This window comes from Janthinobacterium sp. LS2A, assembly GCF_036543145.1.
Lineage (GTDB): Bacteria > Pseudomonadota > Gammaproteobacteria > Burkholderiales > Burkholderiaceae_D > Janthinobacterium > Janthinobacterium aestuarii.
Genome location: NZ_JAZHPB010000015.1, coordinates 1 through 101,662, shown reverse-complemented (window position 1 = coordinate 101,662; position 101,662 = coordinate 1). Strand labels below are relative to the sequence as shown.

General features: G+C 55.6%; 89 protein-coding genes and 1 pseudogene. 30 read left to right on the top strand and 60 right to left on the bottom strand.

What is annotated here, in order from left to right; all coding sequences use genetic code 11:
- Positions 1-311 precede the first annotated feature (311 nt).
- The 6 genes from V3C40_RS27810 to V3C40_RS27785 all read left to right on the top strand — a co-directional run bounded on the left by V3C40_RS27810 (position 312) and on the right by V3C40_RS27785 (position 8,116).
- Positions 312-755: a T6SS immunity protein Tdi1 domain-containing protein gene (locus V3C40_RS27810; RefSeq protein ID WP_331779112.1), complete on the top strand. Its 444-nt coding sequence runs from the start codon at positions 312-314 to the stop codon at positions 753-755.
- Positions 756-1,377: 622 nt separating this feature from the next.
- Entirely contained in the window at positions 1,378-2,055 is a 678-nt protein-coding gene (locus V3C40_RS27805; protein WP_331779111.1) for a hypothetical protein, read from the top strand.
- A gap of 220 nt (positions 2,056-2,275) precedes the next feature.
- Positions 2,276-2,533 carry a hypothetical protein gene (locus tag V3C40_RS27800; protein ID WP_100427734.1) on the top strand — a complete coding sequence of 86 codons (258 nt, stop codon included), beginning with the start codon at positions 2,276-2,278 and terminating at the stop codon, positions 2,531-2,533.
- Positions 2,534-3,320: 787 nt separating this feature from the next.
- The gene (locus V3C40_RS27795; protein ID WP_331779110.1) at positions 3,321-4,388 is read left to right on the top strand and encodes a GGDEF domain-containing protein; all 1,068 of its coding nucleotides are present in this window, start codon (positions 3,321-3,323) and stop codon (positions 4,386-4,388) included.
- Between the two features lie 175 nt (positions 4,389-4,563).
- Positions 4,564-7,260 (top strand): bifunctional diguanylate cyclase/phosphodiesterase, encoded by a 2,697-nt coding sequence (locus V3C40_RS27790; protein ID WP_331779114.1) that lies wholly within the window; start codon positions 4,564-4,566, stop codon positions 7,258-7,260.
- A gap of 658 nt (positions 7,261-7,918) precedes the next feature.
- Complete coding sequence (locus V3C40_RS27785) at positions 7,919-8,116, top strand: hypothetical protein (protein WP_082493723.1); 198 nt, start codon at positions 7,919-7,921, stop codon at positions 8,114-8,116.
- A gap of 961 nt (positions 8,117-9,077) precedes the next feature.
- Here the strand turns inward: V3C40_RS27785 and mscL are convergent.
- Positions 9,078-9,485, bottom strand: a complete 408-nt coding sequence (gene mscL, locus V3C40_RS27780; RefSeq protein ID WP_056339092.1) for a large conductance mechanosensitive channel protein MscL — start codon at positions 9,483-9,485, stop codon at positions 9,078-9,080.
- A 368-nt stretch (positions 9,486-9,853) separates the two neighbouring features.
- Between mscL and V3C40_RS27775 the strand changes: the two genes are divergently transcribed.
- On the top strand, positions 9,854-10,897 hold the full coding sequence (locus tag V3C40_RS27775; protein ID WP_331779109.1) for a S41 family peptidase: 1,044 nt from the start codon (positions 9,854-9,856) through the stop codon (positions 10,895-10,897).
- Positions 10,898-12,388: 1,491 nt separating this feature from the next.
- On the opposite strand, the gene V3C40_RS27770 is transcribed toward V3C40_RS27775, so the two are convergent.
- The gene (locus tag V3C40_RS27770; RefSeq protein ID WP_331779108.1) at positions 12,389-12,517 is read right to left on the bottom strand and encodes a hypothetical protein; all 129 of its coding nucleotides are present in this window, start codon (positions 12,515-12,517) and stop codon (positions 12,389-12,391) included.
- Positions 12,518-12,762: 245 nt separating this feature from the next.
- On the opposite strand from V3C40_RS27770, the gene V3C40_RS27765 reads away from it, so the two are divergent.
- Positions 12,763-13,074, top strand: coding sequence for an H-NS histone family protein (locus V3C40_RS27765; RefSeq protein WP_331779107.1), 312 nt, complete (start codon positions 12,763-12,765; stop codon positions 13,072-13,074).
- A gap of 107 nt (positions 13,075-13,181) precedes the next feature.
- On the opposite strand, the gene V3C40_RS27760 is transcribed toward V3C40_RS27765, so the two are convergent.
- The gene (locus tag V3C40_RS27760; protein WP_331779106.1) at positions 13,182-13,622 is read right to left on the bottom strand and encodes an antirestriction protein; all 441 of its coding nucleotides are present in this window, start codon (positions 13,620-13,622) and stop codon (positions 13,182-13,184) included.
- Positions 13,623-14,221: 599 nt separating this feature from the next.
- Between V3C40_RS27760 and V3C40_RS27755 the strand changes: the two genes are divergently transcribed.
- The 7 genes from V3C40_RS27755 (at position 14,222) to V3C40_RS27725 (ending at position 18,585) form a co-directional block, all read left to right on the top strand.
- On the top strand, positions 14,222-14,500 hold the full coding sequence (locus V3C40_RS27755) for a hypothetical protein (RefSeq protein ID WP_331779105.1): 279 nt from the start codon (positions 14,222-14,224) through the stop codon (positions 14,498-14,500).
- Complete coding sequence (locus V3C40_RS27750) at positions 14,497-15,171, top strand: STY4526/YPO1902 family pathogenicity island replication protein (protein ID WP_331779104.1); 675 nt, start codon at positions 14,497-14,499, stop codon at positions 15,169-15,171. Before V3C40_RS27755 ends, V3C40_RS27750 begins: the two co-directional genes overlap by 4 nt.
- Before the next feature lie 27 nt (positions 15,172-15,198).
- Positions 15,199-16,347 (top strand): PFL_4669 family integrating conjugative element protein, encoded by a 1,149-nt coding sequence (locus V3C40_RS27745; RefSeq protein WP_331779103.1) that lies wholly within the window; start codon positions 15,199-15,201, stop codon positions 16,345-16,347.
- Between the two features lie 39 nt (positions 16,348-16,386).
- Positions 16,387-16,953, top strand: coding sequence for a hypothetical protein (locus tag V3C40_RS27740; RefSeq protein WP_331779102.1), 567 nt, complete (start codon positions 16,387-16,389; stop codon positions 16,951-16,953).
- A 105-nt stretch (positions 16,954-17,058) separates the two neighbouring features.
- Entirely contained in the window at positions 17,059-17,502 is a 444-nt protein-coding gene (locus tag V3C40_RS27735; RefSeq protein WP_099411097.1) for a single-stranded DNA-binding protein, read from the top strand.
- Positions 17,503-17,555: 53 nt separating this feature from the next.
- On the top strand, positions 17,556-18,113 hold the full coding sequence (locus V3C40_RS27730; protein WP_331779101.1) for a hypothetical protein: 558 nt from the start codon (positions 17,556-17,558) through the stop codon (positions 18,111-18,113).
- Between the two features lie 37 nt (positions 18,114-18,150).
- Positions 18,151-18,585, top strand: a complete 435-nt coding sequence (locus V3C40_RS27725; protein WP_331779100.1) for a hypothetical protein — start codon at positions 18,151-18,153, stop codon at positions 18,583-18,585.
- Between the two features lie 504 nt (positions 18,586-19,089).
- On the opposite strand, the gene V3C40_RS27720 is transcribed toward V3C40_RS27725, so the two are convergent.
- On the bottom strand, positions 19,090-20,058 hold the full coding sequence (locus tag V3C40_RS27720) for a hypothetical protein (RefSeq protein WP_331779099.1): 969 nt from the start codon (positions 20,056-20,058) through the stop codon (positions 19,090-19,092).
- 1,302 nt (positions 20,059-21,360) lie between these two features.
- Positions 21,361-22,619, bottom strand: a protein-coding gene (locus tag V3C40_RS27715) for an IS3 family transposase (RefSeq protein ID WP_442907321.1) whose coding sequence is annotated in 2 segments (ribosomal slippage) — positions 21,361-22,271 and positions 22,271-22,619 — 1,260 coding nt in all. Because the reading frame shifts where the segments join, the coding sequence is not laid out codon by codon here.
- A gap of 156 nt (positions 22,620-22,775) precedes the next feature.
- On the opposite strand from V3C40_RS27715, the gene V3C40_RS27710 reads away from it, so the two are divergent.
- From V3C40_RS27710 to V3C40_RS27700, 3 genes are all read left to right on the top strand, one after another.
- Positions 22,776-23,240 (top strand): LPD7 domain-containing protein, encoded by a 465-nt coding sequence (locus tag V3C40_RS27710; protein WP_331779098.1) that lies wholly within the window; start codon positions 22,776-22,778, stop codon positions 23,238-23,240.
- Between the two features lie 269 nt (positions 23,241-23,509).
- A complete protein-coding gene (locus V3C40_RS27705) occupies positions 23,510-26,944 on the top strand; it encodes a hypothetical protein (RefSeq protein WP_331779097.1) in 3,435 nt (1,144 codons plus the stop codon).
- A gap of 92 nt (positions 26,945-27,036) precedes the next feature.
- Positions 27,037-27,357 carry a 3'-5' exonuclease gene (locus tag V3C40_RS27700; RefSeq protein ID WP_331779096.1) on the top strand — a complete coding sequence of 107 codons (321 nt, stop codon included), beginning with the start codon at positions 27,037-27,039 and terminating at the stop codon, positions 27,355-27,357.
- A 230-nt stretch (positions 27,358-27,587) separates the two neighbouring features.
- Here the strand turns inward: V3C40_RS27700 and V3C40_RS27695 are convergent, their stop codons facing one another.
- The 11 genes from V3C40_RS27695 to V3C40_RS27645 all read right to left on the bottom strand — a co-directional run bounded on the left by V3C40_RS27695 (position 27,588) and on the right by V3C40_RS27645 (position 43,716).
- A complete protein-coding gene (locus V3C40_RS27695; RefSeq protein ID WP_331779095.1) occupies positions 27,588-29,630 on the bottom strand; it encodes a hypothetical protein in 2,043 nt (680 codons plus the stop codon).
- Between the two features lie 186 nt (positions 29,631-29,816).
- A complete protein-coding gene (locus V3C40_RS27690; RefSeq protein ID WP_331779094.1) occupies positions 29,817-31,604 on the bottom strand; it encodes a phage integrase family protein in 1,788 nt (595 codons plus the stop codon).
- A gap of 154 nt (positions 31,605-31,758) precedes the next feature.
- Positions 31,759-33,525: a UvrD-helicase domain-containing protein gene (locus V3C40_RS27685; RefSeq protein WP_331779093.1), complete on the bottom strand. Its 1,767-nt coding sequence runs from the start codon at positions 33,523-33,525 to the stop codon at positions 31,759-31,761.
- Between the two features lie 8 nt (positions 33,526-33,533).
- Positions 33,534-35,417 (bottom strand): ATP-dependent nuclease, encoded by a 1,884-nt coding sequence (locus V3C40_RS27680; RefSeq protein ID WP_331779092.1) that lies wholly within the window; start codon positions 35,415-35,417, stop codon positions 33,534-33,536.
- Positions 35,418-35,729: 312 nt separating this feature from the next.
- The gene (locus tag V3C40_RS27675; protein WP_331779091.1) at positions 35,730-38,564 is read right to left on the bottom strand and encodes an SEC-C metal-binding domain-containing protein; all 2,835 of its coding nucleotides are present in this window, start codon (positions 38,562-38,564) and stop codon (positions 35,730-35,732) included.
- Between the two features lie 664 nt (positions 38,565-39,228).
- Positions 39,229-39,798 (bottom strand): plasmid fertility inhibition factor family protein, encoded by a 570-nt coding sequence (locus V3C40_RS27670; RefSeq protein WP_331779090.1) that lies wholly within the window; start codon positions 39,796-39,798, stop codon positions 39,229-39,231.
- A complete protein-coding gene (locus V3C40_RS27665) occupies positions 39,795-40,217 on the bottom strand; it encodes a hypothetical protein (protein WP_331779089.1) in 423 nt (140 codons plus the stop codon). Before V3C40_RS27665 ends, V3C40_RS27670 begins: the two co-directional genes overlap by 4 nt.
- Before the next feature lie 6 nt (positions 40,218-40,223).
- Positions 40,224-40,574 (bottom strand): hypothetical protein, encoded by a 351-nt coding sequence (locus V3C40_RS27660; RefSeq protein ID WP_331779088.1) that lies wholly within the window; start codon positions 40,572-40,574, stop codon positions 40,224-40,226.
- A gap of 37 nt (positions 40,575-40,611) precedes the next feature.
- A complete protein-coding gene (locus tag V3C40_RS27655) occupies positions 40,612-42,432 on the bottom strand; it encodes a DUF4209 domain-containing protein (RefSeq protein ID WP_331779087.1) in 1,821 nt (606 codons plus the stop codon).
- 116 nt (positions 42,433-42,548) lie between these two features.
- Positions 42,549-42,932, bottom strand: coding sequence for a hypothetical protein (locus V3C40_RS27650; RefSeq protein ID WP_331779086.1), 384 nt, complete (start codon positions 42,930-42,932; stop codon positions 42,549-42,551).
- 25 nt (positions 42,933-42,957) lie between these two features.
- The gene (locus tag V3C40_RS27645) at positions 42,958-43,716 is read right to left on the bottom strand and encodes a hypothetical protein (RefSeq protein WP_331779085.1); all 759 of its coding nucleotides are present in this window, start codon (positions 43,714-43,716) and stop codon (positions 42,958-42,960) included.
- Positions 43,717-44,800: 1,084 nt separating this feature from the next.
- On the opposite strand from V3C40_RS27645, the gene V3C40_RS27640 reads away from it, so the two are divergent.
- Complete coding sequence (locus V3C40_RS27640; RefSeq protein WP_331779084.1) at positions 44,801-45,301, top strand: hypothetical protein; 501 nt, start codon at positions 44,801-44,803, stop codon at positions 45,299-45,301.
- 812 nt (positions 45,302-46,113) lie between these two features.
- Here the strand turns inward: V3C40_RS27640 and V3C40_RS27635 are convergent.
- The 4 genes and pseudogenes from V3C40_RS27635 to V3C40_RS27625 form a co-directional block, all read right to left on the bottom strand.
- A complete protein-coding gene (locus V3C40_RS27635; RefSeq protein WP_331779083.1) occupies positions 46,114-46,371 on the bottom strand; it encodes a hypothetical protein in 258 nt (85 codons plus the stop codon).
- A gap of 15 nt (positions 46,372-46,386) precedes the next feature.
- A pseudogene (locus V3C40_RS28365) lies at positions 46,387-46,581 on the bottom strand (Mu transposase domain-containing protein); the annotation flags it as partial.
- 422 nt (positions 46,582-47,003) lie between these two features.
- A complete protein-coding gene (locus V3C40_RS27630) occupies positions 47,004-47,309 on the bottom strand; it encodes a hypothetical protein (protein WP_331779082.1) in 306 nt (101 codons plus the stop codon).
- 53 nt (positions 47,310-47,362) lie between these two features.
- On the bottom strand, positions 47,363-47,653 hold the full coding sequence (locus V3C40_RS27625; RefSeq protein WP_331779081.1) for a hypothetical protein: 291 nt from the start codon (positions 47,651-47,653) through the stop codon (positions 47,363-47,365).
- Between the two features lie 295 nt (positions 47,654-47,948).
- Here V3C40_RS27625 and V3C40_RS27620 point away from each other — a divergent pair, with 295 nt between their 5' ends.
- Positions 47,949-48,326 carry a response regulator gene (locus tag V3C40_RS27620; protein WP_331779080.1) on the top strand — a complete coding sequence of 126 codons (378 nt, stop codon included), beginning with the start codon at positions 47,949-47,951 and terminating at the stop codon, positions 48,324-48,326.
- A gap of 219 nt (positions 48,327-48,545) precedes the next feature.
- On the opposite strand, the gene V3C40_RS27615 is transcribed toward V3C40_RS27620, so the two are convergent.
- A protein-coding gene (locus tag V3C40_RS27615) for an IS3 family transposase (protein WP_331779113.1) occupies positions 48,546-49,708 on the bottom strand; the annotation gives its coding sequence in 2 pieces (ribosomal slippage) (positions 48,546-49,453 and positions 49,453-49,708; 1,164 coding nt in all).
- A 68-nt stretch (positions 49,709-49,776) separates the two neighbouring features.
- Here V3C40_RS27615 and V3C40_RS27610 point away from each other — a divergent pair.
- The gene (locus V3C40_RS27610; RefSeq protein WP_331779079.1) at positions 49,777-50,250 is read left to right on the top strand and encodes a DUF1643 domain-containing protein; all 474 of its coding nucleotides are present in this window, start codon (positions 49,777-49,779) and stop codon (positions 50,248-50,250) included.
- A gap of 138 nt (positions 50,251-50,388) precedes the next feature.
- Here the strand turns inward: V3C40_RS27610 and V3C40_RS27605 are convergent, their stop codons facing one another.
- The 11 genes from V3C40_RS27605 to V3C40_RS27555 form a co-directional block, all read right to left on the bottom strand.
- Positions 50,389-53,535, bottom strand: a complete 3,147-nt coding sequence (locus tag V3C40_RS27605; protein ID WP_331779078.1) for an error-prone DNA polymerase — start codon at positions 53,533-53,535, stop codon at positions 50,389-50,391.
- A gap of 3 nt (positions 53,536-53,538) precedes the next feature.
- Positions 53,539-55,011: a Y-family DNA polymerase gene (locus V3C40_RS27600; protein WP_331779077.1), complete on the bottom strand. Its 1,473-nt coding sequence runs from the start codon at positions 55,009-55,011 to the stop codon at positions 53,539-53,541.
- Entirely contained in the window at positions 54,938-55,627 is a 690-nt protein-coding gene (gene imuA, locus V3C40_RS27595) for a translesion DNA synthesis-associated protein ImuA (protein WP_331779076.1), read from the bottom strand. Before imuA ends, V3C40_RS27600 begins: the two co-directional genes overlap by 74 nt.
- 358 nt (positions 55,628-55,985) lie before the next feature.
- Positions 55,986-57,200 (bottom strand): replication initiation protein, encoded by a 1,215-nt coding sequence (locus V3C40_RS27590; protein ID WP_331779075.1) that lies wholly within the window; start codon positions 57,198-57,200, stop codon positions 55,986-55,988.
- A 329-nt stretch (positions 57,201-57,529) separates the two neighbouring features.
- The gene (locus tag V3C40_RS27585; protein ID WP_331779074.1) at positions 57,530-58,681 is read right to left on the bottom strand and encodes a ParB/RepB/Spo0J family partition protein; all 1,152 of its coding nucleotides are present in this window, start codon (positions 58,679-58,681) and stop codon (positions 57,530-57,532) included.
- The gene (locus tag V3C40_RS27580; protein WP_065306361.1) at positions 58,678-59,874 is read right to left on the bottom strand and encodes a ParA family protein; all 1,197 of its coding nucleotides are present in this window, start codon (positions 59,872-59,874) and stop codon (positions 58,678-58,680) included. Before V3C40_RS27580 ends, V3C40_RS27585 begins: the two co-directional genes overlap by 4 nt.
- Positions 59,875-60,122: 248 nt before the next feature.
- Positions 60,123-61,694: a UvrD-helicase domain-containing protein gene (locus V3C40_RS27575; RefSeq protein ID WP_331779073.1), complete on the bottom strand. Its 1,572-nt coding sequence runs from the start codon at positions 61,692-61,694 to the stop codon at positions 60,123-60,125.
- Between the two features lie 246 nt (positions 61,695-61,940).
- Entirely contained in the window at positions 61,941-62,240 is a 300-nt protein-coding gene (locus V3C40_RS27570) for a hypothetical protein (protein ID WP_065306363.1), read from the bottom strand.
- 241 nt (positions 62,241-62,481) lie between these two features.
- On the bottom strand, positions 62,482-62,967 hold the full coding sequence (locus V3C40_RS27565) for a hypothetical protein (protein WP_331779072.1): 486 nt from the start codon (positions 62,965-62,967) through the stop codon (positions 62,482-62,484).
- Between the two features lie 1,231 nt (positions 62,968-64,198).
- The gene (locus V3C40_RS27560; RefSeq protein ID WP_331779071.1) at positions 64,199-64,924 is read right to left on the bottom strand and encodes a DUF3577 domain-containing protein; all 726 of its coding nucleotides are present in this window, start codon (positions 64,922-64,924) and stop codon (positions 64,199-64,201) included.
- Positions 64,925-65,152: 228 nt separating this feature from the next.
- Entirely contained in the window at positions 65,153-66,109 is a 957-nt protein-coding gene (locus V3C40_RS27555; protein ID WP_331779070.1) for an ArdC family protein, read from the bottom strand.
- 707 nt (positions 66,110-66,816) lie between these two features.
- Between V3C40_RS27555 and V3C40_RS27550 the strand changes: the two genes are divergently transcribed.
- A complete protein-coding gene (locus V3C40_RS27550; protein WP_331779069.1) occupies positions 66,817-67,449 on the top strand; it encodes a hypothetical protein in 633 nt (210 codons plus the stop codon).
- 86 nt (positions 67,450-67,535) lie between these two features.
- The gene (locus V3C40_RS27545) at positions 67,536-68,468 is read left to right on the top strand and encodes an Abi family protein (RefSeq protein WP_331779068.1); all 933 of its coding nucleotides are present in this window, start codon (positions 67,536-67,538) and stop codon (positions 68,466-68,468) included.
- A gap of 154 nt (positions 68,469-68,622) precedes the next feature.
- Here V3C40_RS27545 and V3C40_RS27540 read toward each other — a convergent pair whose 3' ends face one another.
- The gene (locus V3C40_RS27540) at positions 68,623-69,189 is read right to left on the bottom strand and encodes a competence protein CoiA family protein (protein ID WP_442907320.1); all 567 of its coding nucleotides are present in this window, start codon (positions 69,187-69,189) and stop codon (positions 68,623-68,625) included.
- An 808-nt stretch (positions 69,190-69,997) separates the two neighbouring features.
- On the opposite strand from V3C40_RS27540, the gene V3C40_RS27535 reads away from it, so the two are divergent.
- The 3 genes from V3C40_RS27535 to V3C40_RS27525 are packed head-to-tail and all read left to right on the top strand — an operon-like array spanning position 69,998 to position 73,992.
- Positions 69,998-70,378 (top strand): hypothetical protein, encoded by a 381-nt coding sequence (locus V3C40_RS27535; RefSeq protein WP_331779066.1) that lies wholly within the window; start codon positions 69,998-70,000, stop codon positions 70,376-70,378.
- Positions 70,379-70,387: 9 nt separating this feature from the next.
- Positions 70,388-73,027 carry a hypothetical protein gene (locus V3C40_RS27530; RefSeq protein WP_331779065.1) on the top strand — a complete coding sequence of 880 codons (2,640 nt, stop codon included), beginning with the start codon at positions 70,388-70,390 and terminating at the stop codon, positions 73,025-73,027.
- An 11-nt stretch (positions 73,028-73,038) separates the two neighbouring features.
- Positions 73,039-73,992: a hypothetical protein gene (locus tag V3C40_RS27525; RefSeq protein WP_331779064.1), complete on the top strand. Its 954-nt coding sequence runs from the start codon at positions 73,039-73,041 to the stop codon at positions 73,990-73,992.
- A gap of 108 nt (positions 73,993-74,100) precedes the next feature.
- Here V3C40_RS27525 and V3C40_RS27520 read toward each other — a convergent pair whose 3' ends face one another.
- Genes V3C40_RS27520 through V3C40_RS27505 form a run of 4 tightly spaced genes read right to left on the bottom strand, consistent with a single transcriptional unit; the run spans position 74,101 to position 76,778 of the window.
- Positions 74,101-75,039: a DUF3262 family protein gene (locus V3C40_RS27520; protein WP_331779063.1), complete on the bottom strand. Its 939-nt coding sequence runs from the start codon at positions 75,037-75,039 to the stop codon at positions 74,101-74,103.
- A gap of 2 nt (positions 75,040-75,041) precedes the next feature.
- The gene (locus V3C40_RS27515; RefSeq protein ID WP_331779062.1) at positions 75,042-75,509 is read right to left on the bottom strand and encodes a hypothetical protein; all 468 of its coding nucleotides are present in this window, start codon (positions 75,507-75,509) and stop codon (positions 75,042-75,044) included.
- A 9-nt stretch (positions 75,510-75,518) separates the two neighbouring features.
- Positions 75,519-76,268 carry a DsbC family protein gene (locus tag V3C40_RS27510; protein WP_331779061.1) on the bottom strand — a complete coding sequence of 250 codons (750 nt, stop codon included), beginning with the start codon at positions 76,266-76,268 and terminating at the stop codon, positions 75,519-75,521.
- Between the two features lie 33 nt (positions 76,269-76,301).
- A complete protein-coding gene (locus V3C40_RS27505; RefSeq protein ID WP_331779060.1) occupies positions 76,302-76,778 on the bottom strand; it encodes a PH domain-containing protein in 477 nt (158 codons plus the stop codon).
- A gap of 82 nt (positions 76,779-76,860) precedes the next feature.
- Here V3C40_RS27505 and V3C40_RS27500 point away from each other — a divergent pair, with 82 nt between their 5' ends.
- Complete coding sequence (locus V3C40_RS27500) at positions 76,861-77,070, top strand: hypothetical protein (protein WP_331779059.1); 210 nt, start codon at positions 76,861-76,863, stop codon at positions 77,068-77,070.
- 3 nt (positions 77,071-77,073) lie between these two features.
- Here the strand turns inward: V3C40_RS27500 and V3C40_RS27495 are convergent, their stop codons facing one another.
- The 23 genes from V3C40_RS27495 to pilL2 all read right to left on the bottom strand — a co-directional run bounded on the left by V3C40_RS27495 (position 77,074) and on the right by pilL2 (position 97,677).
- On the bottom strand, positions 77,074-78,660 hold the full coding sequence (locus V3C40_RS27495; protein WP_331779058.1) for a conjugal transfer protein TraG N-terminal domain-containing protein: 1,587 nt from the start codon (positions 78,658-78,660) through the stop codon (positions 77,074-77,076).
- Positions 78,661-78,670: 10 nt separating this feature from the next.
- Entirely contained in the window at positions 78,671-79,066 is a 396-nt protein-coding gene (locus V3C40_RS27490) for a hypothetical protein (RefSeq protein ID WP_331779057.1), read from the bottom strand.
- Positions 79,067-79,073: 7 nt separating this feature from the next.
- Positions 79,074-79,289, bottom strand: a complete 216-nt coding sequence (locus tag V3C40_RS27485; RefSeq protein WP_331779056.1) for a hypothetical protein — start codon at positions 79,287-79,289, stop codon at positions 79,074-79,076.
- A gap of 7 nt (positions 79,290-79,296) precedes the next feature.
- Entirely contained in the window at positions 79,297-80,643 is a 1,347-nt protein-coding gene (locus tag V3C40_RS27480) for an integrating conjugative element protein (protein WP_082988701.1), read from the bottom strand.
- Between the two features lie 13 nt (positions 80,644-80,656).
- Positions 80,657-81,835, bottom strand: a complete 1,179-nt coding sequence (locus V3C40_RS27475) for a TraU family protein (protein ID WP_331779055.1) — start codon at positions 81,833-81,835, stop codon at positions 80,657-80,659.
- Between the two features lie 102 nt (positions 81,836-81,937).
- Positions 81,938-82,423, bottom strand: a complete 486-nt coding sequence (locus tag V3C40_RS27470; RefSeq protein WP_331779054.1) for a TIGR03757 family integrating conjugative element protein — start codon at positions 82,421-82,423, stop codon at positions 81,938-81,940.
- Positions 82,410-82,991 carry a hypothetical protein gene (locus V3C40_RS27465; protein WP_331779053.1) on the bottom strand — a complete coding sequence of 194 codons (582 nt, stop codon included), beginning with the start codon at positions 82,989-82,991 and terminating at the stop codon, positions 82,410-82,412. The genes V3C40_RS27470 and V3C40_RS27465 overlap by 14 nt, the downstream gene beginning before the upstream one ends.
- Before the next feature lie 34 nt (positions 82,992-83,025).
- The gene (locus tag V3C40_RS27460; RefSeq protein WP_331779052.1) at positions 83,026-85,848 is read right to left on the bottom strand and encodes a conjugative transfer ATPase; all 2,823 of its coding nucleotides are present in this window, start codon (positions 85,846-85,848) and stop codon (positions 83,026-83,028) included.
- 97 nt (positions 85,849-85,945) lie between these two features.
- On the bottom strand, positions 85,946-86,410 hold the full coding sequence (locus tag V3C40_RS27455) for a TIGR03751 family conjugal transfer lipoprotein (RefSeq protein WP_099411022.1): 465 nt from the start codon (positions 86,408-86,410) through the stop codon (positions 85,946-85,948).
- 15 nt (positions 86,411-86,425) lie between these two features.
- Positions 86,426-88,018 (bottom strand): TIGR03752 family integrating conjugative element protein, encoded by a 1,593-nt coding sequence (locus V3C40_RS27450; protein WP_331779051.1) that lies wholly within the window; start codon positions 88,016-88,018, stop codon positions 86,426-86,428.
- A 9-nt stretch (positions 88,019-88,027) separates the two neighbouring features.
- Positions 88,028-89,056, bottom strand: a complete 1,029-nt coding sequence (locus V3C40_RS27445; RefSeq protein ID WP_331779050.1) for a TIGR03749 family integrating conjugative element protein — start codon at positions 89,054-89,056, stop codon at positions 88,028-88,030.
- Between the two features lie 17 nt (positions 89,057-89,073).
- Complete coding sequence (locus tag V3C40_RS27440; protein ID WP_331779049.1) at positions 89,074-89,910, bottom strand: PFL_4703 family integrating conjugative element protein; 837 nt, start codon at positions 89,908-89,910, stop codon at positions 89,074-89,076.
- A 2-nt stretch (positions 89,911-89,912) separates the two neighbouring features.
- The gene (locus V3C40_RS27435; RefSeq protein ID WP_331779048.1) at positions 89,913-90,362 is read right to left on the bottom strand and encodes a TIGR03750 family conjugal transfer protein; all 450 of its coding nucleotides are present in this window, start codon (positions 90,360-90,362) and stop codon (positions 89,913-89,915) included.
- 32 nt (positions 90,363-90,394) lie between these two features.
- Complete coding sequence (locus V3C40_RS27430) at positions 90,395-90,796, bottom strand: TIGR03745 family integrating conjugative element membrane protein (protein WP_331779047.1); 402 nt, start codon at positions 90,794-90,796, stop codon at positions 90,395-90,397.
- Positions 90,797-90,958: 162 nt separating this feature from the next.
- Positions 90,959-91,189, bottom strand: coding sequence for a hypothetical protein (locus tag V3C40_RS27425; protein WP_065306253.1), 231 nt, complete (start codon positions 91,187-91,189; stop codon positions 90,959-90,961).
- A gap of 24 nt (positions 91,190-91,213) precedes the next feature.
- Positions 91,214-91,540: an integrative conjugative element protein, RAQPRD family gene (locus V3C40_RS27420; protein WP_331779046.1), complete on the bottom strand. Its 327-nt coding sequence runs from the start codon at positions 91,538-91,540 to the stop codon at positions 91,214-91,216.
- A gap of 12 nt (positions 91,541-91,552) precedes the next feature.
- Positions 91,553-92,305, bottom strand: a complete 753-nt coding sequence (locus V3C40_RS27415) for a TIGR03747 family integrating conjugative element membrane protein (RefSeq protein WP_331779045.1) — start codon at positions 92,303-92,305, stop codon at positions 91,553-91,555.
- Positions 92,302-94,626, bottom strand: coding sequence for a type IV conjugative transfer system coupling protein TraD (gene traD / locus V3C40_RS27410; RefSeq protein WP_331779044.1), 2,325 nt, complete (start codon positions 94,624-94,626; stop codon positions 92,302-92,304). The genes V3C40_RS27415 and traD overlap by 4 nt, the downstream gene beginning before the upstream one ends.
- Positions 94,623-95,057: a PFL_4695 family integrating conjugative element protein gene (locus V3C40_RS27405; protein WP_331779043.1), complete on the bottom strand. Its 435-nt coding sequence runs from the start codon at positions 95,055-95,057 to the stop codon at positions 94,623-94,625. The genes traD and V3C40_RS27405 overlap by 4 nt, the downstream gene beginning before the upstream one ends.
- A gap of 112 nt (positions 95,058-95,169) precedes the next feature.
- Positions 95,170-95,745, bottom strand: a complete 576-nt coding sequence (locus V3C40_RS27400) for a transglycosylase SLT domain-containing protein (protein WP_331779042.1) — start codon at positions 95,743-95,745, stop codon at positions 95,170-95,172.
- Entirely contained in the window at positions 95,742-96,263 is a 522-nt protein-coding gene (locus tag V3C40_RS27395; RefSeq protein ID WP_331779041.1) for an integrating conjugative element protein, read from the bottom strand. The genes V3C40_RS27400 and V3C40_RS27395 overlap by 4 nt, the downstream gene beginning before the upstream one ends.
- A gap of 17 nt (positions 96,264-96,280) precedes the next feature.
- Positions 96,281-97,066, bottom strand: coding sequence for a hypothetical protein (locus V3C40_RS27390; protein ID WP_331779040.1), 786 nt, complete (start codon positions 97,064-97,066; stop codon positions 96,281-96,283).
- A 47-nt stretch (positions 97,067-97,113) separates the two neighbouring features.
- Positions 97,114-97,677 carry a PFGI-1 class ICE element type IV pilus protein PilL2 gene (gene pilL2 / locus V3C40_RS27385; protein WP_331779039.1) on the bottom strand — a complete coding sequence of 188 codons (564 nt, stop codon included), beginning with the start codon at positions 97,675-97,677 and terminating at the stop codon, positions 97,114-97,116.
- A gap of 679 nt (positions 97,678-98,356) precedes the next feature.
- Here pilL2 and V3C40_RS27380 point away from each other — a divergent pair.
- Genes V3C40_RS27380 through V3C40_RS27370 form a run of 3 tightly spaced genes read left to right on the top strand, consistent with a single transcriptional unit; the run spans position 98,357 to position 101,456 of the window.
- Entirely contained in the window at positions 98,357-98,869 is a 513-nt protein-coding gene (locus tag V3C40_RS27380) for a hypothetical protein (protein ID WP_331779038.1), read from the top strand.
- Positions 98,866-101,163, top strand: a complete 2,298-nt coding sequence (mobH, locus tag V3C40_RS27375; RefSeq protein WP_331779037.1) for a MobH family relaxase — start codon at positions 98,866-98,868, stop codon at positions 101,161-101,163. The genes V3C40_RS27380 and mobH overlap by 4 nt, the downstream gene beginning before the upstream one ends.
- Complete coding sequence (locus tag V3C40_RS27370) at positions 101,160-101,456, top strand: hypothetical protein (RefSeq protein ID WP_331779036.1); 297 nt, start codon at positions 101,160-101,162, stop codon at positions 101,454-101,456. The genes mobH and V3C40_RS27370 overlap by 4 nt, the downstream gene beginning before the upstream one ends.
- Positions 101,457-101,662 lie beyond the last annotated feature (206 nt).

Below are 101,662 nucleotides of genomic sequence, written 5' to 3'. Positions count from 1 at the left end.
AAAAGCTGCCGTTCGCCGCTAACCCAAATCTCTCTTTATTCCGCAGAAAGTTATGATAAAAAAATCAGTAATTGCTGGCACAATCGCAATTTTCGTATGCATCATTGCTCTTTCACTTTGGGTGAATAAAAGTTCTCTTGGTGTCTCGGTGATGAGTCTGTTTGGCGTGAAGTAACGAGCCGAGGTTTTCGTACTACTTGAAGGGCTGCTTCGGGGCGGACCTCGCCAACAGCGGCAACCGGCCAGAAGCTGACAGGCGACTTGATAAGCTTGTGCTCTTGGACGACAACGACGGAAAAGGAATATAGATCATGTACCGATTGCTGCTTCAATCTACGGCCGTGTCGCAAGCAATGGGGCGCTGGGCCAATTTTGTCGGCGAATTCGACGAAGTCTTCGGATATAGCTATTTGGGAGACGTTTTCTTACGTAATCCTTCCAGTGGCCAATATGCAGTTCTTTTTACAGTAAATCCGGAAATCGTTCCACTGGGAATGAATTCAATCACTGCTTTTATCGAATCTTTTCTTGCTCATCCCGAGACCAAGCGATTGATTCTAAAGGAAGAAAAAGTCGTCGAAATTAAAACCCGACTTGGGTCTCTCGATGATGGCGAGATTTTCATTCCTGTACCTTTTCCATTTATGGGTGGGGACAGCTCAGTCGCGTCATACAAGAAGGGGAATTTCTTCACATATGTGGAGTTGGTGGGTGGATTGCAGGATATCGAACCGTATAGAGCGGTGGGAACGTAGCTTAATGTGTCGTCCGATTTGGGGCGGAACCTGGCAACGACGGCAACCGGCCAGCAGCAGACATTGACGCATATGTGCTTAAAGGGATATGACGTGGGTAATTTGAATGAAGGTGCCAAGGAAGCACGCAGTGAGATCAAACGCTTCCAGGAATACATCAATGCGCCGAGTTTGGTGCCAGACCAATGCTACCGCATGGCTAGTCCGACTTATGGGTTAGTGTGCTATGTGAACCAAGTTACGGCTCTATTCTTGAGCAAGAACTACTCCGTGATTCCAATCTTTCTGAAGAGGTCATACGATGCGCTTTTGGCAGTCACTCATGCTCGAGTAAGTGAGCCATACCGGAATCTGGTCATCCATTATCTTAGCCACGTTGCTCATTTTCTGGTTGATTACTCTTGCCTAGACCAAGATACGGCGAGCAATATTGAATTTATCCCACCGGCACTGCTTGAGCTTTCGCCTAGTTCGTTACCTGCAGACTTGTACGTAGCAAATGAGTTCTGAACGGAATTACTTGCATGATTATTATTGAAGTGCCGTTTTCGGCCAGTTGCAGACAGTGGTTAGCTGACCCGAGCACCTAGCCACGGAGACCGAAACCCTGCAAGGAGCATAAGTGGATTTCGCGGAACTAGCTTTTAGAAGAATTGATGATCGGCAGCTAAAAGCTGACGCCTATGTTGATTGGGCAAATGAGTTGCTTGAAGGAGGTTGTGACGTCCCCAGCATTTGGGAGTTGGCGGCCTACCGCTGGGATGCCTATATTGATCCTGATCAAGTTGAACGGTTATTTCTGTCATGCGTAGGCGACCTGGGGCTCGAATTGCAGAGTGAATGGTACGTCGCTCTTTGCGCATATTCAAGCAGCTTATGCGAGCGAATGTTGCGTGGTATTACGCAACCGTGGGACTGCTTGATTGAAATGCTGACTCTCGCAGACGATCACAATGAACCGTATATTCATTGGATTTGGATAGACCTTTCACGTGACCTTGAGCCGATAGAAAGAAGAAGATCAGATTACATTTGCTTCAATGGCACATTGGACCTTAAGAAATCCGATGACTGCATACGCATGGTCGCGCAGCAGTTCATCGCCCTTTGCACGTTACCTCTTTCCGAGAAATTCCCATGGGTTTGGCTATGTCAGGAATGCGGTGCGGTTGGCGAGGAGAGTACCTTTACCGAGGCAAAGGCTTGTTTGTGTACAAAGTGTGGAACTACCTTTGCGATGAAAAACATGCGTTTCTTCGAGCATCGAGATGAACTTGTTAGGCGCTGCGCGGCGAAGTGAACTGGGACCACGGCTGGCGCGACCATGTTATCAATGGCCAACCCGATGTCAGCTACGCGGCGGATGCTTAGTGAACGAGTACAATCGGCCAGCAGCGGCCATTCGAAGCAGCGTGACAATGTGTGAGATTTTCTGATTGGCAATCCGCTATGCTCTGGTGCCGCTACCGGCCAAGAGCGGAAGTGCATGACGTTATTAAAGTGTAGTTTAAGGTTACCCTATGATTAGTAAAGAAAGCGCTCCGGCGGCATGGACCACACTGATGTGCGAGCTTGAAGATGCGCAAGAACACTTGACCACGCTCATATCGGAGATGAGTAGGGAGGTTGACTACGACGAGGTAAATCTTCGCATTGATCTCGGCCATGTGTTTGCGCACTTGAACAGGGCTTGGCATCTGCGTGACTTGGCGGAGGACCTCGATCAAGAGCAGTGGGAGCGAGCCGGTCAATTTCCCCAGGACTTAGACCCGGTATAGCTCATGGACGAGATTGGCTGGATCGGCCAAAAGCGGACATTGGGAATCGAGATATATCATGCATGATCGTAATAACACGTTCTGAGGATAATGAGTATGGACTCCGAACACGTTCTCTATATTAAGCGTCCAGGTCCTAGGCCTGCGTTCCACCTCGTGGCTGAACACTTGTGGGGGGCGGGTTGCAACTATGACTCAGACGGAAATAGTATGACGGCCCTAGATGGCGAATGGACAGAACTCACTGTAGACTTGCGCGGGGCAGGGCAAGATGAACAATTGAGCATAGACCATCTCCCTCATGGTCCCCTCGTTCTGGTCGTTCGCTCACCTAGCGAGACCCTTTGCGCGCGCGCTACGCAATTCATTGTTAGTTGCTCAGGCGGCGCAATTGAACAGCCACCGGATGAACTATTTTGAATGCTAAACGATCTCAAAGGCAGGACAAGTAGGTCGAGCGCCTTACATGTACAACCGAACTCCGACCGACCGCAAAGGGACGAATCCGGCAGCGGCGGTAACCGGCCATAAGCGGACCCTGCCATTGAACGCCAAACATCGAAATCAAGCGAAATGACGAAGCTGCATGAACAGCTTGAGAAGGTTATTGATGAGGCAACATTTCTCGCCTTTGTTCAGACCCGATCGTGGATCGTCGATATACTTTCAGCTGGAGCAGAAGCGCTACCATATAAATATTGCGAAGCAGTGTTGCGGTTAAGAAACCTAACAGACGCGAGGGTTGGGTATCTTCAAACCTTTCCCGAATTCGACGGATACTGCAGACATGAATTTTCTTCCCGCAATCAGTGCTTCTGCGTTGCAAGCGCTGCAAGATCGTGCCGAAATCAATCTGGCCAAAATCCTGCCGCGTGTCGGACCCTCACTTGCAGCCTTGATTGTTGTCTATTCAGTGTGGGACTTGTTACTCGATCCCGCCAACGCAATACAGTCAAGTATGACGCGTGTCCTGTTTGCTGGACTGGCTGCGATCGGATTTTGGCCCGTCGTTTCCAGCTGGACGGCCCACTTCCGAGCGACATGGTCGCACTGGATGCTCTCGAGTGGTGTCATCCTTGCCACCGCCCAGCTCGACGGCGGTCTCGTCGAGGGCGTCGGCGGTATCGTCCTCGGCCTGTTCTTGGTTCCCTTCATTGCTAACGGCGCCAGTCATTTTGCGATAACCGTCACGCCGCCGGCGCTGCTTTTCATCCTATGTAGCGTCGCGCAGTGCACCTTGCCGGAGCTGGCACGGGGCCTGCTCTTGTATGGCTCCGCAGTTGCCGTGGCCTTTATGCAGATGCGCATTGCCATCGCCATTCGCTTTCATGCCCTGACGATTGAAAGGAAGCTGATACGAGACGCCACGCATGACGCGCTAACGGGGATCCATAACCGGGGCTGGCTGGCCCAGCAGGCTGCACTAGCTTTCTCCGCAGCCCGGCGCTATCGCACCGAGCTTGTTTATGTCATGCTCGATATCGATTTTTTTAAGCGCGTCAACGATACTCATGGGCACCAAGTTGGCGATGAGGTCCTGAAAGCTGTGGCGCGGACGATCCAGGGCACGCTCCGCGAAAGCGATCATTTTGGCAGGTTCGGCGGAGAAGAGTTCTTTTGTATCCTTCCACATACGTCCAAGGAAACCGCCATGCAGTGCGCGGAACGGATTCGGCAGGCGGTCGCGGCGCTGGAAGTGCAGGCGGCGGACGCCGTCGTGACGGTCACGATCAGTATTGGCCTGGCCCCCATGATGGACGCAGATGGCAGCTGGGAAGACCAGCTCAAGCGCTCGGACGAGGCACTCTACCTAGCCAAACAATCGGGCCGCAACTGCGCCCGGTTTTCGGACTGAAGCTCCGTTCCTAGCCACCAGGCCGTCAAGAGCGCATACTTAAGCACAATACGATGCTACTTGCACGGCTACGCAATCATTCAAATTGACTAACATTTTCGGCACATTGTTCAGAGACGATTACCCTGTCGCCAATCTGCTACGAGTCCTAGTCGTGGCGTGCTGGTTGCCGGGCATGGTCGGGCTCGGAATCGTTGTCTTCGCCGATTACCGTGAGGAACGTCAGCGCCTGCTTAACGACAACATGCAGCGCGCACGGGCGCTAGGTCATGCGATCGATGGCCACATTTTGCGGGCGCAGTCGCTAGTCCACTCGTTTGCCATCGCCGATGAGATTCTGTCGGGTGATGTGAGGAACTTCTCAAAGCGCGCCTCGCGGGCCATCGCCGGCGCCGGCCTGCGCGGTCACATATTTGTCTACCGGTTCGAGAATGGTCGTCCTCTCCTCTATTCCAGCAAGGATGACCGGTTTGTCGCCGAATCCATTGATAGCGCGGCGGCGCGCCTAGTGTTCGAGCGTGGAACCAGCGTCATTTCTGACCTGACCATCGACCCTGATTCGGGCCATGCGTTCGTCAATGCGCACGTGCCCGTCATCTTGCACGGAAAGGTGACGTATTCGGCGGCGATCGCTATTCCCACAACGGAGCTGACGGCGGAGCTGCTCGCGCAAAGCTTGCCTAGTGGCTGGCTTGTCGGCCTCACCGACCGAAAAGGGATTATCGCGGGTCGCAGTCGCGATAGCGACAAGCACGTCGGCCGGCCCGCGAGTCCCCAACTACGCGCGGCGGTCCTGAAAAGCGATGTAGGAACACTCGAAACCATTACGCGCGAGGGCATCGCGAACCTGACCGCGTTCTCGCGCTCGCCGCGCACCGGATACACAACCAGCATCGGTGTGCCACAAGCCGAACTCATCGGTCCACTGCAGATGAAGCTGGCAAGCCTGATCGGCACGTTCGCCCTCGTTTTCGGGCTCGCCTTGCTGCTGGCGCGCTATATGAGCAAGCGGATTTCCAATTCGGTTCAAGCCTTGATCAAACCTGCGATCGCCCTGGGACAGGGAACGCCGATTGCGTTCGACCGCTTGCACCTGGCCGAAGCGAACGAAGTCGCGGCTGCCATTGGGCGTGCCGCTGAACTGCTGACGCAGCGCGACCGAGCCCTCCGCGCGCAACAGGAAGCACTTCAGCAATTTCATTTCTTTACCGAAAACGCGAACGACATCCTGCTGGTGCTTGAAGAAGCCGGTCAGATCCGGTACGCGAATCGAATGGCGTCCAGGCGCCTCGGCTACGGCAATGCCGAACTGCTGGGGATGGAGATTTTCCAGATCGACAAGGCCGCCACGCCGAAACTGTTTGGTAGGTTGTTCGAGTATTCTCGTTCGACCCAAATCACCCCGTTCGAGCGCGAATACACATGCAACGACGGATCCGTGTTCCCGGTCGAGATTAATGCCACCGTCCTGGAACACAGTGGAGAATGGCTGATGTATGTGGCGCCACGCGACATCAGCGAGCGGGTGCAGGCCGAACAGGCGGTCAGGTGGGCAGCGACGCACGACGCCATGACCGGGCTGGCGAACCGCGCCTGCCTGCGCGAGTGCCTGTTGACGCTCCTGTCGGCCGAGCACTGCATTCTCGACAGCGGTGCCTTGCTGTATATCGACCTCGACCGATTCAAGCCGGTCAACGATGTCTATGGCCACGAGGTTGGCGACCGGGTGCTGCTGGAAGTATCGCAGCGGATTCAGGCCCTGATGCGCCAGACCGACCTGCTGGCGCGCGTCGGCGGCGACGAATTCATCGCATTGCTGGGATATCGGGACGACGGCGGCCGGCACGCGGTGGACACGGCCAGGTCGCTGATCGATGCGGTGTCCGCGCCGATCAAGTTCGGCAACATCGAAGTGAAACTGTCGGCTAGCATCGGCATCAGCCGCTTTCCCGAACATGGAGACAGCGCCGATGTGCTGATCCATGCCGCCGACCTGGCCATGCTGCAGGCCAAGCACGACGGCCGCAACGGCTATAGTTTCTACGCTCCGGAGATGGACAAGCAGGCGCAGTTCGCCATCCAGGTCGAACGCCGCTTGCAGCAAGCCCTCGAGCATGGCGCTCTTGCGCTGCACTTCCAGCCCATCGTGAACCTGGCGTCGGGGGCAGTCGATGGCGTCGAAGCCCTGGTGCGGCTCGAAGATGGCATCGAACCGCCGCTGGGACCGGCCGCCTTCATTCCGGTTGCCGAGATGTGCGGGCTGATTGCGCCACTGGGCGAGTGGGTGTCGCTCGAAGCCTGTCGCCAGCAGGGCCGCTGGCGCGACGCTGGCGTCCATCTCCAGGTCTCGGTCAATGTCTCGGCCCTGCAATTTCAGCGCGCCGACTTCATGCCCCAGATCCGCAAGCTGATCGCGGTCTCAGGCATCAATCCGCACTGGCTGGTCGTCGAACTGACCGAAACGGCGGTGATGGAGAATATGGCCGAAGCGGTGCAAATTCTAAGCGAACTCAAGAAAATCGGGATCAGAATCGCACTGGACGATTTCGGCACGGGATACTCCAGCCTCAGCGTCCTGTCGAACTTGCCTATCGACAAGCTCAAGATCGACCAGTCATTCGTACGCCGCATCGATACCGATCATGCCAGCCGCGCCGTGATCGATGCCGTGATTGCTTTGGCAAACAGTCTGGAACTTGAATTGGTCGCAGAAGGCATCGAAACGGAAAGCGCGCTGCAGTACCTGCGCGAACGCGGCTGTCAACTGGGACAAGGCTATTACTTCAGCCGCCCACTGCCGCAGTTGGCGCTGGGGGAATGGGTCAAGAAACGAAACGCCCAGGTTGCCGACGACAATCGTTGTTCCTCCTGAATGCGAAGAGGTAGGTGCGCTCGAAGGGAAACACCATTGTTTGCGTGGTGAGACTGCGTCCGGCAACGAAGACATCATTTTCAATTCATCAACCCGTCGTGTGATGTTCGACTTCGCTGTATCGCTCGTTCAAGCAGCCGTGTATGGAACAAGTGGGGAGCAAGAGTTTTATCCGCTAGCGTTGAAGGGAGGTGGGTGGTCGTGAATGGTGTGAGGATGAGCGAAGACGGTGCCCAGCCGTTTGTACTCTGCGGAAGTTCCCCCAATGTGAGCATGCCTAGGTTTCACAATGGTTCGTTAGCGGACGCTACAACAGGTCCACAACAGCTTTGAGTCGTTAGCGGACGTCGAGTCCGTCCTAAGCGAGCTGTCCAAATTTTCCCATGTAGCAACAAATCGGGTAGACTGATTGCTTCGTGATGTGTGCTCCGGTCAGAAACATCCGTCCAATCGGCTAAGCGCTGCCTGCCCCTAATTAGCTTCGCCAGGGCGGAAGATAAGCGTTGTCATAGCCTCGCATGGTCTCCATCCGCGACAGCCACGCATCTAGTGCGGAAGACGCACGCTTAAGAGTCGCTAACGAAACTGGACAAAAAACTGCGCCTTTGTGGCGCCCGTGGCCGACCGGCAGTCGGTACACCTGAGAGGGAAAGCATATATGGGCGAGTGGTCAGACTATTTTGAAGACTTCCCGGAAGAGAATCAGGCCAACTATATTGGGGGAAGATTTGATCCTGCGGGGGCCAATGCGCAGCGGGATGCTCAGCAAAAAGCCTCACAAAAACTGAGGAAAGAGCAGCAACGACTTGACGCAGAGATTGCTGCCATCGTTCAAAAGCATAAACCAGCGGAGTGAGTACGGAAAACGTCCATGTTCGGATGCCTGTCAATGGTCAGCAATAGACATCTTTGCCCACGGCAGTTTTTTATTGCCAATCTGCAATGGCGGCCGCCTTGCGTGGTAACGAATGCGACGAGAAGACCGCCTCCGTTCAGATGGGTGCTATGCATCGACACCGGTGCGACGGAGTCTTAGGGGAAGTCCGTCGCTTCGAGCATGCCGAACGATTGATAGGTCAGAAATCCGGCGCTGATTTGGATGGGATAGGACACGAAGCATAATCGTTTCGCAAACCCCATTTTGCGTCATGAAAATCCAGGCATCTACTGCGCCCCGTTCAGCATCGAGCAAAATGCCGCGTTCAACAATAGATTGCAAGGTTCTATTAAGGCGTTCGAGCTGGGGCACCGGACGTCCATGCATTGAAATTTTGGAAAAATTTTCAGCCGTAAGACTGCGCGATTGAGCTAACAAGTCGGTCAAGTTATGATACCGACCATTAGCTCGTAGGTATACGCCTACGACACTTTTGTTGTTGTGTTGCACGCTGAGCGCTAGGCATGCTGAACTTTAGTTGGCTCTTGGCTCAACTGGACCGTTGTTAGCCACAGCATCCTCGTTAGGGATTTGCAAAGCAAACCCCAGGATCATTGGAGTCGAATTAAACGAATTGCGGTAGGCGCGGAGGGCCTCTCTGGGTCAGAAGCGGACGCTATAATATGTCTGCTCTCAGCCCAAGTTGTGTAAAACGCAATACGGACAGCAGGCCGCCCACACTCGGCCTCTCAGAACACTCTCCAAGGCGTTTTCTCGAGGTCGGGAATGGTAAAGAGACCCCTAAAAACACGCGGATCTCGCGTTTTTACACAGCCTGGGCTGGAAGCAGACGTCCGCTTCCGCTGTATTAGGTTACGACCTTCCCCCGAGCGATAACGGCTCCGGAAGAGTAATCGCATTGTGAACGACTGAAGCTAACCTATCGACGTAACGCGTCGCGAATTTCGCGCAGTAGGATGACGTCTTCCGTAGTAGCAACAACAACTGGAGCGGGCTTACGCAGTCGATTTACCATACGAACCATCTGGAAGATGATAAATGCGAGGATGATGAAGTTCAGTAAAACCGTTAGAAAATTGCCATATGCCAAGACAGCACCTGCCTTTTTTGCTTCGGTCAAGGGCAGTCCCCATGCCTGACCGTTTAACGGGAGATAATAATTTGCGAAGTCCAGCCCTCCAAAAATCTTGCCGACTATAGGCATAATAATGTCTTGCACGAGCGAATCGACGATCCTACTGAATGCCGCTCCAATGATGACCCCAACCGCAAGGTCCATCACATTACCCTTGGTAGCAAATTCTTTAAATTCAGTCAGCATGCCCATTTTCTTCTCCCTTTGCTAAATTTCAAGAATAACTCAAGACAATTCTGAGCTGGCAGAAATCCTGCTGCTAATCCAGCGTCTAGTTGAGCACTAGCGAGGATGATACCACTGAGGAGTATGGGTCGCCACGGCAAGCACGTACACTCTCAAGCCGCAATGTTGCACACAACGAGATGGGTTCTTGAACTCAACAACGGATAGGTCCGCTTTGGGGCGGAAGCTGCCGACGACCGCAACCGGCCAATAGCGGCCGTTCAAGTTTGCGTAAGTGATAGCGCCGGTGTGGCGGTAGCCGTTAGATCAAACTGTCCTCAATGGAGCATAGTTTTCAATTCAAGCGATGTACTAATATATTCGAGGAAAAATCGATGGCACGGTTCCACGCTGCAGCGGCTTCTTTGCTCGCCATGTGTTCTTTACAGGTGGCCGCTCATGCTGAAGCTCTCTCCATCGATGCCACCGTACGCCAGAGTGTCATCGACGTGCTGCTCAAGCAGTTGAATGACTATTACGTGTTTCCAGAAGTGGCGGCAAGAATCGGTACGACTTTGCGTGCCAAGCAAAAGCGCGGCGGCTACGACAGCATCACTGATGCGGAAGTATTTGCCAACTTGCTTACCGCCGACCTCCGTGAGGCTGGTCACGATAAGCACCTGAGTGTGAAGGCCAGTGAAACACCGCGTTCTATCACAAGTTCGCCGGCGCCAGAGCAGCGGGAAGAAATGCTCAAGCAGATGCTTGCTCGTGGCTATGGCATCGCGAAGATCGAGATTCTCGCAGGTAACGTAGGCTATCTCGACGTACACAGCTTTGACCGCGTTAGTGAGGCTGCGCCGGCGATCACGGCAGCAATGATGCAGCTGGCAGACTGCGACGCTCTCATCGTCGATGCACGCAACAATGGCGGTGGGGACCCGGCTGGCGTCGCCTTTCTGAGCAGCTACCTGTTCGACCAGCGCACCCATCTTAATGATCTGTATTGGCGCGATGGCGACCGCATTGTTGAGTTCTGGACAGATATTAGCGTTCCTGGAAAGCACTACGGTCAACAAAAAGCAGTCTACGTGCTGATCGGTCCGCGTACCTTCTCTGCCGGAGAGGAGTTCAGCTACAACCTCCAGCAATTGAAGCGTGCGACGCTGGTGGGTGAGGTGACTGGCGGAGGTGCCAATCCGGGGCGAATGCGAGAACTGAGTCCATACTTCGCCGCATTCATCCCCAATGGGCGCGCCATCAATCCCATTACGAAGACTAACTGGGAAGGCGTTGGCGTCACGCCCGATATCAACGTGCCAAGTAGCCAAACACTCCTGACGGCACACAAATTGGCGCTTGAAAAATTAGCAGCGGCGAGCACCGATCCGGTGTACGCTGCGCGGTTGCGGGCAAAGTCGAGCGAGTTGACGCCATAGGAGCGGCTGCCGTACTGCGTGTAGCTGTAGTAAGCAGCGGTTTATGTATCCGAAGCGTTGCTATGGTGGCGGCCTGAGACAAGTGGTGGATTCTTGGCGCCAAGTTCCAATAGCACCGGCCGTGCGACCGCGTAAAATCGGCCAAGAGCTGCCCTACGTTTCCTGCCCCCTGATGCAGGGGGGGGAAACCGGCGCAGAGGAATTGCCGTGCAAAAGTTGGGCAGATAATATGGAGCGATAATGTGCGGTACTTTTACAGTAATGGGGCATCGATACTGCTGGATGTTGGTCCGCGAGACAGCCGCGTATCCTGCTTTGACCCGTGCACTAGTGCTCCCTCAGGTGGTCGATGTTCTTAGAATCGCAAGTGAAGATTCGGATTTTGATATCGTTATGCGAATAGACGGCACGGCCTATGTTGGGGATGGGAGCATTCATCTGGGTCCCATTCTCTGCATTGGAGATGTGGCCGTTTTAGCTCGGCCATCGAGATGGCCAACCGATGCTCTGCTGCGATTGCGGCCGAGGATCGCTCGGGTGCGCGAAGGCACGCCCTTTAAGGTTGCCGCTGAGCGAGTCGTTCAGTGGGTCACCAGTTGCGCCTTTAAAGCCGTCAGGGTCAAACCGACTGAGTGTCTCTGGGTAGGTTACGAATAGTTCGGGAGTGTCTGTTTTGGGGCGGAACCGGCCAACGACGGCAACCGGCCAAGAGCGGACCTTCAGCTATGGATGTGAAAGGGATAGATGCATGGTGGTGCAACCAAAAACTTCGCAAGAAAAAAAGCGCCTCAGCTACGAGAAAGACCGCCGCAACACGTACGGTGCAAACAGCAAGGCCTCACGCAAAAGCATCCCGTTAGCTAAAGCACGAGCGAACCGTTCAGAGCGACACACGCAGAATCACGTTCTCGCGATAGCAGTTGGTGTTGAGAACAGCGACGCCCTGGCTGCTGTTGAAAATCTTGTTCGGAGTACGGAACCTCGAGACTGGCGTAAGTTCCCGGACACTTCCCTGGGCGAAGTCTTGGACCGGAAAGCTAACAAGTAACAGTCGTCCGCAATGGTGCGGAAGCGGTCGATCATGCCCCTCTGCAGTCCCTGCAAGTTATGTCAAACTTTATTGCACGCGGAACGTATGTGAAACGGCACGCCCCATGGGCGGATCAGTGTCAAACTCTATTGTTGGTCCAACTGCGACCAGCTCTTACCTTGTTTTTGTATATCCTCGTGGCGACAGTTGCCGTGCTAGCCAGTGCCAGGTCCAGAATGTCCTTCAGCCCATTGCCATTTCGATAGAGCCTGTCAGTTGGTGTTTTGCAGTTCATTGATCTCTGCGCGCAACTTATTGATTAGATGACTTGGCGCGATAAGCGTGGCCTTTTCCCACCCAGGCAGTACCAACTCACCGTCATTCATCACCCGCTGAGCCTCATGAAAGCGCGTCAGGCCGTCGCAAAAAATTTGACCAACGTGTTTGACTGCTTGGCGTGATCAGTTGAATCTGATACCAACGACGGCCAGCGTCTTGCCATCGACCAATGCCGCCCTGGCGGCCGCACGGCGCTTTTTGCTGATACCAGGCAGCAATACCTGGATCGCGTCAAACTCGATCGCACTCATTCTCCGTTTTGGTCGTGGCATTGATTACCTCTAGAGTGTAAGCCCGGCATAGCTGTACACCTGCAGCTGTGCAAACTTTAGTAATTATGCCTTGTTCAGCCCCCATTACTCATCCATGCTGGCGAGAAATCGTGCCTACCCGCGCTTGGAATGGTGCTATCCGTGCTCGTAGATTCAAAAATGAAGCATGGCTGATTGGGACATGTGGTAACTTAGTGACTATATTAACGTCAGGAAAATGACATATGAATCTTGAAAATTTCTCTATTTCCCAACTTCGCGAACTGCAAGATCAGGTCAAGAAACAATTGAAGATAAAGGAACAGAAAGACATCAACGATGCTCGCGCGCAAATTCTGGAAATTGCACAGCGAGCAGGTGTATCGCTCAAAGACCTTGTCGGGAATAGTGCTCCTGCGAAGGTGAAGCAAACAGTTGCTGTCAAATACCGCCATCCGACTGATCCGACGCTGCAGTGGAGCGGCCGTGGCCGCCAGCCGAAATGGGTAAAAGAATGGCTCGAATCCGGTAAAAAAATTGAAGAAGCTGGCATTTGATTCTTGAGAATCAAAGCCAGCTTCCTCGATTGCAATCAGGCTAGATCATGCGGCAGGTATGGGACTGGAGGCGATGGTCTGGAACATCTCCTTGGCCATGGCGCCAGTTAGTCCAAAGCCGCGAAAATTGTAGCTGCGTTCGGTTGCTGGGCCAGGTATTGCCACAACAACATATATGCCTCTCCAAAGCAATCAGCGTCCTCGGAAAAAGACAGATGGCTATAGGCCATGGCGCACGCAATAAGACCCGCCGTCTGGGCGTTCACTTCCGCTTCGAACATGTTTTCGCAGCGCATCCGAAAGGTACCGTCGGTTTGCGGTGCCATGTAGAAACCGCCGTTCGACAACTTGTAGAAATCCCAGTATCCGCCTGCGTAGTCTTGGCTCATGCGACCGAGCATGCTGTAGACGGTGAATTCCAACAGCACGCACCGCATGCCCGCCACGTTGGGCAGACATTCCATTCTTTCGTCGACATCAGTCACCAGAACTGCTCCAATAGGACAAATGTTATTGTCATACAGCTGGGTGTTTGCATTCATTTCCATGATGGTCTCCGTTAAAAAAAGCGAAAGGAAGACCATCCGAGCCCCAGGGGATCGAGAAGAGGTCTTCCCGATCGGGGTGGTAGAAGCGCTACATATACTCTGATCCTGGCAAGGCTAGTCAGGACGTGTGGGTTTCAAGAGTTTGACCCACCGCGGTTGCTCAGGTGCGAGCAAATTCAATATCAACAATAGGACGAGCGGACGACGCTGTCAACCGGATTGATAGACGTATCGCGCCACCGGCACGGTGTGGCGCGCTGCCGTCAACGCTGCGGCTGCTGCCGGCGGCGCCGGCGCCTTCCACCAGGTGCTGCTGCTAAGTGTCATTTATCAGTTAGCAATATATTTTATGTTTAATAATTTTTCTAAATGAAATTTAATCAGCTTTTAATAACTTGCTTGAGTCAGCTCATAAGGTAAGCAGATAAAAAATATGTTGACATCTCGATTTTTGTGCTAAATTAACTTTGCGGGGTTGGTCGGTGGAAGGTTGAATACAAAATTGCGTTAATACAAAATGCGGACTCATCCATTTTGGGAATGAAAGTGTAGTTTCTACATGGCCAACTCCTCATGTTCGATGAACTTGAGGAGTTATCATGACAAACCAAAGCAAACACATCATTAATTTCGTACCATGGGTTTTAAAGCTGGGTTCGGTTAATACCGCCAGTTCACAAGATATTATTGCCTTTTCCTACCGCAACGGCCTCTGCTCTATGGGGCCTCCTCTTCGTTCTGCAGTTACTCCCTATTTCTCAACCGGCATTCTTTCGGGCAATAAAATTCCGCTCTTTCGCATTGAGTATCACTTAACCTGCGGCTCGCGTCGCTATGTCAATTTTCCCCTCGTCCCAACATCAAAGGGAAAAAAATGATCAAGCTCAATGTTAAAGATGCAGCAATCCGTGTACTAATTATCGAATCTCTGCTCGATCAAGCGGATAACGATACTGCATCCCTGTTAAGCCAAGGAATCGACTCCGAATGGGTTGAAAATTTGCGCAACTTGTCGTCACGGGATGCTTTACGTGCGTCACATTTCCAAAACGTAACTATGGAGGTAACCTTAAACGAGAAACAACTATCCCATGCTTTCGCGCAAGCAGCAGATGAACGAAGAGTTCGCCAATTGAAAGAATATTTTGTACGACATGGTGCTTCTGTTTCGATGATATGCAAAATGTTCAAGATGAGCAGTAAAGAAGCAAAGGCAGCAAAGCAACTCCTCCTTTCTGAACAACGCTTAGGCCGGCCTCCTATGCCAAGCCCTTATGAACGCGAAGATATACATGATAGCTGGGACAAAATTGTTAAAACGAATCAAAATTCTCCGATTCGAGAGCAAATTGTCCTACTTCATAAGATTTTTCCATCTCATACCCTGGCGACATTGTGGCTAGTTATTAATGAATTTGAGCCATTTGGTAATCAAGGAATGGCGACGAAAAATGATCAATCCTCTCAGCAAGGAACCAAATGGGACGGCGGCAGCTGCGTGCACAAATTAGTTAACCTTTCCAAGAGAACGACTTCGAATATTTCATAAAACTTATTCTACCCACAGGGGACTAACATGGCAGCTAATATTCAGGACCACTCTACCGCAGAGGGCCATGACGCTTCGAAAAAGCTCGTCTCAATAGCAGATATCTATTCTTCTATTCCTTCACCGTTTGCGACTACAACCGAAGTGGTATTTGAAACTGAAAATAGTTCACCATTTCCTGATGGCTATTCCATACTTAAAGAGCGCGAGGCATTGCGCGACCTTTTGGAATCAGATACACCGAACGAAAATGATCCTCGATTCAAACGACTAATACTGTATGAAGAACGACTTCTGGAATTCAACGCCATGCAGGAAGAGTACGAAAACAGGGCTGGTGCAGAAAAAATTGTCTCGACACAAGAAGCTGCACATCTTCAAAGTCTTGGATCTCTGATCAATGAAGACCAAGACACGATGCAACTACACACCAAGGAGGCGTTTCGCCTATTTATGGGTCGGGCCAAAGATCCAAATGGGCAATTCGCACAAATTGTAGGCGGGAAGCGGGTCGCGGCCGCCCTCAAATGTTTATGGCTCCTATCTGGTGCTGATAATCCGTATGCTGATTGGGCACTATTACGGCACGAAGAACTCATGCAAGACATTACCCGTCGATTGGAGCGCGAAGTAAATCGACTGCAGCAAAAACTGGAAGCGCAGCGAAGCCGAGGCCTGCAATACTCCATTTTGCGTTCAGCTGAACCAAAGGTGCTTCTGCTTGGATTTAAAAGCCCATATGGCTACGCAATCAGCGATCTCGTCGTACATTTCGACTACTACATTCGAACTGTAAAAACACTGGTACGGAAAGATCAGCTCACCGATGATCAAGGTCGGCAAAGCATCCGCGAACTAACACGTGCAATACGGGCGGCGTTCATTGAGACGGCCCGCTTTGAGCGATTTTTGATGCGTCCAGAACTTCGCGATTTATGCCGAGCCGATTTTGTTCCAAATGCATCCGGTGATGCGGCAAAACGCCAGACGGACGTGATTCAATTATTGGGCCAAATTCCCCCTGATGTATACAGCGGAAAAATTCAACCACGCCACAGTCGTAGACGACTGAATTTGGCGCCAAATGAAAAAGCCATACTGGCGCATGTCAGCTCAGAGATGGCGAAACAGGCTGGGAACGACATTGACGCTACGGCAATCGACAAATTGCTTTAAGCAGCCGCAATAAGACTGGTGATATTTTCAGGAGGCATTATGAACTGCGACAATCTTCCTTCCCAATTGGAACAATCGGCTCGGGAATCCATGGATGCGCCAGGTGCCGATTTCGCCTTCCGTCCGGTACGGCTACCGTCGTTGACAGCGATGCCGCTTAACAGCGTCGATCTCACTGCCGCAATCCCTTCGTCAACATCGACCAAAATTGCTTCCGGTTTTTCCGGTCAACATCATGTAGACCGAAAAGCCTTTAAGGGTAGGGGCGACCACCGCCGTCTGCTCAAAGCACAAGTTGCTGTTGACCAGGTCCATCATGATATGCGGCGGCTCGCTGCTGTGACCAGGTCAATTAAGGCAAAACGGTTCTATCTGGCTATCCACACTCGTGCATCCACTGGCCAGCTGTCCCTTCGGTGGAGACGCGCCGGGACCACCAATACTAGCCACATCGCATGGGACGAGCTTGAGGAGTTCCTGTCACCGCTTCCACCAGATCTTGTTCAGTGGTATCAGACGGTCAATGAAATGGCCGCCTCTCTAAACAGCCAGGAAAAACACAATCGCTCGGTTTTACGGCATTTCGAGGATCAAATCCGACGATAAAACGTAAACGAAGGCCGATGTATTTATTCCATTCAAACCCATAATAGGCAGACGCGCCGAGCCTTTTGTGGAAACACGTGGCGCCATATTTATTCGGAGGTTGTAATGCCAAACACATTTCAAGGGGTCGGTAATTTAGCTGATGCACCTTCCATTAAAAACATCATCGCGAAAAAAGGTAAACCGATGAAGGCGGCAGAAATGCGCGTGTTTTTTGATGAATACGAGAAAGCCGGCGACGGTTCTTATACGCAAAGTGGGGGAATATGGCTACCAGTAACTACATATGAGCATACGGCTGAAAACTGCGCACGGTTGCTGCGTAAAGGCACGCGCGTTAAGGTCGAAGGGCGCCTTATGCAGTTTGAAGCGCATGATGAAGCAGGCAATGCTGTCACCGCGTTCTCGGTCATAGCGAGCGCTGTTTTCTTGTCGCCTACGCGAGTTAATTCGGTCCAGTTTGCTGAGTCTCGCACTCGAAGCGCGCCAAGCACCATGGACGAATCTGCGCCATTTGACGATACCGATTTCTATGAGCAACAAGCATAGGTCTGTTCCTGATTAACCGGGACCAGCGTTCCGGCCCTTTTTTAGGAATTATCATGAAAATCATCAACGTACTGTTCGTAGGTGTACTCGCGACAATATACTCGGGCTGCGCGAATTTTGATCCCGCACTGAATGGCCTGATAAAAATCGATACCGATGTGGCCAAACCACCAGGACTGAGTGATCGTGCTGCTGGGCCAATTTATACATCGGGTGCTATTTCTTCCAAAGAAGAAGGCTGCACCGTGCTCCCTAATCAGAGAAGTAAGCTCGATGTGGATACTCTCTATGGGCGAGCGATGTCGCGCTTCGGATTTAAGTCGCCGGAGCAAATTGCGATTCATCGAAAATTAGTCGATAGAACTTATCTTGTCGATCAAGGGTACAAACACGAGAAACAAGGTGGCTCTTTCTACCATTTGGCTCAAACGGTTGCGTACGACGTGGCTGGAGGATCGCGAGCAATGTGGCTCGAATTCAAGTTTTCAAAAAATGGTACTGGCAGCGACGTTTCTGCTGAGTTTTGTGTGGATCCCACTGACCCAATAGCGTCCAGCAGCAATACACGCCAGAAAATTAGCGCTCGTATCCAGCAGATTCTCGGTGTTTAACACTGTTCCAGCGCTTTAATAAGTGAAAGGAATACCAATGGATATCCCCGGTCTGATCTTACTTTTGGTGATTTGTGGCATCGGTGCCCATTTTGTCCTGAAATGGTGGTGGCCCATCATTAAGGAGCGCAAAAACTTGACGCCGGAACAAATGATTGAGCGCGCCCTCCAAGCGCCGGCCAAGGGTGCGCAGCGAGACGCATCTAAGTTCGGCTCTCCGATCAAAACGTTAGTGATCATAGTTCTCAATGCCAATCTTTTGTATGGCTGGTTGTGGTTCAGCCACCGATCGATTTTTGTGCTCTGGCTTGGACTGGTTTACCTCACTATCGGATTCGTGGTGCAACACCTAGTCAAAGTTCCGTCTGCGAATGAATTGTCCGCCTTGACGATTTGGGAGCGCTGCTGGCTCAGAATTTTCTATGCTTGGTTTTGGCCGATCTACATCCCGTATGTTTCTCGTAGGAATTAGTCGACCAGATATTAAATCAAATGTAGAGGTAGCACATCATGCGGGAAATAGAGGCCACCTTCTTGTATCAAGACGAATGCATTTGCCTCTACCACGACGAGGCGATGAAGCTAATGAAAAATTTGCCCCGAAGCGATGCGACAACTGGGGACTAGGCCTGAGGCTCCACGAGTACAAGCTAGCCTCCAGGCGAACGCGATGTTGGAATAGGATGTCGGGGTATGCCCAACTGCTAAGATGAAGTCCTTGCAGTTGGTATATACCCCATTCAACGCCACGACCTACACCCAATCGAATATCACACGCGCTTGGCAAATCGTCCGGCGCGTCGGCCAGCTGCAGTCCCCATTGCCTGACGTCCGATTTACGCTGGCAACTACCGGGATGCCTTGACCGCCGTCCCGCTGAGCCCGTCTTTCCAGCATGCTCGTCGTGACAACCCCAGTTCGGGTGGTAAATGTCACCGCATCGCATTAACACCACGACAAATAACGTCGCCTTGGGTCATATGCTATTTTTTCGACTTCTCTTGGTAGTCCGCGTTACAACTTCTTGAGCCACGATCGACTGCTGATTCACCGGCTCGATTTTTACATCAAGGCAATTGTCCGAAGCGGCGGCGAGCAAATTTGCGAAATCTCCGCCTTGGCCTTCTTCGTCGGCAAAGACAACATCGGTCAGCGCACACAGTTCTGGCAAAAAAACTTTCGCCGCCTCGAGGTCGAGGTGAAGCCAACCTGCCACAACAAATTGCTTTTCGTCCGAGGCGTCTTCCTTCGACGTGGCAGCCACTAGGAGTTCGGCGAAGCTGCCGAAGATGCCTTTGGAGGTATCAATCTTGCTCAGGTTAACTATCTCGGTATCTATCAGGATCGGTTTGAGCTGAGCCAGCGAAATCGACTTGGGAAATTTATTCATCTCGCGCCAAAATACATAATGAACCCAAGTTAGGGACTCGTCATCAGGTACATGGGCAGCGGCGGCGATGACCTGCGCAGTATCGTACAGTTTGTCTTTTTGTGGATCTGGGGCGTGTTTACTACCTGCTTGGCTAATATTGGCGCTCTCGTTCAGCACTTTCTTCGCCTGAAATATCGCTACTTTCACTTTATGATCGCTGACGGGGACCACCAGGGCGAAATCTGCTCCGCGTTTTGATTCCGACTGCTCGCCTTGTCCATTTTTGCTGTACTCCCCCCACATCGCGGCTTTGCCACCTTCGTTGCCGATGCACTCTACTGCCCAGGCAAATTGCGCGGCCAGCCGTCCGGCAAAGTTTGCTGTCAGGCTTTCTTCAGTCAGCCCTGACATCGGACTACCCGTCATGCCATCGACCGCCAGAAGAAACATCGCTACGGTGGGCGACAGTCGTAGAGAGTCCGCTGTCAATAGCGACGCTGCCGGTACTGTGTTCAATAATGCCTTGTGACACTTTTCAAAAATCGCCTGCTGCAAATTTTTTGTTTCCACCATGCAATCCTATCTATGTATGTTTATTAGCAGCCGGACATCAGCGTGAGCCGCAACGCCATCAAATTTCCTGCTTTGGGACGAAATGTCTTTTGCTGTTTGGAATAGATGATAAACGTAAAACGCCAGTGCGGAGGGATCGATGCTCCAGCAGAATACATTGCCATGTGCAAGTGACCGGACGCTTCAGCGTCCCCTTCCGCACGGGCCCCACGCCCATGGATCCCGGTTTTCCGCCGGACTTGGTCCCTCTCCGGCCTTCGGGTTCCGTTCTATCTCTAACAACGTGCTCGTCATAATTAGTCTAGCAATCACGACTAGATTATGGAAAAGGGCGCTTGGCACCTTTTGATACACTACAAGGACAAGCAGCAGCCTGCTCCGGTAGAAGTCACATAATCTACAGAACACAACGCCTAACCCACACTATAGACAGAGGAATGCGCCATTAGAGCCACCCATTACAGCACAAGCAGCCGCAAGGCATTCCCATCGTCTTACCGCAGTATCTTTAACCCCCACTATTGGATGAACAGCCAGTGATCGTACCTGCCGGGTACATCGCCTTCATCGGCTTGCTTCCACTTCCCTTTACTTCCCTCCCATTGACCAATCTTTTTGACAGCTGTGCGCTGATTTAGCCGCTGGGAAAAAAACCCGGGACTAGACAAGCCAGACGACTGTTTTAGCCACCAGGTTCACGCTTGACGCAGGCGGCAGTGCTTGAGATTACTGCGCCGCTGGCGTCGGCCGGGCTTTATCCCATGGAAAACCCACCACAGGAAATTCACAAGTCTGTTTGGGAACATGCGGCTTGAGCTTCCACGCACAGAACGTCGTGACAGTACGTTTGAGTGGCACGCCGCCTGCGCAATCGCAAAGGTAGTCGCGTGCGACGCCGGCCAAGTAATCAAGCCGAAGGCGGACGGCTAAGAGATTTAAAGCCCATTCGTTGTAATAAGCGTATGGCCCATTTTTCAACCTTAAGGAGAGTATCCTATGTCTCAAAGATCGAAACCATCCCCGCTCGCAATTGCCTTGAAAAATGCGCCCGCCCTGTTGAATTGGTACAAGCTTTTCAAAGCAGGGACGGAGCAATTCATCACGTCTGACTTCGGCGGACAGATGCTGATTTCCGCTACGCATCATGCACATACCATCTACACATGGGACATATGGCATAAACTGGGACAAATCATTTCCGGAGGATAGCAGATAGTTATCACTTCACCGATTTCCACGAACATGGTGCAGTGATAGTAAAACCGTGATCTTGCCCCCGTATAACCAGACACAGCCAATCGTTTAGTTAGCGCCGCTTTCCTGAGCCCGGCGCGCCAGCTCCCTCCTGAACATGCGAGGCGATTTCCATTTCAGCGACGAATGCGGATGGACCTCGTTGAAGTGCATAAAGGCGTCTGGCAGTTGAGCCAGAACGATTTCTGCGCTGCTGCGGTCCATCAAGTTCACGTAGTCCCGTTTAAACGTGTTCACGAAGCTCTCGGCCATGCCGTTCGACTGCGGGCTGCATACCGGTGTATGCACCGGTTCAATCCCAAGTGCGCGCACCAGCGCGTGCGTTTCATGGGCTCGATAGGCACCGCCGTTGTCGCTCAAGAATTCCAGCCGGGTCGAGCCGACGCTGGCCTGGCCGAATCTTGTCTCGACCGCTTCCACCAGCATGTCGCGCACGGGCTCGCCAGGCAGGCCACGTTCGGCCCACGCACGCCAGGCAATGATTTCTCGGTCACAGCAATCCTTCATGAACACACCGGTCACCACTTCGCCGTTGTCGCAGGCGATCTCGAAGCCGTCCGAGCACCAGCGCTGATTGGGTTCGTCCACCGCCACCGCGCCATTGTGCACGCGGCTGCTCACTGGGCGTTTCGGCGCCTTGGGTAGCAGCAGACTGTTCGCCTTCATCACGCGATAAAACCGCTTGTGATTGATTGCTGGCAAGCCCATCAAGGCGCGCGTGCGGTTGACCAGAGCGCCAGCCCGGCGGTAGCCATAGGTCGGCAGCGCTGTAATCTCGGCGCGCACGGCGTCGACCAGGATGGCGTCGGTAGGTTGGTGGAACGTCTGAGTGGTACGCCCGTCGATCCAGTCCGCGGGACGAACCAGCAGCTGGGCTACGTGTGAGCGCGCTACGCCAAGGGCAGAGCAGACCGGCTTCACTGGTCGTCCTTGCCCGACAAGGGCGAGCGCGCAATCCACTTTTTTTCGCGAGCGAACTCGACGGCCTCCTTCAGGATTTCCGCCTCCATCGTCTTCTTGCCGAGCATGCGCTGCAACTGGGCTATCTGCGCGCGTGCAGCGGCCAGTTCGCTCGCCGGTACCACCGATTCGCCAGCAGTGACCGCCGTTAGCGCGCCTTCCCGTTCGAGCTTACGCCAGTTGAACAACTGGCTTGCACCGACGCCGTGCTTGCGAGCGACCAGCGACACGTTCATGCCTGGCTCGTAAGTCTCGCGCACCAGCGCCGCTTTTTCCTCGGCAGACCAGCGCCTGCGGCGCTCCTGGCTCACCGTCACCACCTCGATTGTTTGCTTGTTCCTAGTCATATGCACAGTCCTATTCCTATCCGTAAGAATAACGCATAGGCTGTGTCTGGTGAATCAAGGGGCTATTTCAACCGGAAGGGGCGAGAGAACGAGGCGTAGTAAACGCTATCCCACTATCCTTGGCTGTTCGACATAGTCTCCCTTTTATCAATTTACGTGGTGTATTCCCTGGCCGGCCGCGCCATCATCCAGGACAAGGGCGACAAGCTGCTGATGCTCCAGACCGACCGGATGGCGATAGAAACGGCGCTGCGCCTCGCACACGCCAAATTTGGCGATGTTTTGACGGTGTCGGCGCCGAAGGATTTCCAAGAGCGCACGGCGTGCATCGCGGCCGAGGCTGGCGTTCAAATTACGTTCCAGAACCGCAAACTGGAGGAAATCCGGCAGCGCCAAGCCTCCGAGCTGGCGTCCGAGCGCACCAAGCGGGCCGAGCAACGTGAACTGGGCGGCAAATTCATCGACCAGCAACGGCGTCCGGCGCCGGCCGCGCCCGAAGTGCCGAAGAATATCGCTCCGTCTGAGCCAGTTCCCAGCATTAAAGATAAAGACAAGGGCCGGAGCGCTAACCATGCCGTCTGGGTGCCATGCGGCGGATCTGCAGGCCTGACGCCAGCTTAAACCTTCGCCCGGTCGACCAGCCGGCCGAGTGCTGTGTTGTCCTTATCGAAAACACAAATACAACCTTATTGAGACAAAAAAACATCTCGCTCAAGTGGCCCGTTTGGGTGTACCAGTACGATACAATTCATGTTGGCAATATCAGTTAACGGCTAAGATCAGCCATCGCCGTTAGACTGTTTTTAGGCTCCATAAGCGCTGGCCGTCTGTAAAGTACATGCCTAGGCATTGCGCCGAAACAATAGTTCTTTCCAATCAAGGTCAAATCGATGACGGAATCTAATGAGAGCGGTGAGCTGAGCGCCGAACAGCAAGACACCACCAACTTGCTGGAACGCTTACTCGGCCGCGCGATTTCGGATCGCTACGTCGACTTTTGCCGTTTGGCATCTGGAGCTTTCAAGCTGCGCGTCGCACGGCCGCTCGCCGCCCATGCATTGCGTGAGCTCGATGGAATACTGACGCGGTCGCTAATCGCGTCACTGGAGATACGTCCCATAGAAGAGTCAATCGATCCCCAGCACATCAAAGCAAGGGAAGAACTGTCAAGACTCGGATTCGACGACGCCGCAATCAACAAAGCGGTTGACGCACTTAAGCCTCGGACCAGCAAGGCGAATCAAATTCGTCAAATCACCGCACGTCTTGGACTCGCACCTGACGGTGATGTTGCTAAGGCTTGGATTTCGCTGTCTAAGACAGCTGGCAGAGCGCATGAGCACTCATTCCACGAGTCATTGTCGGTCGACGAAAAATTTTGGAAGAAATCCCAGCAGCCATTCGAGATGGTGATTCGCGCCGTCGCTTTATCACTGCAAAGGTGCTACAGCGTGCTTATGCGACGGGTCGAAGAACTTGCGGCGATGTCCGACAAAGAACAAGCGGCCGATTTATTCAGGGCAGAAGTGCCCGGTGCAATGCCGCTGCAATGGCATTTTTTCCAGAGATTGCAAACCCCAGATTGGTTGCCTCTTCTGGTCAAGCTGAAACTCATCGGCCCACCGCTGCCTGGGCTCACGGGTACAGGTATCAACGCCGGACGGTATGGAGAATGGCCAGCGGGAAGCTATCTGCGGCGCATGGCTGAGTCTGAGGACTCAACTGTAAGAGGCCTAGTTGCCATGGCAGTCAGAAATGTCGCCTCCTCAAAACATCCCGATGTCAGGCGTAGCGGCATGGACATCATCGCAGCCTTTCCGGCAGCCGAAGCCGCGTGTCTCGCGGAGGTCGCGGTCGGATGGCTTGACCGCGATGCCAATTTCATTACACTTCATCCGGCTGCGCAATTGGTCAAGCGACTTTCAAATGGGGGCGAGCGCGCCGCAGCGTTAGCGGTTGCCGCCCGCCTCCTGCAGGTGTTCGACGACGACGGCAACATTACAAGCCTTTACGAACAACACATGTATGAGCACAGCTTGCAACAGTTGGCGCCCATGCTGACAACAGCATTTGGCCTGGGAGCCTTAGAACTGCTCAGCGATCTCCTGAACCAAGCGGTGGCCAGTCGCAAAGCTGGCCATAATCCGGAGTTCGACCCTACGTCATACGACCAAGGAGCGATTACGGATGACTCGAACGCTAACTACAGCGTCTACGACGCATTGAAGTGCCAAGTTCGACTTTCTGCCGAGCAGGTCATCCACGACGATACATTGCAGATGTCAGCTGTCCTAGACGTGCTTGGCAAACATACGCCGAAGTTCTTTCGCCGCTTGGAAATGTTCTTGCTTTCGCACCACCCGGCCGCTGCGTCCGAGCGCGCAAGGTCACTGCTCTTAGATGCCGAGCTTCTCGAAGCGTCATGGTGCACGCACGAGTACTCGCGCCTTGCGCTTGCTTGGTTTCCATCACTGACGCTCTCGGATCAGCAGACTGTCCTCCGACAAGCAGATGCCATTTCAGGGCGTTATATGGACGACTGGAAGGCGCGCGTTGAAGAGCGCAAGAAGCGGCCACCGAATGCTGAAGAGGTGCGTGCCTTCTCGGCCCACGTATTGCGCGATGCACGTTGGTATTGGCGGGCTGCACTGCCGGCAGATCGACAGGGCGTGGTCGATGCAATTGTCGCCGAATTTGGCGATCCTGAGGCTTGGCGGAAAGTATACTGTACTGGGCAGGAAGATAGTCCGCTGGCAACCGCAGATTTTGCGGGGCACTCCATCGCTGAGATCGTCGTAATCCTGCGTACCTGGCAGCCCAGCGAGGAGCCACGGCGTCAGACTATCACGGCTCTTGCTCAGAAACTAATGAGCGCCGCAGCCCAAAAACCGGTGGAGTATGCGCAAGAGGCCATGCAGTTTGCCGACCTTCCTGTCGTCTACGTGCATCGATTGCTTGATGGGTTGACCGATGCGACCAGAAATCAGCGCGACTTCCCTTGGACCTCAGTTCTACAGCTGCTCGGTCTAACTTTTACCCGCCTGAACGAGCCAATCTCTTCGGCCTCGATTGCAGAAGGCGAGGACCCGAAATGGCATTGGGCCTGCGCAGCCGGGTGCGAACTCCTGAAGGCAGGGTTGCGGCGTGGCGCCGCTGGGATTGGTTTTGAACACAAGGCAGAAGTTCAAAATCTGCTCTTAATGCTTCAGCGTCACGCACCTCAGGCGCCTGAGTTTGAAGACTTCGAGGAGCGATTTGAGAGGGATCCGTACTTCGCATCCGAAACAACCTTGCGGGGATCTGCCGTTGAACTTTGCATACTGTTGATCTTTTGGCTGAGCAAGGAAGCAGGGTCGACGCATGCGAACACACCGCGCGAAACCCTCGCGCGGACGCCGACGGTCATGGCTGCATTGGAGACTGAACTTGGGGATTGCTCACCAAACGGTCGCATTCCGCGGTCGATCCTTGGGCGTTATCTAAATTGGCTGTTTTATTTTGGGGAGAGCTGGCTCACCGAAAATATAGCATCGCTGTTTGTACGATCCAATGAACAACTGCGGCGCGCTGCATGGCTTAGCCACCTTCTTCACGACAGTGGGCCACTTGGTCCAAAGCTTGACGATCTGCGAATCGACTATGTGAATGAGATAGGACTCGAAGCTGACACGGCCAACGATCGCAAAGAATACCGCCAGAATCGTCTTGGCGACTATCTGGTTGCTCTCTATCTGAACGAATATCTCGATCTTCAATCGGGCGGGTTGCTTGACTCCTTCCTGACAAGGGCACCCGGGAAGGTTCGCCAACATATCATGTGGTCGCTAGGTACGAACTTGCAAAAACCTACCACTGATTTCCCGGAATTGCAGCGGACGCGAGCGTTGGCCTTTTGGGACAGTCGACTTGCCGCTGGCGAGGTCGCAACCGTGCGTGCCGAATTTAAGGAAGAGCTCGGTTCAATCGGGCAGTGGTGCGAGAACCATCAAATCGAACCCAGTTGGCTCTTTGACCGACTACTCAGGATGTTTCGCTCAGGGTTCGTCCCGGCGCCTGCTGACAACGTTGTGGAGTGGCTGGGCAATGTTCGGGAAACACATGTGGATCGCGCTGTTGAGGTCCTAGAACAGCTGCTTACGAGCCCGAACGGTGATCGATGGGTCACCGTAGGACAAAATCAATCAATTCGAGCGCTCTTGACGGCCGGTCAATCACGTGGCACAACCGCAACAGTCAAACGTGTGGTGGAACTCGTGAGTTTCCTGGCCTCGAGCGGGCAACCCGAATATTTGGACTTGGTCCGCCCGGCCCAATCCTGCAGCTAACGTGAGCATGAGCACCTATTTATTTGCAATTATCCGGCTTGCTCGAAGCCTTTGCTTCCTGATACCAGGAGTGGAACATCTGCACCGAGATATTGGAGAAAACCGATCCAGCACTTGGACGCGACATCCCTCTCAACGTCTTTGCCGGCCGCATCGAGGGCACTGGCAGGGTAACCTTAAGCACGCTACACAGCGTCAAGGGGCGCGAATTCGACGCCGTCATCACGTTTGGCGTGAATAACGGAGACTTCCCCAATTGGCACGACAATAAAAATGCCGTGGCAACTCGCGAAGCGCGTCGTCTGTTTTATGTCGGTGTTACGCGACCGAGAAAAGAGCTTTGCCTAGTGTACGAAGAGGGAAATCACTCACCATGGGTTGCTGAATTGCACAAACGAAGCATGCAGAACTGAAGGTAAGCTAGAGGCTCGCATGTGTCTATTCATTCCCAAGAAGAACCCGATGCCATCGCGTTGTCGCCGAACACCAGGTCAAGGCAAGCTTTGGGATGGAAAATGCCGCTGGCTGTTTATACCAAACACATAAAACGACTGCAATTACAACCCGATTCCATCCACTAAAGATCGCTGATGGCCTAAATGCCAAGGCTATTTCGCGACATCTGGCGGCGCTGTTACACCGCTCATTCGTGGAACACAGCTCGCATGCTCAGCTGGGAAACACCGATGCCGTGCATATTCGCGACGGTGGCCTCCGACCGACTGTTGGCAAACATCTGCGTGCGCAGGGTCATTGCCAGCATCACATCGGCAAAGATGGTGCTAGATCCCCATAGCCGTCGCGGATCGGTATGCTGGTTCACCCAGGCGCTTTCCTCAAGCGCTACTGCGTGTTCATCGCTTGCCCGCTCCTCGAATGCGCGGGCAAGGCTGAAATTGGTAAACGGCTGGTTGATCACCTCCTTGTCGAGCAACGGGAAATGCGCCTGGACTGGCAGGATCACAAGCTTGTTGTCGATATAGTCCTGCGCTTCACCAGCGACCGAATTCCCCAGTAGTTTCTCCATTTCTCGGAGAATATAGACGTCATTAGCGGATATATAGACAATATTTAGGCGGACATGCGCCACCAGTTCTGCGTGTACATTCAGCAGACGTTCGAAGGTCGGTTCCGACGTACACAAACGATACCGGGACAGGACCTCACCGACACATCCGCTGCGGACCGCCCTGATCAATGCTTGAAAGCTTACAACTCCCACGACACCAGGCGTGGCGCACGTATCCTCTTCCGGATGACGGTAGTCGGGATAATTGTCGCCGAGGGACCAGCGCATTGTGCAAAACCAGTCGACAGAGATCTCGGGCGCGGGCGGGGCATCGCTCCTGTCGGCGAAATACCACCACCGCATAAGCAGCAAGGAAGACATAGAGCGCCACGTGTCGAGCCTGCGCCTGTGTGCGTGCTCACTTTTAATATGCTCTGAAAGCCGCGATGAATCGGAAGCATCCTCTCCGTAATAATGAAGATATATGCCTCGCAACGTGTACTCCACGTCGCTTGTGCTCAAAACGAACGGCCCTGCGGCATGGCGTACTGACCAGAAAACGAGCTCTTGTTGCACCCTCTGGTTTGACACGTTGAGCATGACGAACAAGGCCAAAGCAGCCTTGTCGTCGAAACTGCCATCGAGCTGGTCCAGGTTGCAGGCGATTGCGCCGGCCCACGCGTGGGCATCTTGAGGCACCACGGCTGGCGCCAGGTATCCAGCCGTCCGCACCGCCCTGAGATAGAGCAGTAGTTCTTCCGCTCCGATTCTGTTCCACCCACCGCTCATAGGTCCGCGCCTCTGCAAATGCTGCGACGCCCAAATTGGCGCCGCCCATGGGAACGAAACCAGGCGAATTGCGTTAGCCGGCGATGGGACGCCGGCTGTGAGCGGCATCAACACTGAACTATCCAGTACGTTTGCAAGATTGCCGGCGTTGACTGTTGCCGCGTTCCCGTTCAGCCTAGTGGCTTCTTGGACTAGTGCTGACCACAGCTGGCGAGCCGATTCAGTATGGCCTGTGAGGCGCGTGATGGCATTGAGTACCTCGTCATCGTGGATCGGCGTATTGCCCTCGAATTGGAAAGAACTCCATTTCAAGGCCCTCAAAAAATCCCATAGGAATTCGGCTGGCTTGCCGGTGTCACGTGGCTGGACAACGCGGGCAATAATGTCGAGGATTTCCTGATCTTGTTTCGTCGTGCATTTCTTCGCGAAATCGAATGCGTCGCTGGCGTCCTTCGCGACCTGGATTAGCCTGCGCGCTATCTTCATATTCAAAGTGGTCGTATCGGCATCGTAGATCAGGGCAAGAAAATCTGTGCCATGCCGGTACGCAAAGTTGGCATCGGCCAAGCCGGCCGTGTAGTCGCCCCAAGCGTTCAGCAATGTACTTTTGAATTCCCGATTACTTTCGCTCACCCCGATGTTGATTTTGCACTGCACAAATACACGGATGGTGGTGTTGCCACGTACATACGAACAAATCAAGTCGTCCGTCTTGACTCCTTCGTAGCGAGCCTGGAACTGCAGTCGCGTCAGTTTCCCAAGCCTCGACTCTGTGCCTTCGATCAGTTTCAGAAGATAGTAGGCTTGAACCTTGTGTTCGAACGCATAACCTACGCCTGCAGTGGATAAAGGGCTGGGTACGTACGCGCGCTCTGGGTATGCATTCATTAAAAATTCGCAGGTCTGTGATCCCGAGACATGCTGCGCCTATAAAAAGGAGACGTAATGCGGTCTTGGTTGTTATTGTCGAATGTCACGCATCATACTCTGTCTCTAAGGAAGTACTGATCAATTCGCTTTTAGGTGTACGCGATCAGTTGATCCGTTTTGAGTGTTGATAATGTTGGAGTGCTTTCATTCGATTTTTGGCGATTCCTTTCGATAGAGCATGCCGGCCGCCTCCGCCAAACGCTTCTCACGCGCCCGGACATACACGGCCGTAGTATCAGCACTGGCATGGCCAAGAATTTCTTGCACCACATACAGCTCCACCCCTCCTTCGATCGCCAACATGCCGAACGTGTGCCGGAAGGCGTGCGGTGTGGCCTCGATCAGGGCAAACATGTCCTCTGGTGACAGTTCCGCTTCGGCACCCAAGGCCTGCAGGTCGTCGTGCACGCGCCGTAACGCTCCTGTGACCACGTCGTACAGCGCTCCTGCCGTGTAGCCACGGTGGCCCGCCGTTCCATCGCCATGGCGTGCTAGCGCCGCCGGCGTGGCAGGTATTACCAAAGGCGATAACAGCGGACGATCATTGCCGGCCAGGTCAAAATCCGAACCGAGATCAGCCCAGTGTGTGCGTAGCGCGTCAATAGTGCGGGGACTGACGGGCAGCACCCGCTTCTTCCTCCCTTTACCCAGCACCTTCAGCATCCAGATGCCAGGCACATGCCGACTGGGTGTGAGTGCATTGCGGCGGGCCGATACCGCTTCTGCGCGACGCAATCCCGAATCGCCCATCAGCAGCAGCATCGCAAGGGCGATCCGGTCCCGTCCTCCGTCGGCTTGCTGGGCGCGTCGCTCGAGCGCCGCAATCAATACTTCCCATGCCTCGGCCGTTAGCGCCTTCTCCACCTGGATCGGGTCAGTCTCGATATCGACGACAGGATCTTTGACCCCCAGCCAGGGATTGCCTCCCAGGTAGCGCACGCGCGCCAGATACTCGAACGCGGCGCGCAGGATTTGCATCGCCTGCTTCTGCGAGGCCGGCGACATCGCCTGGTCGGAGAAAGGACGCCAGCGGCGGCTGGTGCGCGGCGCGCGCGGACCACAGAAACTCGCCGCCGGCATCGCTAGGAACCGCACATAGGCCTGGCATTCATCGACCAGCAACGACGAGATCGGCTTGCAGGCGATCAGTGCGCTCCACAGCACGAGGCGCTCCAGCTCGCGCCGGTACGCGCGCAACGTATGCGGCTGCCCCTCGTATCGGGCCAGGTAGCACTCGATCGCCTCCAGGTCGTTGGTGGCGCTGATGAAGCAAAACCGCTCGGCGCGATTGACGCCGCGGCTGCCATCGTAAAGCGAGGGCAGTGAAAACGTCCCAAGTGGTGACAACACGCCCTCGGCGACATCGAGCACCGGAAGATCTTCGCGCGTCACCAGCGCGCGCGTATCCGTATCGATGGTGCCAAGCGTTTCGGCATGGCGTTGTAGCCAGCGCGCCAGCACTTCGGCGCGGCCGAACCCTACGCGCGGGACCGCCCGCCACCAAGCCGGCCCGCGTACACTCATCATAGCCATCAGTTCGCCGAGGGTGTGCACGTCCTCACCGCGCAGCGCGGCCGTCAGCCGCGGCCGGAACCATCGGCCGATCACGTCATCCGGCATGGGGACCGGTTCCGGCAGGTCCGCCGCCTGTACCAGAATGGCGAGCGCCTTGACCGAAATTGAACCGCCGCGGCGGGCGTTTTGCAGGATGTCCGCGAACGCCGGATTATGTCCGATTGCGCGTTCGACCAGTTCGTCACGCATGTGGATCAGAAATCTTTCGAGCCCCTGCTGCACCTGAGGGCTGTCTTCCTGGTAGTACAGGTCGGCGATGCGCTGAATGGGCACTCTTTGAACAAAAGCGCGCAGCGCCGTGTAATCGGTCCGGTTATAGGCGATCGGGGGAATCACGACATTGGTATTTTGCGCCATTCATTCACCTTCATTTTACATATGGCCGACAGTGGTGGCGTCACTGACGCTTGGCGAGGGGCCATCGTGGCTCACTGCTCCACCATCAGGCGCAATACCAGCCACCTGACCGCAGTGATCGTAAACATCAGGTCGGCCCGGTAGACTTGATCCGTTAGACTTGCAGCGATTTATGGAAACCCAACAGCATCAACGCCTTTCGCTCATCCTTTTTCAAGGTCTTGACCGCCCAGATCAGGATATGACGCGGCCGTGAAGACGCGACATAGGCGAATCGGGCCGCCTCAGATGCGGGATTACCCACCCACTCCTTCCAGTGTGCTTGTTCTCCCTGCCGGCTGCTCGACACAAGCATCGTCAAATCGTGGGTCTCCCCTTTCACTTCATGAATGGTCGCCAGCCGGCGTTTTGCCGAACGCGGACTTCCGGGCGCAATCACCGCTCCCACCAAGGCTGTGGCCAGCCCCGCAGGTGCCCGATGCTGCCGCGCCATGAGCGCCTTTAGGACGTTTTCACACTCAGCATTCGGACACGCGACTGCCGCCAGGCTAGCAAGCGCCTTCTTGTGCAAGGCACACCAGGCAGACCAGGTAATAGACTGCTCCGCCAAACCCGCCTCAACAAACACTGACAAGCCGTCAGAGAGAAATCGGTGCCAATCCAATGCCGACTGCATTTCCGCAGGCCGGCAGAAGGCGTCTTCGCCCAGGGTATCCTGCTGGATGCACTCCTCCGCCAAGTACCCTGAAAACGCGGACAGAGCCTCATGTAAATCGCCGGGATGCCTGCGCGCAAAGGTTGCAATGGCTGCCGCGAGCACCTGTACCGCGCCCCGCGCCGATTCGCCCACGCGCATCCTGTGCAGCGTACTGTGCCCACGCGCCACGATCACTGCCTGCGGATGGCCCGCCGCCAGCTCGTCAAAAATTCCCAATGCCTCGCTCGGGCAATCGCGGTACTCGACCAGGTAGCACGTTGTTTCAGCGTAATTGGCCTGCCCTGTGATCTTGTTGGCTTTGACCAGCGCGCCATGCAGCTCGACGATGCTTTGCCCGCTGCGGAAATTTCGTCGCAACAGCATTTCCTTGCAACCGAGTGCGCGCACGAACTCCGCGACGTCTTCTGGTTTGCAATTCCTAAACAAATAGATCGCTTGCTCAAGGTCGCCGATCAGGTGGAAGGTCACTCCTCTTTCCGCGAGTCGCGCAAAGATCGCAATTTGATCGGCCGACAGGTCTTGGCACTCGTCGATCATGATATACGGGTAGCGTGTTACCAGACGGTTCACATACTCGGTAAAATGGCCGCTACTCAGGATCTCCAGAGCCAACCGCTCCACATCCTTGTAGGTAGCGAAACCATTGGCATTAAAAGCTGCCTTCGCTGCCGCCAGATCATCGAGTTGGTACTGTCCCAAATTTAGTGCGTTCATCGCCCGCTGCTTGGGGAGCACGGGATGCCGAAACACGAAGCGGCCCGCAGACGGGTCCCAGTCGAAACGATTGGCCGGGATGTGCTCATGACCGATCTTGTACTTTGTCCGATGGAAGCATACAGCTTGCTCATCCACAACACGGATCGCAAAATCCCCGTCTCGCCCCTTAAAACCCGTCAATCGGTGGGCAAGCGGGTTGACGATCTGCTTCAGAAAAAAACTGTCCACCGTACCCACGAAATGCGGAAAAGTACTGCGGCTGCCACGCCGGGCCAGCGCGATGCGCTCCACCAATTCACCCGTTGCGCTGCGCGAGAATGATAGCACGGCGATTCCGGCCGGGAAGTGCGACCAATCGCGCACTTCCTTCGCAACTTTCGCGGCAATGACTTCGGTCTTCCCACTTCCGGGGCACGCACGCAGGTAGACGTTATGTGCCAACGGCTCCTCGATGTAGGCAATCTGTTCTTTTGAAAAATCCATCATTGTGTGCCTCAGAGCTTGCAGCTCCAATTGATAGCATCCGCGATGTAGCCCGGAACCACAAGCTCCGCAGTGCCATTCGCAACCGCGTCAGCGAGCAGTTGCGCGAACAGCCCCTTCCCCATATATCCGTTCTCGATCAGTTCCAGCAGCTCGAATGCGGCATCCGCCTTCTCAGCGGACTTGGCCACTGCCCAATCGGTATTCGGGTCGCACAGGTCCGCCAGGCGCTGCTTATTCTTCCCGTCTGTCTCCCACGCGTCGTGCATGACCTTGGCCATCGGCGTGATATTTCTTCCCTCCATGGCCAAGTCGTATTCGAAGGTCTTATACAGACCGACAAAAAGGCGGGCATGTGCAGACTTGGCGATTTCTGGGATGAGTTCCAAGACATGGTTGGTCCCCTTGCGCAGGTTGCCTGCATGTGGTTTGACATCCACCACCTCGTCCTTGCCGCCAATGTTCACCTTTTCGGTCTTCGGCGGGTCGAGATCCGTCAGGCCGGCGCAACGCACCGGTATGTTGGCGCCAGGCACGGCGGGATCAATATTGCAGAACAACTGCATGAAGTGCTTGAAGTAGATGCCATTGAGGTTGATCGCACTCACCCCCAGGTCATGCAGGGTTTGCTTGCCAGCCGGCTGTGCTTTCAGAACGACCTTCGCCAATTCCGGTAACAGAATCGCTTCGGCAATACCTTCTACAAACATCAGCCCGCGCGCGAACAGCAGGTTGGATTTGGTGACATCCAACCATCGGTTCACGAAGCGTTCACTCTTATCGGGCAGTCCACAATCGGCGAGGCGGGTCGCGACCGGCGGCGCCCCAGCGGTCATATGCACAATGGCGTTCATCGGCACCACGGAGGCCAGCACTGTGGAGTGAGTGGTCACAATGACCTGAACGCCAGTTTTCTGAGCCGTGTCGGCGAGGTACTTCAGAAGGCGCGTTTGAAGCTGCGGATGCAAATGCGCCTCAGGCTCTTCAATCAACAATAGGTGAAAGAGGCCATTATCCTGGCCGCGAAGTTTGGATTCGAGATGAAGCTCGGCCAGGATCGAGGCAATGTAAATCAAATTGTTGTAGCCCAGGCTGTTCTCATTCAGGCTACGGAACTGGCTGGCATCCACTGCGGACAAGTCCGGAAAGTACAGCAACCGCAAGCTCTCAACAATCCGCGAGAAATCACTCTCTGAAAACTGGATACGCGTACCCTGCGCCAGGCTTTCCCCTATCGCCTCCTTCAGACTGTCAGAAATCAGTGCATTGGCCTTCTTGATCTCGTAATCGTCGCTCTCTGCCAGTTCTTTGTTGAACTCCTTTACCTTCGCGACCAAAGGATGATCCGTGCCGTCATCCACGTGCTTCAGCAAGTCCTTCTTGCAGATGACCTTCAACAGCTTCGCCAAGCGGGACCGCGAACCATTTGTCAGCTTGTCTTCCGCGTCGCGTAGCGGCGGCAGGTAAATGCAGCGGATCAGGTCGATAACCTCTGGCTCTACCGTGGCCTTGGTCTTACCGGCCCAAAGTGATCGCTTAGGTCGGCCACGGTATTCACGGTTCTCGACGTGCAGATGCAGTTTGGTGTCGTGATCAACATCTTCCCAGGCAATGAAAGCAAGTTTCTCGTCCTTGTCCAAATCGGAAAATGTCGCGGATATCTTGAAGCCCGGGGCGCGTACGTCGCCCACAGCAAAACCGAGGTGGAAATCCTGATCATCCACGGAGTAGCGCCCTGCTTCCGAATCAACGAATAACTGCCGCAGGGCGCCAATGACGCCGGTCTTACCGGCACCGTTTTCGCCAACCATTACCGTCAGTCCTTTGTTCAATTTCACCGTGAATGGCTGATTGAATGTCCGGAACCCCTCCACCGTCAGTCCGCTGATATACATCCTGCCAATCCTTGATGCAAAAAAGAAATAACACTATCACGAAAGACAACATTTCACTACAAACTGCTTCAGAGGCATGCTCAGGATTGATGCTTTTCTTGCCAAAGTTGACTTAACTTAATGATTTCGAAGAGAAATGAAAAGTTTAACTGCCGGCAGCCCGCTCTGCATTTTCGACTTGCGCAATTTGCTCCGCATGCCTCGCGAGACACCTATCTTCATGGGATTTGCGCGCCTCGCTGATCTTGTCCATCTGCTCCTGCATGCAAACGTCGCGGTTCCGTTCACCTTTATGTGGCTTCGTAATCACAACTATCCGGCGAGCCCGCAGCGGCACTTCTTGAACTTCTTACCTGAACCACAGGAACAGGGTTCATTGCGGCCGATTTTGACCCCGGAGGAAATTGGCATACTTCTTTGAATTGCCGGAGAACGCCCTCCCGGGCGCAACTGCGGTATCGGATTGGCCTTGATTTCCGCAACCAGTTGGCGTTGGCCCGCGAGGATCATGCGGGCCTTGGGTGCCAGGCCGGCCGCGTAAACCTGAAGCCGTTCCATCTCCCGCTCGGCCTCTGGGTACAAGCCACAGTAGGCCAGAACGACGGCGTACTGTGCACGGACATCCAGGTGCCTATTCAGGAGCTGGTTGCCCACGACCACTGGCATGACGTGCTGCTCAAGAACCTCACGCGCGCCCACGAAATCATGTCGTGCGACAAACTCGTCGGCGAGGTCTTGCCCGACGCGTATGAGCGAGTCGATGGCGCCGGCGATAGCGTAAAACTTCATCGCATGGATTCGCGCGAAAGGCGCGAGCACGTGCAACTTGCCGGCCACCAGGGCCTTGAGTTCGAGCGCATCCGCGAGTCGCTTGATGTCTCCCTGATCAAGTCCCGGCTTATTGATCAACGCCCAGAGCTCGGCCTGCTTCACGCGAAAGATTTGATTGGGCCGAATGCCGAGGGCTGCGAACGTCGCGCCGATCACCTGTTCGACTATCTTCATCGCGCTTTTGTAGCTTCCCAGACCATAGAGAGCAGCCGCCGCGTTGTAGAGGAAGACACGCTGGTGCACAGGCTTGTCGGGCAATCGGCTGTCCAAGTCGTGAATCGCGCGCTGAACGCCATTCTCGTCACCTAGATACGACAGATGGAGCATGCGCTTCATCAGGAAGGACAGAATTTCGTCCTCTCCGAGCGCGCCACTGTCGATCAATCGCTCCATCGCCTCCAACCTAGGTGCCACACGGTCCATGTACCCGAGCTTCATGTCCGAGAAGACGAGCCCATCCAGAGCCCAATACTGCTGCACCGGATCTGCCCCGTCTTTGGCGACCAGCACCTCGAGCCCGTGCCAGATTTCCGCGGCCACGCCCATTTCGTGAAACATTTCTTCGCCGATGAGCGCTACCAGCATCTTAACGTCGCCACAGGTCAGCAGCAGCCGTGCGTATTGCGAGAAGCGCGCAGTGGTCCGGTCACGCTCGAAAGACTCAACCATCAGTTCCTTGAGGGCATTCCGAGCCAGCGAAGCGACATCCGCGGGCATGCCTGAGAGATGCTGGCTTCCGACAACACGGATGGCGTCATGCAGCCGGATTTCCTTGTTGCCATAAACCTCCACCACTCCTGCAGCTCGCAATGTCCGGATCACACCAGCAACTGCTTGCTCATCCATTCCGAGGGCCGCGTGCAGCAGCTTGTTGACCTCGGCCGGGACCAGGCCAATATCGGACAGGCTCAGCACGGAGATCGTCTGTCGCGCAGCGAGAGGAAACGCGTCGAAGACCTTCGCCAGGATGACCTCCTGCGCGGTCTGAGTCAGGTTGGTCAACGCATCGACGGCGTCGCACATCTGGTCAATGCGACCGTCATAGTCTTCGCGGGCAATCGTGGCGGCGCTCCTGACGAACAGGGGCAGGCCAGCCGTCAGCGTCTTCAAACGCCCCATCGTGGCTGCATCACCTCGACATTCCCACCCAACGGCGGCAGCCGCAACAGTGTCAACACCCCACCCGTTCAGTGGTTCTCGTTTAAGGCCTAGAAGGGCTTCGATCTCGGGTAACGTCCCCAACGGTTGCGCCAAGAGCATGAACTTCAGGGCCGACGTGACATCGACCATGCGCTTGATGCTCTCAGCCGAAATACGATGTACGTTGTCCAGTACCACGATCGGCGACAGCCCCTCGCTCTTGAGGTAGAGGTCCAACTGGCGGAGCGACTCGACGCCAGTGGCTCCCGGCAGCAAGATCTTGCGCACCCCATCTGGCCCGGCGCCGGCCAACTTGGCGGCAAGTTCACGCACCAGCGAGACGGCGAGGGCCTCGCCCGGCGTCTCCGAGCAGTCGAAGTACGCGCAGTTGTGGCTGCTGAAGGTGGCCGCCTGCGAAGCCCAAGCGGTCTTCCCGGCGCCAGAAAAGCCGGAAACGATCCGGACACGGGAACTCGAGTCGATCTGAGGCTCATTTTCCTGGGGGCGGTACTGCTCCGGTGGCGCAGGAAAATCCTGCAGTTGGATGATGATCTGGTCAAACAGCGACGGCAAATCCGTAATCTCGAAGGTATGGTCCGCATGGGGCGCCTCTCCGGCGGCCGCCGCCTGGACACGCCCAGCCAGTTTCCACACGAGGGAGTCGGGCGCCAGCATTGCGAGGGGGACGGTTATGGCTCGATCGACGCACCATGAGACTGCCTCTTCGATGCCGGACCAAGCAGGTGGCAGTTGACCAATGGGCCCCTTACAGAGGCGCCCTGGCCAGAGAATCTCGACGTCACCTGCCAGCTGCCCTGTCCGGACTTGATCAGCGAGCGTCGGCCCCAAGGCACGGTTGACCACCACCACGAATGTCGCACTACCCGGCCGCCGGCCCTGCGCGTGCTCTTGCCGCAACGCGTCAAAACGCTCCAGAGCCGATTTGATGTCCGCCGGCATGATTGCCTGGGCACGCGTCTTGACCTGGATGTAGGTTCGCCCTGCCGGCGTGACTTGCTCGATATCTTCATCACGCTCGACCGCAACCGATATCGCTCCCGTCTGTCCCGAATTTAGAAGACAGGCAGCCGCATAGAGATGCTGATAGAGGAAACCGCGATGAACCGCTTCGATGCGGATTTCCTGAGCTGGGGCAAGTGTCGAGGGAGAGATCATATATATCTGGGAATTTGGTAATTGGGACTCATCAAGTGAAATACACAAGCTGCATCGGGCCATCCTACGTAGAAAGAAACACACGACCTGACCGATCCGATCGGCGGAGCTAGCGCACAGTAGTTCAACATGGACATTCACAGGCATTGGCGAAGAAAAACTGAACGGCTGCAATCAGCCGGCAGCTGTGTTTTATAAACATGTGCCGTGCTTCTGGACGATTGCGGACGTTGTTGAGCATTGCCGCGAAAGCCTCTTGTGTCAAACTTTATTGTTTTGTGCCCGACTTTATTGTTCGCCGACAATAAAAATAGGGGTTTATACGCCGATCATACCCGTTTCACGCGCAAAAATAACAATAATCCTTCCGTGATAATACGGATTATCACGGAAGGACAGGCACTTCCAATGCGCTACCTCGCGACTTACGGCGGCTTGCCGGGGGCCTGGCCGGTATGGTGGAGCTCGACCCGGTGCTCACCCAATCCGCCTTCGGCGACGGGCGCCCTCCTCTGCCCCTGGCCGCCCGCTACCAGCGCGCACCCGCGCTATGATCCACGCCCAGGCAGCTGCCCGGCAGGCCGGCACCTCCCGCCTGGTGCTGCAGGCTGCGGCAGGTGCCAGTGCCACCCCCACTTCCCTGCCGCTGATCGAACTAACGGCTTCAATCCATTTTTTGCTTGAACAAGGTACCGACGGCCACCGGTTGGCCGCCATCCACGCCGGCCAGCGCCTGCAACCGTGCCGCATCGGCCATCGGGCATTTGACCGGCATGGCCTGCACGCCGTGAGTCAGCAGCCAGATGGTGCGGGTGACCCCGTCGCTGAACGAGAGGACCGGGTGCTCGGTCACGTCGACGCGTGTCAGCACCTGCCCCAGCAACCGGCGACGCCACACCGGCGTTTCCAAGCGTCGCAGCTTACAGCTGACGGTGGCCAGCGGCACCGGGTTGGCACGGCCCTCCGCAAAATGCCGGTCAGGCCAAGGGAACTTGCGGTCCAGCGGCCAGGTCGCGGGGCTTTGGTGCGCCACCTCCGGATGGCTGCTGCCCAGCCGGCGCCATAGCTGCAGGAACCGCTCGGTGTCGACCTCCACGACCGCCATTGCTTCGCCGTCAGATCCAGGATACTTCTCGCACATATAAACCGTGTCGCTGCCGGTAAGCACGGCGAACAGCGCGCCCTGGAAGTGGTGAATAGGATGAATACCGGCGAAGGTGCGCAGCGCCGTCATGGCGAACAGCCATTGCCGGCGCTGGCGGGCCGCTTGTCGCCGCGCGCCAGTTCCGAAGCGGACGGGCTGCAGTTCCGTTCAGCCGGCTTGCCGGTGATAAACTGCTGACCGGGGTCTGGCACGTGATCGCTGGCGGCTATAGCACGAAACCTACCGGGTTCACACCAGAATGCCACTCTGACGCCTTCCTGAACGGCGAACAGCTGCCGGGCCTGAGCACAGTTCTGCCGGTTGTACGCCGCCCCGTCCAGAGCATCGAAGGTGGCGACATGCAGGCGCAGGGCCGCATCGGTCACGCTGTTCCGGTATAGGGTATAGATCGCGGCATCCGGCTCTGCCTCGGCCCATGCGGCCTGCATGGCGACCGTGGCCAGGATAAGCATGCCGTGACGGGATAGTCTGTAAGTGTTCATCGTCATGCCCTGTCAGCAGGGATCGCTGTGTTTGCGCGCCAGCGGCGCGAGAAACACCAGGCGGCCATCCGCCTCGTAGGTCGCCCGCTCCTGCTGATACTCGCTCCCTACCGTGTTCCTGTCCTCGCAGCCCCTGTAGATGCGCCAAAAGATTTCAAACTCGATGTCCACCTGGGTAGGACAGTCCTCGTCGATCGCCACCCTGTCCACCTTGACCTCGTAAATTTCAGCGCGGTCGTCGGGGTGGTCGTCCAGTAGCGCGTGCGCCACCTCATTTAAGCGCTTCCCGCGGTTCTCCTGCAGGACCTGCTGAAGCAGCTCCGCATCCAGGCCTTGGCCAACTAAAACCGCCAATTCACGCATTGCCTGTTCCTAGCAGAATAAAAAGACAATTATGCACTCAAACAAACCGTTGGTCTGGCGAGGTGGAAGGGTCCATCGCAGCCGCGCAAGTTTCCGTCACCAATTGAAGAATCAGCCACCATGCATACAGAGCAAGGGCGGATTCACACGCCTCCTCGTCCGCCAGCCCATGGGCGACATCATTGCGCAAATTGGGTCCAGCGCGGTCGCACATGAGCGCATGGATGACCAGCGTCAGCCCATCGCCAAACTCCTCGGCCATTTGGGGCCGTTCAACCAGGCGGCCCAGCGCAACTTCCATATCGAGTCCTTTGTCATGCTGCGCTGTAAAAGCACCAGCGCCGCGCAACACCTGACGCACGACGTGCTCAAACTGCGGCATCAGGATGTGCATGGCCTGCACCATGTCACCGCAGTAACCGGCGTACAGACCTTGCCCAAGCATGCGAGCACGATCAGTTGGTACTACAGGGGATCGCTCCGCGATCGCGATGAAATCACCGAGCCGAAAGTCATGCTCGAAGCGCAACTGATCACGTGCGGGCAGCAGCTCGGCCAACGCCACCTTGCTGGCATGCTGAAGGAACATGGCACGCGCTCGCGCGTCGACCTGCGCCTGCCAACCGTCGTCGGGGCCGATGCGCTGCACCTGGCGCCCATCGCCGGCCACGACGTTTATCCCCATCGTGGTGCTCAGTGGTGTGGCCCTCAAGGCAGCTTCGGCCGCAGCTTTCAGCGCTCCAACGTCTGGAGGACTGTCCAGTCCGCAAAATGCCAGCAAGGCCTCAAGGGCGGGCCGCCCTTTAACGTGGGCGACCGCGGCCTGAATGCGACCGCCGACGGCTTCGCGTGGCCCTCGTATCACCACCATTTCGCCCAGCATGGCGTGGCCAGCGTCTTCCCGCTGGCGCCGCAGCGCCTCTATCGTGCCCTCGGTTCCCAGCTGGGCGCGGAAACGGGCCGGTACGCGTCGGTAGGCTTCTATCGCCTTACTGAGCCAATGGTGCTCCACGGTGGCGCCGTCGGCCTGTCCTGCCTGCATCGTGATCGCTTCGGCTGCCAAGGACAGCATGAGTGCCTGCCGGTCGCGGTCGCGAGCCCATTCGTACCATTCGGCAGCAGCCTCGAAATGGGATTGGGCCACAAATGCGTGCGTGAGGACCATTCGCTGCCGACCGATTACCTCAAGTCGCTCGGCGACCGTGTGTGCACGCCCGCCGCTGCGACGTTCCACACGCAGAGGATACAGGTAGTGCAAAGCCTGGTAGCCGTCTTCGTCATCAGCCGCCGCAAAAAAAGCGTCCAACAGGGCCGTCTCGATGGCGCATGCTTCGTCCTCCGCGTGGATCTGCTTGGCAAGCTGCAGCGCGCGATGCCAACCCGTTTTCGACTCCCCCCGCCAAGCGTCGCCAGATAACGAAAGTCTGCGATAGGCCTGGATCGCCATCAATGGAAACGCATGTCCCCATGACCGATCCAGCAGCCAGACCAAGTCGGCAACCCGTGCCCGCAGCGGCGCGCTGTAGAGGGTGCAGGCCAATTGCGCGAGCGCGTCAACCGCGTCCTTCGGGATGTGGCCCAAGGCCATGCTGCTGCCTCCATCGCTGAACTCGACCATCGGCCTGTATATGTGGCCCGGCTCCTCCGGGACAAGTCGCATCGAACAGATCCCGGCTAGCAGCTCGAGCGCGCGTGAAGCGGCGGTGCTCAGTGCACCTTCCTTTGCTTTCCAGAAAACCTTGTTCAGCGCGTGACAGTCCGCATCAGCGTGCGCGCCCAGAATCTTGGGCACCTCGGCGGCCACGAAGTCGGCGAGGGTGAATGGTACCGGAGCTGGCGTCGCGGAGGAGTCAGTCATGGATAGATCGGAATATGGTGGGGATGCCAGTTCGAACTTTCGCGCGCGAAAGTCGCGGCCCAGCGCTTCTTGGCCTTGATGGGGTGAAAGGGTGCGGAGGCGATCAAAGGGAGTTGTCAGCCGAAGATCATATTGGGCATGGCGCCCAATTTGACCCACTCGACGATATTGTCAGCCCGAACGGTGAAGCCCCGCGCACGCAGCGCATCGGCGTCCTTCGAATGCAATCTGACTTTGGTTCCATGACTGGCAGTCCCGTCGAGGTTCACGACACCCAGCTCCTTCCCACGACGCCCCAGGACGTGGGCATGAGCCTGGCCGTCACCATGCAGGTGGGACGGCTGGTCAATGCCAATATTGCGCTCGAACCGCCCATTTACCCATTTCCGCTCTTCGTTGAGCGCCCAGATGCTGCCCGGACTGGTGGGTGAGTCGGCCAGTAATATCTCGTCTAGAGATGGGGGAGGCGTCGGCATGTCGTAAAGCTCGTGTAGTTTCATGGATTACTCTCGGCTAAAAAGACCATCATAAACCCGATCCTTGCAGGAAACCAGCTGGCCAACTCGTCATTGTTTGGTTGAAGTGGGCAATTGCGGTGGCATATTGCTGTCGCAACTCGGGCAGTGCGCGCTCCACTGAACTATGCTTCATACGCAGATTCTCGGTGTAAAGGTACTCAATGAACGACCAGAACTGCACCAGCGCGCCCGCGAGGTGTTCAAGCAGTTCGGCGCCGATGTATAGTCGCTCCACAGGCGGCGCCGACACGCTGGGCGTATCGGGATCATCGTACGGCCAGAACTCAGGATGAGTGCGCCACAAGTCGTCAGCGCTGCGTCCATTGCCATGGCGACAGACATTACCAAGGCGAGAGAGCAGATCCAGCTCTGGATACCAGAGGAATGCCTGTAGCGGAACGCCGCGCAGCTGCTGAAAGTATTCCTGCAACCTCCCCCAGTGGTGCATTTGTACATCCTGGGTTTTAGCGGGATCGTGAGGCACGTAGGCACTCAGATATCGGCGCAGCTGGCGTTCCCATAGCGCGGACAATGATAGGCACAGACCTAAAGCGGTCACTTGGTACTGCATTTCCCTATCAGAATGTACGAACACAGCCGACACATCGTTGGCAGTGGCCGCCAGCCAATCATGTACTTCCTGCGCGGCGGCGGCGAGCGCCGGCTGCGCTACCTTGCCCCAGTACGCGTCGACCATGCGGTCAAATCCCGTACACACGTGCTCTCCGGCGCCATTGAGCCAACTGAACTGCACTTTTTCATCCATTTTTGCTCCCTGCTTTTATGTAACCCGGACATATCTCGGGCATATTATCCCCCGTCGCGTTGGCGCAATAGATCCCTTGGCGCTGCATGCTCCTGGCGCAAGATGCTGCCTTCTACATTGAGTTCGTCGATCAGCCGCTACACCGGAGTCTGGTTGCACTGCAAAATATTAGCCTCTCGTTCCTAGCCCGCTCTCCGCGGGCTACTTCGAACAAGCTGGTCGCACCTGGCCTTGGGCGACACTGGCGTGCACGGTTTCTAGAGCATGTCGGCCAGCTGCGCCGCCCGAGTCGGCACACCGTTACGCGACCTGTTAATTTCTTTACATGTTGGCACTATACCGTTCAGCCATGCAGCCATCAATGGCAGCGACCTTGGACGCTGGCGAACGGACTGATATCGGCCTGATACGGATACTCGACTCCACCGGCGCACGCACACTTCCCGGCACACCGCCCACCGTCTTGATCGCAGGCTTGATATCAGAGTATGCTTCACCCGATTAACTCTGACTAAAGCCAAAATTGGTACTTAAAAATCATGGCAAAAGCCCCGTATATCGAAGTTCACAGACTGAAGTACATGCTAAAAGTCGCCGCAGTCAATGGCGAATTCCCGATGCGTAACGTAGCCCTCCTGCCGTACGTCTACGGTACCGGGACGATGCTGACCGAACTGGCCCGTCGCCCGCTCACGGCTTACCTGAACTCGGATGGCACCGTGCGCGAAGAGTCGGTAGTCTCGCCAGACATTGCATACAACGGTAGCGAGCGCCCCCTATATTGGCCTAACAAGATGACAGAGCGTCGCACCAGTTCGACTGCTATCAGCTGCTTCTGCGACAGTCTGAGCCAGCTGCTTCGCAAGTTGCATCTACAAGCCGGGATCGAAGGTGCGAGTACCATGTCGGGCCGCCGTACATTCGCTGTACGACTCTCCACTGGCCAGCGTCCCGTAAACCTGAGATACAGCAAAGTCCTCCTGGGTATGAAGACACTGAGGGCAACTAAGATGTTGATAGACGCTTCCCCAGTCCGACTGGGCAAGATCGCTGCGGGAGTGTTCTGATGGAGCGGAAGCCACCCATGTCCGCAAACCAGTTTGACGTGATCGCTGAGTTAATCAGTTCACGTGAACCTACTAGAGCTGCAGCTCGTTTGGTGCTCGTAGAGGGCTTTCGTCCGTCTGACGCAGCGAAGAGATTTGACTTGCTACCGCAATCGGTCAATAAGACGTTGAGACGATTTGAGGCCGCTGAATGGCTAATTTTGGACGCATACTCACCTTTTCGCGATTCCACGGAAAAAAGTTGCAATAAACCTTTAAAGGGCTATACTGACTGCATTGAATCCACTTACAAGGAGAAAGCCATGACTAATCGATCCCCGATTTTGACCGACACTGACCATCGCAACCTAGATGGATTTCTGAGTGCCATCCTCGACGATTTTCACAACGGCGCGATTACCAAAGCTCAGGTAATGGGTGGCCTCGCTCAGGCCATTGGTGCCGTCGATAAGGGCAATCACGGCGAAGCGTCGAACTGGTTCAAGCAAGGACGCAAGTTAATCCGCTTAGCAGTGTGACCACAGAGAAAAATGGTGCGAACCGGCTTTCTGAATAAGCAAAATCCCAGCAGCCCTCCAAGGCCCGCAAGACGGGCCATGTGGCATTGATAGGGACGGTATGGTGCCTTCCCGCGTCGTATGAACGAAAATAGGGTTGAATGTATGGAGTATAAAATTGTCGGTGGCGCTAATGAAAGCGTTGCAATAGCTAAAGCAGAGTGTGAAGCGGAAGTGACGTTAGCATTGTCAGAAGGGTGGGTCTGCACTGGGGGCGTCTCGGCGAACGTCTTTGGAAATTTCCCGCAAAAGCCGTATAGCTACGCCTTTTTCCAAGCACTCATCAAAGCATAGGAAAACGCGCCGTGATGGCGCTCGCTGCTGGCCGATGTTCTATGGTCGTAAAACGATACTAATCTGGTGGATCGAGGGTGATTGGCAAGGCGCGGGGGAGCGCTCCGGAAAAGTAACTGTACTATTGCTTTGGACACTGTCAGTGGATCTTAGTTTGTTAATTTCTTCATGCAGCGCTTGCTGATGTGATGGCGAAAACATTTGTAGCGTTCATTTACGTCTGCTGCGCCAACTGCCGATCTTTTCGTATATTGCGCAAGGGCTAATCGGTTATTTGCGCCCATTCCCTCGAATGGTAAAAGTTTCTTTGTCCTAGCCACTGTGAAGGGATTTCGCTTCGCGAACATGGAAATATGAAATTATCGGGATTGACCATGGAAACCAAGAGTGTTTTAGCCGCGTTGGTGGCACTGGCGCAGAATTCACGCTCGGCCGTTATTCGTTTGCTTGTCTAGATTGGATCGCATGGTATGGCTCGCTCACAGTGCCTCTAACGACCTCATCAGGGAGCAGGAGTCGGGCTTTTTGGAGAGGATGTTGCGCAGGTTTTCGGGACCAGAGACCTTATTGGCAAACGCGTGCAGAGACGTAGCCTTGATTCGCTTATTACTAAAATTCTTCGCCAGCCTTCCCATGGCCTCAGCAATCCGGTAGCCGAAATGAGGGGAATGTGCCTTCGCAAGTTGCTGTTTCAGCATTATCCCTGTGATGGACACCACAGTCGGGGTCCAAGACATGGCAAACTCCTCGGTTTAATTGGCCACCGCTTTATGAGAAGCGGGTCGATGCGCAGGGTTCGCACTCGTGCGACTCACCAGGAAACTTTGTGTATTAGTTGCGATGACCTCGTTCCGACAGATGATATCTAGGGCGTGCTCCGTGAGCCGAGTTTTCAGTTCTTGACCTTTGAACTGAAATGGGACGCTATAAGAATGCTCTTCAATGCTCCTGTGATAATCCTAACTAGGACGGACCTCCGCCTCTTATTAAACCGGGATAGCGCTGCTCATTTAGCGGTGGCGATTGGCAAAAAAATTGTAGTTGGTCAGGTTGCGGCCTGCCATTCTCCAAGTTCTTCGGGTATTCCAAGTGTCGAAAGATCGATTCCTGATGAGTGACTGAGCGTATGGCTACCAGCAAGATCTTCTGCTGCCTGTTCAGGGGCGTGGTAGCTGCCAAGGCTTTCATCACCGAAGACCGCCTGAAATCTGTGTTTTCCCGAGTCATAGATGATTCGGGCCGTTCGTCTCTGCGTTCAAAAGCTATACATAGGTCGCATATTCGACGTCAGTTGAAATCGGCATAAGCCCAGTTCGTTCAAACGGTAGTGCCTTGACGCTTACATACAAGCTGAGGCCGTGTCCAGATGTCAGTCTTGGCTAAGGCTCTGAACCGCGGCTGTGGGTGTACAGTATGCAAGATTCGATTCGTCCTCAAAATCAGCAAAGCCTCCAGGTTTGCTGGTTGACCAGGCTATGTTGTTTCTCCTCTCGGCGCGCCTTAAAACCACCCTTACCGCCACAGCCATGTCAATGTTATGGCGACGCATGTAGAGGATGGCATGTAGAGATCCTAATCGTTCTTCCATATCGATGGCTGAATTGACGATCGACTCGGAAAGCGTGTCAATTCTGCGTTCGCTATCGGGATTTGATGATAATAAAATATCATTCATTTTTCACCTCTTGCGCTTAGATTGGGAAGTGCAGCCGCCACTAGAAGTTGACGCTAGAGATTAGTTGGAAACTCCTTTGGCCAAGAGCTGAATTTGCCCTCCTTTGGTACAAGTGAAGCCACTGAGCCTGTTTCTATGAGCTGGCAGGCTAGCGCCGAGGCTTCGATCTGTGCCGCTCGCTCCGTCTTAAATACGCTTGTTGTTGAAATTTCGACAATGGGTGAGTACTTGATTCCTGCATGAGCGGTAAGAAGGATCATACCCTGATACATGCCGTTCACTTTCCTGTAGCAGGCTATCTGGTATTCATAGTCACCATGTTGCAATTTTTGGTAATTTTCCATTTATGCCCCGCCATGAAAGATTGTTAGGTGGTTAAATTGTGAGCTGTATTCTAGAGCATTTTTAGAAATTGAAAAGCACAGTATAGTCAGCAAATAATATGCGTCTTGGTCCTGTGGAAACCAATGACAGTATTTCATTTTATGCGTGTTTTTTTGAAATTTATGTATAATTCCCATCAAGGAATCTAATCCTCGGTCCTCGCCCCTGACTGTTCAAATTTTCAGCCGCCTTGAACTTGCCGGCTCAATATGTGTCCCTACATGTGGATGCGTCAAAACGAACGGTAGGTGCTGTATGACAAACCAACTCTCCCCCTTACGAATCATGATTGTTGATGACAATCGTGATGCCGCCGATCTTGTCGCGGAATTTCTTGTGATGTGTGGTCATGAGGCTGTCCCCGTATATGGCGGAGCCGAGGCACTACAGACGGTCGATAGTTTTGTCCCTGATGTGGTCTTCCTTGATTTGGGAATGCCTGGTGTGAACGGTTTGGAGGTTGCCTCCACCCTCCGGCAGGCGTCTCGCTTCCAGCACATCAAAATGATTGCCCTTACTGCCTGGAGTGATGACGTCACTCGGATGCAGACAAAAGCCGTGGGTTTCGATCATCATTTGGTCAAGCCGGCCGGCCTGGATGACATACTCGGCCTGTTGAGTGTCGGCGCTTGAGTGGCGCAATGGGATGGCTTGAAGACGTCGAATTGACTCTTTTGCTCACTAAATGATTTACACATTCTACACTAGCCGTTCTCAGGGCATTCGGCATGTCTAGGAAGCGCACGCCCGCTTCAGTCGAAGGAGCTGCCGCCCGGACTGACAAAGCGGTGCGGGGCGATGACCTCGTCATTACAAAACATTGTGACCTGATAAGGCTGCTAGTTGTAGTAGTCAACCCATCCCGGACACTACGTTAAGTTTTTCTTCGGCGACGGCCGGTGCCAATCCGTGATTAAACTGATGTGGCCGTATCCAGTTATACCGGTGCATCAGGTAACGGCTGATGTCCCGTTGTGCTTCCTGTGCCGTCATGTAACCAGTTGACGGCAGCCATTCAGTTTTGAAGCTGCGGAACAGCCGTTCCATCGGAGAGTTATCCCAACAATTTCCCCGACGGCTCATACTCTGTCGTATCCGATAGCGCCACAAGCGCTGACGGAATTTTCGACTGGCGTACTGGCTGCCTTGATCCGAATGAAACAGCAGGCCCTGCGGTCGACCTCGCTGCTCGTAAGCCATTTCCAGCGCTTGCACAACAAGGTCGGCGTCGGGCCGTAGCGAGAATGCCCAGCCCACCGCTCGGCGAGCGAACAGATCCAACACCACAGCCAAGTAATACCATCGCCCCTGCGCCCAAACATAGGTGATATCGCCGCACCAGACCTGATTTGGCGCCTCGGCTGTGAATTCACGATTGAGGTGGTTCGGAATATCGACCCGCTCCACCGTAGCCTGCTTATAGACATGGCTGCCAGGCTGTTTGCAGACCAGCCCTAGCTCTTCCATCAAACGACTGACTTTGAAGCGGCCAATGGCCGTGCCTTCCTCGCGCATCATGCCCATGATGCTGCGGCTTCCCGCCGAACTGCGACTCTCTACGAACAGCTCGTGCACGCGGCTACGCAATGCCATGCGCTCAACATCAATGTGCCGGGCGCGCTCCCGATGCGCGTACAGGCATGACCGCGCTACGTCGAACACCGCGCAGATCAACTCGATTGATTCGTCACCACAAATCTGATCGATTACCTCGTACGTTCTATCCCTTCCGACATCAAGAGCGCGGTAGCCTTTTTTAAAATGGACTTCTCCCGCTCGAGACGCTCAATGCGCGCTTCGAGTTCCTGTATTCGCTGCTGATCAGGCGTCATTGCCTTACTCTGTGGCGTGATGCCTTGCCGCTCCAACTGAAGCTGCTGCACCCAGCGGCGCAGCACTGATTCGCCGATGCCGACCGAACGGCTTGCCTCCGTATGGCTATATCCTTGATCCAGTACCAGGCATGCCGCCTGCTGTTTGAACTCAGGGGAAAACGTACGTCTTTGCTTGCTCATCAAACACCTCTCCATGGCGAGCATTCTCGCCTAAATTAGTGTCTGGGTACATTAGACCACTACAAAATATGACCACCCGTGAAACGATCCTTTCGCTCTGCCGCACCTACCGCTACACGCTCTGGCGCGATGTCGGGAACCTGGGCGGTGACGGCTACGCGATGTTCATCGGCTTGAATCCAAGCACAGCCGATGAGGTCTTGGACGACCCAACAATTCGGCGCTGCATGGCGTTCGCTAAATCTTGGGGATATGGTGCGCTTTGCATGACCAATCTGTTCGCATTCCGTGCGACTAAGCCAGCCGACATGTTGGCAGCAACCGATCCAATCGGACCGGAGAATGACAAGCACCTTGTCACCCTTGCGGGCAGCGCCGGCATAGTGGTAGCGGCATGGGGCACAAACGGCACTCACCTCGGACGCGACCAAGCAGTTCGGGCCGTGGTGCCGAATCTGCACTGCCTGCGCAAGACACAGGCTGGCCATCCAGGCCATCCTCTGTACCTCCCGGGGAACCTCACGCCCGTGATATTTGAATGAAAACAGCGTGTTCAACTTGAACACCCAATAAAATCAAAGACTTACTGTTTTCGTTTCACTCCCGTAAGCGGTATTGATAGATGCATGATGTTTGGGAGTTCTCAAACATTAAAATGAACATTGGTATAAAAAGACAACTCAATGGAAGTTGCGGCTTCGAGTATCCAGATCCCCAAGCAGATGCGTAAGATCTACCAACCGCTTCGCCACCAGATGTGTGACATTGTTCGCACACTGCCATTGGCCATACACACCCAGCAGACGCGCGCTCATCACTTCCCGACGCTGCTGCTCCAAAAGGCTCGGCCAGACGATGACGTTGACGTTTCCTGTCTCGTCCTCGATCGTCAAGAACACGACGCCCTTCGCAGTCTCCGGGCGCTGCCGCACGGTTACCAAACCACAACCACGCGCGAGACGCGCATCATCATACAAATTCAGAATTTCGGCAGGCATGAACCGCATCGCGTGCAACCGCTCACGTAACAGCGCAAGCGGATGACGGCCGAGCGTCAATCCCATATGGCGGTAATCCGCCACCAGTTCCTGCCCTTCAGTGGGTGGCGCAATCGTCAACTCTTCCTCAACGATGTGGGCCTCCCGCAATAGTCCGCGGTCAGGAACGCTCCCCGCCGCATTCCATATCGCCTGGCGCCGATTGCCGCTCATCTCCAAAAGCGCGTTTGCACTGGCCAGCAGCTTCAGTTGCGTCGCATCGAGCGCCGCGCGCATGCCCAGGTCATGCAAATCCTTGAACGGCCGCACAGCCCTCGCCTCTTCAATCCGCCAGGCGGCTTCACGCTCCATACCTCGAATCAGGTTGAGCCCCAGGCGTACCGCAGGTTGGGCGCCAGTTGAAGCCTCCAACGTGGCCTCCCAACCGCTGATATTGATGTCCACGCCACGCACCTCAACGCCATGCCGCACGGCGTCCTGTACCAGTTGCGACGGACTGTAGAAACCCATCGGCTGGCTGTTCAGCAGGGCGGCCAGAAACGCGGCCGGCTCATGCCGTTTCATCCAGCTCGATGCGTAGGCAAGGAGAGCAAAACTGGCAGCATGCGATTCTGGAAAACCATACTCGGCGAATCCCCGGATCTGACCAATGATGCCGTTAGCGAAATCGTCGCTGTAGCCGCGCGCCGCCATACCTGTTTTGAGCTTGTCTTCAAATTGCTCCAAGCCCCCTTTTCGCTTCCACGCGGCCATGGCACGGCGCAGCTGATCTGCCTCGCCAGCTGTGAACCCGGCCGCGACCATCGCGATCTGCATTACCTGTTCCTGAAAGATTGGGATACCCAGTGTGCGTGACAACACAGCCTCCATTTCCGGACTGGGATAGGACACGGGATCGGTCCCCTCGCGCCGGCGCAGGTAAGGATGGATCATCCCCCCTTGAATGGGGCCTGGGCGGATAATGGCTACCTCGATCACCAGATCGTAAAACACTTTTGGCTTCAGCCGCGGCAGCATCGACATCTGCGCACGGCTCTCGATTTGGAACACGCCGACTGTGTCGGCCTGGCAGATCATCTCGTACGTCGCAGCATCCTCTTTCGGAATGTCTGCCAATTCAAATCGCTCGCCGCGCCTGGCCGATACCAGTTCCAGTGTGCGACGCATGGCACTCAACATGCCCAGCGCCAGGATATCGATCTTTAACAAACCGACCGCATCCAGATCGTCCTTATCCCACTGCACGATGGTACGGTTCTCCATGCTGGCATTTTCCACCGGCACCAAACGCGACAGCTTGCTGTGCGAGATAACGAAACCGCCAGGGTGCTGTGACATGTGACGCGGAAAGCGCATCATGTGTTCAGCCAGGAAAGCCCACTTTCGGGCGACGTCGGAATCAGGATCCAGTCCGCAGCTGTGCATGCGCTCCGCCAATTCGGCCCTCCCTCCCCATCCGTGGTTGGCCTTGGCCACCTTGTCGACAATGGACAGGTCAACGCCGAGCGCGGTACCCACGTCACGCAACACGCTCTTCGGGCGATAGCTGATGACAACGGCCGTGAGTGCAGCGCGAGTGCGGCCGTACTTCTGATAGATATACTGGATCACCTCCTCACGGCGCTGGTGCTCGAAGTCCACGTCGATGTCGGGAGGTTCGTTACGTTCCTTGGAAATAAATCGTTCGAACAGCAGGGTGCCACGCGATGGATCGACCTCGGTCACGCCCAGGCAGTAGCACACGGCGCTGTTGGCCGCCGAGCCGCGTCCCTGGCACAAAATCCTGTTGGCCCGTGCGAAGCGCACGATATCGTAGACCGTGAGAAAGTAGCTCTCGTAGGACATCTCCGCAATCAGTTCGAGCTCCCGCTCGACGAGAGACTGGACGTTGGCCGGCACGCCGGCGGGATACCGCCAGTGCGCACCAAGGTAGGCTTGCTGCCGCAAATAACCGCTTGGCGTCATCCCCTCTGGCACAATCTCCACCGGGTACTCGTACCTCAACTCGTCGAGCGAAAACGTACACAGATTTGCGACGCGGACCGTCTCCTCGAGCGCGGCGCGCGAATAAAGGTTTCCCAGCCTTACTCTGGAGCGCAGGTGCTGCTCCGCGTTCGATGCTAGCCGATAGCCACACTGTGCGACCGGAACGCCATGACGGATCGCAGTCATCGTGTCCTGCAAGGGCTTGGCGGAACGCACATGCATCACGACGTCGCCGGTAGCCACCACGGGCAAGTCGAACTGGGCGCCGACAGCAGCGACGATGTCCTTATGTTCCTGGTCGCGTGATCGAAAGTGCAAGGTCAGCGCGATCCGCGCACGACCGGCCGCACATTGCAACAGCCAGGCCCCTTGCCGCTCGATGACTTCGAGCCCTGCGCCGTAGCTTGGCAGCAGAATCAGCTGACAATCGGGCATACCTCGCAACGCAACCAAATCAGGCGGCGGCGCCGCAATATCACGAGGCCGCACAAGATACTCTCCCTTCTTTGCTCGCCGGCGCGCGACGGTAATCAGTTCACACAAATTGCCATAGCCGTTCCGGTTCATGGCCAGGATTAGCAAGGAGAAGGGCGGTGAACCGTCCTCTGGCGTCACCAGCATCTGGCTCCCGATCAGCAACTTGAGGCCAGCCTCCTTGGCGGCAAGATGTGCCTTCACCACACCGGCCACCGTGCATTCGTCGGTGATCGCCAGAGCGTGATAGCCGAGGCCAGCGGCGCGTTGCACCAGTTGCTCGGGAGCGGACGATCCATGCAAAAACGTAAAATGACTCACGCACTGCAATTCGGCGTAGGAGGGGAGGGCGGTCGCCATGGCGCGCATCCGTCAGGCGTACAATCCGTGCAGAAACCAGCGACTATCCGCGGTACGCTCGAGGTAAATCCAGTAACATGTCGCATCAGTACCTTGCGCAACATAGTAGTCGCGCGCGACCGACTGCGCATCCCACCAGCCGGCCTCAAGTCGCTCCGGTCCGCGTATCAGCCTGAGAGGGCTCAAATAAAAAGGCCTTTCGTCCCGCGTCAGCAGCTGTATGGGCTTGGGCAGCACAAAACACGGACGATCCAGCACCAACTCATCCTCGCTGGATGACGTTATTTTCGCCGTGGCCGGCCCCCAGCTATTGCACTGCTCGGGCCGATGATCGGGCGACGGTACCGGGACAAGAACGTTGTCCGGACCTAATCTGGCGGACAATAGTTCCAGCAGACGTGTGAAATCAGCCGGCGACCCGCCAGGCTCCGGAAATAATTGATCGGACAGCGGCCGCCTCGGTTCTAGCTGTACCACTTCCAGCCGTAAACCGATAACCGGCGCGCTCAATTCTGTCTTGGCCAGGCGCTCCTTCAACAGCCGCAACAAATGCGTTTCTTTCCACGCCGGCTCGGCCAACGTAATTTCAACAGGTGTCGGCGGCACCGCTGAACGACCACGCTCGTGCTCCAGCTGCAGTTTGAATGTGATCACGGCCAGCTGCCGTGCAGCAAGCCAGCCTATGAGCTGCAGGATCAATGTCGTGGCACCATGCATCAACGCTTCCGCATGCTCGATTCGATCGAAGGTTTCGATATGGGCGGAGAATTGCGCCGGCACCGATATCCAACGATGCATTTCTTCGATATCACCATACGCACGATCAAGGGCATGCAAGAGCTGTTTGCTCGTCCGCCGCAGCAGTCCAGTCCTCGGCAATTTCCGCACATCGCTCAGCGTACTGGCGCCTATACCATCGAACCAGGTAAGGAATGGCGCGGCGGATGGGACAAGTGAACAGGGTAAGCCGTCAAGGCGAAAAGCCAGAGTCGCAGATTGCAGACACCTTCTACGCGGAGCATGCCGTCCACTCTTTACGTGGGCAAGCAGCCAGGCACCTTCCGCCGTCGGCGCCGCACCCAGCCGTCCGGTAAATCCGAGGCGGCGGATGCTGTCGCTTACCCGCCGACACAACGAAAGCGGACCGCCAAACAACGCAAGACTCGCACCAACATCAAGCAACAAACTGAAATCATCAGTAAATGCAACCTCAGGCGTGAACTGCAACATGGCCATGGCAATGGAATCAAGCGCACGCGATTCCTTTTCAATATCTCGATCCAAGATGATCGTACCAGGTGCAATGGTTGCCACGCCACCAGACCGCATGCCGACTCGAACGCCGGCATCGACCGCTTCTGTCGAAGCGACCACCACTTTCCCACCATCCACAACCACATACGAGCCTGCATCAGACCAAGACGGGCGGAGCGTTTCGAGCGGTAACAGCGGCAGATATAAAGTTAACAGCAGGGGCGTTTTCATGATGCACGGGGTGACGGCCAGTAGGCATATCAGCAAGCGGAATAAATAAAGTTTTATCGGAGACAGGACCACGCCGCTTTAAAACCTCAACATGCACACCTCCCATCGCTGGTCGAACTCCCAGCCGAAGGGACGCGGGCGAGGCTTCAGTTGCGCACGCCATTGGACGAATCAGCCAGAACCAGGTTTCAGCACCCTGGGCCGCCAGATTCAAGCGCCGCAGGGAATCGGAACGGATATGGTTCTGCCAAAACACTACAGCACCGCAACTACCGTTTTTCAGTATCTGTTCCGTCGTCCAAAGAGCATCACCTGTACTGGGAGCACGAACCCATATCAACCGGGTAACATCGACGCCCCATAGCTTGAATGCAAGCGAATGCGGAATATACGGAGGTTGAACTAAAACAATCCTTTGCTTATTAGATAACTTTGCAAGCAATGGCTTAAGCAGTTGCAATTCTCCTATGCCGGATTGCTGAACAAGCAACTCGACAAGCGACGAACGCGGCCAGCCGGCACCTGGCAATTCCCCATCCAGCGACGGATAGCCAGATGAACAACTTACGTCACGTGACACTGCCAGCTCACTTGCACGCCAGACGTGAGAAATCACCAACGGATCCGTAACCTCCGCGGAGAATTCAGAGCAAACTTGAGAGCAGAGCAAAGCCATGAGAAAACACAATCGTTGTCAACTTAATACTGTATGTATATACAGTGTATGCGTGATTGTTTAATTCTGCAAGAGCCAGCTTCAAGTAAAAAAAAAGCCACTGAAAAAATTCCGCAGTCTGCCTTCGCGCGCGGGCGAGCCCGCTTGCTTGCGCCCCGACGGAACCCCCGTCGCCACGCCCGGTTAACTTGGAAACCCATAAATTCAAAATCCTAAAACCACACACAACCTACACGCCGCCAGATACTTGCTACAAACACCACCAAGCAATATCTCAAAAAGCCCGTCACACAGAAGATCACCCGTCCTCAATCCGCTGTCGGCTAGCCAGCACCACAGAAGTCTCACGTGAATCGCCCCCAAAAGCCACAGGCAGAGCAAGTTGCATAAAAGCAACCCCCACTGCAGGTACCTGATGTGTAGCAAACTTAACATCCGCTGGGGCTGTGACGACGCTCTGCGTTTCAGCGGTTTTCAGAGCCTGGCGGGCTTGCTCGACGATTGTTTTGTAGGTGGCCACCGTCTGCCGTGTCACGCCGGCGATGCGTCCGATCGCCATCTGGGTGAGGCTCTCTCCACGCTGCCGCAAAAGCCTGCAGGCAGCACGAATCCTGTCCGCTGTACTCTTGTGACGTTCGCTGTGGGTACGTTCAGCAGCCAGGCTTTGCCGCGCTGGAAGTGGCAGCTCGGGATCAAGCTGCATGATGCCGCGCTTGCAGCGGCCGCTGCCCGTATAGTTGGTCCATGTCCACCGCGCAATCGAGCGTATCGTTGCTTTCAGCGACGATAGCGGCAGATCCTGGGCGAAACCTTGCACCGTGAATCTATTCAGCTCGTGGGCTTTGGCATCGAGCCATCGCACGAAACCGTCGTAGCTTCCACTCTGCCGCTCGCGGTTGACGATGGAATAAGCATAGTGGCGCAAATGCTCGAACAGCAGACAATGGCGCGAGTGTGCAATGTCGTCCACCTTGACTCTCTTGGCCCAAGGAGCCGCCACGGCCAGGTCGACGTAGTCGGCCAGGGCGCCCAGTTCGTACACGGAGTTGTGTAACTCTTCGGTCGACCACCAGGGATGCCCCGGCGTCTTGGCCACCGGTCCTGAGTGGAAATTGGGATCTGCGCGCAGCGCTATCGAAAAAGCTGCATAGACGGCTTTCATGAAGGCGATGGGCTTATCGCGCGCGGCCTCGGTCGTGCACACCGGAGTAATCGCATAGTAAAGGTGGCTATTACCGGAAGCGCGATTTCGCACGATCAGATTTGGCGCCGGCAGGCCAGCATCTTCCCATATCATGGAATTCGCATGGTCGAGGTCGAAGATCAGCCAGCTGACAAGGCCTGGCCGATTGATTTGCATATACGGATAACGTACCGCGAACTCGCGAGGCCGAGTGCGGGTCGCGGTTTTGTTGTCACTGCAGCGCGGAATATAGGCCGCCTCTTGCAGCACCCGGTGCAGGGCGGTACCGTGCTCGAAATATCGAACATCAGGCTCAGCGACGCTATTCACCACTTGCTCCTAAGGGGCGGCAAGACGGTGCCAGCTTGCAGCGCAAGCCTGGTAGAGCACTTGAATTTTAGGGCGAGCAGGTACTCACCTCGGCCATGATTCGTCATGGGAGCTCCAATTGCCAAGTGACAGGCGTAAAAAATCCCTTGCACTGACTTGAGCACCGAACTAGAATCACGGCTGAAGAGTACGTGATTCATGTTTTGGCACCGCCAGAGCATTAGCAGAGGCCCGGTTCCCGCCGGGCCTTTTGCTTTTTAGGGCATCAAATTGTTAGCGTTTCAGATTAGCTCGTCATCGCAGTCCTTATATCTTCGTTAATCGACCGGTTATTTCTTGCTGCCATCGGCCAGTGCTTGTAGCACCTTGGTAATTTCGTTCCTCGCCAGTTCGGCATCCACATCTTTGGTAAATTCAAGACGCAGCACTTTTTTGGCCTGATGGACCTTGCAGTAGGTTGCACGTCCCGAGCGTACGGTCACCGGGGCCGGCGTCACGCGCGGCGCAACCGCACGCCGAGCCGACCTGGTCGCCATCGCCACTGCCTCGGACTGGGAGGACGTGCCACTGACGATCGCTTGAATCGCCGCCATGACACCATCGGTATGCCCTTTGGCATGGAGCGCGGCCAACTCGGCGGCTGCGCTGCGGCCGACCTTATCCTGTTGTGCATCGAGCAGCGGTATCGCCTCAGCCGGCAATTCGCCGAACACCATCAGATTGGCCACAGTAGTGCGAGGCACGCCGGCATGTTTTGCCACATCGGCGACGGTCAGCGTTTGATCTTCGTCCAGCAGTTTCTTGAAACCTACATACTTCGCATAATCCGGCAGGGTGTTGTGGAGCAAGTTTGCATAAAAAGCATCACGGTCTGCGTGTTCGTCGTCCGATAGATCGAGTACGGCAGGGATGGTTGCACGGCCACGATCGACGTAAAAATCAAATCGGTTATGGCCCGATACCACCTCATACCAGCCGTCCGGGGTAGGGCGGAGCGTCACAGGCGTGACCAGCTTGTTGCTATCGAGGTTGGCGTACAGCGCCTCCCTTTCAGCATTGGTCAGTTGCCGCTGGCGTCCAGGAATTTTACGGATACGGGCTACAGGTGCCTCGAAGGGCACACCCGCGCTTAAAGCTGCCTCATCGAGCGCAGCTTTAAGCGCCTCAACTTCGGCCCGGCTCGCTTCCTGCAATTGCGCAAGGCGCGCACGCAGATCCGCGGACTCCACGTCCGAGCCACCGTCAGCCTGCTTGGCCACCGCTTCGTCCAGCTGCCGTTGCAGCTCGTCAATCTTGGCTTGGTACTTCTGGGCTTCAATGCGGAAGGCGCCGAGCTGGCCAGGCATGGTCACATTGCGCTGGCTGGCGATCGGCGTTGGAGGATTCTCGCTGACATTGCGTTCCAGGTTGGCCGTCTGGCCGAGCAGCCGCGCCGCCAACTTATTGACGCGCGGTGGGCGCTTGTCGTCTTTGTTACTCATGCTGCTTCCTTCATTTCGCGGTGTGCCCAGCAGGTCTGCAGGGACACGTCGAGTTCCGCCACGACGGCGTTGAACGCCTCGATCGCACGGTTGTAGGTGCGCTGGCTGCCGTCATAGCTCTCGAGATCGTAAATGGTCTTGAACTCCGCGTAGGCGTTTTTTACCAGATCGGTCTCCGGAATTTCGGCCGTTCCCAGCAGCTCCGGGTAGGTCTGCTTGATCCACGTCTTGACGATATCGGTCATCGAGACTGACGACTTCACCTTCGACAACACGATCTTGATGAACTCGAATTCCTTGTCGATCTGCTTTCCGTGTCGCATCGAATTGAACAGCTCGGAAAACTGTCGGAAAAATTGCGTCGACGAAGCGTAGTCCAAGGTTTCCGGGGGCAGGGGGATGATCATGCCGTCGGATGCCATGAAGCTAGCCAGCGCCAAATACGACAAGGTAGGAGGCGTGTCGATAATGATCACATCATATTTTTCGCGCAACGGCTGCATGGCTTTGTTCAGGACGTCCCAAAACTGGAACGTCGGGTCACTGGCCTGCTTGTTGGGCAAGTAATAGTCGGCGCCAAACAGGTCAGGCGACGATGGAATCAGGTCAATACCGTCCCAGTAACTGGGTAGCGCAGCATACAGAAGATCTTCCTTGTCGCCGTAGACCACCGGCATCACCGTCATATCCTCGGTCACTTCCGCATCCGGCACAAATCCCATCAACGTGGTGGTGGATGCCTGAGGATCCAAATCAACCAGGCAGACGCTGTGTCCCATTAAGGTCAAACCCTGGGCCACCGCAACTGTAGTGGTGGTTTTGCCCACGCCGCCTTTGAAGTTGCCGCAACAGACGACAAGGCCCAGCGTGCCGGCCGGACGCCGCTTGTGCGGGCCGATCTGCTGCACGATGGCGCGCGCCTCAGCCAGGGTGAACATGCGGCTACGGCCGTTACCCTTCAACTGGCCAGCTGGTATGATGCCCTTGCTGCAGAGATGATTGAGCTTCGTGCGCTCGATATTGCACATTTGCGCCAATCGCGTGCCAGATATCATGGGTGACGTTTTCCGTGGCCAAGGCGCCAACAGATCGTCACGCAGCTGCAGCAGCGTAGCCTCCGCGCGATCAGCGATGCGGATCAAGCCGTCGATATCGACGACGTTTCGTGCAGGCAGAATTCGTTTGGCAGACATGCGCTTACCTCGGTGATTGGTGGTTTTTAGCATTGTCGCCGCTTTTTGCAAAAAAAATCAAAAAGCGATGACGCGACCGGATATTAACGTTTACAGTCAAAAACGTATATAACTTTTCTAGGTTTACAAGCAAAATATTGCACAGATGTCGATTTTGCTCGAATATCCACAGCCTCCCAGTTCAAATAGTTTCATTAAAAACAACATAAAAAGGGAAGACGCCCGAAAGAAGCGTCTTCCATGCAACATCAATCCAGCGCATCCCTCAGAATGTCGACTTTCTGAAGGAGAAACCGGATGACGTCGGCCGATGTACGATCAAATGCTTCAACATTTTCCCGTACCCACGCCTCCCGTTCGGACATCTCGCCCTGCAAGGAATGCCACCGTTCGGTGCCATCGACCGTTTCGGTAGCTTTCACCGAGTTCGTCCGTTGCGCCCGGCCCCTTAGCCAATGGGTAAGGCTCTCGGGCAACCGCACTGCATGGATTGCGCGGGTTAAAGCCACATATAGGAGGTTGATTTCCTCCGGATCGTATTGCTTTTCCGGTGGCAGCTCGATAAAGTCATCCTGCATATGCACCTGGTCGAATTCCAGGCCTTTTGCACGATGGGCGGTTGTCAAAATGACGTCCGCCTTCTCTTGCAGACTAACCTGCGATGCTTTCATGGCTTCGTAGATGCGTGGAACCTGGCTCTGGTACTGCTCGACGGTTTTCACCAGTGCCGCAATCTCCAGGTCCCCGGCCTCCACTCCGTATTGCTGGAAATCCCCGAAACAATTGAACCTGCCAATGCTTGGACTTGTGATCCTCGACCGTTCGTCCGCCCATAAAAAATAGGCATCGAGAACTTTCCCAAAGACATAGCTGTCGAAGCCGCCAATGAAATGCAGCTTCACGTCGTTGTCCAGTACCAGCGCCGCCGCACTGCTGAACAAGCCAGCGTTTGTTCGACCAATGATCGTAAATGGTTGCGACCGATCGATGGACCAGGCATTGCTCATATCTGCACGTCCCACAATGGTCTTGTCTTCCCCTTTAAAGTCAGTGAGCAGCGCACTTGCGATACCGGCGATCTGCTCACTGAATCGGAACGACTGCGTCAATGCAACGCGAGATTTGGCCTGCACCGTCTCCATCGCGTTGACCGCACGACGAAAGCCATAAATTCCTTGGTGCCGGTCGCCCACCAATACTTTCTGGCAGTCCTGTCGCATCACCACGTCCAGGGTCACCGGATTGGTGTCCTGGGCTTCATCGAGCAAGATAATGTCGAACGCCAAGTTCGGAAGTTCAAGCGCCCAGATCTTCAGATACCCATCGTGCGGCATCTTGATCGGTGACCGCTTATCCTTCATCGCAGCAAACACTTTGTCGGCAAGTTGCACGATATCGCTTGCGACGGCAGAATCACCCTGCAGCTCCACATCCAGGTGTTCCTCGGAGATCAAAGAATCCGCCGAGCAAAACCAGTTGGCCAAGGTCTGCAATGCATCCTTGGCCCTTTTGGTATTGCACTGGAAAGTCTGGGCAATTTCCCAAGCCTTGGGACTGCCAAGCTTTTCCTGATAACGTTTCCCCACCCGGGTGTATGCCAGGGAATGGGTAGTTCGGCATTGCACATTTTCCGGAAACCGCGCGCAGGCCTCCGATGCGACCGATTTGTTAAAGGCAATGTACAGGATGCGTTTATCCGGCCTGCACTTCGAATACTCAACGAGAGTAGTGGTCTTGCCTGTGCCGGCAAACGCATCGACTGCAAGCAACATGCTTTCGTTTTCCACTACGGATATTTGTTCACGGGTCATCGACGACATAGCATTCTCCTAAAGGTAAAAAATGGCCGGGAGAACGCAGTCCCGGATGGGAAGGAGTTCTTCCCGGCCGGGCACATACGTCAGCTACAAACTTATTAAAAATAGTGCGCAAGTGATTAACTCCAAGCAAAAATGCGCTGGAAAATCATTGAACAAGGAAGGTCAAAAGAGGCTCACATACCAAAAACCACCGGTATCGGCCATGCAAGACGTAGAAGACTTCCTACGCGGGAATTACGTCGGCGACTAGCCGAAGTAAAGTTTAAAGAGAACCGGAAGCTGCAAGCTGATCAGGAAACCCACCATTGCCTTGAGCAACGTCGTATCGCTACGAAGCTTCTCAAGCTCGGCTGTCATTTTCAACTGCGAGGTTTCGATCTTCTGCAATAGTGAGGATTCAAGTCTCATCATATCCTCCGGAAATGCAACAGATCTGGACAGCACTTCGGCCATGACCTTTGCGTGAACAGCAGCTTGTGCGGCGGATACGCCGGCCTCTTGAAGACGCTCGGAATACCCTAACGAATCAAATTGAAAGCTCGACATAAAAGCTCCTTTGGTCAGAGAAACTCCCGGAGCGTCGCCCTTAGGGCTGGCCTAAGGAGCGGTGATGGTGGACATGTACCCCGAGCAAAAAGCTGCGCTAGTTTCAGGGGTTGACTAGCTTGCGCCGAATCGAAATTCAGCGTACCTCGAAAGTCAGTGTAGTCGCAGAGGCCAAAATCGTCCACTACAATGACATGCTACGTTTAGAAAAATCCAGCAAGAAACATTGGCAAATCCAACCCTACTCGGCTTTGGGAAAGCGAATGGTGGTCGCCATCCTTTTCTTGTCGTCGAGCAGGTCAGCCGTCAGTGCAGGAAAGCGGTTGAACAAAAGCGCTTCAGCCAGTTCAATTCGACAGGCGGAGCGCTGCCAGTGCTTCACACGCAAGTGCACCGGCACTTGGCCCCGCTCATGTTCGTGGGCAGTTTCAGGACCAGGAATCCACACGCCGGTCGGATACTGCAGGCCGCGCATTTTGTGCGCACGGCCGCCGGCTTGCAGATATCTGGTGTACTTTCGCAGCTGGTCCATTGACATTTTCATCTCGGCCGCCAGGTCTTTGCCTGTGATCTGACCCGCAGCCACGATCAAATCCTCGACGCGTTTCGCAACGCGATAATGGACATAGTCATTCCTCTCCCGCTGTCCAGCACGTTTTGTCGAACCGCAGCTGGTATTTGGCGTGACGGCCACGCCATGAAAGTCCTTAGCGAGCATTTTCATCATAACCTCCTGTAAAAGTTACCTCTCTATCGCGTCACCCATGTTTCTGGATGGACGAGCTCCCATCCGAGCTGACGCCGAATTTCGCTCTGTGATGGCGGCGGCAACGAAGAACACCGCCGATCCTCCATCCAGCGCCGTACCTGCTCCTTCGTCGGCCGAATCACTGAAACGGGATGCCGACTTGAAAACGTATCCATATCGATAATCTCCTTTCATAACAAAAAATCGGAACACCATGACCGGTTTCGCGTCGAGAAAAATTCTTGACGCTGCTGCAGAAAAATCGTTTGTGGATTGCCCTGCCGCACACTTCTAACTTAGCGTGAGGTAGGCATCAGGTCCTTGGAAAAAATGGCATACGAGGAACTGTTATGCGCTTGCGATCGACGCGAGCATCTGGTAGCGAATGGATTACATAAATTACCTTCAACTGAGCCGTTCGCAGTAAGAAAAATGGGGGGCGCTTGGCGCGCCAGGACCGTGCCGGGAAGATGAGTGAATAAGATAGCCATGTGCTTCCCTGGAAGAGACGAATGCCTCTTCCAGGAACCCATCTGGGAATGATGCAGTTTGGAATTTGCCTTCTCCGCAGCGGCCAGTGCCAATGAAGATCTGGCGGTGATCGACATTATGCGACGGTGCTTCTCGGGTCACCCGAATGCGAAGGCCAAGGGTGGCAATAGGTTTGCGCTAGCGAAATCCTAGCAGCAAAGGCTACAGCTCTGGGGGCGGCTGCTGCCCAGTTTTCAGCTTCCAGCGGAACCCGCGGCTTTCGAATGGCGAGCGTGTTACCGCTTGCGCCTCCGCCATTCGAAAGCCGCAGGGACGTCGTCATTGCTTTTGGCTGGACGAAGGAGTGGGAACTGTAAAGGGACTCTGTTTCCAACGCGAAAGCAGCCAGTTCCAGACTGGCTGCAGATTGGACTTTACTTCGAGATTCCAAACTCGGAGCTCACGATCCATGCCGTCAACTTGCGGGGTTGGCCGGAGCGGATCGCTCATTACACAAGGACTCCAGGTCCGAAGACCGTACGCGTTCCAGGAGTTGACGCGTTGCAAAAAACCAGTTTTTGATGCGTCAAAAACTGGAAAACACGTGGTGAAATCGATGCCATTCTTTCCATAGCAGACTCCCATCAAGTCTGCAATGAAAAGAATCCCCTCATATTGAGGGGACTCGGTTGAAAGTAAAAAAAGACCTATTAAGGTTCGACATGCCTCTCGTTCAAGCTCAGGCGCCTCCACGGAAGCTGCCTCGGAACGCCGACTCCGCGACGCTACGAGGATCTCTGACTGGCTGCCTTAGCCCCCCGCCTATGCGCGGAGGAAATTGGCTAATACGACCAGCTGGGCCATCTTCCACGGCGTCTTCCTGCGAACCATGATCTTCATCCATCTGACCATGGTCATCGCCGCCCCCGGCTTGTTCACTACTATGCTGGCTGGCGGATGAAGCATCCGCATGCCCGTCATGCTCGAGGTGATAGACCACGACGTCATCGATCGCAATATGGGTAATAAGTAGCAGACGCCCTTTGATGACGGCTGCCGCTTCCTGCTCACCAGTTTTTCGACCCTGCTCCTTGATATCGCGAAGGTACGTATGCGCATAGATATCACCAACGGTGAAGGCGACGAAGATCTTACGACCAGCTTCGCAATCGGCCATCAGCTCAGAAACGAGATTGATCGCTTCTTGTCCGCTGACCCGCAGATCCATATAACTGTATTGCGGATCGACGATTTTTCCATGTAAGGCATTGATGGCACACGCCAGGAACTTTTCTGCTTTACGGCCGCTACCCTTGGGAGTTACCCAACGGATCCGGTTCATATAGCCGCAACCTTTGGTGTGCAAATCAAAGTACCCTGAAGGATCAGGAGCTTTTCCCTGCTCGGCTTGACGCAGCGAACCAGGTATTTTCGAAGAATTGTTGCGGTTGTTATTGGTCATCATGATGATCTCCAGTCAATAATAGCGAAAGGAAGACCATCCGAGCCCCAGGGGATCGAGAAGAGGTCTTCCCGATCGGGGTGGTAGAAGCGCTACAGAGACTCTGATCCTGGCAAGGCTGGCCAGGACGTGTGGGTTGCAAGAGTTTGACCCACCGCGGTTGCTCAGGTGCGAGCAAATTCAATATCAACAATAGGACGAGAGGAGGACGCTGTCAACCCGATTTTACGCTTATCGCGCAGACTGGCGCCCACTGCTTTTTTGGTAGGACAGATCGTTAATTTCAATGCCTGAGAGAGAACGCTCGTCGGCGATTTCGCCCTCGCTGTTGCCCAGTTCAAGCACAAATGTGCAGATCTTCTCGGCAGCGTTACATGCGCGAAAAATGGCTTTTGAATCGTCGCGGATGACCTTGATCCAGCTACCAACATAAGCTGCATGCTGGCTCGGATCATGGCCTAACGCGAGCTCGTCACCAAGCATCATGCTCGCGATTTCGGCGCACAATTCTTCGTATGCATATTCCTGGCTACCAAATGGATGAAAAAGGTCGCGATTGAGCCTGGACGAGTGCCCTGACCAATGCCCCAGTTCATGCATCGCGACGGCGTAATACTCTATGGCGGAATTGAACTGACGACGCGGCGGTAGATGCATTTCATCATCGACCACATCATAGTAGGCTTGATCGCGCTGGTCATGTTTAATGGTAGCACCGGATTGCCACAGTATCCGCTCAGCCCTCTCGATTGGATCAAATTCAAGCTGAGCTGGCTGAAGGGGATCTAACCCACTTACCTGTTCGGCATTAAAAACCGTTGTGAAGTACATCTTAGGCTTCTGGCCTTCCGGCTGCGCATTATCGGATGCAGGGAAATCGTCGGAATCTTCGGACGCGGTAGTCTCGGAGAATATCCACCGTCGAATAGCAGTTCCACGCTCGTTTTTTCTAATGCGCGCTCCTTTGAAATTAGCCTGCTTGAACGTCATCCACCTCGGATCTTCATACGGCTGGGCCATCAGATTCAAGGAATTGATACCCTTGTATCTTCGCCCGGAGGCAATGTTGTACGGTGTTGTGCCACGCGAGGATGGCGCCCAAGGCTTTTGCCATGGAGCAGTGCCCCTCTCAAGGAGGGTGATTAATTGATTTGCGACATCATCGCAATAGTTGGATCCTTTTTTCATGTTGAACTCCCAAAAAAATGGCCACAAAAAGTGGCCAGATTGAACAAAGGAAGCACGAAACCACTCATCCGCCAAGATGGGCAGTAGTGTGCAAATGAGAAGGGAACGCTAAGAGCGGAATGCTCTTGAGATAGAGGAAAACTCCCGTGCGCTGGGCACGTGCAAGGAAGCGGGAGCGACTTGCACTTGGCGATCTGAAAAGATCATCATTATGTGATGTTAGGCCGGTCTAAGGTGTATGTCAATCCGGCTTTTGAGCGAGTTTGATTTCATTTCCGGCCAACCAGTTCCGGGGGAGTAGCGCCGGTGTGGCCAGACATACCGTAATGAACGCAAAGCGCCCCGTTGGCCTCTTAGTGGGGATCGCGGTCGACTGCGTGAGCCATGGCCGGGGTGCTGGCGCCGTCAGAAGCGGCCGCCTTCGATATGATTGCGGCCGACTCTGCCAAGCTGGCGTCGGTAACAAGACCAACAACGCCACCTATGCCAAGGCTAGGTGCACCACAGCGCTGTTGGCATACATCTAAAAACATAGCGTCGATCTTGTCCGCCTCACGAATTCATGGAACCTCGCACTAAGACCACATGTTTCGCATGATATAGTCATATCATGCGCAATATCGTGTTAATATGTGTTTATATTCAGATTTAGGGGGATGATAATGGCTTTCAGGGCAGACGAAGCTGCACGCGCAGGATTGGAAGGAGTGCTGAACTATTTCTTGCCGCGGGCTAAAGGATTCGAGGATTCGGAGAGAGATGGAAGCAAGAGCGATCTGCTAAAAATTTTGCAAGAGTGCGGACCTGTCGTTGATGCTTACCCGAGTTGGCACCCACTCGTCCGCAACCATGACAGCCGCCATCCCATCACCACACCCGGTGAGGATTGCGGCTACAAGGGACTCGACCACACACGATACTTCGCTAATGGATTCATCACTTGCCCGTACGGTGACGGCCAGGCCGTCCTAGATTCAGTGTTGAAATGCCAACAACAAACAGGCGGGTTTATCACAGCGGAACGGCTCAATTTCAGGCTCTATCATCCCGATGCAACTCCAATTCTGGTTCGCTGTCACTGGGAAAGGCCCTTGGAAGCTAATGGAATGATCCCTCTGTCCCTAGCTTTGCCTCTGCTCCTCGAAAAGGAACTCCCAATGTGGCGCTGGGCGGAAGTGGCTGAAACGTGGAAATCGATGCGACCCTATTTCCTCGGTATGCCTCAAGGCAGCCGATCTTCCCTTTTTGTTAGCCAAGACACAGGTCTGGCGCTGAAGAAAATTTGGGAGGCTCTGATTAATACAGGCATGTATGGCCCAATCAAAGAAGAGCGAGATTAATACGCCAGCCTTCAAGCTGAGACACCGAACTGATCCCCAACGTCGGCCGCCGCTGCCGAGCAGATAGAACTTACAGAAAGCACAAAGTGGCATCGAAAAAACCGAGGGCTAAAGCTGCGGCGACTAAGGCGACCAAAGTCACCTATTCTAAAATCGCCGAACCGTACCAGAAGACGCTGCACCGGCTGTGGAATAGAGGGTTAATAATCGACAACAGGATCAATGCCGAAAACGCCATGAAAACCATCGGCTATTATCGGCTGCTGATATACATGCGGCACTTCCAGTGTAAAGCGGCGCCCAGGAATTTTTTCCCACGGTCGAAATTCAGCGCTATCGTCGCGCTCTACAATTTCGACCGGGAAATCCGGCTGCTGACGTTCAATGCGATTGAAAAGTTGGAAGTGGCTTTGCGCACGGCGATCATCAACCCTCTTGCCGAACAACATAGCCCGCACTGGTATCTCGATCCATCCCATTTTAACGATGACATCAAATTTCATAACGTTATGGGAAAAATTATCAAGGATGCAGGTGTGAGTAAAGGGCTGGCACTAACGCACTATTACGATCACTACGACTCTCCCGTACTGCCACCGATCTGGCTGGTGTGCGAAAAGCTGACCTTCGGCGCGTTGTCACATTTTTTCGCGGCTTTACGAATAGATCGGCGCAAGATCGTCGGCCGTTACATTTGGTCGTATCCGGAGCATTTGCTGGTTTCCTGGTTCCACAGCCTGAATCATTTGCGGAACATATGTGCCCATCAAGACCGGGTATGGAACAACCCCATAACAGTGCTCCCACCAGAGGCACATAAAGCCTATAATGCGGAATTCGCAGCTCCGACAAGCTTTTACTGTCGGGCTGTCGTGATACAACTCCTGATGCGGGAGCTAGGCCTGAACGGCTGGTGGCGGGAATGCTTACTTGCGTTGTTGGCATCTTGTACCCACGTGAATCCACGTATTCACCTAGGCTTTCCAGATAACTGGCACACTCGGCCGGCGTGGGCTTGAGAACGAAACAGTTGTTTGACAAGTCGTGATAATGCGTGTAGCATTGTCAATGACAACGCTGGGAACGCCTCTCATGGAAGCGAAACATCCTTAGCTAAAAGGCGCGCAAGCGCCTTTTTCATTTTATGCTTCCGATCTTTGCCAGAGCTGGTCATCAGTTGAGGTTCCAGGAACCTTGGCGGTACTGATACGAGCCGTTCAAGATGCCATCTAGCCACGCCGGCACTGTCGCCGACTGCATACCGCCAAAATCGACATGGCCCTCGCTATCGGTGTCCAACATTGCAACCGGTAGCTCCGGAAGCGAGCCAGTCCCAATGCCCTCCTCCGGCCATTTATTTCCGTAATCGCGCTTTAGCAGCAAGGGGCCTGTTGCCTTTACGAGGGTGCGAAATGTCTCTAGGCGGACCAGCCAATAACACTCCACGCCTGATGCCTTGTATCGCTCCTGGCGCCGTGTGAAGTCGCGAAGATGTTGATAGGATCGCTGCAGCTCTATGGCGATGGTGCGCCCGTTGTGCGAAAACAGCACATCAGCTTTCCACTTGTCGCCGGCCGCCGTTTGTCCTGGCGCCTCATCCCACCCCTCGATGCCCAAGCCCCGCAATGCGGCCAATACGGTCGTTTTGCCGGCCTTGTGCCATTTCGTTTCCGGCGCTGTGGCGCATTCATCCGTGAGATGGGCGAAGAACGGCACTCCCCTGATGCTCGTCTTGAGCACGGCCGGCGCCTCGCAACATGGCAGTATGAAGTCGCCCAACTGCGTACATAGCTTCAACGCTTCCCAGTCGCTACTGGCGTAATCAGCTGCGTTCACTGGCTGTCTTGCACGGGTCCAAGCAGAGTGCGTCATATCAATCTCTCACGGCGTGTGCGGAAAAGCAATTTTAGCTTGCCCAAGCAATTGCCGGTTTGTCGTGATGCCAGAATAGTGGGGCAGGCGCGATCTTACCGAGCCATAGGGAGAACTGAAATAGAACAACAAATTGACAAGCTGGTGGCTGATATCCGAGCGGCGCTGGCCAGGTCGGCGCCGCTCGATCCCGTGGTGGCAACGGTGATGGTGGCCGATGGGAACGACGGGTCTAGCCTAGCTCGACCACAAATCGCGGCACTAGCGGCGTTGTCGACCGAACCGACACTAACCGAAGGAGAGCGCAACCATGCGGCGGCGCAATTGGCCGCACTCGGTATGACGATATAGTCGAATTACCGGTGGCACATGCCTGCATTCCTGAACGTGCTCAAGCTGCACGCCGTGCCGGCCCTCACCAAGGACATGTTTAATGAGGTTGAGGTGCAAATTGTCGCTCACCAACGCCAAGTTTACCGGCTGGTGTGGCAGGCGAGCAGCTGTCGCAGCGGCCCCCGATGCCGATATGACACGAAATGCCAATCGCATGTGACCCTGACCCAGCGCAAGGTGTCCTCAAAATGCCAGTCTGCAGGTACTAACCGAGCGTAGTATCTATCACGATCAAACGCCTGTCTGTTCCCTCCATAGCAAGAGTCATCTACCAAGGAATGCCATGATCAATCGCCTCCTGGTACCGTCCGCCATCACCGCTCGCGCCAACCTGATCAGCACTTGCCCACCTTCTTTCGTCAACGTGGGCAAGGTTCATCGCTTTAACACCACCGCCACCTTGTACCTCACTAACGACAACCCCGCGCCAGTGGCACTCGACATTACACTCACGATTGAACGACCTGGCACAGAACTGGCGGCACACAGAGAGTCGCTTGAGGCCACGCCGGGCCAAACCATGCATACCATCAATTGGGTATACGAACACAGCGTGGTACTTGCCGATACCACCATCGTGATCAAGTTGCGTGCGGTCATGCATGAAAACCAGCAAGTCGTAGTCGCCTCCAGCTGGCAGGTCTGCGAATTCACCGTCGAATAGGAGTGCGTCATGACACTGCAATTTTCAAACCGTGCGCAGCAGACCACCCTGATCAGCAGCACTCCTTCCGAGGACCTGCTCAGGCAAAGCGAACTAAAGCCGATCGATCGGCAACGCGAACTCGAGCGAATCAGTTTTTCTCGTAGCCGCCAGATTATGATCGACTGGGACCAAGTAATCGCCAGCGCCTCGCCCAGCACGCCCTATCTGGTAGGCACCGGTATTGAGTACCTGCGTGCCGAACTGGAACGGTTGTGGGGTTATCCGGACGGATTAAAGACCGATGCCGATGTCCAGCGCATCGGCATTTTCACCTTGTCGGTCGACCCACCACTCGTCATTTTCGGCGTGCCCAAGTCGCAGCGCCGATATACGGTAGTGCTTGCGCCCAACAACACGGTGCAGCTGCCACCCTTGCCGCCCGCCGTAACCACCATGGCCCAATATACGGAGTTCTGGGCCAATGTGGCCCGCGTCAGCAGCCGCGATGACCTGTACACCGAAATGTCCAGCGTCGACTTAGCACCAGCAATCATTTATCGCCAATACCGCGAACTCGTTTCCTTGCGCAGCCTGGGTGCGTCGCTGTCAGCCAGTGCAGACAAGATCGCGGCGCGCGAATTGGACGCGTTCCTTTCGGCCGCAGACATCGATGCGCTGACTGCCTCTTATCTGACGATGAAATCGCTCGAGACAGACATCGGCCTCAAGCTCGAGCGCTTGCGCGACCGCGCGCGCGACCTGGGCTACTACCTTACGTTGGAAAAGGAAAGCATTGCACTGCCCGACGGTACCAAGTTTGAACTCAATGCTGGCGAGATCTACCAGCCCTATCTAACCCTATTTCGTTGGCAAACCGTGCAATACCGCCGCATGTTGGTACGCAACGACGACTGGTTTTCCAGCTCCAGTTGGGTGTTGCAGATTCCGTACGAAGTCCAGCACGTGCAACAGATTTCCCAATATCGCAAGATCATTCCCGACTTCGATCCGTGGGTCGAGAAAGAGCGCGAACTGGCGGTCGCGGGATTCACGGTGTTTCGCTTCGTGCGTCTAGGTGAAAAATACCTGACGCAACAGGGCGAGCCGATCGAGCAAATCGTGCAGCGTTGCGAACTCGATGTCGATTTCGGGAATCGCTGCGCCGTCATGATTCCCGTGTACGAGCAGGGGCTGGTGAGCGGCGAGGTACTAGCACGCTATCTGGTAATCCAGCGGCCGCGGCGCGGCACCCAGCCGATATATCTGCCGCGCTTGTATATCGAGGAAGACTTGCTCTTTTCCACCCACTTTCACTCGGTAGAGGTGGGCGAGCTGGTCGAGTCCATCAATTTGGCTCCAGGCGAAGAGCGTGAAATCAGCATCGAAAAATCGACCCTGGCCGAACAGGAAACACGCCGCACTGCCACCTCCATCAGTGACCTGAACGAATCGGACCGGATCGATCTCTCGACCGAAATGGAACGCGAGGCGAGCGTGTCGAACGAGCGCACCACAACCCAGAGCATGAGTGCCAAAGTGGGTGGTAGCTATGGCCCGGTAAGCGGCTCGGCCGAAGGCGGGAGCTCGTCGACAGAGACCACCCGTCAGTTTGCGCGCGACCTCCAAAAGGTCGCCAATAAGGCCTCGCGCGCGGTCACGCGCCAAACACGCCAGGAGGTCAAAACTGAATCGTCGCTCAAGACCAGCGCGACGACGCGCCAGAGCACCAAGATCACCATCCGCAACATCAACGATGGCCGCACGCTCAATCTGCTATTCTTTCAGCTATACAACATTTATAAGCTGTCGCTGCGCCTCGAAGGCATGACCTTCACTTTGCTGTCGGGGCGGGAAATCATCGCCGGCACCGGTATTGTGCTGCCGGAGATCTACCCATTACACCAGTTGCCCGAGGTACTAAGCCGGATGGATCTGGCTGGCTTTCCGATCCGGCCAAATGATTCCTTGCTTCCCGGCGCGAGCGCGGACGCCCTCGATGCCGCAGCGCGCGAAGCGTATCAAAAGCTGGTGGTTGCCGCGCTGACTCGGACCTTGCAGGAATACAATGTCGGTACGAGCGATTCCTCGGAGAGCGTCGACATCGACTTTTCCGGCGTCGACCCGCACGCTCCGGCGGCCCAGCAGATCGTTGCGCTCACACGTGCACTCAATGCTATTCAGTACATGGGCTCGCCAGTGATGCCGCCGGGTCAGGCGGCCGGCGAGTCCCAAACCCTGGTGGTCGGTTCGCCAGGGCTATATCTGGACGCCTTCGTTGGGGTCCGGCCGGGAACCGAACCTTACTCGGAAAGCATGCGGCAACTCGAACTAGAGCGCGTCCATGCCGAGGTGCGCGACATTCATGCACGAGCAGCCTACAGCGAAGCGCTTGCGCACCGCCTGTACCGGGTCGACCCTGGCAATGTCGTTAGCGGCCAGTCGCAAAGCTTGCGCAGCCTGGTGCTAACCTTCGAAAAAACGCCGCTGCTGGGCGAGTGGAGCTTATACATAGCCGATGCATTCGTCACCGACTTCCCGATCACGTCGGGCGACTTGGTGCAGCGCATCGCCTTCGCCACCGACCAGACCTGGCTCGACCAAAGCGCGGTCGATATAGCGCGCATCGTCCACAAGGAACTCAAGCAAGAGCTAACCTTCCTCATCTGACACGAACCGCCATGGCCGCCAAAAATGATCCACGCTTGACCTACCCCGCCGCGCCGGCGCTGCGGGCCAGCCTGCGAGCGGCCGGTGATCCGGCGCAGGTGCTGGTGGTGCCCGCCAAAGCCGGAGAGCGCTACGACATCTGCCTGCCCACTGACAACCAGCGCAGCGCCAAGGAGTTGTACGCCGAAATGAACGCGCGCGTTGCCAATTCGGGTGGTCCCACCACGAGCGACCTGTTGCTCGGGCTGGGCAAGGCCAGTGGCGCTGGTGAATTGTATATTATGCAAATAAAAAGTATGGTGGCCAAGTTTTCCAAAGTGACGCAAGAGGTAGCCACCGATTTTTCCAAGACTGGCAAGTACACGGCGGCGCACGCGGCCAAGGTGCTGGAGGCGCGCCGCGCGCTGGAAGGAGCACTCAAGGACGTGGTACCTGCCATCAGCTTCTATCGCACCGTGGACGCCAGCCAGGGGTTTGACTCGATCACCGCCACCGAACGCTTGAGCGCAGATGTGGACGCCATGAGCGGACTGTCGGGCCGGCCCTTGCGCAACCAGGAACGACAAAGCCTAAAGCGCATCAACAATGCAATCGACTACAGCATGGAAGCGCCCGTCATCATCGACAGCAAACTGGCTCACATATTGAATAAGGCGGACAAGATATTAGTGGCGGTGGAGCTTGCGCCGGCGGTGGGCCACATGCTCACCGCAAAAACGGAGCAGGAGCAGAAAAAGGCCGCGATAGAGATGTCCGCCAAGGCCCTGGGTATGGCACTCGACCGCATCGTATCCGCCAAATCACTGGCCTTGTGCCTCGGTTTAACCGTAATCAGCGGCGGTTGGGGTTTTCTCATGTGCGGCGTGGGCGCGATGACGCTCGGTCTGGCAGTCGGTTATGTGGCAGAGGAACAGATGAAAAAGTTGATACCGCTAGCACTGGACGCGCCGGGAACCTTGCCGTGAGATGAAAACAGTCCATTAGATCATCACATGATTCATGCCATCATCATTGCGGGTCACGGTCTTCGGATCTGGGATTCCCATAGCTCTTTAAACGACGACTAGCGACCGTCACCGCAACAGTACCAAAAGAACGAGTAGCACAATGACAACTCTAACCTGTGTTTTGCCGACATAAATGGGGGAGCGCTTTCCTGACGCATACCCGCGATACGCACCGACAAACGTGTAAGCTACCCATAGAAAGAGTACGGCTCCGAATAACAGCCTGAATAATTCAGCAAATTCAGCCATGGAATATCCGCTCCCAGCAGCGAACGCTGCATCAGGGTTTGAGAAGGAGGGCGCTGTTGGAAATATCGGTGACGACGGCGATCCTCCTCCTGGCGTCGTCGGAAGTGGAGTAGAACCAGCACCGCCGGTGGGGCTCGCAGCGAGTACCTCCGCAAACGTCGGCGCCACCGCAGCAATCGCATAGCCACCCAACTGTGCAATGTATTGTGTCACGGGCACATTGTTGCCGTCCCGGGGAATAACGGAACCACCACTGTCGAGATAGTGCTTGAGCGAGCCGATTCCCACCAGGTGGGCCCCTGCGATCAAGCCCGAAGCTGTAATCTGGGTACCATTAAGCGTTCGTCCAACGTATTGGGACAAACCGTAGTAATCGATGTAACCCTGTAGCTTTCCATAGTAAGCGGTGATTGCCTTGACCTGTAGGTCAGGATTGGCCAGAAAAGTGTTCAGCGACGTCACGCCGTTCTTGCCAGTGAATGTCCCGCCCCAGCTGTTGACCGCGCTACCGTTAGATCGATAGTAGCCAGCATCCGTCATCGCCAGAGTGCCCATTTGGAATAGACCCGCATAACCTTGGCTATTGACAATACCGGGGTTCAGGCTGGATTCGCGTTGAGCAATTGCTTTTAGAAAGTCAGCGAAGCCGGTCGCGGCCACGGCCAAGCCGATCATTCCGAATATCAGCCAGCTTACAACGCCGGAGCGCCAGGTTTTCCGACTAAGGTTGAAACTTGGCCACAATAGGAGTCGCATGATCAATTCCCCCAATCCAAGTTCTGAGCACAAATAACGGCCGGTGCGACGTCGTCCGGCATAATCTCCTGCGCTGCACCAGGAATGACCGGGCGCCCCAACTCGACTACTCCCCTCTCCAGATAGAGGCTCGCGCCCCAGCCAACCGAGCGTGGCGCGAAGCCGATGTAGGCCCGCTCCGCCTCGCAGTTCCTCGGGTTGCAAAGGGTGAGCACAAAAACGTCGGAGTTCGCGGTCCTGAACAGGCGAGTAGTGCTCTTTGACCGGTCAACGCTCGAAAGCCAAGGAGGCAGCTGCGCCGCGCGGCGCAGGATCTCGGCCGTCAATCGCGGATCGACATGCATCTCGGCCCTCAACAGCGCACCCCCAGAGGGACAGGTCCCGGTGGCATCCAGTGGCCTGGCAAAGCTGTTCAGTGCGCACACCGTAAAGGGCACGCCGAGCAGCAAGCGAATTTTCAATCTCATCATGCCCTCCGATTAGCGCGCCGCCGCCCCTAGTTGATCGATCATCTCCACCAGCTGGCCAGGTGGCAACGCGCCGACAATCCGACGCCCGTCGGACAAGACAATAGTCGGTGTGCCAGCAATCTTGAGCCGAGCGGCAAGCTCAATCACTTCGTCAAGCGCCGACGCATCGCATGCGTCGTCCACTGGTGGATGTCGACCGGCCATCGCGGCCTCCCAGGCCTTGGAGCGGTCAGCCTGGCACCATATCGATCGCACAAGCGGCAATGCCCCTGGGGAGGCGATCGGCAGCGGGAATGTGTACACTGTCAAATCCGGTAGCTGTGCAAGGAATTTGTGCACCACCTTGCAAGCAGGACATGTCGGGTCCTCGAAGATTGCGATGGCGCGTTTGCCCGATCCTTGAGTCCGCTTCAGCGCAAGGTGGAAGGGCAGGGCGCGGAAATCGACGCTACTCAGTGCATCGATCTTCTTTTGGGTGAGATCTTCCTTAGTTGTCAGGTCCAATAACCGGCCGTCCAAAATGACGTAGCGTCCTTGGGCATCGGTATAAAAAATATCCGAACCGGCGACCACTTCATACAGTCCAGCGACAGGTGTCGGAGTGATTCTATCTATCACAACGCCCATGTCCGTGCGCCGCTCAATCGCATCCTTAATAGAACCCGTGTCCGGTAGCACCGAACTATTCGATTCGGCACCCGCCGGACCGTGTAGCAAGCCTAAGCCAAGTACGAGAAACGGAATAAATGATCGCAGCATAGAACCTCCAATGTGGTGATCTTTTGATCTGTATCAGTCAATTTCTCTCACGCCTTTTTGCACCCGGCACTGCTCCACATGTGCCCGAATCAGATCGGCCACCTTCGCCGGAGCAGGGATCGCATTGAGTACGACACGGGGCGTCGATCGGTCCGAGGTCAGTAATACTATCTGCCCGCGTCCCAGGAGTCGCTGTACTAGGGGCTGAAGAACCGCAATGTCTTTGACCCGGTACAACTCAAGTTCATCTACCTGGACCTCCAGTACACCAGAACGCTCCCTGAGGCGTTGCGTGGTCAGCGAGTAGGTATGGCAGGCAGTCCGAATCATTCGCCATGCCGTCCACAGCACTGGCAGCAGAAGCCAGAATCCGATCAGCGAAAGGAAGATCCATCTGGCGTTGACAATCTGTCCCTCTGTTGCTTTCCAGATAGCAGCGCTCTCCGGCTGCATCGCTGCGGCGCTGGCGAAGGGTGGTTCGATCACAACAGGTTCGGTCTGGTCGTCCATGTTGGCTCCACGTGAGTTATCAGCCTCGGGTTTACATCCTCAACGGAAGATGTATGCTTGAGAACGAGGGAGGTGCATCGTGATGAAAACGAAGAAAATTTCTCGACTACTATTTTGGTTCGCAGGCACTTTGGTGCTCGCGCTGGTTTGGACCGGCAGGATTCTGATCCAGCTACTGGCGCTCTGTGCGGCGGACAACGCCGAGCGCCCGCAAAGGGATGCACGCGAACGGCGTCACTCGTGGGATAACGACGGCTATAGCTGGGAAGGACGCCCGGACGAAATGAAGTAGCATTCATTTTGTGAACCTTTTTGCCGCACCGGCCCCGATGTTGGCTCCTGATCGGCCAGAGTCACGTCCGGCAGTGACGGCATCGCCAAGCATCCGTTGCACTCCATGGCCGACGTTGATGCCTATCCACGCCATCATGCCGCTGAACAGAATCGGCAAGCCGATGAACATCAGCATCAGTGCCATGTTGAGCACAATACGCTTGTAGGTGTTTTCAGTCGTGGGATTGTCGAGTGCAAACTCCAGCAACGCGTTGCCGCTCATGCCGGGATACATCGAAGCGATCAGGTTGTCATCCATCCACCGCGCGACGTACCACATCACGGTCCAGAACTTCACTGAAAAAATGCCGATGGCGCCGACGAACATGACGGCCAGGTTGTACCGACTGAACACCAGGATGATGGGCAGAAAAATGTACATTGCCATCAGAATAAGCGGTTGCGCAATTGTCATGAAATAGATCAAAGGCTTCATCGATGCCGACGCCTGGAACGCCTGCCAGCCGGTACCGGCCGCGCCAGCGATGTTGGCTGGCAGATGCATAAGCCATCCGATTCCCCCTGCCTCTCCGCCGATGCCGTTTGTCATCGATTCGCTGTCAACATATGTAGGCGCGGTCTTCTGGTACGCCAGCCGAGCCTCCCAGTCCCTGTGATCTTCTTCCGATATACCAGGCGTCAGGGACCGAACCGCCGCACCCAGCCCCTGAAGCCCGCCAATAGTCGAACTCAACTGGTCCCGCAGTCCGTGAGTACTTGCCTCCCACCATTCCTTGCAGCTCGGCCGTCCCAAAGCCGGGCTGCCTGCGGACGTATTGACATCCACATCGCGAGAAGGATTAAATGGGAAGCCGGCCACTTCGCTTCTTGCATACAAATCGGCATACAACATGGGATCATCACGAAACGCGTGACTTCCGATCCAGTCGGTATCCGCCTGCCCGTACTTCGCGATCTGCGCAGCTGCGACAGCCGACGGGGTTCCGGCGGTCAGGAATCGGGATCTGGCCGGCACAAAGCACTCACTATAAAAACGTTGTACTGCGGAGCGAAGTTGTGAATCCTGGACGGTGGCGATGTGGGCCAGATCCTGCAGCTGGCGGAAATCCCGAATACCCCCCTGGATTCCGGCGCGCGTGGCGGCGTTAATACCGCTACTGATACCCAGCACCGTATACCACCACGGAGGAATTGCCGAAATGCCTGGCACAGTATTGCCGAATACCTCGGGGCGGCCGTAGCTGCTGTCCGATGCATTGGGCGTGGCCTTTGCCGGGGCCGGCTCAAGCGAAGTGGCCGTGGGTGCGTAATACAGTTTCATGCTCGACAGCGATGTAATGGACGAGGGAACGAGACAAAATGCAAACACGATGATCGCCGAAAACAATTCGACTTCCATCCGTCTGATCATCCAGGCTGTGCCTTGCGCATCGTCGTCCATCTCGTGCCCCTCGCGCCAGACTTGCACAATTGTCACCAGAAACGGAATGTAGATGATCCCGCTTGCCGACAGGACGCTCCAGATTACGCCGCTGAAGAACCAGCCGTAGAGCGTGGTGTACAACTCAAGGTAACTATCGACACCCATATTTCCTCCGCTACGCAATCTGGCCAAACGCAGATGCCAGCAAAATGAGTTGAAGCGTCACCAGCACGGCAAACCACCTGCCCTTGCGTTCGATCAGGGCCTGGCGCACGGGTTCCGGCACCAAGCTGCGCTTCACCAACCACGCAACTATCTTTGCCCATGCCAGCCATAGGCATACCGTGACAACCAGATGCATACAGTAGGCAGCTATGCGGTAACGAGCTATGAACTGGAACAACGAGCGGGCCTCGTCTGATACCAGCATCAGAAGCACAGCCAATATAACCAGCACGGCCATGGCCAGCATCGTCACAAGCAACATGCCCGCGGCGCGCAGAAAGCCGCGAAATAACGATTTTTTCCGCCGGGGCTGTGCAGCTTTAATGGAGTGAATCTTGTCGGACATTTCAGCCTCACCACTTCACCTGCCCGCTACTCATGAGGGCGAAGAGTTTGAAGAGCGTCCAGACTTCGTCTGCTAGCCATACCAGAACCAGGCAAAATCCACCAAGCACTACCATGGCCAGCATAGTCAGCAGCAGCATTCCCATCGCACTCGGCACGCTGCGGGACGACGGTATCCTCAACAGTGAGCGGGAATATTTAATAAATTGGGTATCGTCGGACATCTCAGCCTCACTTCACTCGACCGTTGCTCATGATGTTTTTATCCGCCGGTTGCTGGGTCGGTAAAGGCGCCGCTATGGCCCGCCGTCCCTGATACGCCTGCAGCAAGGAGCCGGCAGTGTCCGAGACCATCTCTCGTCGAACACGGCTCTCGAACAACAGGTCCTGGATGAACTGGGTCAACTGATCAACCTTCTCCTTCGCAATCGCCACGGCCGGCTCATGCTTTTGCACCTCTGGCAGGCTCATTCCCGATATCAGCACCGCGCGCACTGCCAGTGCCTTTTCGATAGTACGGGCAAGTGCTATCTCCTTGGCGATGCGTTCGGAACTAATCGCCTGCATATCGGCCGGAAGCTCACGAATCGCGCGCACTACATCCGTTGTGATCGAGACATCAGGCGCGCCAGATGCAGCCAGGGCCGCATACGTTGGGCTACTGCTACTGATTGCAAGCTTCACCTGGTTAAGCGCGGTCGGGATCTCGGCGTCATATTTCGGTTGCAGGCCGATTGCCGTAAAAACACCTTTTTGGGCACAGGACGGTTCGTCGCACGTGGCGATCAAATGGTCACCAAGCACAGAAACGGCGAAATCCGCAGCGTCCTGCGGGCGTGGAAATGCCTTCCCCAGTGGCGTGCCGCCTGTCGAGTAGTTCGCCGTATTGGAGGCGGTGACAGGCTGCATCATCGTCAGGTTGTAGCCAGCGATAACGATATCGTTCACGGGACGAATAGCCGGTTGCGTAAAGCCGCCAGCAACCTTATTGCCGATCCAAGTGACCCCCTTTCGGCCGTTGTCCGCTTCGACTTTGCTTTTCGCAGATACAACATCCCCATTCGTGCCGGCTTCCCCGCTCCAACCCTCGCCCTTGGCCAGGCCTACCCACTTCGCATAGGGATCCTTCCCCTGCTTGATCTGCGCTTCCATCTGTTCGCAGCTGTCTAGCGCCGCATTCACGCTGATCTCGGCCTTTTTGGCATACGTCTGAAAAAGCTCATACAAGCCCGGTTGAGCGCGCTGTAGAAGGTACAGCGGAAGGGCGCTGATCCCAGCTTTGACAGCACCCGTGATTTGGGTACCGAGGCTACTGAATCCGTTCATCAGATTGGCCCAACTAAGTCCGACGTCGAACTTGCCGCAGGTGTAGTTGGCGTTGAGCTTGAGGCCAAATCCCATCTTGACCGCCAAGGCGTTCGGATTCGGCGATTTACCGGCAGGCGCACTGCCACCAATGCGGTAATAAAGCTGGGACTGCGATCTTGGTACATCCTGCGTTTGAGCCATCGCAGGTGTTGACCCTGCACATGCAGCAACCACCACGATGAACATGCGATATTGGCAAAATGAGTTCATTGCCTCCCCCTCTTCAAAATGCGATTGATCCGATAAAGATGCCTTCTACCTTGCAGCACTCCAGGCGCCGCCACAGATTCCAGCTATAGGCCTCTTCGGGCGAACTTTGACCATCGCCCCAAGTGGCCAGCGACATGGTGTCGTTGCTGCCGAACACTTCGCATGTCGCGGAAGCATGCGGATACAGGCGCTGCCACTTCGAGTTTTTGGAATCATTGGGAAGCAATGGCCCAAGTCCGAAGTACCGGTAGCCCGAGTCCGGAGAGAGCGCGGCGTAAATGTGCGGTTGTGCCGATTGCGAAATGATGTTTGCCACCCGTTGGGCGAGTACCGCGGCACCCTTCATTGGTACTTGCTGCGTCACCGAACCCACCCTGGGGTACAGACTCCCCCATGTGTTGAGGCCCGAGATGCCAACTTCTTGCACCCCGGGCAGATATGTCTGCGGATACAACAGCTCGGCCGGCACGATGCCGCGCCAAACCAACGCATCAAGATAGGAATGGAAGTGCACCATCAGACCTTTTGACGTTGACGGGCACATCAAACCGCTTGCGGCGGCAGGTGCCGCAAACCCCGCAGCACGCACAAAGCCGCCGGCAGGAGCGGAGCCCGTCGAAGCGCCAGATGCCAATGTTTGACGTACCTGCGCCACTGCCGCCGCACCGCGTAAATAAATGTCCGCGCCGTGTCGAAGGGCCGCGATATCCGCCAATGCTGTTGCGGTACCGACATCACCGCGATTTCTTAAGGGAGGCGGACTCCGCAAGAATTTTCTCAACTCGTCCACGCCGGGTATTGCCGGCACTGTACGGCCGGCGCTGTTCGGGCTTGCCGATGCGCCCAGGCTGACCAACGAGACCGGATTGCCGATCGCATCAGCATCTCGATAGAGCATATTGCGATCTGTTCGCTCACCCGCAAACCGGGTACCTGCTGAATCGATTGCCATACCAACGAGGCCGGACGCGGCACCGCTTACCGTTTTGGTGACCACGCGCCCATAGTCGGCCCAGGGATGGCTAGCCCCATCATGCCAGGTGCTGACAACGACCTCAGGGGAAAAATGGGAGATTCTCACATTGCTGATAACGCGGCAATGCGGTGGAAATGCTTCACACTTTAGCCAAAAGCAAGCTCCCGCCACCCTGTAGTTACTGCACGCGGGCACCGCCTTCAGGGTATTAGCCACGATTTCCGCGGTATTGGTTTGCGCCCCAGCCCACGTCCCAGGCAGCGCTAAAGCCGTCAGCAATACCGGTAGTAGAGTATTCACTTGCTCCCCCCCATTGAGCTATTGCCGATGACTACGCTGAAATATTGACCGCGCCACATCGATATCGGTCACCCCATAGATCACCGCCTCACCATTGATAACGACGGCGGGAACACGGTCAACGCCGTACCGTGCGGCTTGAACGATCCCCTCGGCCGCCGGCTTGGTTCGACGGGCAAGCTCTGCGGCACCTATGGCATGCAGGCGCTGGCGCAAAATAGTCTGCGCCTCGAGCTCGTTCGCCGGCAATCCAGCGGAAAGCTCGCTGTCGAGCACTTCCATCGCGTCCAGAACAAACACGCGCGCGTCGCGGATATTTGTGAGATAGATTGCAGAGTTCGAAAAAACTTCCACGTTTTCTACTGGGCGCGTGCTACCCGTGCCAATCGACGGGCCCTCAATCGCCACCTTCGCGGGCTGCGTGTTCGTGAGTTCCGTTCCTGGCACCACTAGCGTACTGGTCGCAGCCGCAAATAGAACCGCTATCAGACTATTGGTCATCATCTCTGTCCCCTTTCCGCTTATGGCATAGCCGTATAAGCGTTGCCATCTGGATCTCCGCCCCCTCTCCACAGCTATTTTGTGACCGGGAAAGGAGTCTCTGATCGGTACTTGCCCCAACAATCATCAGCGTGCCATCGATCCCGGCTTCGACAAGACGCTTTGCGCTTTCCGTTAGTACCACCACCGCGTCCGCCCGCTGCGCACAGCAGTTGATGAAGCGTTTAAGCCTCGTCGGCATGGTGACCAACATACTTTCCGGCCCGTCGATGGCGATCAGCTCTACCCCATACAGCGCTCCAAACGGAACGCTGGCCAGATCGGCTAACGAACTTCGCCTACCTCCGCTGACAATGGCGGCTGGGAGATGTGGGTGCCCAAACATGCTCACGTAGGACTGACATGCGCGCCGGGTGTCGTGCCCGGCCAGCGCCTTGCCGATGAAATGTGCCGCCAATGCCGCCCTGAACCTCGACTCTTCCCGTTCCACGATAACAATCGGTGAGTGTCCTTCGGTTCGCACAATTGCGCTGCCAATGCCGGTCCACAGATCAGACCTGTTCCTGTCCATCTCGTCGTCCTTTACGTATCGCCGCGCGACATGCTCACGTTGCACGTACGGCAAGCTCACGCGCGATACGTATTGCCGCCTCCATTTCCGTGATCCCAAATTCATTCATAATCCGCTGACGCCATGCTTTCTCGTGCCCTTCCGTCATCGCCAGTGCTATAGCCAAGGGCGGCGGAACGTTCCGGAACAGCGCCTTATGTGTACTACTGAGCAACACTCCTTCGGTGTACTTGGGTGGCTCCTTGCGCGTCGACAGCATCAACAGCCGCTCCTCTTCAGTGAGCGACTTAAACCGCGATACCTGCTTTACTTCCTCCGCTTCCATGGTCAAGAGCAACCAGAATTCGCACATGTTCAACACCCGGCTCATCGATTCCGGGAAGTCCTTCATATCTTGCGTGGCGAGCCAAAACCAAAGGTCCAGCTTTCGCCACATCTTGGTACCCTTCACAATTTTCGGCCCCAGCAGCGGATTTGTAGTGATCAGATGGCCTTCGTCTGTCAGGAAAATATGGGGCCGCCCCTCATGCTGATGGGCCTCGCCGTTGGCGTGCACGTGGTCGAGCAGGCCCGTGTAAGCGACAGCCAGTGCGTCTTCGTATCCGTCCTTGACCAGCGTGCCTAGTTCCACCAGGGTAACGTCAGCATCCGGCCATTGTTGGCCGTATCTATTGAAGAGCTTGCCTCTCAGGTCCATCGTGTAGACCATCATCGACTCGCCCATGTGGTAAGCACGCTCGCGGCGCTCGTGCGGCAGCGTCCCATCCTGGTTCATGTCCATGAGCGCCTTGGCCACATCTTGCGTGAGAGGATGCGGTTTACCGCCCTTCTGTGCCTCAATCGAGGCGGTGATGATCGCGCGGCTCACCACGTATCGGTCTGCACGCGTCATGCGCTCGACCTCCCTCTGCTCGCCGCCGGTGATCATCATGATCGCGGCGATGGTCATCTCTCCGAGAAAATCGCGCTTCTCGTCATCCTGGTCCATGGAGTCGCGCCCGGCAGCATCCTCACCCGGGTCCAGCGCGCCTTCCATCAAGCTTTGTTCGATCTTTTCTTCGAGCTGCTTGGCGACATGCGCCGATGTCCTCGCGGCGGCGTAAGCCGCGATGGTTTCGGGATCTCTGACCAGTTTGGCGCCCATGGCAAACGGTGGAAGCGAGACATCGTTATTGGGCGTGAGCTCGACGGAGTGCGTGGTCAAGCCCATCGATGCAAAGTAGTCCTTGAGCAACTGGAATGATTTTCCCGCATCCGCGATAGTGAGCCGTGGTCGGTGGATAGCCATTTGGAACAGTGCCAGAAAATTCAACGTGGCTGATTTTCCGGCGCCCGTCGGCCCCAGGGTGAGCATGTGGGCATTTTTTTTCCGGTCTCGTGGATTCAGCGGGTCTATCCATAGAGGTTCGCCCCCCCGATTCCAGAAAGGAAAGCCGGGATGGCCGGTCCCCCTTTGCCGTCCATACACCGGCAACATGGCCGCGATCTGCGATGCAAAGAGGTACCGTGTACGCTTCATGTTCTTCGCGTCGAATTGCGGGTCAAAGCACATAGGCAAGCCCCGCACAAAGGCATCGAGTGAAGTCAAGTCGTGTGCCGGTTCGATGAAGCGAAAACCCGAGGTCCCCATCCGGGCGTTGACTGCTGCAATATCCTTGCGCAGCGCTTTCTCGCTGGTACCTGATAGGTACAGCACCGTAAAGGTGGGCAAAAGCCAGTCACCCGTTTGCATGTGCCGTAGAATTTGTTTGCATTCATCCGACGTCTTTTCGGCATCGGGACTCTTGGCTTTAGAGCGATCTCGGATCCGTTCCACCTGGTCTCGAACCACGTCCTGTGGAGTCACCACGATCGTCATCGACAACATGGCATTCTCGGGCATCCGATCAAAGCGGGCGAACAGATGCTTTGCGTGCTTCCTTTCGGCCGTCAGGTGGCCCACCTCGGGATTGGAGGTGATCTGCTGCAGCGTGAGTGCCTTCATCAACACGCCGTCGAACTTGAAGCCCCCCCAAACCGGGTCCGATTCAGGCAAGCTGAGATTGAGAAAGGTTGCGAAGTCGCGTCCGAAGACTGGCGCTTCACCGTCAGCTTGGGATGGCGCGTCGCCGGGATAGGGAAATGCCCTCAATAGTTCGGCAGTCGTGCCATATCTGCCGCTGCGGTTAAAGAACGGAAGCAGCCACTCATACAGATCGATTCCCCCGCATCGACGGATCCGCGCGCCAGCCTCCTCGAGGTTGGCTACAAGACTGTCGGCTGCTCGGTTGAGCACATCGGACGGCGACTCGACGCCCGGAACAGCCATATAGCCCGTCGGGTAAACTCGGTATAGGCAGCACCTCACCCGCCTGATCTGGCCACGCCAGCTATGGCCGGATACTTGGGTATCCTCGAATAAGCCGCCATCCTGGGAGACGTTGGCAACGTGCAGGGCATACTCATGTAGCACGGCCTGGGTCAGCTTGGAGTTTTTAATAGCCTTCCCACGATCGGGGTTGGCCGCATGAACCTCATCAATATATGCTTCCAGGTCGTCCTTGAGTTGCTCAATATTGCGGTCGTCGTTGACGAAGAATTGAACGATCCAGTCTGGCGTCCCGGATTCCGGCAGGGTTTGCAATGCAGCCTGGACCTTGCGGCAATACTCCTTGAGCATCGTCTCGGCCTGCGCCTCGGTCGGTATCGGGGTCAGTTCGAAAAGCGCGCCTACGCTCACGCCGTCGTTCAATTCGAACACTTGTGTCGATGGTTCGTAGTCGCGCCATGGCAGCAACTCTGTAAACGAGGGGGATCGGCTTGCCATATGCCTGCGCTTCGCGGTCGTCAGGAGCTGTTCCCCAGCGCCGTCGTGCACACTCCCGTTCCGCACATCCGTGTGGTTCTCCACCAAACAGGTAGCCTTCGCTTCTCGCCGTCCAAACATATAGCCTCCGCCAAAAGACCGATCAACCTCAGTGTGAGTTTGGAATCTGCCCAGCAGGAACGGTGCCACCCAGCGAGCGCGATGCTCCAAGTGCACTGGGCGCAACTTCCCCAGGCAAGGCGTACTGGACAGACTCGAACATCGGAAAGACCGTTACATACCCGGGAATAGGGTATTTCCCCTTTGCTAGATGCGGAAACACGTACATCTCGAGATCCGGGTTCGGTAGCCGGACAAAGCGGCTATTCATTGCACTGATCAGGCCGTCGCTGGAACCAGTTGAGCGCGCAGGTTCGTCATACGGACGGCGTGGCAACTCGGACTGGCCAGATGGGGCATTGCCCCCATTCTCCTCGATGTGCCGCTCATAGATGTCGATCATTCTGGGTCCGTTTTTCGGCAATGGGCTCTCTCGCGGTCCAGATACCGAACAGCCCTGCAGCGATACAAGTCCCGCGATAGCCGGCAGGGCCAGAATAGAAGTGAGCTTCATGGTGGACCCTCCCGGTCAATCTAACAATTGAAGGGCGCCGGCGGGCGCCTCGCTGTTACCGTAATCAAGCTTGCGCCCATCCGGCGCCTTATCGATCGCTATCTCCTGCTCGAAGTGCACCACCAGGCGGCCACCAGCCGGCGTCACAACCGCGTCGAACGAATTGTTCAGCCTCCGCATGATCCAGTTGCTCACTTCATTGATACCGGAACCGGCTGCCTGGCCAAGTACATAAGTGCCTTTGTTTCCCGTCACAGCTGTGCTTGATCCAAACGGGTTTTCCGCCGTCGTGGTCTGTGCCAATGCAGTCGCCTGGGCGGCGATGCTCAGCGTCTTCATAGTTACCATGTCGGCAAGATAGGACGGGGCATTGGTAACAAATTTTCCGTTGACACAGGGGTTGCCATATTCATCGGATATCCACGCCAACTTGTTCGATTGCGTGACCGACTGAGTTGCCTGACCGCCACCCGACCCTCCAAGAGTTGGAGTCGCCCCATCTCTTTTCATCGACACAGTTTTAACGGTGCCGTCATCGAACACAAAGGTGAGAGACTGGATCAGCCCTTCCGAGCAGCTCAACGCCATATCGCCAATCGCGATACCCGACATCACGATGCCAGCCACCGCATCCGGCACATGATGACCATTGGCGGCCAAATTATCCCTTCCGATCAGGAGTTTGAATTGCATGGGGTCATGTACCTTGCCGTCGATCGGCACACGTCCCACCAGCGCGGTCATGAGCGTCGCCTTGGTCATGGTGGCATTTTCGGGGATGGTGTAAAAGGGACGCGGTGTATGCTTCTCTTGATTGCTGGAGGCAGCCCGATTTGTGCCTGCACCGGGGTCGACGGCCGCCTGAGTTGATACCGCCTGGCGCACCGGGCGCCCCACCGAATCCATGATAGCGACCGTACCGTCGCCCGCCTTCGCTTCCTTATAGCCTACTGGTAGGTGCCTGGTGTAAGTAGTAATGGCCCTACCGTTGGAGACAGTACTTACGTCCGCCATGCGGGAATCATCGTAGCCCAAACCGTTTGGGATGCCCTTGGGATTGGCTGTACCAAGCGAGTTGACCATCGTCGAATAGCCGCCAGTGGCCGCGTCCACAATGCCGCCTAGCGCCGTTGGCGATTGCTTCCCTGCCTTCGATTGTCCTGGTTGCTCGGTATCTCCCGATTCCGGCACCGCATTAGCGTGCAATCGCTGTTCGGCCAAGACCCGCTCGGTCACCTGCGCAACAATAGTAGCCTGGCTGTTCTGTAGCCTTGCGTTTTCCTGCTTCAACAGATCGTTGGCTTCAATGACCTTTTGCACCTTGTCGCGCAGATCGTTGTTGCTTGCTGTAACAGTCTTCAAGGTTTCGCTGGGGCTATCCGCATCCGCACGGCGTGGTGCCGCTGACAGCGCCCCCACGCCAAATAGCCCACCCGAACGCGCGGGCGCCTCATCACCAGGTGCCACGGGTACCGCCGGTAGCGGATCCGCTGCTTTGACAGGTGCTGTTTGTCCGCCGCCATATCGGGCAAACAGGACGTATGCCACGATCAGCACCGCGCATACGCTGAAGATCGGTGTGAGCTTGTTCTGGGTTATCGCTGGCACGGTATCACCTCATCTGCATGAATGGAACGGCTGGCCACAGACCAGGTACAGCGTGGTGCTGTCATAATCGGATCCTGATGCCAGGACGTGATGATGCTGCAAGGCCGCAGCGATCCAGCGGCCCCTGATCTGCTCAAGGTCCAACGAGACGGAACGGCCCTCCAAGTTGACTACCTGAACGGCGGTGACATATAGATCACCCGAGCGCCATTGCCCGATCGGGCGACTTCTAGTGCGCACCCCCCGAAACAGTCCCTCGATGCTTTTGCTGTCCATCGGTATGCTGCGTACGCCGTCGGACAAGGGTTTGAGACGCCGCGGCGCATACACAGTCTGCGCCGCATACCGCGTCAGTTGAACCATATCGAGTACAGGTGATTGCTCTTCCGCGCGATCCACCTGCTGCTGGTCTGCCGGCAGCTGGTCCTCATAATGGACCTCGACTTCCGAGCTGAGCCCGTCGACAGCACCCACACCCAGCAAATCCATAGGAATTGTTTGTCCGGTGACAAGATCATCCACCAGCACCCGGATGGGCGCGCTGCGTGGTGCCAACATCGTAAAGTACGCAGTCCGCCCGATAATCTGCATATCAACGTCAGCTTCCGCACCGGATGGCAGCGACACCGCCACGGGATTCGGGAACGTGACCAGCCTTTCGGTATTTCCCAACGATATCTTCAATGGGTGACGCTTGAATTCGATGCGTTCTGGCTTTGCGTTGACGCTACGCTCTGTCACTTGACGTTGTCGAGCCTCCTTTGCTTTGCGGGGGGCAGGATTGGAGTTTGCACCGGCGCGCTTTTCTGGCGCCGGGATACTTGGGCGCGATTCTGACGCTAGGTCGCCGCCGCTGGGCCTTACGACCGGGCTAGAAGAGGCATTTATTGCAGCGTTAGGTTCGACCGGTTGCGTGTGCACTTCTCCCAACTCCAACGTAGGGGGAACGACAGTGGCGGACTGCGCATGTACCAAATCGGCCGCGGATAGTTGGGACACCAGCAGCACCCCAATCGTTGAAAAAAGTCGACCGTTCATGCCATTCTCTCCTTCAATTAGCGGGGCACGCGCGGCAATGTCGCCGGGGCCAGATCCTGAGGCGTCGGCTTACGCTGCCCACCGGAAGTGCCGGAGGGTGGCGAAGTCGGGCCTGTCGTCGCCCCCTGCGTTTGCGACACGCCACCTTCCGCGAAGCTGCGATTCGCATACTCGTCGCTGTTCTGCACCACAGCACGATTGCCCTTGATTGCCACAGCCACCGCGTCAGGATCCAGCCGCTCCGGTTTCTTTTGCGCAGAATAGCAATCGATCGCCAGTTGCCATGGATTGAGTTCTCGGTCGACGTCATAGCGCACCACATGGAGCGGGTAACGCACATACGCGTCCTTTACAGGGACGCCGCGCGAGGACTCGATGATCTGGGTGTCGATTAGCACGTTCCACGAACCGTCGGCATGAGCCAGAACGCGGCCATCGCGATATCCCAGCCCAGGAATTTCCATGACGGAGCGCGTGCGTTGATCGAGTTCACCTTGCCCCGCACGAGTGGTCATATCGCTAATCAGCTGTTGCTGGCATGCTGGCGTGAAGAACGCCTGCAGTTTGTAGATTTGGTTGCCGTAATCCTGTTGCCCGTTCGAGCTCCAGCGATTGAGCTGCTGCCATATATAGAAGGCGAACAGGTACACATTCGAGGCAGGTACCTCCTTCCGGCCTACGTTGATCTGTGCCCCCGTCGTCAGATCCGGCGGGATATGCACCGTTACATCCCGCTCGGCGCTGCGCCAACCAAACAAGGCCATCACCGCCACCGTAATGGATGCGGCGACCACCCCGAGGAGGCACTTGATGTACCAGTTGGCCTGCGCCAGGGCGTCCGTATAGCGTGCCATGACTAGACTCCGACCTTTTTGACGGGTTGATTAGAACGATCTCCCTTCGCCGAACGACGTGGAAAAGGCACGCCACGTCCAATCTCCCAGTAGCCATCATGGTCGATGAAACGACTTTTGATCAGGCCGTTCTCCGCGAGCCACAGTTTGAAGCGGTGCTGATAATAATAGTCGGGCTTGTTGCGCTTCACCTTTGCCATCCAGCCTGCTGCTATCCACACAGTGAGCATGGGCGCCAGCGATGCGATCAGCACCCCCAGCGCCCATATCTTCGTCGCAAACGCGACCGCCAGGCCTATCACCGCATAAATCGGCATCACGATAAAAATGGCCATTTGTGCCTCGGAGGACGTCAGTCCGCGCAAGATGGCAGGTTCCCGATTTGCTCTGTCGGTCAATGGTGCATGGACACGGGCAGTGTCCACTTGTGCGCTGTCGGAAATATCGTCCATGATCAAGCCCAGGGTCGCGTCGATTAACGAAGTCAGAGGATGCCGTTAGCAGTCGTCAGCAGGTAAATCACCGCGACCAACATCAGTACACCGATGAAGAAGAACCATTTCAGCTCGCTCAACTCGACCTTACCTCTTCGCCACTCCCCAAATTTGGCGACGGCCCCCCCGCCGACTTCGATAAACGCCCAGGAGCCCACCATCAGCACAAAGACGGCAATGCCCTGCTTCCAGTATTGCCGCAACAGCTGCATGTAGTCCCCGGCCGCAGCACCGCCTGTGGGCTGTACGGCCGCAGGGAGATCTGCCATTGCCGGCGCTGCCACGAACGCCGCAGCAAGCAATAACAACATTGCTGCGATGCCACGGCGATTCACGCTGATGACCGGGCGGACATCGGTTGATACCGCCCCCTTTTTTTTCAAGTACGACATATAACCCCCCTGTTAAGGACCAACTAAGCGCCAGGCGTCGAACCGTCTGTTGCTTGTGGCCCGTATCTACATCAAAGATTTCGCGGTCATCAACAACATCGGCGCCACCGCGTTTAGCACCAATCGGATACTCGCGGCTGAGCTCCTATTGGCTCAGCACGTTCACTTCAAAAGATAGAAAAACACCGTCAATATGGTTACGACCCGCATCACCAGCCAGCCATTGCGGACAAATAGCTTGGGGCTATGCATGACTTCGATGAGCAGCATACGAACGGCGTTCGCTCCCCACACAACGAGAAAAGCGGCCAATGCGAGGCCAATGACCAAGGCCACGCCTGCTGCGGTACCACCTGATGCAGCGTCAAAGGCAATGCGCATAGTCGCGGTCATGGTGAAGCCCTCTCAATCTACGTTCTAGTTTCTGTAATCGCCGGCTAGCGGCTGCACATGTTGCGGCTGGCGCGGCCGTTGTAAATGGTCATCCACACCTGCGCGAACCAGCCGCAAATCACGCGCGAGCAAGTCATACCGGAAACGCGCCCCGCCACCGGACTCCGCCTCTTTAGCAGCATCGTTGATCATTCTTTGCAGCTGGCTCAGTTCATAGCTGATTCTCGTCAGATTCTCCCGCTCTGCGTCTTCATCCGCATGCGAGACAGGGGCGGCGGTCATTGCAATCGATATGACCAGCAATGCGGCCGATCGGAACCTCTTTATCAGCACAATGGATGGAAATTTCATCACGCCTCCCCCTCACAAGTATTTTTTGAAAGTGCTGACATACATGGACAGCGAAGCTGCTACCAGCACAGTAAAGACCAGCACCATGTACGCCGGGTTGAACCCGCCAAAAGGCCACGCCAGGTATATCCCGAAGCCACCCGATATCGACCAGGCCGTTGCCTTTTTTGCCCGGTGATAGACAAAGCTCGACTCGCGGCCACCACCCCAACGGCGTAGATCACGGCGCACCAGGCCATCGACGATCCCCAGCAAGCAGGCAAGCAGGAATGAAGGCAGCGCGAACAGGACGACGAACAATCGCATCGCTGTATCCATAGCGATGTACATCGCCACCATGAAGACCTTGGCAAGTTCCCGTTTGAGCAACGCCAGGGTTTTGCCGAGACTGTCGGCTGAGTCTGGTATCGGCTTTAAACTGGCTTCGTAATATTTCAACGCTCCCATAGCGATGAATGGGCGGGACACAGCCTTGATGACTTTATGTTCGAATGCCAAGGTATCTTGGATCAAGACCGACCGTGGATACTCGGCGATAAAACGAAGATTCTCCTCGACAAGTCCACGGGCGTGATCGATCCCCTTGTCGGCCCATAGCCACGAGGTCTGCATGCCCCCGTAGGCAATCATGACCCCTATCCCCCAAGCAAAAATCGTCGCCAGCGCGCCGCCAAAGGCGATCTCGATGACAATGCCTATTGGCCCTCTGCTGACCGGTCCCACCGTGGCGGCAGTGGACCTGGCGCTCGCTGCGTGGGCTGTCATGTCTGATCTCCATCAGCACCATCCAGCGCTTCACCAGACGCAGTCGTGCCAGCGGCCCCGGTGGTACCGACATCGCGCAGCGATGCCAGCACAGGCATATCCACTTCAGGTTCAACAGTCTCCTGCCCCTGCGCCATCTGGGCATCTAACTCAGTCGGCACGAAAATAGGTGTTGCAATCGGAAGCGTGACATCCACATCGGCGAACCAGTCGTTTTCTTTCCACCATTGTTCTGAGGTGCGATAGCGGCTACGCATATCTTCACAGACTGCTTTCAACGAGGTAGGGATATGCATGTCGTCGGCCGGATCGGCCAACGGGATTCGCAGCTTGTAGAGGCGGTTGCCCTCAAGAAGCGCAAACGCCTGCCCGGTAGGCAACTGCATGATGTCGGCGGCGTCGATCAGTGGGACTTCCTTGGTCGCCACGCGGTCTTGGTTGTTGGAGATGAAGTCGATGCCGTCCCCTTCTGCAGCCTTGTCGGTAACTCCTGACACCAGCGTGAGGGTGGCGACTTCTACCTTCGGTACCTGGTCGGCGATGAATTTGGCACTGTCGAGGTCTTTGGAGCGCAAAGTGATAACGTGATTGAAGTTTCCCAGCAGCTGTTTGGCCTTCGCAGAGTCTTTTAACTTCGCTTGCAGATCCGAGACGGTCTGAGTGTAGGCGGTCACGCGCATTCCAGCGCCGCCCATCCGGTTCACCATGGGGATGAACTCGTCTCCAAGTATTGATTCGACCTCATCGAAGTGGCCGCAAATTTGCGGAAGTAGTATCCTGCCGTCGGCTCTGTCCGGATCAATGCCATGTTTGTAGATTTTGCCGCCAATCGAGACGAGATCTGCGAGCATTGAATTGCCTACGGCGCCCGCAATGACAGGATCGGATAGCGCATCGAGGCCAGCATAGACAATACCTCCCTGGCGGATCACCTGCATCCAGTCGAAGATCGGTCGAGGGTCCTCCATATTGAAATAGTCTGGACTGATCAACTTGCCAATGGCGCCCGTCGTGAGCTTCTCTAGGAACGGCCCTAAAGAGGCAATGATCTTTTCGAAGAACGATTTCTCGTAGCTGACCGCAGTCGACAGACCATCAAGAATTGGGTCCTCGATTTGTTGTTGGAACCTTCGGGCCACGATAATTGTTGCCGCCAGGATCGGCTGGCGGTCCTGGAGCGAACGTGGTACAGGAATTTTCCTTTTCGATATCTCGGTCGCGCAGTTGTCGACTACATTTTCCCAGCCATGGATCCTCCCGTCTTTTTCCGCGCGATCCAGCGACAGTTTGGCATATGCTATGAAGAGCGGTTCGATGTCGGTGATATTGCGCAGTATGCCGTTGTAGGTGGGAACCTGGCCCAGCGCAACTTGGGCTTGCGCTACCAGATTGGTGAACCGCCAGGAGAATTCCTTGAACGCGGCCGAATTTCCACTGGAAGGCAACCCGTTTGTCGTCCGGGTGGCGATTTCGGTGATCCTGGCGAAGTTGCCGATTCCATTGTAGCGCGCCGAAAAGTCCGGATAACCGAGATGGAACAGGTATAAGTGATCGAGCCGCCGGGCCCTTGATGCTTCGGCGTACACACGCATCATCAGCTCGGCGTCTCCTTTGGGATCGATGATAATGACGACATAGCAGTCATGGATGTCCTGAGTGGCCAGCAATTCGAGCAGCCGCGTCTTCCCGACCCTAGTCGTCCCTTTGACCAGGACGTGGCCCGTTCGCGCCCCCTGCCGCAGTAGCACTGGCTTTTCGTTCGGTTCGACACCGTGTAACACGCGAGAACCGCCGAGATCGATCAGTGGCCGTACTGGATTCCACGGCACATCGCTCTTGGTGAGCGTCGCAACCTTCTGGAACATTGATGGCGAGCTTCGACCGCCGCCGGTCGAGAGCACCCAGCGCTCGTACCGTCGCATGGCTTGATCCAGCAGTAGGCGTTTGCGCGACAGGTTGACGAATGGATCAGCTTCCGGGCGATTCGCGTCGAGTTTGCGCTGGGTGTGCTTCTGGGTCCACAGAAACCCTTCGCCCAGATACAGCATGTCTTTGCTGCGCGCAATGCGGTGCAACTTCGTGTACGTAATCTTGTAGTGTTTCAAGCCATATTGGTACTTCCCGATATTTCGCGCCTGTTGGAATCTCACCGCAGCAAAGCCGAGCGCGATGGTGCCGGCCGCGTAGCCCAGCCGTGGCGGCAACATCAACGCCCAAGGCGCGCACAATGCCAAGATGCCACACGCTGCCGCCACAGCGGCGCTTTGGTACTCGACCTTGGGACGGAGCAAAGGCTCCAACACGTACGATGGGTTGGTCATCGTCCACTCCCAACGTACTGGCCAGCTGGAACCTGGCCACGCAAGTCCTGCAGCACGTCTCCGTGCTCGAGGAGCAGCAACGGATAGCGGTGAATACCATTGGCCTGCAATAGCCGCATCAGGTGCGGTGCTGGATGCGGCACCATCGGCAGCGAATTGGTGCGACGCATTGCTTTGAACGTTGAAACATCTTCCACGGAGACCACAATGCCGGCAGCACCATAGCGCACCAGTGCAGCATGGTTTTCGGTGAGCCATTGTGAAGAGAGCGGATCGCTCCCTACGATAAAGATAGGCCGCGTGAGCCATTCGGGTATGTCTACGACGTGTTTGATGTCTTCAAAACTGCCCGGTGACATTCCTTCGGCGCGCACTGGAAAAGAGACGAGAGGTGTTTCAGTGTCGCTTTCTGAACTGTCCAGCGCGTGCACCAGGTACTGGACGGAGCTTACTGTACGCCCCGTATCAAACAGTACCTGTGGGCCAGCAATCGTGGTTCCGAAACAGGTAAAGAATGAGGCGAGTAGTACGCCGCAAGAAATCCTAGCCATCATAGCCCCCCGCAATCGACGGGATCTGACCAAGATGCCGGAATACCGAAGTGGCATAAGGAACCCCGATGGCTGGATCGGCGTTATGGTAATTGGCTACCGCACGAAACCAGCTTCCGGACTTCTTGAAATGATCATGCAGCAACTCTGCGGCTACTTCCATATTGAGATATGGGTTCAGCGCCCGGGCCGGACTGCGCAGCTTCGAGCGGTGATACAACCAGCATATTTGGAGCAGGCCGATATCGACGAGCAAGGTCCCCATCCGCAAATAGTCCACCAGCGCAGCGAGAGCCGCGCGATAGCTGTCGAACCGCTTCGGCATGCCTTGAATGTTGAGTGTCCACGGGTAAGGTAGAACGTTATTTCCGAAGCGCATTTGCGACTCTTGCAATGCAACGGCATACAGTACTGGTGCAGGAACACGCTTCATCCTGGCCACATGCAGATATCCAGGTGGTATCGGAGCGGGACGGAGAGATTTGCTCTTCGCGATTACGTCGTTGGCCGATACGCTGCCCAAGACAGGGGCGACGCCCAACGCCAGGAAGTTGCGCCTGGTAATCATGGCCTCCCCCCACCTGTTGGTCGGGTCGGTCGCGTGGTTTGACGTGGTAGGTTGGCAGCATCAGCTTTACCGTTGGACACGTCGCCGGCTTGCAGGCCCGAGAAGTCGATGACCTTCTCATTTGGATACAGGCGTTGAATCGCAACTTGGTAAGCCGCTGCCCAGGCCAGTACACGTTCGGTGTCCTCATGCATCGCCTTGGCAAACATTTCCGCATACTTTCGCCGTTCGGCGTCGCTACGGGCGTGAATCCCCAGCGCTTCGACCGGCGAGAGATTCGGTACGGAGAAACTCGCACGCGGGCCTTTAAGCAGTATTTTTGCGCGCTCAAGCTCATCAGCAGTGAGTCCCCAAACTTGCCGCGCGATCTGGTCAGAAGCCTGTATTGAGGTCGCTTGTGCTTCCATCTGAGCCACCGCTGTCGGCTGCTGCGAGCGCGTAGCGATAGTCGTATTCGACGATGGTTGGGCGCCCACATTTGCAACCATCAACAGCAACGGGAAAATTGCAGTTTTCATAGCCAACTCGCCGGAGGTTATTCTTCTCTGCTCAACACGACATCGCCACGGTCGGTCGCCAAGATTGCGCGTTGACTGTCTACATCGGCGCGCTTGACAGTTACCCGCCCTTGCTTTTCGCCTTCGTTCAAAAATGTCACCTCCGCGCCGTCGCCACGTTTGCGGCCCACCACCACGGAAGGTTTTCCGCCCCATAGATCGATGGATAGTAATTGGGCCGAGTCAGGATCCGCGCGTAAAGGCGCAGGCACTGTGCGCGTTGGCGCAGCAGTCGAAATAGCCTTGGCCGGCCGCTTAGGTACATGAGTCAGTTTTGCTATCTGTTCCTTCAGCTCGACGACTCCTTGCTCGAGGTTGGCAAGCGTGTCGGCATTGCGTTGCAAGGCGTCCAGAATCTCCTTCGAGCCGTCATGATCAACCGGATTACCCTGTTGGTATCGCGCACCATCGTTTTCGGCAACTGGGGGGGACACAACGGTATCCACAGAGGCGGAATTTTCTACGGCTGACGCAGCTGGCATCACATTTGTTCCACTTGGGGTAGCCGCGTTTGCACGATTAACCTCAGCCTTTCTGGGTACCGGCACCACTTGGGAACTGGCGACCGGATCGGGAAGCTTTGCAGGCACTTGCGGCGCGCGCCCATTCATCGCTAGGTGCACAGCCACTAAGCCACAGCATGCCGTGGCGGCCCACAGCAGTGGCTTTTTCCAACGCCCTGTGACAGGTGCTTCTGGAACGACAGAACTGCCCACAGGAGCCGCTGGTCCTGCAGTGTTGGCTGTAGTGTTCGGTTGGGTCATGGCATATCCTCTTCCATAGTTGCCTGCATGGGAATCAGTCCGCAGCTTTAACGGATGTGACTGACGCATCCGGCTTGCTTCGCTCCCCCGACAGTTCCTAGTGCCGTGACTGCGGCCTCGGTTGGGACCGCAGGATGAAAGGAAATGCGCCTGCTGGCGTGATCGGTACTCAATGTGAAAGCGGGGCCTATCAAGATTCTTAGCATTGTGTCCACGTGGTAGGGTCCCAGCGTTCGTTGTGAGTCCGGCAACCGCTTGGCGAACAATGCAACCACCTGTGGATCCAGCAGCCTTTCCTCGACCAAGTCATATCCAGTACGAATGAGGAGATAGCGGATTGCCTCGCCAACTGTCTTGGTATTCATCCTGGGAAAATTCACTTGAGCGACGATACGCATGGGATCAATGTCGGCGGCACTAGGCTGCAGCGATATCGCTGTATATCGATTCACCAACGTTTCGTCGTCACTGGAGCGCACGGCCATCCTGCCTGGCAGCGAGATTTCTGCATTTGCAACCGCCGATACCATCGGCGTATCAGCCAGCGCGTCCCCGGCCGTCAGTAACAGTGCGATGAGAACGGGACTGAGCAAGCCCGGACGCTGATGCATATACGTCTCCCGAAAGTAACTGCAGTGTGTTCATGCGCATCAAACTTCGAGCGCTGCCCATACTCCAAACGCTGAGTCCTACAAAGTTCCCCGCCGCCGAGCGGGTATCTGATCGTCGCAGCATAGGAAATATCGCCAGTACCGTCCCCGGCAAATCGGTTCCACGTTGTGCCATTAAATAGTTGGCATGGTGGGCTGAATGTGATACGCGCTTCCGCTGGCAATGCCTTTCGTTGGAAAGCGCCAGGATTGAACCTCCAGACGAGGCAAATCCGAATATCTGGTGCTGTTGTGACAGCCACGGATGCCATACCTCTATTTATTAGTTGTCAAGGTGGTGCTATCCTGTAATGGCAAAGCGGGGGGGAAGGTGTCAAATGGAACATCGTACGGATTACGGGAAAGGGCGTGACTGGTTAAGGGCCTGATCTAAAAGGGTGCCGCATGCTGCTTTAACCCCGCAGCGTGCGGCAAAGGGATTTACCGGTACCCGATATACGGGTACGCTTTGCTCCCGTCGGGAGCAAAGCAAGGCGCAGAAGGAAAAATCGAAGGCGCTCCCCGGCCATGCACGCGTTACCATGCTTTGGTTTGCGTCACAACTAAAAAGGGAACCTTTCGAAGTCTCCTTTCACGATGAAGTCAACGCTGTGTCCCTATATCGTCATACTGGTGAAACATGCAATTCGAGCCATCTACCCCTCGATTACCCATCGCACAAGGGTCGCGCAGTACCGCTCCAGTCGTCTCGGACAGTCGAACAATTCAAATTTTTGAGATCGCTGAATTATTGGGGGAGACTGGCCTTGCCACGTGGATGCACCCACTGCTGATCTTGCTTGATTCCTATGCAGAAATCGAAGTGTTCGCTCCGAATGATGATCCACTACCAGCAGTCCAGTCTTTGTTGCAACGATATAGCCTGAACGGCAGCCCCCCCCGGGGAGGGAAATTCGCAGATGATTTGTGCAGCCTCCAAATCTTGCTTTATGGCGCAGCCTGGTTTACACCTGGCTCAACAATTCCTGTACTGACCTGGAACCCGCTCCAGATGACGTTCAGGCGATTTAAGGCGCTGCAGGGGCCTCATGGCAATTGGAAAGCCTGGAAAGACTCAGTGGTCAATCCCAGCCTGGACGAGGTGAGAAGGCATCTTTTAGCAAATTATGTCAAGGTAAATGGCTTCGTGTGACGGTATCCCAACTCGGGGGTGTTGTGTCAGGATGGATAATTTCCTTTGCGATCGCCACGGTAATCTGTGCTGCAGCAGCGCTCGGAGTCATCGAGATTCGCTGGACCAGCAAACAGACTTTACTGCGAAGATTAGCGCAAATGCTCCGGGACATTTCCCAATACATGGACGGCGGAGCGCCAGTGCATCACAGAGACGATGCCAGCGACAAGCGTCCCCTGGACAACATCCCAATGCCCGGTACTATTCATCACAGCGCCCCGCCTTTGAACCACGTGCGCATAGCCTATCGCGGATCCGAAGCTGGATGGTACAACGTGCTTCCCGCGAACGCTCTCATCTCCTGCATCGAAGGCGATGAGGTTATAAAGAAAATCATCCGCGCCTCCCGCGTTGCACCAGACATCTTTGCGCACGATCTTCATCCGGCTTTATTGCACTTTGCGGAGTTCGTCCAATTGCTGCCGGCATCCGAGTCCCACCATCACGCCAATCCAGGCGGCCTACTGGCTCACACGCTTGAAACTGTTTTGCACGCGCTGACTATCCGCACCGGCTACTTGCTACCGCTTGGCGCCAGCGCCGAAGTTATTGCCGCTCAAAGGGATTTCTGGACCTATGCCGTGTTTCTCGCGGCCCTGCTGCACGACGTCGGTAAGCCAATGACGGATCTCAAAATTCAATGGAAGCGTGGAAAAACCAGCGAACCTGTGCTCTGGTCAGCAGCCGCCGGCTCGTTGAACGACTGTGCAGCCACCGAATATTTCGTTGGTTTCAAAAAGAAGAGTGAGCGCAACTACGACTCCCATGCAAAACTTGGTGCCATGCTGCTCCAGCGGTTAGTTCCTGGCCCCACGCTCGCATCGATGGCGCACGTGCCAGCAGGGCTTCAAGAGTTGAACCAATACCTGGGCGGCGAACGCAGGGGCGCACTGCATGAGATTGTTCAAAAAGCCGACCAGGAATCAACACGCCGCAACCTGGCCACCGGCTCGCGCGCAAGGTTCAGCTCTGCCAGGGCTGTGCCCCTGATCGAACGACTCATGGGGGCCATGACCTCAATGTTCATGGAAGGTAGCCATCTGCCGCTCAATCGTGACGGGGCGGCGGGCTGGGTGTACGACGACTGCGTGTGGTTGGTGGCAAAGCGGTTGGCCGACAGCGTGCGTGAATTTGTCTTGCGCCAAGAAGAGAATGAGGAAGCCGGTTTTCCGGGCGACACAAAAAATGATCGACTTTTCGATGCATGGCAAGAATATGGCTACATCCGTATCAATCCAGCGACTGGTCAAGCGATATGGCGTGTAGTCGTGACTGGGACAAACCAGGCCGGCGAGATCGCCTATAGTCATGAACTCAGTGTCTTGTGCTTTCCCGTCGCAAAAGTATGGACTGATCTTTCCCAAATTCCAGAAGCGATGTCGGGCACGATCGAGATGTTGCCCACCGCATCGCAAGGAAAAACCAGCCGAGATCATCAATCCCAGCGCCCGTTGGAAGATTGTGATGCAGTACCCATGCCGGGTGATTCCCCGGAACCTGTTGACTCGAAGAAGGTGCCAGCGCCTAAGTTTGTCACCAGGGATAACAGGACCAGCAAAAAAATGACTACAGCAGACACCGACGATCTTTTGGACGAACGAGACACGGCCGAAGCGGAAGCACAGAATGCACGCCGCGACAAAGGCCGACGACAGCAGGAAGCCGGAAGTGAGACTGAACCAGGTCCTGCCCATCAGAATGATGCCGAGGATACCAACCCGGGGCAGGCCCCGAGACAAGAGGACATGGTTGACGCAACGCCTGCTCGTCCTTTTCCGGTTCCGCTGCCTATCGAAAAGCTACCTGCTTTGAAACAAAAAGGAACCAAGGAGCCATCGGCGCTCGCGGTCGACTTCATGAAGTGGGTGCAGCAAAATCTGGCGGACGGTTCGATGAAGCACAACGAAGCTGGCGCGCCGGTTCATTTCATCGAATATGGTATGGCACTGGTGTCTCCGCTAATTTTCCGACTGTATGCGGCAGCAAACGGCGGCCAAAAAGCAAGTACTGCATCCGAAGATGACGGCGATTTCGCGATGCGTGTTCAGCGGGAGCTCCTGCGGGCGCAGTGGCATGCCACTGCGCCTGGAGGGAAAAATGTCTGGACTCTCTACGTTTCGAAAAAAGGGGGACAGGCGGCAAATAAGTTGGCCGCAGTCGTGCTGAAAGATCCGCGACTCTGGGTAATGCCAGTGCCCCCTCCGAACCCATTTATCAGCGCAAAAAGCGATTCTTCGGGACCGCTGCCATGATCGTGAGTTCCAGCTCCAATTCCGCAGGTTATATTGGCACCTTTCTGCCGTCACGTACAGACAAGCGGCGTGTCCGGGGGGTTATCATGGCAACGATTGTATTCGGCAAAGGCATTGAACCTGGTGGCATGGAGCTGGAGGATATGCATTTCGAAGATATTTGTCCGGTTTGTGCCTATGAGCATGCACGGTACCGCATATGGGAAAGTGCAGAATCTGGGGCCATCAATCAACATAGCGGTATGTCCTGCCCGGCATGTGGCTACAAATTGCCTGACGACGAAGAGCAGTAATCGGTTTCGGTACCACCACACCGCCGCATTGTTCGGCATCGGCAAATACTGGGATATGTAAGGATTGTGGGTGTGTCGCTCTCAAAAAAACATAAACGAAGCCACTTAGCGAATGCTGTGAAGACAACGGACGCTTAGTGCTATGCCGCCTCCGGCTGATTCAGACAGCAATCGGCTGCGGATTCAATCGGTCAACGACGGCAACC

What these genes read in the sequence shown, in the direction of transcription:
- V3C40_RS27810 (WP_331779112.1), top strand. Translation starts at nt 312, where the DNA reads ATGTACCGATTGCTGCTTCAATCTACGGCCGTGTCGCAAGCAATGGGG.
- V3C40_RS27800 (WP_100427734.1), top strand. Translation starts at nt 2,276, where the DNA reads ATGATTAGTAAAGAAAGCGCTCCGGCGGCATGGACCACACTGATGTGC.
- V3C40_RS27795 (WP_331779110.1), top strand. Translation starts at nt 3,321, where the DNA reads ATGAATTTTCTTCCCGCAATCAGTGCTTCTGCGTTGCAAGCGCTGCAA.
- V3C40_RS27790 (WP_331779114.1), top strand. Translation starts at nt 4,564, where the DNA reads ATGGTCGGGCTCGGAATCGTTGTCTTCGCCGATTACCGTGAGGAACGT.
- V3C40_RS27785 (WP_082493723.1), top strand. Translation starts at nt 7,919, where the DNA reads ATGGGCGAGTGGTCAGACTATTTTGAAGACTTCCCGGAAGAGAATCAG.
- mscL (WP_056339092.1), bottom strand. Translation starts at nt 9,485, where the DNA reads ATGGGCATGCTGACTGAATTTAAAGAATTTGCTACCAAGGGTAATGTG.
- V3C40_RS27775 (WP_331779109.1), top strand. Translation starts at nt 9,854, where the DNA reads ATGGCACGGTTCCACGCTGCAGCGGCTTCTTTGCTCGCCATGTGTTCT.
- V3C40_RS27770 (WP_331779108.1), bottom strand. Translation starts at nt 12,517, where the DNA reads ATGAGTGCGATCGAGTTTGACGCGATCCAGGTATTGCTGCCTGGTATC.
- V3C40_RS27765 (WP_331779107.1), top strand. Translation starts at nt 12,763, where the DNA reads ATGAATCTTGAAAATTTCTCTATTTCCCAACTTCGCGAACTGCAAGAT.
- V3C40_RS27760 (WP_331779106.1), bottom strand. Translation starts at nt 13,622, where the DNA reads ATGGAAATGAATGCAAACACCCAGCTGTATGACAATAACATTTGTCCT.
- V3C40_RS27755 (WP_331779105.1), top strand. Translation starts at nt 14,222, where the DNA reads ATGACAAACCAAAGCAAACACATCATTAATTTCGTACCATGGGTTTTA.
- V3C40_RS27750 (WP_331779104.1), top strand. Translation starts at nt 14,497, where the DNA reads ATGATCAAGCTCAATGTTAAAGATGCAGCAATCCGTGTACTAATTATC.
- V3C40_RS27745 (WP_331779103.1), top strand. Translation starts at nt 15,199, where the DNA reads ATGGCAGCTAATATTCAGGACCACTCTACCGCAGAGGGCCATGACGCT.
- V3C40_RS27740 (WP_331779102.1), top strand. Translation starts at nt 16,387, where the DNA reads ATGAACTGCGACAATCTTCCTTCCCAATTGGAACAATCGGCTCGGGAA.
- V3C40_RS27735 (WP_099411097.1), top strand. Translation starts at nt 17,059, where the DNA reads ATGCCAAACACATTTCAAGGGGTCGGTAATTTAGCTGATGCACCTTCC.
- V3C40_RS27730 (WP_331779101.1), top strand. Translation starts at nt 17,556, where the DNA reads ATGAAAATCATCAACGTACTGTTCGTAGGTGTACTCGCGACAATATAC.
- V3C40_RS27725 (WP_331779100.1), top strand. Translation starts at nt 18,151, where the DNA reads ATGGATATCCCCGGTCTGATCTTACTTTTGGTGATTTGTGGCATCGGT.
- V3C40_RS27720 (WP_331779099.1), bottom strand. Translation starts at nt 20,058, where the DNA reads ATGGTGGAAACAAAAAATTTGCAGCAGGCGATTTTTGAAAAGTGTCAC.
- V3C40_RS27705 (WP_331779097.1), top strand. Translation starts at nt 23,510, where the DNA reads ATGACGGAATCTAATGAGAGCGGTGAGCTGAGCGCCGAACAGCAAGAC.
- V3C40_RS27695 (WP_331779095.1), bottom strand. Translation starts at nt 29,630, where the DNA reads ATGAATGCATACCCAGAGCGCGCGTACGTACCCAGCCCTTTATCCACT.
- V3C40_RS27690 (WP_331779094.1), bottom strand. Translation starts at nt 31,604, where the DNA reads ATGGCGCAAAATACCAATGTCGTGATTCCCCCGATCGCCTATAACCGG.
- V3C40_RS27685 (WP_331779093.1), bottom strand. Translation starts at nt 33,525, where the DNA reads ATGATGGATTTTTCAAAAGAACAGATTGCCTACATCGAGGAGCCGTTG.
- V3C40_RS27680 (WP_331779092.1), bottom strand. Translation starts at nt 35,417, where the DNA reads ATGTATATCAGCGGACTGACGGTGGAGGGGTTCCGGACATTCAATCAG.
- V3C40_RS27675 (WP_331779091.1), bottom strand. Translation starts at nt 38,564, where the DNA reads ATGATCTCTCCCTCGACACTTGCCCCAGCTCAGGAAATCCGCATCGAA.
- V3C40_RS27670 (WP_331779090.1), bottom strand. Translation starts at nt 39,798, where the DNA reads ATGACGGCGCTGCGCACCTTCGCCGGTATTCATCCTATTCACCACTTC.
- V3C40_RS27665 (WP_331779089.1), bottom strand. Translation starts at nt 40,217, where the DNA reads ATGACGATGAACACTTACAGACTATCCCGTCACGGCATGCTTATCCTG.
- V3C40_RS27660 (WP_331779088.1), bottom strand. Translation starts at nt 40,574, where the DNA reads ATGCGTGAATTGGCGGTTTTAGTTGGCCAAGGCCTGGATGCGGAGCTG.
- V3C40_RS27655 (WP_331779087.1), bottom strand. Translation starts at nt 42,432, where the DNA reads ATGACTGACTCCTCCGCGACGCCAGCTCCGGTACCATTCACCCTCGCC.
- V3C40_RS27650 (WP_331779086.1), bottom strand. Translation starts at nt 42,932, where the DNA reads ATGAAACTACACGAGCTTTACGACATGCCGACGCCTCCCCCATCTCTA.
- V3C40_RS27645 (WP_331779085.1), bottom strand. Translation starts at nt 43,716, where the DNA reads ATGGATGAAAAAGTGCAGTTCAGTTGGCTCAATGGCGCCGGAGAGCAC.
- V3C40_RS27640 (WP_331779084.1), top strand. Translation starts at nt 44,801, where the DNA reads ATGTCCGCAAACCAGTTTGACGTGATCGCTGAGTTAATCAGTTCACGT.
- V3C40_RS27635 (WP_331779083.1), bottom strand. Translation starts at nt 46,371, where the DNA reads ATGTCTTGGACCCCGACTGTGGTGTCCATCACAGGGATAATGCTGAAA.
- V3C40_RS27630 (WP_331779082.1), bottom strand. Translation starts at nt 47,309, where the DNA reads ATGAATGATATTTTATTATCATCAAATCCCGATAGCGAACGCAGAATT.
- V3C40_RS27625 (WP_331779081.1), bottom strand. Translation starts at nt 47,653, where the DNA reads ATGGAAAATTACCAAAAATTGCAACATGGTGACTATGAATACCAGATA.
- V3C40_RS27620 (WP_331779080.1), top strand. Translation starts at nt 47,949, where the DNA reads ATGACAAACCAACTCTCCCCCTTACGAATCATGATTGTTGATGACAAT.
- V3C40_RS27610 (WP_331779079.1), top strand. Translation starts at nt 49,777, where the DNA reads ATGACCACCCGTGAAACGATCCTTTCGCTCTGCCGCACCTACCGCTAC.
- V3C40_RS27605 (WP_331779078.1), bottom strand. Translation starts at nt 53,535, where the DNA reads ATGCGCGCCATGGCGACCGCCCTCCCCTCCTACGCCGAATTGCAGTGC.
- V3C40_RS27600 (WP_331779077.1), bottom strand. Translation starts at nt 55,011, where the DNA reads ATGAAAACGCCCCTGCTGTTAACTTTATATCTGCCGCTGTTACCGCTC.
- V3C40_RS27585 (WP_331779074.1), bottom strand. Translation starts at nt 58,681, where the DNA reads ATGAGTAACAAAGACGACAAGCGCCCACCGCGCGTCAATAAGTTGGCG.
- V3C40_RS27580 (WP_065306361.1), bottom strand. Translation starts at nt 59,874, where the DNA reads ATGTCTGCCAAACGAATTCTGCCTGCACGAAACGTCGTCGATATCGAC.
- V3C40_RS27575 (WP_331779073.1), bottom strand. Translation starts at nt 61,694, where the DNA reads ATGTCGTCGATGACCCGTGAACAAATATCCGTAGTGGAAAACGAAAGC.
- V3C40_RS27570 (WP_065306363.1), bottom strand. Translation starts at nt 62,240, where the DNA reads ATGTCGAGCTTTCAATTTGATTCGTTAGGGTATTCCGAGCGTCTTCAA.
- V3C40_RS27565 (WP_331779072.1), bottom strand. Translation starts at nt 62,967, where the DNA reads ATGATGAAAATGCTCGCTAAGGACTTTCATGGCGTGGCCGTCACGCCA.
- V3C40_RS27560 (WP_331779071.1), bottom strand. Translation starts at nt 64,924, where the DNA reads ATGATGACCAATAACAACCGCAACAATTCTTCGAAAATACCTGGTTCG.
- V3C40_RS27555 (WP_331779070.1), bottom strand. Translation starts at nt 66,109, where the DNA reads ATGAAAAAAGGATCCAACTATTGCGATGATGTCGCAAATCAATTAATC.
- V3C40_RS27535 (WP_331779066.1), top strand. Translation starts at nt 69,998, where the DNA reads ATGATCAATCGCCTCCTGGTACCGTCCGCCATCACCGCTCGCGCCAAC.
- V3C40_RS27530 (WP_331779065.1), top strand. Translation starts at nt 70,388, where the DNA reads ATGACACTGCAATTTTCAAACCGTGCGCAGCAGACCACCCTGATCAGC.
- V3C40_RS27525 (WP_331779064.1), top strand. Translation starts at nt 73,039, where the DNA reads ATGGCCGCCAAAAATGATCCACGCTTGACCTACCCCGCCGCGCCGGCG.
- V3C40_RS27520 (WP_331779063.1), bottom strand. Translation starts at nt 75,039, where the DNA reads ATGCGACTCCTATTGTGGCCAAGTTTCAACCTTAGTCGGAAAACCTGG.
- V3C40_RS27515 (WP_331779062.1), bottom strand. Translation starts at nt 75,509, where the DNA reads ATGATGAGATTGAAAATTCGCTTGCTGCTCGGCGTGCCCTTTACGGTG.
- V3C40_RS27510 (WP_331779061.1), bottom strand. Translation starts at nt 76,268, where the DNA reads ATGCTGCGATCATTTATTCCGTTTCTCGTACTTGGCTTAGGCTTGCTA.
- V3C40_RS27505 (WP_331779060.1), bottom strand. Translation starts at nt 76,778, where the DNA reads ATGGACGACCAGACCGAACCTGTTGTGATCGAACCACCCTTCGCCAGC.
- V3C40_RS27500 (WP_331779059.1), top strand. Translation starts at nt 76,861, where the DNA reads ATGAAAACGAAGAAAATTTCTCGACTACTATTTTGGTTCGCAGGCACT.
- V3C40_RS27495 (WP_331779058.1), bottom strand. Translation starts at nt 78,660, where the DNA reads ATGGGTGTCGATAGTTACCTTGAGTTGTACACCACGCTCTACGGCTGG.
- V3C40_RS27490 (WP_331779057.1), bottom strand. Translation starts at nt 79,066, where the DNA reads ATGTCCGACAAGATTCACTCCATTAAAGCTGCACAGCCCCGGCGGAAA.
- V3C40_RS27485 (WP_331779056.1), bottom strand. Translation starts at nt 79,289, where the DNA reads ATGTCCGACGATACCCAATTTATTAAATATTCCCGCTCACTGTTGAGG.
- V3C40_RS27480 (WP_082988701.1), bottom strand. Translation starts at nt 80,643, where the DNA reads ATGAACTCATTTTGCCAATATCGCATGTTCATCGTGGTGGTTGCTGCA.
- V3C40_RS27470 (WP_331779054.1), bottom strand. Translation starts at nt 82,423, where the DNA reads ATGATGACCAATAGTCTGATAGCGGTTCTATTTGCGGCTGCGACCAGT.
- V3C40_RS27465 (WP_331779053.1), bottom strand. Translation starts at nt 82,991, where the DNA reads ATGGACAGGAACAGGTCTGATCTGTGGACCGGCATTGGCAGCGCAATT.
- V3C40_RS27455 (WP_099411022.1), bottom strand. Translation starts at nt 86,410, where the DNA reads ATGAAGCTCACTTCTATTCTGGCCCTGCCGGCTATCGCGGGACTTGTA.
- V3C40_RS27445 (WP_331779050.1), bottom strand. Translation starts at nt 89,056, where the DNA reads ATGAACGGTCGACTTTTTTCAACGATTGGGGTGCTGCTGGTGTCCCAA.
- V3C40_RS27440 (WP_331779049.1), bottom strand. Translation starts at nt 89,910, where the DNA reads ATGGCACGCTATACGGACGCCCTGGCGCAGGCCAACTGGTACATCAAG.
- V3C40_RS27435 (WP_331779048.1), bottom strand. Translation starts at nt 90,362, where the DNA reads ATGGACGATATTTCCGACAGCGCACAAGTGGACACTGCCCGTGTCCAT.
- V3C40_RS27430 (WP_331779047.1), bottom strand. Translation starts at nt 90,796, where the DNA reads ATGTCGTACTTGAAAAAAAAGGGGGCGGTATCAACCGATGTCCGCCCG.
- V3C40_RS27425 (WP_065306253.1), bottom strand. Translation starts at nt 91,189, where the DNA reads ATGACCGCGACTATGCGCATTGCCTTTGACGCTGCATCAGGTGGTACC.
- V3C40_RS27420 (WP_331779046.1), bottom strand. Translation starts at nt 91,540, where the DNA reads ATGAAATTTCCATCCATTGTGCTGATAAAGAGGTTCCGATCGGCCGCA.
- V3C40_RS27415 (WP_331779045.1), bottom strand. Translation starts at nt 92,305, where the DNA reads ATGACAGCCCACGCAGCGAGCGCCAGGTCCACTGCCGCCACGGTGGGA.
- traD (WP_331779044.1), bottom strand. Translation starts at nt 94,626, where the DNA reads ATGACCAACCCATCGTACGTGTTGGAGCCTTTGCTCCGTCCCAAGGTC.
- V3C40_RS27400 (WP_331779042.1), bottom strand. Translation starts at nt 95,745, where the DNA reads ATGATTACCAGGCGCAACTTCCTGGCGTTGGGCGTCGCCCCTGTCTTG.
- V3C40_RS27395 (WP_331779041.1), bottom strand. Translation starts at nt 96,263, where the DNA reads ATGAAAACTGCAATTTTCCCGTTGCTGTTGATGGTTGCAAATGTGGGC.
- V3C40_RS27390 (WP_331779040.1), bottom strand. Translation starts at nt 97,066, where the DNA reads ATGACCCAACCGAACACTACAGCCAACACTGCAGGACCAGCGGCTCCT.
- pilL2 (WP_331779039.1), bottom strand. Translation starts at nt 97,677, where the DNA reads ATGCATCAGCGTCCGGGCTTGCTCAGTCCCGTTCTCATCGCACTGTTA.
- V3C40_RS27380 (WP_331779038.1), top strand. Translation starts at nt 98,357, where the DNA reads ATGCAATTCGAGCCATCTACCCCTCGATTACCCATCGCACAAGGGTCG.
- V3C40_RS27370 (WP_331779036.1), top strand. Translation starts at nt 101,160, where the DNA reads ATGATCGTGAGTTCCAGCTCCAATTCCGCAGGTTATATTGGCACCTTT.